Below are 112,538 nucleotides of genomic sequence, written 5' to 3' on the forward strand. Positions count from 1 at the left end.
TTCCGCGTCACCGACGGCCTGCAGAAGGACTTCGGCGAGGACCGTGTCATCGACACCCCGCTCGCCGAGGCCGGCATCGTCGGCACCGCGATCGGCATGGCGCTGCGCGGCTACCGCCCCGTGGTCGAGATCCAGTTCGACGGCTTCATCTACCCGGCGTTCGACCACATCGTCAGCCAGGTCGCCAAGATGCGGGCCCGCTCGCTCGGCAAGATCAAGCTGCCCATGGTCATCCGCATCCCCGTCGGTGGTGGCATCGGCGCGGTCGAGCACCACTCGGAGTCCAACGAGGCCTACTTCGCCCACACCGCGGGGCTGAAGGTCGTCTGCTGCTCCAACGCCGAGGACGCCTACTGGATGATCCAGCAGGCCATCGAGTCCGACGACCCGGTGCTGTTCTACGAGCCCAAGCGCCGCTACTGGGACAAGGGCGAGGTCGACGAGTCGGCCGCGCCTCGCGAGCTGCTGCGGGCCAACGTCCTGCGTGAGGGCACCGACGCGACGCTGGTCGCCTACGGCCCCATGGTCAAGACCTGCATGCAGGCCGCCGAGGCGGCTGCCGCGGAGGGGAAGAACCTCGAGGTCATCGACCTGCGCACCCTCAGCCCGCTCGACCTCGACACGGTCGCCGCGTCCGTGGAGAAGACCGGCCGGACCATCGTCGTCCACGAGGCCTCGACGTTCCTCGGCATGGGCGCCGAGATCGCCGCGGCCCTGCAGCAGCGCTGCTTCTACCACCTCGAGGCCCCGGTGCTGCGGGTCGGCGGCTACAACCTGCCCTACCCGCCCAGCAAGCTCGAGGAGGAGTTCCTCCCCGACCTCGACCGCGTCCTGGACGCAGTCGACCGCTCGCTGGCTTTCTGAGAGGGACGCGAACACCCATGAGCACCAAGGAATTCAAGCTCCCCGACCCGGGCGAGGGCCTGACCGAGGCCGAGATCGTCACCTGGAACGTCAAGGTCGGCGACACGGTCAAGGTCAACGACATCGTCGTCGAGATCGAGACGGCCAAGTCGCTGGTCGAGCTCCCCGTCCCGTTCGCCGGCACCGTCACGGCGCTGCTCGTCTCCGAGGGTGACACGGTCGAGGTCGGCACGCCGATCATCGCCGTCGACACCGCCGGCGGCGCCGGCACCGGGGCACCGACGAGCGTCCAGGACGCCGGCGCGCAGCGCGCCGTCGAGCCCGGTATGGAGGGCAGCCCGGCTCCCAAGATGGAGAAGGCGGCCGCCGAGGAGGAGGCCATCGAGGAGGGCAAGATCGGCGGGACCACGTCCACCGGTCGCACCGCCGTCCTCGTCGGCTACGGCGTCAAGCAGACCGAGGCCGTGCGCCGCCCCCGCAAGGGTGCGCCGTCCGTTGCCTCGGCGGCCGCTCCGGCTCCTGTCGCTCCCGCACCCGTCGCTCCTGCGGTCCAGCAGCCGACGCCTCGCGCCGAGGAGCCGGTCGCGGCTCCCGCGGCCCGCGTCGGTGGCGGTCGGGCGCTGGCGAAGCCTCCGGTCCGCAAGCTGGCCAAGGACCTCGGCATCGACCTCGGCGTGGTGGCCGGGTCCGGCGACGGCGGCATCATCACCCGCGCAGACGTCCAGGCGCACGCCGACGGCACGAGCACGGGCGCGAGCATCGACCAGGGTGCGGCCGCCGTGCAGCCCACCGCGGCGTATCAGGCCCCGGTGTTCACCCGTGGCGAGCGCGAGACGCGCATCCCCATCAAGGGTGTCCGCAAGATGACCGCCCAGGCGATGGTCGGCAGCGCGTTCACGGCGCCGCACGTGACCGAGTGGGTCACCATCGACGCCACCGCCACCATGGAGCTCGTCGAGCGGCTGAAGAAGGACCGCGAGTTCAAGGACGTCAAGGTCACGCCGCTGCTGGTGCTGGCCAAGGCGATGGCGGTCGCGATCCGCCGCCACCCCGAGATCAACGCGACGTGGGACGAGGCCGCGCAGGAGATCGTGGTCAAGCACTACGTCAACCTCGGCATCGCCGCCGCCACGCCCCGGGGCCTCATCGTCCCGAACATCAAGGACGCCGACCAGATGTCGATGCTCCAGCTCGCCGAGGCCATCGGCGCGCTGACCGCCACCGCTCGTGAGGGTCGCACCCAGCCGGCCGACATGTCCGGCGGCACGATCACGATCACCAACGTCGGCGTCTTCGGCGTCGACACCGGCACCCCGATCATCAACCCCGGCGAGTCGGCGATCATGGCGTTCGGCGCCATCCGCCGCCAGCCGTGGGTGGTCACCGCCGCCGACGGCACCGAGACGATCGAGCCCCGCTGGGTCACCCAGCTGGCCCTGTCGTTCGACCACCGGCTCGTCGACGGCGAGCTCGGCAGCAAGTTCATCGCCGATGTGGGCGCCATCCTCGCCGACCCCGCGAGGGGCCTCGTCTGGGGCTGAGCGCAGCACCGTACACACGACGAAGGCCCGCACCGTGACCGGTGCGGGCCTTCGTCGTGCGGCGTTCGTCGTGTGGCGAACGGACCCCGCACGGCGCCTACTCGTCGCCGCGCAGGGTGAATGAGCGCAGCCGGTCGCCCGTGAACCACAGGGCCGCGACGGTCACGACCACCGCGGCGACCACGGCATAGCCCAGTCCCATCGACTGGTCCGGGACGGCGGAGCTGATCGCCGCCGCGACCTCGCGGCCCCACGCGCCGATGGCCACCCACCGGATCCCGTCGAGGACGCTGCCGAGCACGCCCTCCCAGAGGAGGGCGAAGAGCAGCCCGACGACCACGGCGTGCCGGGTGAAGGCCGCCAGCCCGAGGAACAGCGCGGTGTAGGCCGTGCCGGCCACCGCCGCTCCCACTCCCCAGGCGGCCGCGCGGCGTGGGTCGCCCACGTCGAGGACGAGCCCGGCCGCGAACAGGGGGAGGGCCCCGAAGACCATGGTCGCGGCCCAGGCCACGACGAACTTGCTCAGGGCGATGACGTGGCGGCTCACCGGCTTGGCCAGCAGGTACACGATCGACCCGTCGTCCACCTCGGGGCCGAGCACCGCCGTGGCGGCCAGCAGGGTGACCAGCGGGAGCGCGAGGGTGAAGCCGAGGTTGGCGACCGCCTCGTACCCCACGGACGGGTCGCTGGTCAGCGCGCTCACCACCACGGCGAGCACCAGGAGGACGCCAGGGATCAGGACCAGCACGATCCCGCGACGTCGGCCCAGCAGCGCCTGCCTGGAGAGCCGCAGGATGGTGCGGTTCATCGCCCCGCCCCCACGAGGTAGGAGAAGACGCTCTCGAGCGACTCGTCGGTGGGTGTGAGCTCCAGGATGCGTATGCCGCGCTGCTGGGCCACCTGCGGCAGCCGGACCGCGAACGCCCCGAAGTCGGACACCGACACGTCGACACCACCCGCCGGGCGCAGGGAGACGGAGAGCACCGAGGGCTCTGCGATGAGGGCGGCGGCCAGACCTCGGTCGTCGTCCCCGACGACGACGTACTGCACCGGGCGGTCGGTCATCAGCCGCCGGATCTGGCCGAAGTCGCCGGAGGCCGCGTGGCGCCCTGAGACGACGACCTCGATCTGCCGGGCCACCTGCTCGACCTCCTCGAGGATGTGCGAGCTGAACAGGACGGTGCGCCCCTCAGCACCCATCCGGCGCAGCAGGCTCATGAGGTGCAGCCGCTGCCGTGGGTCGACGCCGTTGAACGGCTCGTCGAGCAGGAGCACCGCAGGGTCGTGGACGAGGGCGGACGCCAGCTTGACCCGTTGGCGCATGCCCTTGGAGTAGGTCCCGATCCGGCGGGCGGCGGGCTCGCTCATCTCGACGACGTCGAGTGCTCGCTGGGCGGCGGCGCCGGGGTCCACCAGTCCGTGCAGCTCGGCGTTGGCGAGGACGAGCTCGCGACCGGTGAGGTAGCCGAAGCTGAGCTCGCGCTCGGGCACCAGGCCGATCGAGCGGTAGGCGTCGGTGTGGCGCCAGATCGGGTGTCCGTCCAGGGTGACGGTGCCGGCAGACGGCGCGAGGAACCCCGACATGAGCGCGATCAGGGTCGTCTTGCCCGCGCCGTTGGGCCCGAGCAGACCGGTGACGCCGGGCCGGACGGTCATCGAGATGCCGTTGACCGCGACGACGTTGCCGTACCACCGCGACGCCTTGTCGATGGTGATGACGCTCATGCTGTCGCCACCCTCCGGTAACGCCAGACCAGGGCTGCGACGCACGCCACGGACAGGGCGACCAGGACCACCAGGTAGGCCGCCTGCATCGCGGTCCCTGTCGGGGGCGTCGGCCCGTGGGTGTCGGTCCAGGTGGACATCAGCCCCCGGTAGAGCGAGTACGGCGAGAAGAGTCCCGCGACCTCGCCCGCCCGCGGGTGGCCCTCCTCCTGGGAGATGCCCTGGATCGCGGTGACGATGCCGTTGCCGATGAGCAGGACGGCGATCGTGGCGACGACGGCGAACCCGCGACGGGTCGACCAGGACGCCACCAGTCCGGCGACCCCGGTCAGTGCGAGTGCGAGGAGGAGCGCGAGGCCGACGGCGATCGCGGCGTCCCGGGTCTGGTCGGTGACGTCGAGCTCACCGAGCAGGGCCACGGCATACAGGAGCAGGATCGGGAGGAGCAGGAAGACGAGGGTCGCGCCGAGCAGGGAGCTCCACCGCGCGAGGGCGTAGGTGGAGGAGGGGAGCGGGCGGGCGAGGTAGAGCGAGATGGTGCCGTGCCGCAGGTCGCGCGAGAACAGGACGGGGGCCTGGGACGCGACGAAGATCCCCAGCAGGACCTGCGTCGTGGAGGCGTACTGGGCGTAGCCGATCGGCAGGCGCTTGAGCCCGACGAACACCATCACCCCGCCGATCACCAGGGCCGGCATCAGGTTGATGCCCAGCAGGACGAAGGGCAGCACCTTCGACTTCCCCGAGCGGCCGAGCCCGAAGGCGTTGCGGAAGCCGGTGACGACCAGGGCGCGGGCGATGGCGGCGGGCCCCAGGCGTGGGCCGGTGTAGGGCCGGTAGCCCAGGTCGTGGATGACGCTGCCGCCTTCGGGGGTGGCGGACGTTGGGTCAGTCATGGGACACCTCCGGGCTCGACGCGCCTGCTCCGTCCGTGGCGAAGACGTCCTCGATGTGGCGGTGGTCGACCTGCAGCCGCACCAGTCCGAGCCCGAGGTCGCTGGCGGTGTCGCGGATCAGGTCGTGCACGTCGACCTGGTCCGACGCCCGCGCGGTGGCGTCGACGGTGAGCATCGTGCCGCGGGCGACGGTCGCGACCCCGGACCGGTTCAGGGCCTGCGCCATGCGGGCCTGCGCGTCGTCACCGAGGACCTCCACGAGCAGGACGCCGGTGGCGTCGAGGAACTCGTCGGTGCTCGAGGCCCGCAGGAGCCGGCCGCCGTCGAGGACGACGACGTGGTCGCTCACGCGCTCGAGCTCGCCGAGCAGGTGCGAGGTCACGATGACCGCGATCCCGAAGTCGCGCCCGATCCGTTGGACCAGTCCGAGCATCTCGTCGCGTGCCGCCGGGTCGAGCCCGTTGGTCGGCTCGTCGAGCAGCACGAGCCGCGGGTCGTGGGCGAGGGCCTGCGCCAGCTTGGCCTTCTGCTTCATGCCGGTGGAGTAGCCACCCATCGGGCGGTACCGCTCCTCGGCCAGCCCCACGTGGCGCAGCACCTCGGCGGCGCGCTCCCGGGCGGCGACCCGGGGGAGGCCGGACATCATCGCCATGTGCACGACGAAGTCGCTGGCACTGACGTCCGGAGGCAGGCAGTCGTGCTCGGGCAGGTACCCGACTGCCGCGCGGATCGCTGGTCCCTCGGTGGCGATCTCGTGCCCGAGGACCCGCGCGCCGCCGCGGGTCGCGGGGACGAGGCCGAGCAGGATCTTGAGCAGGGTGGACTTGCCCGCGCCGTTGGCCCCGACGAGACCGGTGGTGCCCGCGCCGATCTCGAGGTCGAGCGCGTCCAGCGCGAGGACGGAGCCGTAGTCCTTGGTCAGGCCCCGGGTCTGCACGACGGCTTCCACGGACGTCACCCTAACCACGAACCCCGGGCGATCCGATGGGCTCGCCCGGGGTTCAGGGGCGGATCAGGGACGACCCTCAGTGCGCGGCGGCGGGCGGTGCTGCCGCAGCGGCCTCCGCGTCGGCCTTGTCGGCAGCGCCGCGCTCGGAGTATGCCGACCCGCCGCGCAGCTCCACGTGCGGCAGGAGCAGCATCACGAGGAAGCCGATGACCATGACCGCCCCGCCGGCGAGGAACACCGTGTCCATCGCCGAGGAGAAGCCCTCGAGGAACGGCTTGGCCAGCCGCGGGTCGAGCTGGTTGAGGAACGAGGAGTCCTTGAGCACGCCACCGGCGGCACCGGTGCCTCCACCCTGCTGGGCGGCCTGCATGCTCTGGGCGAACGCGGCGTTGGCCGGGTCCCTGAGCGCGGCCTGGAACTCGGGCGTGCCCTTCGCGGCCGCCATCGCCGTCGTGATCTTGTCGGGCACCGTCGAGAACAGGATCGACAGGAACACGGCCGTGCCCAGCGTGCCGCCGATCTGGCGGGTGAAGGTGGCCGACGACGTCGCGACGCCGATGAGGCGCGGCGACACGGCGTTCTGCACGGCGAGGGTGAGCGGCTGGAAGTTGAAGCCGAGTCCGAGGCCGAAGAAGACCATGACGATGCCGGTCTGCCACAGCGGGGTGTCCGCCTTGACGTAGTGGAAGACGAACAGAGCCAGGGCCAGCAGGGCCGAGCCGATGATCGGGAAGCGGCGGTAGCGGCCGGTGCGGCTGATGATCTGGCCCGACAGGATCGAGCCGAACATGATGCCGAGCGTCAGGGGCAGCAGCAGCAGGCCGGCCTTGGTCGGCGACGCACCCTTGACGATCTGCAGGTAGAGCGGGAGGCACGCGAGGCCACCGAACATCGCCATGCCGATGAGCACCGAGGCGCCGGAGGCGACGCCGACCGTGCGGTTCTGGAACAGCGTGAGGGGCAGCAGCGCCTCGTCCTTCATCGCGCGCTCCACGAGCAGGAAGGCGATGACGCCGACAACGCCGACGGCGTAGCAGGCGATCGAGCGACCGGAGCCCCAGCCCCAGTCGCGGCCCTGCTCGGCGACGAGCAGCAGCGGGACGAGCCCGAGGGAGAGGGTGACCGCGCCCCACCAGTCGATGCGGTGGTCGAGGCGGGNGAGGAACACCCAGCGCCAGCCGTCGATGCCGAGCAGGGAGGACTGGCCGGCGAAGAAGCCGCCGATGACCGGGCCGAGGACGCTCGAGGTGCCGAACACGGCCAGGAAGTAGCCCTGGTACTTGGCCCGCTCACGCGGCGGCACGATGTCGCCGATGATGGCCAGCGCCAGCGAGAAGAGACCGCCGGCGCCGAGGCCCTGCACGGCGCGGTAGAAGGCCAGCTGCAGCATCGTCTGCGACAGCGTGCACAGGACCGAACCGACGATGAAGATCGTGATCGCCGCGGAGAAGAACTTCTTGCGGCCGTAGATGTCCGAGAGCTTGCCGTAGAGCGGCGTGACGATCGTCGAGGTGATGAGGTACGCCGTCGTGGCCCAGGCCTGCTGGTCCAGGCCCTTGAGGTCGTCGGCGATGGTGCGGATCGCGGTGGCCACGATCGTCTGGTCGAGGGCGGCGAGGAACATGCCCATCATCAGCCCGACGAGGATCGTCACGATCTGTCGGTGCGTCAGGGGGCCGTCCGTCGCTGCGGGTGCAGTGGCTGCCATGTGTCAGTTCTCCGTGGTGCTGGCGCCGGCCGTGGGGACTGCGGCGGCGGTGGGTGGGGTGGGGCGTCGGGCGGCGAAGGACTCGCGGGAGGTCTCCAGCGCCGACGCGAGGCGTTCGAGGTGGGCCGCGAAGTCGATGGCCTCCTCGGCGGTCCAGTCGTCCATGAGCTCGCGGAACCACTCGTTGCGCTGGGCCCGGATGGAGCCCAGCAGGGCGTGCCCCTCGTCGCTGAGGCGCACGACCTGTGCCCGGCCGTCGTCAGGGTCGCTGACCTTGTCGAGCAGGCCGTGGCCCACGAGGGCGCTGACCTGCCGGCTCACGGTCGACACGTCCGAGTGCACGCATTCGGCGAGCGCCGACACCCGCCGCGGCTCTGCGGCGAGGTTGAACAGGACGGGGTACGCCGTGGCGTCGACCGCGGGGTGGATGCGGGGGGCGTGCTGGCGCAGGGACTGCAGGAGCTTGACGAGCCGGACGAGGCCGACGCTGACGCGGTCGGCGGTCTCCCGGTCGAGGTGGTGCTGGTCGTGCTGGTGGGACATGGGTGACCTTGGGATGGAAGTTTGCTTGCGACACACAAGTATCACGCACTATTTGCGCGACGCAACCAGTTTCCGACCGTGGAGGGGGGCGGGACGAGAAGCTGTCCGTTCGGCCGAGGTCAGGGGACGATGACGAGGTGCTCCAGCACCCGTCGCGCGACCGCCTCGTCACCGTGGACGGTGAAGTGGATGTCGTCGATGCCGCCGCGGCCCGCGGCCCGGCGGGTCAGGCAGTCGGTGGACAGCGTGATGGTGGTGAAGACGTCGTGCGGGTCGCCGTCGTGGGCGATGCCGGAGAAGAGCGGGATGCCGCGGGCCTTGCCCTCCTCGCCCGGCTCGACCCAGACGCCGGCGCGTCCCATGACCGGGCCGGTGGAGTCGATGATCACGACGTTGCCGGGCTCGATGCCGGCCTCCTTCGCCACCAGGCGGGGCAGCGCGGCGAAGAGCAGGTCCATGAACACGGCGGCCCCGCCCGAGTCGAGGTTGCCAGGCCGGCCGAGCGCCTGGCGGATGTCCTGCTCGTGCGTCCAGATGTCGAGGATCCGCCTGCGCAGGCTCTCGCCCACCGGGGCCGGCCCCCACGGTCCGCGGACCACGGTCTCGAGGGTGACACCGGGTTCGCTGAGCGCGGCGATCCTGCGGGCGGCCACGGTCTCCAGCTCGTCGACGACCTTCTGGCCCACCATGCGACGGCGCAGCTCGACCGACTTCTCGATGAACCGGCCGGCCTCGCCCCGGATGTGCGCGTAGTCGGGCACCTCCACCTTCGGGACGTCGCCGGTGTGGAGCCAGGACTCCAGCCCCACGACGTGGCTGATCTGGTCCTTCACGGTCCAGCCGGGGCAGGCCGTCGGCAGGTCGAAGTCGGCGTCGGTGCACGACCGCCCGAGGTCGACGACCGCCTGGGTGGTCTGCTGGTAGGCCGACACGAGTCCGGCCAGGTCTTCGGGTGCTGCCGGGTGCAGGGGCATGTGGCCACCATACTTAGGCTGTCTCCATGACCTCACCCGCCGCGGTGTCCGCGAGACGGCAGGCGACGCCCCCGGCGCGGCTTCCGGGCGTGGCCCTGCTCGTGGCCGTGCTCGTGGCGATGCCGCTGGCGGCGGCGGTGGGCCAGGCGGCAGCCCCCGCGGTCGTCTCGGACCCCGGACCGGTCGTCCGCTGGGGAGTCCTCTACGCCCGGGTGGTGCACGACGTCGCCGCCTCGGCCACGATCGGCCTGCTGCTGTTCGCCGCGTTCATCGTCCCCGAGACCACGCGCACCCACCGCAGGGCCACCGCGATCCGCCTGGCAGGGCTCGCCGCCGTCGTCTGGGCCCTCGCCGCAGCGGCCGGTGTGGTGCTCGGCATGGCCGACTTCATCGGCATACCGCTCTCCGACCCGGCCTTCGGGCAGCAGCTCGCGACCTTCGTCTGGAAGTTCGTGGCCTTCCGGGTCCAGGTGATCACCGCTGCCGTGGCCGCGGTCATCGCCGTGGTCACCCTGCTGACCGCTGGTCGCACGGTGACCGCCTGGCTCGCCGTGCTCGGCGTCGCGGGCGTCCTGCCCCTGGCGCTCGCGGGGCACGCCGCCGGGGCCAGCGACCACAGCACCGCCGTCAACGCCCTGGCGGTCCACCTCGTCGCCGTCACGGTCTGGGTGGGTGGCGTCCTCGCCCTGGCTGCGCTGCGCCCCCTGCTCTCCGGGCCGGACCTGTCCGCCACGGCCCACCGCTTCTCCACGCTCGCGGGCTGGTGCTACGCCGCCGTGGCGCTCTCCGGCGTGCAGAGCGCGGTCCTGCGGGTCGGCGACTGGTCCAACCTCGCCACCCGCTACGGCGCGCTCGTCCTCGTCAAGACCGCCGCCCTGGTGCTGCTCGGGGCTGCCGGGTGGTGGCACCGCCGCAGCCTGCTGGCACGCCTGTCGGGCTCCACACCGGGCCTCGCGTTCACCCGCCTCCTCGTCGCCGAGCTGGCCGTCATGGGGGCGGCGGTCGGGACCGCGGTCGCCATGGCGCGCAGCGCCCCGCCGGTCTCGGACGCCCCGCTCCCGGACGCCTCACCCGCCTTCGTGCTCACCGGCTACCCCACGCCACCGCCGCTCACGAGCAGCAGCTGGCTCACGACGTGGACCACCGAGTGGCTGTGGGTCGGGCTCGCCGCGCTCGCTGTGGGGCTCTACGTCGCCGGGGTGGTGCGGCTCCGCCGCCGCGGCGACGCCTGGCCCGTGCACCGCGTGGTCGTGTGGGTGCTCGGCTGGGCCATCTTCGTCTACGCCGTGTGCGGCGCCCCGGGCGTGTACGGCCGCGTGCTGTTCTCCATGCACATGGCCATGCACATGGTGGTCGCGATGCTCGTGCCGCTGCTGCTCGTGCCCGCGGCCCCGGTGCTGCTGGCGCTGCGCACCCTGCCTGCCCGCCCCGACCGCACGTGGGGACCGCGCGAGGTCATCCTGCAGGTCGTGCACTCGCGGGTCTTCCGCGCGTTCGCCAACCCCGTCGTCGCCGCGGCGCTGTTCTTCTTCAGCCTGGCGATCTTCTACTACTCGCCGCTGTTCGAGCTGGCGCTGCGCACCCACACCGGGCACGTGCTGATGCTGCTGCACTTCCTCGGCACCGGCTACCTCTTCGTCTGGGTGCTCATCGGGATCGACCCGGGCCCGCGCAAGTGGCCGCCGCTGATGCTGCTCGTCATCCTCTTCGCGACGATGAGCTTCCACGCCTTCTTCGGGGTGGTCATGACCGGCAGCACCACCGTGCTCGCCCCCGACTTCTTCGAGGTCGTCAAGATCCCGTGGATGACCGACGTCCTCGGCGACCAGCGCAAGGCCGGGGCCATCGCGTGGGGGATCGGCGAGGCGCCCACGGTGCTGCTCACCCTCATGGTCGCCGTCGCCTGGGTGCGCACCGACCGGGCCGAGACGACGCGCAAGGACCGGCAGGCCGACCGTGACGGCGACGCCGAGCTGGCCGCCTACAACGCCCACCTGCAGGAGCTCAGGAGACGCAGCGAGGGAAGGAGCTGAGCGCCGTGCGCGTCGCAGTCATCCAGGTCGCCTACGGCGACGACGAGCCCGTCGAGGCGCGGGTCGAGCGGGTCGCGGACCTCGTCCGGGCCCAGCGGGGCCACGACCTCGTGGTCCTGCCCGAGCTGTGGTCCGCCGGGGGCTTCGCCTACCGCGACTGGGACGCCCGCGCCCAGCCGGTGGACGGCCCGGTGGGGACCGCCATGGCGGAGGCGGCCCGCGATGCAGGCGTGATGCTGCACGCCGGCTCGATCGTCGAGCGACCTGCCGACGGTGAGACCGGGCCCGAGGGCCGTGGCCTCTGGAACACCTCGCTGGTCTACGGCGCCGACGGCAGCCTGGTCGCGACCTACCGCAAGATCCACCGGTTCGGCTTCGGCTCCGGGGAGCCCCGGCTCATGGACGCCGGTGAGGACATCGTGCTCGTCGACCTCCCGGGCGGCGCCGGTCGAGCGGGGCTGTCCACCTGCTACGACCTGCGCTTCCCCGAGCTCTACCGCCGTCAGCTCGACGCCGGTGCCACGGCCTTCATCGTGCCGGCTGCGTGGCCGGCCGCCCGGGTCCGCCACTGGACCCTGCTCGCGCACGCGCGGGCCGTGGAGGACCAGTGCGTCGTCATCGCGTGCAACACCGCCGGCACCCACGCCGGCACCCCGATGGGTGGTCACTCCCAGGTCATCGACGCCAAGGGCGAGGCGCTGGCCATGGCGGGGACTAGTGAGCAGGTGCTCAGTGTTGAGGTCGACATGGAAGCAGTGACCGCCTGGCGCGAGCAGTTCCCCGTCCTGCAGGACCGCCGGCTGTGACCGCCGCGCCGACCTCTGCGCCGACCTCGGCGTCCCCCCGCGCCGCCACCCGTCTGCGCGCGCCCGAGCTCGCCGGGCGCGGCTGGCTCAACACCGGTGGCGCCGACGTGCGCCTGGCCGACCTGCGTGGCCGGATCGTCGTCCTCGACTTCTGGACCTTCTGCTGCGTCAACTGCCTGCACGTCCTCGACGAGCTGCGGCCGCTGGAGGAGGAGTACGCCGACTCGCTCGTGCTCGTCGGCGTGCACTCGCCGAAGTTCGAGCACGAGGCCGACCCGGACGCCCTCGCCGCCGCGGTCGAGCGGTATGCCGTGCACCACCCGGTCCTCGACGACCCCGACCTCGTGACGTGGCAGGCCTACACCGCCCGCGCGTGGCCGACCCTCGTGGTCATCGACCCCGAGGGCTACATCGTCGCCTCCCTGTCGGGCGAGGGCCACGCCCACGGGTTGTCCGTGCTGGTCGAGGAGCTCATCGCCGAGCACAGCGCGAAGGGCACGCTGCGGCAAGGGAATTCGCCCTACTCCCCGCCCGAGCCCGCCGAGACCGCGCTGCGGTTCCCAGGAAAGGTCGCTGCGCTCGCCGACGGGTCGGTGGTCGTGTCCGACACCACGCACCACGAGGTCGTGTGGCTGGAGCCCGACCTGGTGACCGAACGCGGACGCTTCGGTGGCGAGGGGGTGCTGGCCGAGCCGCAAGGTGTGCTGGTGCTCCCCGAGGAGACGGCCCAGCGGGTGGGCTACGACGTCGTCGTCGCCGACTCCGTCAACCACCAGGTCAAGGGGCTGCGGCTCGCCGACGGCTCGTGGACGACCCTGGCGGGCACGGGCCAGCAGCTGCGCGAGCGGTCCGGCAGCGGGCCGGCCCTGCGGCAGGACCTCTCCACGCCCTGGGACCTCGCCTGGTTCATCGACCGGGTCGTCATCGCCATGGCAGGCGTGCACCAGCTCTGGGCGCTTCACCTGGCCACCGACCCGGCCGACAACACGGTCGCCGTGCTCGGCGGCACCTCCGCAGAAGGCATCCGCGACGGCGCGGCCGACGAGGCGTGGTTCGCCCAGCCGTCAGGCCTCGCGGTGTCGGCCGACGGGACGCGGTTGTGGGTGGCCGACTCCGAGACCTCGGCCCTGCGCTCGCTCGACGTCACCGACGACGGGTTCGTCGTGACCACCCACGTCGGCCAGGGACTCTTCGACTTCGGCCACCGCGACGGCGCAGCTGACCAGGCGCTCCTGCAGCACCCGCTCGGCGTGACCGTGCTGCCGGACGGCTCGGTCGCCGTGTCGGACACCTACAACGGTGCGGTGCGACGGTTCGACCCCGTGGCCCGAGAGGTCAGCACCCTGGCCACCGGCCTGCGCGAGCCGTCCGACGCGATGGTCGAGACCGACGCCTCCGGGGCGACGCACCTGCTCGTCGTCGAGTCCGCGGCCCACCAGCTCGTACGGGTCCCGTTGCCTGACAAGGCGACTCGCGTCGACGGCCTCGCCCGCCAGACGCAGCGGCCCCGGACCGCCATCGCGGCGGGCGACGTGCGGCTCGAGGTCACCTTCACCCCGCCGACGGGCCAGAAGCTCGACCACCGCTGGGGCGACCCGACCTGGCTCATGGTCTCCGCGACACCCGAGCACCTGCTGCGGTCCGGCTCCGGCAGCGCCGAGGGGCTCACCCGGGTCCTCGACCTCGACCCCTCGGTCGGCGACGGCGTGCTGCACGTGTCGGTGCGCGCCGCCTCGTGCGACGGCGACCCCGTCACGGGCGAGGTGCCCGAGCACGCCGCCTGCCACCTCTACCAGCAGGACTGGGGGATCCCCGTCGTCCTGACGCAGGGTGCCCCGGCGGAGCTCACGCTCGACCTCCGCGGCGTCTGAGGGGCTGCTCCTGCGGCGCGGCATTCCTGCAGGTCAGGCGTTGCAGCACTACAGTCGTCGCACCGGGTCAACCCGAACCCGCGACAACCAGGAGTGAGCATGTACATCGGAGTCGGCATCTTCCTCATCGTCGTCGGCGCGATCCTGACCTTCGCCCTCAACGCCTCCGTCGACGCGGTCAACCTCGGCATGATCGGGTGGATCTGCATGGCCGCCGGGGTGCTGGCGATCCTGCTCTCGCTCGTCGTGACGAACCGTCGTACCGCTGCCGGTGGCTACTCCGCGCGCCGCGTCAGCCACACCGACCCCGCGACGGGCACCCGCGTGGACGAGGTCGACGTCGACCGCGACGGCCGCGTCTGACCGCACCTCACAGCACACCGCCACGGGGCGGGCCGGGTGAACCGGCCCGCCCCGCAGCATGTCCCGTGAGACGTCTCGTGGCAGGTCCCGTCAGCGGATGGGCCGCACGACGTTGCCCATCAGCCCGGTCTCGCTGAGGCTGATGCTGCGGACCCGGATGTCGGGCCCGTCGACGCGGTCGGCCTCGACGATCTGGTCGTTGCCGATGTAGAGGGCGACGTGGTGGATCGCCGACGGTGACTTGCTCGCGTCGGACCAGAAGACCATGTCGCCGGCCTTGCGGTTGGCGAGCGCGACCTTGTAGCCCTCGGCGTACTGCTGCGAGGAGGTGCTCGAGATCCGCAGGCCCGCACCCTGGTAGAACGCGTACTCCATGAGGCCGGAGCAGTCGAAGCCCACGGTGTTGCGGTCGTCGATCCCGCTGGGGCNCGTCGGGCCGGCGTAGTTGCCGCCGCCCCACGAGTACGGGTACTTGCCGGTCATCGACTCGGCGGCGTTGACCGTGGCCGTGACCCGGGCCGCGACGGTCCCGGTGCCGCTGCAGTCCGGGGCCACCCGGCCGTCGGATCCCGTGTAGATGTAGGCGTCCGAGACGAACCGGCCGGTGCCGATCTTGTCCCAGGTGGTCGTGGTTCCGTAGGTGCCCGTGACGCTGGTGCCGGCCGTCTGGCAGCTGATCGTCACCGCGGCCCCGTCGGCGACGGTGCCCACCGACGTGTACCCGGTGCCCGGACCGGAGCGGACGGTCAGCGCCGTACCCGCCGTGTTGACGGTGCCCGACGCGGCGCTCGCCGCGGTGGCGCCTGCCAGGGCGAGGCCCCCGGCCAGCATCGTCACGGCCGCGACGCGGGCGAACCCGGCCCTGCGTTGAAGTGCTCGCATGCTTCCTCCTTCAGTTCGTGGCCGGATGGCCCATCGCAGGATCGCGCGGGCGGCAGAGGCGCGGACAGCGCCCGGGGTGGCCGGTCGGTGCCATGGCCGCGACGTGACGACGGCAGTGGTGTCGCTGGCCGCGGCGGCCGACCTACGTTCGGCGTCGAGCGGATGCCACCGGCGCCGCCGGCGGTGAACCTCCAACAGCCGCAACGACCCACGAAGGAGCTCGAAGACATGAAGAAGCTGTTTGCCCGCACCGGCCGCCGCGGCGGTCTCGCCGTCGGTGGCGCTGCCGTCGCCATCGTCACCCTCGCCACGGCCGCCCTCGCGGCCGGTGGCACCGTCAACACCGCCGGTGCCCCGCTCACCGTCCGCTCCGGCCCCGGCACCGGCTACACCGCCGTCGGCACCGTCAACGACGGCGCCTCCGTCACCATCAGCTGCCAGACCGCGGGCTCCACCGTGACGGGGACCTACGGCACCTCGAGCCTGTGGGACAAGATCGGCACCGGCCGGTTCGTCGCCGACGCGTACGTCTACACCGGTTCCGACAACGCCGTCGCCCCCGCCTGCTCCACCAGCAACACCGGCATGGTCGACGACTACCCCTACCGCGGCGCCACCTCGGGCATCGACCCGTGGAACTTCTACAAGGGCCAGTGCACGTCGTTCGCGGCCTGGCGCATCGTCGACCGCAAGAACGCCAACTTCTCCAACTCGTTCAAGGGCCAGCACTGGGGCAATGCCAACCACTGGGACGAGGCCGCCCGGGCCGCGGGCATCTCCGTGAACAGCACGCCGACCGTGGGCTCGGTCGCCCAGTCCGACGCGGGCAGCTACGGCCACGTCGCCTGGGTCGCCGCGGTCAACAGCGACGGCACCGTCACGGTGGAGGAGTACAACTACGCCTCCCCCGACCACTACGGCACGCGCCGCGTCTCCAAGGGCAGCTTCGAGTACATCCACATCGGCTGACCCCGACTCCCACCGGGCACCCCTGCGACTGACGGCACTCGTCGTCGACCGCCGCCGGCGGCAGGACCGTGGCCCCGCACCCCTCCCGGGTGCGGGGCCACGGCTCGTCAGCCGACCGGTACGTCCGGGTGGCCGGGGCCGGGCACCCAGCCGCGGTGGGCGGCGAGGACGCCCGCCTGGAACCGGCTCTGGGCGTGGAGTGCATCCACCGCCTCCGACACCAGCCTGCGCACGGTGCGCACGGACACTCCCATGCGGCGCGCGATCGCCTCGTCCTTCTGGCCCTGCGCGAGGAGGGTCACGACCTGGCGGATCCGGGCCTCGCTGAGGTGCGGGTCACCGGGCAGCTCGGTCGGCTCGGCCGGCAGGGGCGTGCTGTCGTGCCAGATCTCGTCGAACAACGCGGCCACCGGGGCGGTCAGCGCCCCGTGCACCACCATCGCCCCGGCGGTGAGGTCGACGCCCTGCGGGATGACGGCCGAGCTGTTGTCGATGACGACGGCGAGCATCGGGGGTGCCGGGTGCGCCCGCACCTGCGCCCCGAGGGCGACGGTGCGTCGCAGGTAGGCGTCCCAGTGCGGCGTGGCCAGCGAGACCTCGGAGACGATGGTGCGCAACGAGATCCCGCGCTCCAGCAGGGACGTGTCGAGGCGCAGCGAGGCCTCGGTGGCCCGCACCGAGAACGCTTCCCCGGGCACCATGCTGGCCGCCTGGCGGGTGGCCGAGGCGGTCAGCTGGTAGAGCCTGGACCGGACCACGCGGAAGCCCTCGAGCTGCTCGACGAGGCCGTCGTCACCCACCGTGCTGCGGCTCGCGACGAACGAGTCGACGAGCTCGCCGATGGAGGTGCGGGTCGCGTCGACCTCCCGCTGCCGGGCGAGCAGCCGCTCCTCCTCGCGGGCGATGAGCACCTCCACGGCCTGGTCCGGAGGCAGCGCGAGGTAGTGGTGCAGCCGGCCGTCGCCCGGCTCGACGAGGGTGAGCCCGGCCAGGTGGTCGAGCTCGGTGCGGATGTCCTGGTCGCCGAGCCCCAGGTACGCGGCCAGCTCCTCGATGCCGGCCCGCGGCAGCTGCAGCATGGCGCGGTACACCTCCTCGGTGCGCTGGTCGACGCCGAAGGACTGCAGCATGGATTCCCCCCTGTGTCCGCCGGCCGTGCAGCCGGTCTGGGCAGATGCCGTCTTTATACCCCTTCGTCCTCGCCGGGGACGGGAGTCTGCACTGTCCTCACCAAGCCCTTGCCGTTCCCTTGCCATCTCCTCGCCTTCCCGACGACGGGGTGTCACCAACTGGTCACGTCCACTCGGTGCCAGCCGTTCGTCTTCCCCTGCTGCGCCAGGCGGTCCACGCTCGTCCCGGGGGGACCGCAGCAGGCGGTTCACGTCAGATGGGGAGACACAGATGAAGCGCAGGTCCCGGATCGTCAGCACCGCCGTCGCCGCGATGGTGCTGGCCGTGCTCGCGGCGCCCGTGGTGGCCTCGGCCGCCGACCACCACGCAGGCCTCTCGTCGCACGCGGCGTCGCCCGCCTCGTCGGGTCACGTCGCGGCCATCGGCTGGCCCGGAGACGACGTCAAGCCCGGTCACGAGCCCGGCTGAGCGACCGTGTACCCCGTCGAGGCGACGATCCGCCTGCGCGCCGAGTCGCGCGCGGGGACCGTCGACGCCTCGACGGCGTCGCTGCTCGGTCTGGCGGGGACGGGTGCGGTCGAGCACGTCTCGGTGCTGGCCACCGACCCGCGGCTGCTGCGGGCGGTCCTGTTCGTGCGGGCCGAGCGCGCGCTCGGTGCCGAGCAGGCGGCCCGGGTCGCGCTGTGGCAGTGGTGCCGCGAGGTCGGGGGCGCCGAGCTGCTCGAGTGCTCGGTCGTGCTGGGTGCGGCGCCACGGACCACCCCCGGCCGGGCCTGAGCGGGGGTGTGGAGAAGGGCTGGCCTCCGGGGGAGGCCAGCCCTTCTCGTGGTGCGGTGCTGAGTGCGAGCGGCGTCAGAACGCGGACTCGGGCACGTCCATCAGCGCGTTGTCGGTCGCCTCGGCGATGGCCCGCTCAGCGGCGATCTTCGGCAGGACGGTGCGGGCGAAGAACGAGGCCGCGGCGATCTTGCCCTGGTAGAAGTCGGTGTCCTTCTGGGTGGTGCCGCCGGCCTCGAGCGCGGCGTGCGCGACCTCGGCCTGGCGCAGCAGGAGCCACCCGATGACGAGGTCACCGGCTGCCAGGAGCAGGCGCGAGGTGTTCTGGCCGACCTTGTAGAGGTTGGTGACGTCGCCGCCGTCCTGACGCGGGTCGGACTTCATGAGCTCGCCGACCATGTAGCCGAGGATGCCCTGGACGTCCTCGAGGCCCTTGCCGAGCAGCTCGCGCTCGGTGGTGAGGAACTGGCCGCCCTCGCCCGCCTTGGCGAACTCCTGGATCTGCAGGGCGAGGTGCGACAGAGCCTGCGCCTTGTCCTTGATGATCTTGCGGAAGAAGAAGTCGAGGCCCTGGATGGCGGTCGTGCCCTCGTAGAGGGTGTCGATCTTGGCGTCGCGGATGTACTGCTCGATCGGGTAGTCCTGCAGGAACCCCGACCCGCCGAGCGTCTGCAGCGACTCGGTGCCGAGCAGGACCCAGGCGCGCTCGGAGCCGACGCCCTTGACGATGGGCAGCAGCAGGTCGTTGACGCGGCTCGCCAGCTGGGCCGGGCTGTCCTCCGCGAGCTGCTCGGTGCCGCTGGCGAGCTGGGCCTGGTCGACGGTGTCCTGCTGGGTGGCGGTGAACATCACCAGTGCACGCAGGCCCTCGGCGTACGCCTTCTGGGTCATGAGCGACCGGCGCACGTCCGGGTGGTGCGTGATGGTCACGCGCGGGGCGGACTTGTCGGCCTGCTGCGTCAGGTCGGCGCCCTGCACGCGCTCCTTGGCGTAGTCGAGGGCGTTGAGGTAGGCCGTCGACAGCGTGGAGATGGCCTTGGTGCCGACCAGCATCCGTGCGTGCTCGATGACGCGGAACATCTGCGCGATGCCGTCGTGGATCCCGCCGGTGAGGGTGCCGACGGCAGGCTCCTTCTCACCGAAGGTCACCTCGCACGTCGTGGAGACCTTGAGGCCCATCTTGTGCTCGAGGTTGGTGACGTAGGCGCCGTTGCGCTCGCCGAGCTCACCCGTCTCGAGGTCGACGTGGAACTTGGGGACGATGAACAGCGACAGGCCCTTGGTGCCGGGACCGGCGCCCTCGGGGCGGGCCAGCACGAAATGGATGACGTTGTCGGTCATGTCGGACTCGGCCGAGGTGATGAAGCGCTTCACGCCGGTGACGTTCCAGGTGCCGTCGGCGTTCTCGGTGGCCTTGGTGCGCCCGGCGCCGACGTCGGAGCCCGCGTCGGGCTCGGTCAGCACCATGGTGCAGTGCCAGCCCTTCTCGACGATCCAGCGCGCGAGCTTCTTCTGCTCGTCGGTGCCGAGGATGTGGAGCAGCTTGGCGAACGAGTAGGAGGCCGCGAACATCGCGATGGCGGGGTTGGCGCCGAGGACCATCTCGTTCATGGCCCACTTCAGCGACGGCGGGGCGACCGTGCCGTCGAGCTCGCCGGGGACGTCGACGGCCCAGAAGCCGGACTCGACGTACGCGGCGTACGACTTCTTGAAGCTCTCGGGCATGGCCACCGAGAAGGTCTTCGGGTCGTAGACCGGCGGGTTGCGGTCGGCGTCGCTGAACGACTCGGCGAGCTCGTGCTCGGAGAGGCGCGCGACCTCCTTGAGCATCTCGCGGGCGGTGTCCTCGTCGACCTCCGCGTAGGGGCCCCGGCCGAGGACGTCCTGGCGGCCGAACACCTCGAAGAGGTTGAACTCCAGGTCTCGCAGGTTGCTCTTGTAGTGGCCCATGGCGGGCACCTCCGCACGTGTCGCACATCGTCGTCGCCGGTCGTACTGGCCGGTAACTTCCATGGTGCTACTGGCGGGTAACGAATGCAAGCCCTCCTGACGTGACATCGGCCGCTCGGACGAGGGCTGCCGCGGCCCCGGTGCGAGGGGACCTCCGGCCGGTGTCGGAGGAGCAGGGCGTCCGTAGCCTCGAGTGGTGACCGAGGAGCTGGCGTACGAGGTCGTGGACCACCTGCCCGACGGGGTGGAGCTGCGCCGGTACCCGGCCCACGGCGTCGCGGAGGTCACCGTCCGCGGCTCGCTGGGCGGGGCAGGGAACATCGCCTTCGCACCCCTGTTCTCGTACATCAGCGGCCGAGACGGCTCCCCAGCCGGCCCACGACCGTGTCAGCCTGCGGACCGTGCCACCGGCCGTGAGCGCAGCCGTCCGCTACTCCGGCCGCTGGAGTGCCTCCGCGTACGAGAGGCACCGGGACCGGCTGCTCGCGGCCGTGGAGGCGGCCGGCCTGCACCCGGTCGGTCAGCCCCGGTGGCTGCGCTTCGACCCGCCGTTCACGCCATGGTTCCTGCGCCACAACGAGGTGGTCGTCGACGTGGCTGAGCCGACGCAGCCGTGAGGCCGCCTGTCTCCACGGGAGGAGCCCACCCGCCATACTTCCGGGGTGGACGACGACACCCGCAGCCAGCCCGCACCCGCAGGCCGTGACGGCGCGACCCCTGGAAGGGGCGCCGGCGCCCCGGGGGCGCAGGACGTGCTGGGATCGGCCCGGGCCGACCTCGAGGCGGGACGGGAGTGGAAGGCGCGCGACCGGCTGACCTCCCACGTCGCAGGCACCTGGGACCCGGAGGCGTTGGGGCTGCTCGGGGAGGTGCACGCCCGGATGCGCGACCTGCCGTCCGCCGGCGCAGCGTGGTTCGGCTCGACCCGCCGTGGGGCCGAGGTCGATGCGGCCGTCGAGGCCTGGCGCGAGCGGCACGCCGACAGCTTCGTGCAGATGTGGCACAGCCTGCCCCGCTCGGTGCGCGAGCACGAGGGCAACGCCCGGGTGGACGCCCTGCGCCGGCGGGTCGAGCGCGACCAGCCGGCACCGGTCGACCACGCCGAGGGCGACGGCAGCGGTGGGGTCGACGCCGCCGTCATCATCGCCATCGCGCTCGGCGTGCTCTTCGTGGTGTGCGCCGTGATCGGGTTCGTCACGCTGCTCGGCTGGCTCGTCCCCTGACCACCTCACCCGCACGGACCGCCCTGCTGGCCCAGGTCGCGGACCTGGTGCCGCCGGCGGTCGGCGACGACTGCACGCGCATCGGGGTCGACGGCGTCGACGGTGCGGGCAAGTCGACGTTCGCCCGGGAGCTGGCCGAGGCGCTGCGGCGCCTGGGCCGTCCTGTGGTCGAGCTGACCGTCGACGACTGGCACCACCCGCGCGAGCGACGGTATGCGCGCGGGCGGCGTTCCCCCGAAGGGTTCTGGCTGGACTCCTTCGACTACGAGCGCCTCGTCACCGAGTGCCTCCGTCCGCTTGGACCGAGCGGTACGCGGCGCTACCGGGCGGCCGGGCACGACCTCGGGACCGACCGGCTCCTGTTCGACGAGCTCGACAGCGCGCCGGCGGGGGCAGCCGTGGTGGTGGACGGGCTGTTCCTGCACCGGGCCGAGCTCGAGGGCGCGTTCGACCTCACCGTGTTCGTCGACGTGCCCTTCGAGGTGTCGGCGGCGCGGATGGCGGTGCGCGACGGCTCGCCACCCGACCCGGCCCACCCCGACCTGCGCCGGTACGTCGAGGCGCAGCGGACCTACTTCGCGGAATGCGCGCCCCGCGACCGCGCCGACCTGGTGGTCGACAACACCGAGCTCGACGCGCCGTACCTCGTGCAGGCACCACTCGACTGACCCTCGACCTCCATCGACCGGCGCTCGGGCGACGTCGGCGTGGGGTCGGCGCGGGGTCGGCGCGGCAGCGAGGGACTGTCGGTGGGTCGTGCCACGCTCGTCGGCATGGACACCACGTCGAACGTGCTCTTGCTGCACGCCGAGCTCGCCCGGTGCGACGTCTGCGCGGCCGAGCAGCTCCTCATGCCGACCGACGACGGAGGGCTCTGCTGCACCGCGTGCGACGCCGCCGTCTTCGTCGTCCCCGGCCCGTGGGGCGAGGTCGCGCCCGGCCTGACCGAGCGCCGTTCCGCCTGAGGCTCCGCCCGGGGGCGTTGCGGCTCAGCGCGCGGCGCGAAGGTCGGGCGCGCCCCAGCGGGCCAGGTGGTGCCACACCTTCTTGAGCCGCTGCGGGTCGTGCGCGCCCGACAGTGCGGCAGCCCCGATGACGGCCGGGTCGAGGACGCCCTCGACCGCGACCTTCTCGGCGAGGGCCACGACCTCCGGTCCCCGGTACCCGGGATGGCGCCGGACCGTGTCGAGGTCCACCACGAAGCCCTCGTGCCACTCCAGGGCGCACGGCAGGTCGCGCGCGGCGCGCTCGACGTCGGACCCGCGGTAGACGGGGTCGAGGACCAGCGCCTCCACGTCGAGGGCGAGGTCGACGACCCCGTGGACGTGCGCCTCGACGTAGCTGTCGAGCTCCTCGACCGTGCCCGCGGCGAGGTCGTCGTCGGCCCGCCGCGTGAGGTCGAGGGCGGTGGCGGTCCCGAGGTGCTCGGGCTCGAAGACGGAGTCGGGGTAGCAGAACGTCGTCCGCTCCAGCGTGTGCGGAGCGAGCCGAAGGTGCGCCGAGCCGAACCGCGGGGCGCCGCCCACGCTGCGCAGCCGATGGTTGAGCGCGCCGTACTTGGGTCGCTGGTCGGCCGGCGCCCGGTCGTAGGCGCCACCGAAGATGCGTTGCTCCCAGCGCCACCGGTCGCCACCCGGGTGCGCGGTGAGGCCACCGTTGCTCGTGCCGGTCTCGAACTGGGAGCGGTAGGCGCCGGCGGTCGCCAGGGCCCGCAGGATCGGGACGCCCTGGTGGAGGCGGTCGGGGTGGAAGTTGAGCGTGACCCGCAGCGACGGGTCCACCGCAGTGCCTCGGGCGGCGCGCTGCACGTGGGTGACCGCGGCCGCGGCCCACGTCGACAGGTCAGTCACGCGGAGAGCCTGCCACGGTCGCCCGTCGGCCCACCTGCCTTTTTCTCGTCCTACCTGCGGACCTGGCTGGCGGGAGGGGCGGCGATCTCGTAGTCGTCCCAGTGCGAGTACCGCACGGTGCGTGAGCGGTCCGACGCCGTGTAGCTCACCGGTCGGCCGTCGAGGTCGAGCTCCCAGGTGCCGGGGATGGCTGTCCTCTTCGAGTCGGAGAACTTGCTGCCCTGGCTCTCGGGGTCCGTCGGGGCGGAGACGGTCCACCCCTTGCGACCGACGGCCTTGACCCTGGCCTTGCCGGCCGCGTCGATCGCGGCGTACCGGTCGATAGCCCGGCAGTCGCCCGACCAGACGTCGTCGACGAGGTTGAGGGCGTCGGCGACGGCTTGGGAGGGCATGTCGGTCGGGTCGCTGCTGAGGTCCACCTCCAGCCAGGACTGCGCCGATCCGGGACGGTCCTGCACGTAGGCCGTGTTCCGGACGACCCGCAGCTCGGCGACGCCCTTCACCGGGTTCGTCACCAGGAAGTCGCTGCCACCCACCTCGGCCACGCACGTCACGGCGCTGTCGGCCGTGGTGGTCTCCAAGCGGACCGTCGCACCCTCGGTCCGCTCGAGCAGCTGTGCGGCGAACTCCGTGCCCGTCAACGTCCCGCCCACGCGGTAGGCGGGTGCCGCGGGAGTCGACGGGGACGGGCTCAGGAGCGACGAGCTCGAGGAGGCCGAGGTCGAGGGTGTGGCGGCGGCCGTGGTGGCAGTGCCGCCGGAGCCGTTGCCGGGGGAGGTGGCTGCGAACCGCGGCAGCTCGTCACCCGAGGCGCACCCCGCCGCGAGCGCGACGACGCAGGCCAGAGCCACCGCGGTGGCAGGTGCCCGTCCCATGGTCCCCCCTGACCGTCGCACCGTGCGACGCGCCGGAGTCTGCCACGATGGACGGCCCGGACGAACAGGACACGGCTGAGCATGATCCTTCCCGAGGTCAGGGACCCGCGGTTCGTGACGATCCGCCGTGGCGGCACCCTCACCGACGCCGACCACCACCTGTTGGCCCTGTGGGCGGCGACCTGCGCGGAGCACGTCCTCGAGCTGTTCGAGTCGGTCCGGCCCCGGGACACGCGACCACGGGAGGCGATCGCGCACGCGCGCCGCTGGGCCGGCGGCGACGTCGGGATGATGGAGGCACGCGCTGCGGGTGGCCACGCGATGGGCGCCGCCCGCGACCTGCGTGGGGCGCCGAGGTTCGCCGCGTACGCCGCCGGCCAGGCGGCCGTTGTCGCGCACGTGGCGGCGCACGAGCTCGGCGCGGCGGCATACGCGATCAAGGCCGTTCGAGCCACGGTCCCCGCCGACGAGTCGGTTGCCGTCGGGCGCCTCGAGTGCCGGTGGCAGCGCGAGCACCTGCCCGACGCGATCCGTGAGCTGGTGCTCGACGACCAGCGGCTGCGCAACGAGATCTGCTGGTCGGTCTTCGAGGTCTGAGCAAGCTCACCCGAACAGCCATACAGCGCCGCAACCTGCGCATTCGTGGCAGGTGGGGCGAATCGTCGTGTTACGTTCCGCTCAGTCGAGTGGTTGCTGCTGCACACGGACCCCCGTGATGTCGTTCACCACGTCTGTTGGGGGTTTCTCGGTATGCGGTGTGTGCGTGGACGCGGTCCTGCTGTGACGGTGGCCGCCCTCCTGGGGCTGTCGGTGGTCGGCGTCGAGGCGGCTACGGCACCCGCAGCCCTCGCCGCCCCGGCGACGCCGACGTACGCGGTCACCGACACCGTGTCGGTCGGCAGCGGCCCGGGCCCCATCGCGGTGAACCCCCGCACCGGCCGCGTCTACGTCGGGAACCAGTCCGACCGGACGGTCACGGTCCTCACGACCCCGGACGACGCCGTGGCGGCCACCGTGCCAGTGGGCGGCACGCCCTTCTCGGTCGCGGCCAACCCCACGACCGGCAAGGCCTACGTCACCACGGGCACCGGTGGGTCGGGTGACCACCCCGGCGATCTCGTCCTCATCGACGCCTCCAACTCGGTCGGCCCCACGCGCTCGCTCCAGCAGGACGGCGACGGCCCGCACTTCGGTGTCGCCGTCAACTCGGTGACCGACGACGTGTACGTCAGCCACTTCTACGGCAACTCGGTCACTGAGTACTCCGGCGCGACGCTCGCCCCGACGTCGCGGACCTTCTGGGCCGGCCCCATCGTGACTGGTGTGTCCGTCGACGAGCAGACCAACCGGCTCTACGTGGCCAACCTCGATGCCCGAACCGTGGCGGTCATCAGCGGCTCGACGCACCAGTGGCTGGCAGCCATCCCGGTCGCTGGACGACCGGCCGGCATCGCGGTGGACCCCTCCAACCACACCGCCTACGTCGCCACCGACGCCGGCACGGTCGCCGTGGTCGACACCGTGACCAACCTCGTCGTGGGCACGGTGCCGGTGGGCCGGGCGCCCAGCGGCGCTGCGGTCGACCCCAGCGCGGGAGTCGTCTACGTGACCAACAGCCAGGACGGCACGGTGTCGGTCATCGACGAGGCGACCAACACGGTGACGGCCACCATCCCAGTCGGGACGAAGCCGGGCGGCGTGGCCGTCGACCCGGGCACCCACACCGCGTACGTCACCAACAACGGCAGCAACACGGTGTCGGTGATCCGGACCGTTGCCTCGGCGCCCTTCGTCACCAACGTGCCGACGGGCGCGGTGGCCGCCGGTGCCTTCACCGCGACCGTGGACACGAACGGCGACGGCACGCGCTCCGTGAGCTCGTCCACGCCCGAGGTGTGCACCACCGACGGCCTGAAGGTGCAGCTGGTCGGCGTGGGCACGTGCACGCTGACCGCCGCCGTGGGCGCGGGCACCGAGTACGGCGCCGCCACCGGTTCGCCGCAGTCGTTCCAGGTCGCGCAGGCCGCGACGACGACCACGCTCACCGCGCCGGGTACCGCGACCGCCGGCGACAAGGTGACGATCACCGCTCACACTGCGCCGACCTCCGAAGGCTCGCTCACCCCCACGGGAACGGTCGACTTCTACCTCAACGGCTCCTCCACAGCGTTCGCCACGGCAACCCTGGCCGCCGACGGCACCGCGAGCACCACCACCCGTGACCTGCCTGTCGGTTCCGACAGCATCGTCGCGGTCTACAACGGCGACGCGAGCTTCACCACGAGCACCTCGAAGGCCGCCACGGTCACGGTGAGCGCGGCCCCGACCCCGGCGCCGACCACCACGACCCGCCCGCCGGCGGCCGCTGTTCCGACCACGTCGCCGACCACCGAGGCGTCGCAGGCGCCGGCCGACGAGCTCGCCCGCACCGGCTCCGATCCCGTCCCGCTCGGGTTCGCCGGCCTCGCGCTCGTCTTTGCAGGTGCAGGTGCCATCGCGCTCAGCCGTCGTCGTCCGCGGGGCCACCACAGCTGAGGCCCACCCCCCAGCGCCAAGGACCCCCGACGATCAGGTCGGGGGTCCTTGGCGTTGGAGCCGGTGACGAGATCCGGCACCCGGGCTCGCTCCGCTCGCGGAGGTGCCTCCCGATTCTCGGCCTGCTGTCGATGCAGACACAGGTGAGGCCCCCAAACGAATAGCGTGTTTGGGGGCCTCACCTGTGTCTGTCTGTCTGAGCCGGTGACGAGAATCGAACTCGCGTGTCCAGCTTGGGAAGCTGGCGCTCTACCATTGAGCTACACCGGCGCACACCGCCTCACCGGCGGTGCGGCAGGAGTCTAACCGACGACCCGCCGCAGACCGGACACCCCTCGACACGGGTTCTACCCTCGGCTCGTGAGCGCCATCAACCTGGTCCCCCTGCTGCGGCCCATGGGGCCTCGCGACCCGCAGGAGGCGCACCGCGTCGCCTCGCCGCTGGAGCTGCTCTTCGACCTCGTCTTCGTCGTCGCCATCGCCAGTGCCGCCGCCGAGCTGCACCACGGGCTCTCGACCGGTCACTACGAGGCGGTGGTCGGGTTCGGCCTCGTCTTCTTCGCCATCTGGTGGGCGTGGATGAACTACGCCTGGTTCGCCTCGGCCTACGACTGCGACGACGTGGTCTACCGCCTGCTCACCTTCGCCATCATGGCCGGCTCGCTGCTGCTCGCCGCGGGGGTGCCCGACCTGTTCGACGACGGCCAGTCCGTCGCCGTCGTCGCGGGGTACGCGCTCATGCGCCTGGCGATGGTCGCGCTGTGGCTCCGTGTCGCACGGGGGGACACCCCACACCGCACCACCGCGATGACGTATGCCGTGGGCATCACCGTCGTGCAGGCGCTCTGGATCGGACGGCTGGCCCTCGACGGCTCGGCGGTGCTCTACGGCTCCTTCGCCGCCCTCGTCCTGGCAGAGATGGCAGTGCCGTGGCTGGCGGAGCAGCGCGGGGGTGCGACGCCGTTCCACCCGCACCACATCGCCGAGCGCTACAGCCTGTTCACGATCATCGTGCTCGGGGAGGTCATCCTGGCCAGCGTCCAGGCGGTGCAGGGCGTCCTCGCCAAGCCCGCTGTGGGTGAAGCCGACGGCAGCGGGGGCAGCAACGCCGGCCACACCGCTACACCGGTCGCCGAGGGAGGGGCGGGGCTGACCCCGGGCCTCGTGCTGCTGGCCCTCGGCGGTCTGCTCATCGTCTTCTCCCTGTGGTGGCTCTACTTCAAGCGCGACCACGTCGACCTCATCGGGCACGGCCGGACGATGACCTGGGTCTTCTCCTACTCCCACGTCCTGGTGTTCGCCGCCGTCGCGGCGGTCGGCGGGGCGCTGGCGGCTGCCGTGGACGTCGTCGAGCACCAGTCGGCGGTGTCGTCACGTTCCGTCGCGTTCGCCCTGGCCGTCCCGGTGGCGGTGTACTCGGTGGTGCTCGGCCTGCTGCACAGGGCGGCCGACCGCAGCGCGCGGACAGCGGTGCCCGCCCTGTCGCTCGCCGCGGTCGTGCTGGCCATCGCCGCCCTGGGGCTCGACATGCCACTGGCTGTCCTGCTCATCGGCCTGGCCATGGCGGGCGGGGTCGCCCAGCACGTCGTCGCCGCCCAGCGCCTCCTCGCCCAGCGCGTCCCCACCGCGGGCTGACGAAGCCCGCTGCCGCGCGCGGTACGGGCGTTAGTCTCTCCCCGTGCTGCTCAGCGACCGTGACATCAAGGCCGAGATCGACGCCGGACGGGTGGTCCTCGACCCGTGGGACCCCGAGATGGTCCAGCCGTCGAGCATCGACGTGCGGCTCGACCGCTACTTCCGGCTGTTCGACAACCACAAGTACCCCTACATCGACCCCGCCGAGGAGCAGCCCGACCTCACCCGGCTCGTCGAGGTCGAGCCCGGCGAACCCTTCGTGCTGCACCCGGGTGAGTTCGTCCTCGGGTCGATCTACGAGACCGTCACGCTGCCCGACGACGTGGCCGCCCGCGTCGAGGGGAAGTCGAGCCTCGGCCGCCTCGGCCTGCTCACCCACGCCACCGCCGGCTTCGTCGACCCCGGGTTCACGGGTCACGTCACGCTCGAGCTGAGCAACGTCGCCACCCTGCCCATCAAGCTCTGGCCGGGTATGAAGATCGGCCAGCTGTGCTTCTTCCGCCTGTCCTCGCCGGTCGAGAACCCCTACGGCAGTGCGAAGTACGGGTCGCACTACCAGGGGCAGCGCGGCCCGACGGCCAGCCGCTCGTTCCAGAGCTTCCGCGCCACCGAGGTCTGAGGTGGCCGCCACGGCATAGTCCGGCGGGTGCCCGCGTTGGACCGCAGGACGTCCTGCACCGGTCAGCCATCCGTCGGGGGAGCGGCGTCGAACACCCGACGTCACCCCTTGCACGAAGGAGACCGCACGCCCATGCCCGCCGCACGCCTGCTCTGGCCCACCGAGGTCGAGGATCCCCGCGCCGTCGTCCTGGTGCTCCACGGCGGCCGGTCACGCGGCCGCGGAGCGGTGCGACCGTGGCAGGGTGCCGTGCTGCGGATGGGGCCGTTCGCCAGTGCCGTCGCCCAGGCCGGGGAGGGCGAGATCGCCGTGGCCGTACTCCGCTACGCCGTGCGCGGCTGGAACGGTGACGAGGCGAGTCCCCTCGCCGACACCCGGCTCGCCCTCGAGCAGATCGCGGCGCGTCACCCCGGTGTGCCGATCGGACTCCTGGGCCACTCCATGGGCGGGCGGGTGGCGCTGCACCTCGCCGACGACCCGCGCATAGAGGCCATCGCCGCGCTCGCGCCCTGGGTCGAGCGGCCCGACCAGCCCCGCTCACACCCCGGCCTGCACCTGCTGGTGATGCACGGCTCGATGGACCGGATGACCTCGGCCAAGGCCTCACGCGCGATGGCCACAGCCATCGAGGGCCTGGGCGCAGACGTCACCTACGAGCGCGTCACCGGCGACAGCCACGCCATGCTGCGCCGCGCCCAGCACTGGCACGAGCAGTCGGCCGGCTACCTCGCCCGCCACCTGCTCGAGAACGCCGCCGGTCAGGACGGCTCCGACGTGCACGGGCGCACGCATCTGCCTCAGGACTCCTCCGTGCACCGTGCCCACTGACCCCCGCACGTGACCCATCGCCCGCTCAGGTGGTGGCGGGTACGGAGCGGGGCCGGGTTCGCCGGCGTTGTCGCCGTTCGGTGAGGGCGGGGTCCTAGGAGCCGGGGTTCAGGTCCCACTCGACCCGGGGCCGGCCGGTCCTGGTGCCACTTCCGTCGCCGTTCTCGCCGTTCTCGCCGTCGTCGCCGTCGTTGTCGTGGGTGATCCGTGCGCTGTAGCGGTGGGTGTGGACGGTGCTGTGGTGGGCGCGGCAGAGCAGGGCGGCGTTGTCGATGCTGGTGGGGCCGCCGTCGGCCCAGTGGACCAGGTGGTGCGCGTCGGTCCAGCCCGCGGGTCTGGTGCAGCCGGGGAACGTGCACCCGCCGCGGTCGCGCAGCCACAGGTGCCGGACCTGGGCCCGGTCGAACAACCGCCGCCCCCTGCCCTGGTCCAGGACCTCCCCGGCGGTGCCGAGCACGACCGGGACGACCTGGGCGTCACACGCGAGGCGGCGCACCGTGCCGGCGGTCAGGACCTCCCCGGTGCGGGTGGTCCCGGCGCCGCGGCACCGACCCTCGAGGACCTGCAACGGGATGGTGACGACCAGGGCGGTCTTCGCCTGCCGCGGCACCCCCTCCGGCGCCCCGACGGCGCGGGTGACCAGGTCGAGCAGGGCGTCCACGCGCCGCGCGGCGGGGGTGCGCGGGTCACGCTCCCCGGTGCCGGTGTCGGCGTCACGCGCGGGTTTGGCCAAGGCGTCGACGGCGGCGTCGACGATGGCGGCGCCCTCGTCGTCCAGGACCGGGGTGTAGCGCCACATCCCGACCGGGCCACGGCCCTTGACCAGCGACCGGTGTGCCCGCCGCACCGCGGCGTCGTGCTCGACCACCCGGTCCGGGCGCAGCAGCTGCCCGGCGTGCCTCACCGCCGCGGCGAGCTGCCGCTCCTCCAGACCAGCCGGGCCGCGCGCGGCGTCGACCAGCGTCGCAGTCACCTCGCCCAGCACACCCGGGTCGGCCAGACCCCGCACGGAGCGGTGGAACCGGCAGACCAGCGCCGCCTTGCCCACCCCACCGCACCCGCCCGGTCCTGCGCGGACGGTGAGGCCGCGTCCACCACCGCGTCCACGAGCTCGTCGAGGCGGTGGTCACCACCATCGACCGAGATCCCGGCTGAGGCCATGGCGGTGGCGACCTCGTGCGCGTCGAGCAGGTCCCGCGTCGACAACGACGGCGCCGCCGCCCGCGCCCAGTCCACCGCACCCCACCCCTGCCCGGCGCCCAGGCTGCGACGCTGCGCCTCGGCCAGCACCACCACCAGCTGCGCCCGCGCCGCCGCCACCACCTCACCCAGCACGCCGATGGCCGCGGCGACCTCGTCGTCCCGCAACGCCCACACCCGCCCCGACCCAGCCCCGGTCAACGCCCCCAACGCCACCGCGGCCCCGCCCAGCACCGGCCGCCCGAAACCCCCGACAGTGCCCTCCACCGCGCCCTCGCCCGCACCCTCGAACACACCGTCAACGGTGAGGGTCGAAGCATCCGGACTGGTCGCCATACCCAGGACACTATCGGCGACCACCGACAACCCCACGCCTTCATCCACAGGGCTGAAACCATTGTGGCAGAAGGGTTTTCGTGAGGAGGTCAGCGCTCTTCGGGGATGCTCACGGCATACCGCTCGACGATGCGCTCGGCCACGACGAGCTCGGGGGAGAGGTCGCGGTCCTCCATCCCGGCCGGCAGCTCGGCGCACCGCGCGAACGCCGCCGCCAGCTCTCCCACCGGCCGCACGCCCCGCATCCGCAGCGCCCTGACGGCACACACGAGCTCGACCGCCAGCAGCCGACGGTAGGCGGTCGTCGCCTCACCGAGCCGAACCGCAGCCATGCCCGCGAAGCTCGCGTCGTCCTCGATGCCCGCCGACACGCCCGCGGTCTGCACGCTCGACGGGGTCGAGGCATGACCGCGGATCGTCGAGAGGGCGGACGCGGCGACGTACTCGGCGATGAGCACGCCCGACGAACCCGGCGTGGCGTCGGAGAGGAACAGCGGGAGGCCGCTCGCCGCGTCGGTCAGCACGTGGCTGACCCGCGACTGCACGGCTTGCGCCGAGCGCGTGAGGGCGAGCAGCGCGGTGTCCACCGCGAGCACGAGGTATGCCGCGTGGAAGCCTCCGTGGTGGGTGACCTGTCCGCCGTCGGGGGTCACGGTGAAGAGGGGGTTCTCGGACGCGGTGTTGGCGGCTGTCTCGACGACGGAGCGCAGGTCGGTGACGGTGTCGATGACCAGACCGTGCACCTGCGGCCAGGTCCGCAGCCCGAAGAAGTCCTGGAGGTGGGCCGGCTCGCCGGGCTGCCCCTCCAGCAGCTCGCGCAGCACGCGGGCCACCGCACGGGCACCGTCGAAGGGGGTGGCGTCGGCGGCAGTGCGGCTCACGGCCTCCGGGTTGCCCCGCAGGGCCAGGAAGCTGAGGGCGCACACCGTGTCGGCGGCGCGGGCGAGGGCGTGGAGCGAGGCGGCGTGCAGACCGGTCTCGGCGATGGCGAACGCGTTCGACGACATGAGGGGCAGCGCGTCGGCTGAGGTGAGCGACAGGTCGCGGCGCTGGTGGCCCCCGGCTCGCGCCCGCTCGCCGATGAGGGCGAGGCCGACCTCCGCGAGCGACGTGAGGTCTCCGGTGCCGAGCGACCCGTAGCGGTGGACGACCGGCAGGTCGGCGGCCTCGGCCCCGACGAGACCGGCCAGCGCCTGCGCCAGCTCCGGCGACGCCCCGGAGCCCCCGGCCAGCAGCTGGTTGGCACGCACCGCCGCGGCCGCGCGAACGACGGGTTCGGGGACGACGGCACCCCAGCCCGCGGCGTGCGAACGCAGCAGCCGCAACCCGTGCTCGACCTCGGAGTCGGTGCTCTCGGCGCGGGCGGCACCGACGCCGGTGGTGCGCCCGTAGACCGGCCGCTCCGCGCTGACCTCGGCCGCGAGCCGGTGCGACGCCGCGGCACGCTCCAGGGCCTGCGGGTCGATCGTGGCCGTGGCGCCGCCCGCCGCCCGCAGCAGTCCGTCGAGGTCGAGGGTGCGCCCGTCGAGGTGCAGCGTGGGTCCTTCGCGGTGCAGGGCTTCGTCCACACGCGCAGTATCGCGCGGGCCCGGCGGCGCGCGGAGCCGGACTCCGAGGTCCGCGGAGCCCGGCTCGCGAGGTCGGCGGAGGTCTCGGGGAGGTCTCGGGGAGGTCTCGGGGGCAGTGTGCTGGTCGGTGGGCTGCATTAGGTTGGCTCGCATGATCGTCTTCGACGGGGTGACCAAGACGTACCCGGACGGCACGGTGGCGGTCGACGACCTGAGCCTCGAGGCCCCCAGCGGCAAGATCACCGTCCTGGTCGGCCCTTCGGGCTGCGGCAAGACGACGTCCCTGCGCATGGTCAACCGGATGATCAAGCCGACGTCCGGCACCATCTCGCTCGACGGCCGCGACACGAGCCGGATGAAGGAGGCCGAGCTGCGTCGCGGCATCGGCTACGTCATCCAGCACGCCGGCCTGTTCCCCCACCGCACGGTCCTCGACAACGTCAGCACCGTCCCGCGGCTGCTCGGGGTCAACCGTCGCGACAGCGAGAAGCGGTCGATGGAGCTGCTCGAACGCGTCGGCCTCGACCCGGCGTTCGCCAAGCGCTACCCGGCCCAGCTGTCCGGCGGCCAGCAGCAGCGCGTCGGCGTCGCCCGAGCCCTCGCCGCCGACCCGCCGGTCATGCTCATGGACGAGCCGTTCAGCGCGGTCGACCCGGTGGTCCGCGAGCAGCTTCAGGACGAGTTCCTGCGCCTGCAGGGCGAGCTCGGCAAGACCATCATCTTCGTCACCCACGACATCGACGAGGCCATCAAGCTGGGGGACCAGGTCGCGGTGCTGCGGGTCGGTGGCAAGCTGGCCCAGGTGGCCGAGCCCGCCTACCTGCTGTCCCACCCGGTCGACGACTTCATCGCCGACTTCGTGGGGCGCGACCGGGGGTATCGCGCGCTGTCCTTCCAGCCCACGCCTCGTCTGCCCCTGGCCCAGGAGCGCACCGTCGCGATGGGCGAGGACGTGGCGCGCCTCGACACCGACTGGGTGCTGGTGGTCGACGAGCGCAACCACCCGCTCGGCTGGGTGGAACCCCGCCGCGTCCACGGCGAGGTGACGAGCGAGGTGCTGCACCGCGGAGGCACGGTGGCGCGGGCGAGCGGCCCACTGCGAGCGGCCCTCGACGCGGCCCTGTCCAGCCCCAGCCGGCGCGGCGTCATCGTCGACGACGCGGGCGCCCTGGTCGGCACGGTCCGTGCCCACGAGGTCCTCACCGCCATCGAGGACACCGACCGCCCGGAGCTCGAGGACCCCGACCACCCCGGCGCCGCCTCGCCGGCCGCGTCCGGCACCAGCGCCCCGACGTCCGCTGCGAGCGCCTCCTCAGCTGCGGGCACGGTTTCCGACGCGAGCGCCTGAGGCCTCGTCATGACCTGGTTCATTGACCACCTCGACGACGTGCAGGCCCGCACCCTGCAGCACGTTTACCTCGCCGGGCTCCCGCTGGTGCTCGGGCTGCTCATCGCCCTGCCGTTGGGCTGGCTCGCCCGGCGCTACAAGCCCCTCTACGCGCCGTTCACCGCCGGGTTCGGGCTCCTCTACACGATTCCCAGCCTGGCCCTGTTCGTCCTGCTGCCGGGGCTGCTCGGCACCAAGATCCTCGACCCGGTCAACGTCGTCGTGGGCATGACCCTCTACACCGTGGCGCTGCTCGTCCGCACTGTCGCCGACGGACTGGGTGCGGTGCCCGAGGACGTCCAGCAGGCGGCGACGGCGATGGGCTACACGAGGGTCAAGCGGTTCTTCGCCATCGAGCTCCCCCTGGCGGTGCCCGTGATCTCGGCCGGCCTGCGTGTGGCGGCGGTGAGCAACGTCAGCATCGTCAGCGTCGCCGCCGTGCTCGGCATCCCCCAGCTCGGCCTCTTCTTCACCGACGGCTTCGCCCGCGCATTCTACGACCCCCTGGTCGTCGGCATCATCGCGTGCGTCGTGCTCGCCCTGTTCTTCGACGCCGTCATCGTCCTCGCCACCCGCGCCCTGACGCCGTGGCTGCGTGCGACGGGAGCCCGCTCGTGATCCCCGGCATCATCGACTGGCTCACCGACCCCGCCAACTGGTCGGGCCCGGACGGCGTGCCCGCCCACCTCTTCGAGCACATCTGGTACTGCGCGCTCGCCCTCCTCGTCGCCGCAGCGGTCGCCATTCCGGTCGGCCTGGCGATCGGGCACACCGGCCGTGGACGCTTCCTGGCGGTCAACCTCGCGGGGGCGGCACGCGCCATACCGTCGCTGGGCCTGCTCTTCGTCCTGGTGCTGTGGCTCTTCCCCAAGCTGACGGGCGACTCCGCCTTCCTCGTGCCGACCCTCATCGTGCTCGTCGTCCTGGCGATCCCGCCGATCATGGCGGGCGCGTACGCAGGGGTGGAGGGGGTCGACCCCGCAGCCCGTGACGCCGCGCTGGGCATGGGCATGACCGGTGGCCAGGTGCTCCGCAAGGTCGAGGTGCCCTGCGCGCTGCCGCTCATCTTCTCCGGGCTGCGCTCCGCGACGCTGCAGGTGGTCGGCACCGCGACGATCGCCGCGGTCGTCGGCACCGGAGGCCTCGGGCGCTTCCTCATCGACGGCCAGAAGGTGCAGGACTTCCCCCAGATGGCGTCCGGTGCGCTGCTCGTGGCCCTGTTGGCCCTGGGGCTGGACCTGCTCCTGGCCCTGGTCCAGCGGGGCGTCGTGTCCCCCGGCCTCACGGGCCGCACCGTCCGCCGTGGGAATACCCCCGTGGACGTGGAGATTGACCCTGCTGGGCGTACCGTCGACGCACCGGCCCGATGACCCACCCGAGTTCCACCCACCCGAGTTGGACCCACTGAGGAGCAGGACCGTGAAGCTGAGCAGAATCACCCTGACCATCGCCACCGCCGCGGCCCTGATGACGACGGCTGCCTGCGGCAACTCCGGCGGTGACCCGCTCTCCACGAAGAGCTCGTCGTCCGGCGGATCCGCCGCGGGTGGTGTCACGGTCGGCTCCGCCGACTTCCCCGAGAGCGCCCTGCTCGCCGAGATCTACGCCGGCGCCCTGGAGGCCAAGGGGGTCAAGGTCACCAAGAAGCTGAACATCGGCGCCCGCGAGGTCTACATCCCCGCCCTCCAGGACGGCTCGATCGACCTCATCCCCGAGTACACCGGCGTGCTGGCCCAGTACTTCGACAAGAACGCCAAGGCCACGGACGCCGACGGCGTCTACACCGAGCTCAAGGCCGCCGTCCCCGCCACCCTGACCGTGCTCGACAAGTCGGCGGCCGAGGACAAGGACGCCCTCGTCATGAAGAAGTCCAAGGCCGACGAGCTGGGCGTGAAGTCCATCGCCGACCTGCAGGGCAAGAGCAAGGACCTCGTCGTCGGTGGCCCGCCGGAGTGGAAGACCCGCCTCACCGGCATCCCCGGCTTCAAGAAGATCTACGGCCTGGAGTTCAAGCAGTTCCGCCCGCTCGACGCCGGCGGCCCGCTGACCCTGCAGGCGCTGAAGTCCGGCCAGATCGACGCGGGCGACCTGTTCACGACCGACCCGAGCATCGCCGCGAACGACCTGGTCGCGCTCGAGGACCCCAAGAACATGTACGCCGCGCAGAACGTCGTCCCGCTGATCACCAAGAGCAAGAGCAACCCCACCATCGAGGGCGCGCTCAACGCGGTCTCCGCCAAGCTCGACACCGCGACGCTGGCGGCCCTGGTCAAGGAGGTCGTCGCGGACAAGAAGGACGCCGACGTCGTGGCCAAGGAGTTCCTCTCCAAGAACAACCTCGGCTGAGGCAGCACACCGGCAACACCAGAGAGCCACCGCGAGACCCACGACAAGGGCCGGGTGAGGGTGCCCCCAGCACCTCACCCGGCCCTTGTCTTTCGGGCCCCGGCCCGTTGGCCCGGTCCCCGCGACGGTGGGACACGCCCCTCCACGTCTCCCACGGCCACGGCGCCGGACCTACCGCGACCAGCGTGGCGGTGCCGTCCCGACGAGGCATCGGTGAAACCACCGATATTGCACGGTGGCCGTCGGTAGCCTGACGTGGTGCTGACTCCCTGCGTGGGGCGCGACGAGGCCCTTGATCGCCTCCGTCTGCTGCTGAGTGGTCACCGGTGGGTGACCCTCACCGGTGCTCCGGGGTGCGGCAAGACGCTGGTGGCCCGTCACGCGGCGGCGGCTGCGACGAGCTCCGCGTGGGTGACCGGCCACGGGCACTCGACGCGCGAGTCGCTCGTCACCGCCTGCCTCGACGCGCTCGGGGCCGACGTCGCGCCGGGCGACTCCCCGGAGGCCGCGTTCAAGCGGGCCCTCGACGGCCGCGACCTCCTGCTCGTCCTGGACGGGGTCGACTCCATCGACGGACTGGGCGAGGTCCTCGACGAGCTCGTCGACGAGGCAGCGACCTTCCGCCTGCTGTGCACCGCGACCACCGTCGCCGGTCGGCCGCACGAGCAGGTCATGCGCCTGCAGCCGCTGCCTCTGCCGACCGCGTCCCAGCCGTTCGAGGGAGCCGCGGTCGAGCTCCTGCTCTCGCGGGTGGCGGCGGCCGGTGGCCACATCCTGGACGTCGTCCAGCACGAGCGCACGCTGCGGCGCCTGCTCCAGGCCAGCGGTGGCCTGCCCTCGCTCATCGAGCAGCTGGGCGTGCAGATCGCGCTGGTCGGGGTGAGCGACGTGTCCCCGGCCGGTTCCATGGACGAGGCCGTCCGCGCGTCGTACGAGCTGCTCGACGAGGACCAGCGGCGATGCTTCCGCCGGCTCGCCGTGATCGGCCTGCCCGTCGGCCTCGACGTCGTCGCCGACGTGTGCGGCGTGTCCCGGGCCCAGGCGGTCCAGCTGGCCTCGGCGCTCTCGCGCAGGAGCCTCGTCGAGGTCCACCCCGACGGACGGTTCGCGATGCTGGTGCCCCTGCGCGAGGTCGGGCGCGCACTGGCCGCCGAGACCGACGACGAGGCCGGGGCGTTCGAGGGGCTGGTCGCCTGGGCCGACCGTGTCCTGCCGCGCGACTTCTTCGCCGGGGCGGCGAACGAGCCGTGGCTCGCCGAGCTCGACCTGTTGGCCATGGCGGTCCGCCACGCCTGCGGCACGGAGGCCACCCGTCCCCAGGGGTACGCGCTGGCCAACCGCGCCTTCTCCACCCTCTACACCGCGATGCGGGTCCGTGAGGCCGTGAACCTGTTGGAGTCGGTGCTCGACAGCGGGGACGGGCCGCCGCTCATCGGCTCCCAGCTCGCCCGCCGCGCCGGCATCTGCGCGTCCGAGGCGCGCGGCACCTACGAGGGACTGCGCCTGCTCGACCGGGCCGAGCAGCACGCGGCCGCACTCGAGCCCGGCAGCCGAGACCTCGAGCTCGCCCGCAACGCCGCCATCAGGGCCGAGATGCACCTGGACGCCGGCAACCTCGCCGAGGCGCGCGCCGACGCCGAGCGGACGCTGCGGCTCGGCCGGCTCGACCCGTACGTCGTGCGCCAGGTGCGCCGCACGCTGATGGACGCGTTCGTCTCGGGTGGCGACCTGGACGAGGCGGAGCGTCTCGGCCCGCTGGTCGTCGACGCGCCCCCGGCGGACGAGATGTGGATCGCCCTGTCCGCGAGGACCCTGCAGGCCGAGATCGCCTGGGAGAGAGGGCAGCTCGTGGAGGCGGAGTCGCTCGCGGAGTTCGCCCGGGCACAGTCCCAGGAGATCCACGAGGACCGGATCGCCCTGCTGGCCGACACCGTGCTGCGCCGGGTCACCGGCCGCCCGGGCCTGCCGGTGGAGCTCGAGACGCTGCCGTGGGCGGTGCGGGTCGTGGTGCAGCTGCAGGACGCCCGCGACCTCCTCGCGAGCGGTGAACCGTCCCGCGCGGCCGGTCGCGCCGCCGACGCCGTCGTGCTGGCCGACAGCAGCCGACTGGGTCGCGACGGCGTCCACGGTCGCCTGCTGGTGGCGGATGTGCTGATGGCCCTGGACGACCCGGCGCAGGCTCGCCCCTCCTACCTCTCCGCCCTGCGGCGCGCCGGCGAGGTGCCGATGCCGTTGCGCGCCGCGGACGCGCTCGACGGGCTGGCCGCGGGCTGCGAACCCGGCTCGGCTGCCTACCGCCAGCTCGCCGGAGCGGCGGCGGCGCTGCGGCTGCCGCGCCGTGCGGTGGCCCACGGTCGTCCGGGTGTGCCCTCCGTCGTGGGCGCGGTCCGGGACTGCCCGCCCGGGTGGGTGGTGGGTGGCCGGCTCACCGCGGTCGGTGTCGCCGGGGCCGCCGGCCTGCTGGCGGCAGCGAGCGAGCCGGAGGCGTCCTCGCCCCTCGCGGTGCTCACCCGCGCCGAGCGTGCGGTGGCCGAGCTGGTGTCGGAGGGCCTGACCAGCCGCCAGATCGCCGAGCAGCTGTTCGTCTCCCCGCGCACCGTCGACGCCCACCTGTCCCACATCTTCCGCAAGCTCGAGATCAGCTCGCGCGCCAAGCTGGCGGCCCTGATGGCCGAGGTCGCCTGAGCCAACCGAACCCGGGCCCGCGCCGAACCACCCCCGTGCCCGACCTCACCTACCGCGTCGTCATCCGCCTGTGCCGAGCCCTGTTCCGGGTGCTGGGGCTGCGGATCGACATCGACGGCGCGCACCACCTCCCACGGACCGGCCCGGTCGTCGTCGCGGCCAACCACAGCAGCTTCATCGACTTCATGGTCGTCGGCCTCGTGGGGACGCGGCGCGGGCGCCTCATCCGGTTCATGGCCAAGCAGGCCGTGTTCGACGCTCCGGTCTCCAGCCAGCTGATGCGCGGCATGGGCCACATCCCGGTCGACCGGGCGCACGGGGAGACGGCGGCGCGGACGGCGTACCGGGCGCTGCAGGCGGGCGAGGTCGTGGGCATCTACCCCGAGGCCACCATCGGGCGCGCCTTCGAGGTCAAGGACCGGGCCGACCTCAGGCGGGGGGCCGCCTACCTCGCGCTGTGCACCGGTGCGTCGGTCGTGCCGGTCGCGCACTGGGGCGTGCACCGGGTCCTCACCGTCGGCGGGCGCGTCAGCCTGCGGCGGGGCACGGCCGTGCGCGTGCTCGTCGGCGAGCCCCTCACGCGCCTGCCGGGTGAGGACGCCGAGGGCCTGACCAACCGGTTGCACGCCGTCCTCGCAGCGATGGTGGAGCAGCTCTTGGACACCTACCCGCAGACGCCGGCCGAGCCGGGTACGGCGTGGTGGTGGCCGGCCTCGCGCGGCGGGGCCGCCCCGGGAACGCAGGAGGCGCGCCTCCTCGACGAGGAAGCGCGCCTCCTGGCGGACGCAGGCCGACGCGGCCGCTGAGGTCAGGCGACGGGAGCGGGCTCCGGCTCGGGATCGGGCGTCGGCTCCGCGGCCGGGGCGTCGGCCGGCTGGCCACCGTCCCCACGCTTCACGGCAGCGAGGAGCATCTGCGCGACGTCGACGACCTCGACCTCCTCGCCCCTCCCCTCGGACTGCGCGGCGGTGAGGCCGTCGGACATCATCACGCGGCAGAACGGGCAGCCGATGGCGATCCGCTCGGCGCCGGTGGCGATGGCCTCCTCGGTACGGTTGGTGTTGATCCGCGTCCCGAGCTTCTCCTCCATCCACATGCGGGCACCACCGGCGCCGCAGCAGAACGACTTCTCCTTGGTGCGCTCCATCTCCTTGAGCTCGACGCCGGGCAGGGCGCCGATCAGCTCGCGCGGCGGGGCGTAGACGCCGTTGTGCCGGCCGAGGTAGCAGGGGTCGTGGTAGGTCACGGTCTCCGCGGTGGAGGCGACGTCCTTGTTCGTCGACTTGGGCGAGGCGCCGGGTGCCCCGGCCGGACGGGCGACGGGGACGAGCTTCTTCTCGCGGACGAGGCGGTTGAGCAGCTGGGTGTGGTGGACGACCTCGTACTTGCCGCCGAGCTGCGGGTACTCGTTCTTGATGGTGTTGAAGCAGTGGGCGCAGGTGACGACGATCTTGGTGGCGCCGACCTCGTTGAGCGTCTCGACGTTCTGCTGGGCCAGCATCTGGAAGAGGAACTCGTTGCCGGCGCGGCGGGCGGAGTCACCGGTGCAGGACTCGCCGTCGCCGAGGATCGCGAACGACACCCCGGCCTGGTCGAGCAGCTCGGCGACCGCACGGGTCGTCTTCTTGGCACGGTCCTCGTAGGCACCGGCGCAGCCCACCCAGAACAGGTAGTCCACGTCGTCGGCGGAGTCGACGTCCTGGCCGAGGATCTTGACCTCGAACGGCAGGTCCTTGGCCCAGTCGAGGCGGGCGCGAGCCGCCATGCCCCACGGGTTGCCCTTGTTCTCGAGGTTCTTGAACAGGCCACCGAGCTCGTTGGGGAACGCCGACTCGATGAGGTTCTGGTAGCGCCGCATGTCGACGATCGCGTCGACGTGCTCGATGTCGACCGGGCACTGCTCGACGCAGGCGCCGCAGGTGGTGCAGGACCACAGCACGTCCTGGTCGATGACCGCGTCGGGGCCGTGCGGGTTGTAGGCGCCGAGCGGGTTGGTGATGTCGTACCCGGTGTCGCCGATGAGGGGGACCTCGGCCAGCGCGGCGGCGGACTCGCCCAGCGCCTCGCGGTCACCCTCGGCTGCGAGCAGCCACGGCGCCTTGGCGTGCGCGTGGTCGCGCAGCGTCATCACGAGCATCTTCGGCGACAGGGGCTTGTCGGTGTTCCACGCCGGGCACTGGGACTGGCAACGGCCGCACTCGGTGCAGGTCGTGAAGTCGAGCAGGCCCTTCCAGGTGAAGTCCTCGACCTTGCCGACCCCGAGCGCCGCGTCCTCGTCGAGCTCCTCGATGTTCTCGAAGTCGACCGGGGCCCCGCCCACCATCAGGGGCTGGAGCTCACCGAGGGAGGTGCGGCCGTCGGCGTGCCGCTTGAGGAAGATGTTGAAGAACGCGAGGAACCGGTGCCAGGCGACGCCCATGGTCGGCTGCAGCGAGATGGTGATCATCCACGCAAAGGAGATGAGGATCTTGATCGCGGCGATGACGACGATGAGGTTCTTCACCGTGTCGGTGGACAGGCCGGTGAAGGCGTTGCCGATCCAGCCGGTGAGCGGGAAGTGCAGCGCGGTGTCCTGGCCGGTGCCGAGCTGCCGGGCCAGGGTCCACTCCAGCGCGCGGAGCAGGCCGATGCAGATCGTGACGCCGAGGATGGTGAGCTCGACGTAGTAGGCCTGCCAGAACGTCGACCCGTAGAAGCGGCTGCGGCGCCCGCCCTCGCCGGCGGCGCTGCGCGGGTGGTTCTTCTGGCGGATCGCCATGAGCAGGACGATGCCGATGAACCCACCGAACGCGAAGACGTCGGTGACCCACTCGTAGAGGAAGAAGTGCCCGATCAGGGGGAGGGCGAACTCCGGGTCGGCCAGCTGGCCGAACGCGTTGACCAGGGTGAAGAACAGGACCCCGAAGCTGATCATCGTGAACCAGTGCGCCACCGCCACGACCGGCAGCCGCGACATCCGCGTGTGCCCGAGGAACTCGCGCAGCAGCGTGACCGTGCGTGCCCCCTTGTCATCGGTGCGCCCGGGTGCGGGCTGGCCGAGTCGGAACACGCTGAGGAAGTGACGGACCACGCGGGCGAACAGGGCGATGGCCACGAGAGTGACCACGCCGCAGACCACGAGCGCGACGACCTGGAGGGCAGACATGGCGGTCATGCTACCCGTGGGTAAGCGTCCGCTTACCTCGATGTGACCCGGCTCAACCGCGTGGCGCGGCTGACGACCTCCCGGCAGCCGCGAGCGGTACGGCGTCGTGCCCCCGGAGCGCCCCCGCGAGGCGCTCGCGGGCCCGCTGGATCCGCTTGCGGGTCGCGGCCGCGCCGGCCCCCACCACCGCAGCCACCTGCTCGCTGGTCAGGCCCTCCCAGTAGGTGAGGAGCAGGACCTCGCGGTCGTCCTCGCCGAGGTCGGCCAGCGCGGACCGGACCTCGTCCACGCGGTCGTCCCCGCCCGCCCCCTCCGAGGGCAGGGACGCCGCGAGCTCGTGGCGCAGCCGGTCCGTGGCTGCGAGCCGCCGCCCGGTCGAGCGCCGGTGGTTGGCCAGGGTGCGCCGCGCGATGGCGAGCATCCACGCCAACGCCTCGCCCTGCACCTCGGGGGCGTGGTGGACCTTGCGCCAGGTCGTGGTGAGGACCTCCTGGTAGACGTCGGCGGCGTCCTCGCGAGGTGTCGTCCGACGGGCGAGGTAGGCGAGGACGCGCGGACCGCAGGTGGTCGCCAGCTCCTCGAACCGCCGCTCGGCCGGCGTCATCGCTCGCACCCCACGAACTTGGGGTCCTTGCTGATGCGCAGGAAACCGTCCGGGTCCCAGGTCCCGACGGTGCCCTCCTGGGGGCTGAGCCGTCGAGCCTCCGAGTCGAGGCCGACCATCGCCGCACGTGCCGTCGACGCCGCCGACCGGTCGTGGTCCTCGCCGGCCCACACCAGCGAGCAGCCCCAGTCGCCGCTGGCCATCGTGAGCAGCTGCGTTCGCAGCATCGTCTCCTGCACCAGGCCCTGGTTGGTGCCGGTGCAGCCGCCCTCCTGGGCGTAGCTGCGGGCGGTGACCTCGGCGTACTCCTGCCACGAGTGCCCGGGTGCCGCCTGGATCGTGGAAGGTGCCAGCGTCGCGACGTAGTCGGCAAAGTCCTTGGCGCAGATGTTGATCCGCTCCGAGCCGTCCTCGAACTCCCCGTTGAGGGCGGGGTTGCCGTAGGTCCCGGTCTGGGCGAGGAAGTGCTGGGCGGCGAAGGCGCCGGTCGGCACGAGGACGATCGCCGCCGCGGTGAACGCCGTGGCGACCTTGTGGCGGCGTCGGAGCCCGCGGACCCGGCCCTGCAGCCCACGGTCGGCGGCCACGACCTCGCGGGCGACCGTCAGGGACAGCGAGGCAGCCGGTGCGTGGTCGGGTGCCGGTGGTGCGCTCGCCGTGAGCAGCGCGCCCAGCTCGTCGTGGTCGTTCATCGGTCCGTCCCCCTCGTCCTCGACACCCCGGTGGTGCCCTCGTGCCTTCACAGGGGGAGATGTCCGCGCACCGCAGGAGTGTGACACCCGGACGCCCGTTGCACCCGACATAACGATCTGTTGGAATATCCATAACGGGTTCTTCGCTGACACGGAGGACTGGCACCACACACTGCCCACGACCGCGCTCGAGGTGAGCCCGCGGCATACCGAAAGTAGAGGCGCATGCCGATCCACGACGACGTGACCCAGCTCATCGGCAACACCCCGCTGGTGCGCATCAACCGCATCATCACCAGCGACGCGACGGTGGCTGCCAAGCTCGAGTTCTACAACCCGGCGTCCTCGGTGAAGGACCGCATCGGCGTCGCCATCGTCGACGCCGCGGAGGCGAGCGGTGAGCTCACGCCCGGCGGCACGATCGTCGAGGCCACCTCGGGCAACACCGGTATCGCGCTCGCGATGGTCGGTGCCGCGCGCGGCTACAAGGTCGTGCTCACCATGCCCGAGACCATGTCGAAGGAGCGCCGCGCGCTGCTGCGCGCCTACGGCGCCGAGCTCGTCCTCACCGAGGGAGCCCTCGGCATGAAGGGCGCGGTCGCGAAGTCCGAGGAGATCGCCGCCGAGCGGGGCGGCATCCTCGCCCGCCAGTTCGCCAACGAGGCCAACCCCGAGATCCACCGCAAGACCACGGCGGAGGAGATCTGGAAGGACACCGACGGCGAGGTCGACATCGTCGTCGCCGGCATCGGCACGGGCGGCACCATCACCGGCGTCGGCCAGGTGCTCAAGTCGCGCAAGCCCGGGGTGAAGATGATCGCCGTCGAGCCCGAGGAGTCCCCGATCCTCAACGGCGGCCAGCCCGGACCCCACAAGATCCAGGGCCTCGGCGCCAACTTCGTGCCCGAGATCCTCGACCGCGACATCTACGACGAGGTCATCGACATCAACGCCGAGACCTCGGTGGAGTGGGCGCGCCGTGCAGCCAAGGAGGAGGGCCTGCTCGTCGGCATCTCCTCCGGCGCAGCGCTTGCCGCCGCAGACCAGGTCGCCCGCCGCCCCGAGAACGCCGGCAAGACGATCGTCGTGATCATCCCGTCGTTCGGTGAGCGCTACCTGTCCACCATCCTGTTCTCCGACCTCCTCGACTGACTGGCGGCGCTGTACCCGTGACCTTGGCCCTGTATGCGCGTCGCGCGCGAAGCCGTGTCGTCGACGACCTCGACGCGGCCATCGCGCGCGACCCCGCGGCTGCCTCGCGCCTCGACCTCGCGCTCAACTCGCCGGGGCTGCACGCCATCTGGGTGTACCGGCTGGCGCACCGCCTCTGGCTGCGCGGTGGCGCGGCGAAGCTGGTGGCGCGGGTGCTGATGACGGCGGCCCGGTCGCTCACGGGCGTGGAGATCCACCCCGGCGCCACCATCGGCCGGCGCTTCTTCATCGACCACGGCATGGGTGTGGTCATCGGCGAGACGGCCGAGGTGGGCGACGACGTGATGCTCTACCACGGGGTCACCCTGGGCGGTCGTTCGCTGGCGAAGGTCAAGCGACACCCCACCCTGGGCAACCGGGTGACCGTCGGAGCCGGGGCCCGCATCCTCGGGGCGGTGCACATCGGCGACGACGTGCAGGTGGGCGCCAACTCGGTGGTCGTCAAGGACGTGCCCGCCGGTGCCGTGGCGACGGGGATCCCCGCGGCGATCCGGTTCCCGGAGGGTCGCGAGGACCCCTACGAGGCGATGTTCAAGGACCCCGCCCTCTGGATCTGAGCCTCACCCACGGCGCGCGCCCGGTCAGCGTGACGCGGCTCCCTGCGGTGCCGAGTGCAGGTCAGGAGGGTGCTGCGGTACGGGGTGCGGCCCAGTCGGCGCCGTAGAGGTTGAAGGCGCGCGCGCCCGGGTGGGCGGCCACCGTCGCAGCCAGGGCCTCGGCCGAGCCGTGGCCGGTCGCGAGCAGCCGGTGGTAGTCGACCATGGCAGCCGCAGCCACTTCGTCGGGCACCGGGGCGACGGCGGCGACCACGCTGCGTACGCCCAGGGCGAGCAGGGCCGACGTGAGCCCCAGCGGCTCGTCGCCCGGCCGCAGGTCTGCCTGGCCGACGTCGCACGCCGACAGCACCACGTGGCTCGACGTGACCGGCCGCGGGAGCTCGTGGGCGAAGAGCGGGCCGTCGGCGAGGAGCAACGAGGAGAAGTAGGGGTTCTGCCGTTCGTGGGTGCCGTGGGCCGCGACGTGCACCACGGTGTCCCGGCGCAGCGCCCGCCGCAGGGCCGGACCGTCGGCGGTGCCCGAGGCGCTCACGGACGCGCCCCACACCGATGCGACGGAGTCCGCCTCCAGGCGGGCTCGCCGCAGGTCGGGGCCGGCGAGGGCCGACACCGACAGTGGCGTGTGGGCCGGCGTCCCGGGCACGGACGTGGGAGCCGCCCAGCGCGTCATCGACGTGGCGACGGTGACCGGGCGCCCGGCCAGGGTGGGCAGGGCAGCCCAGGGCACGCTCGCGAGCGACCGGCTCGGGCACACCACGATGCCCCCCGGCTCGTCGCCGAGTTCGGTGGCGCCTAGGAGCACCCGGTCGAGCTGGGCCAGGGAGCTGTCGACGGCACGGCCCACGGCGCGGGCCATGACCGGGTCGGCCGCGGCGTAGGCCCCGGCCCGGAGGTCGCGCGTGAGGCGCTCGGCCAGCGCCTCGACCTCGGCGAGGCCGTCCAGGCGCTGCACCGTCGTCCCGGACGGACCGGTGTGCAGCAGGTACTGGTCGTGTCCGTGGTCGAAGAGCACCAGGGCCTGCTCCTGCCGGCGCTCGAGCGCTGCCCGGGCCCCGGTCAGCGTGGTCGCGCCGTCCACGCCCGACCCGTCGCCGTGCTCGGCGGTGGACCAGTCCTGCTGGGACACCTGCCACTCCAGGCGGGCCACCCGTGCCTGCAGCCGGTCGAGCTCGCCGGACCTGCCGCCGTCGTGGTCCGTGACGTCGGCGCCACCGCCGCCGCGCTCGGCAGCATCGGCCAGCTGGCGCCTGGCCAGGCGCAGCTCGGCCACCAGCTCGGCGCCGGCCGGGTCGTCGGTGCCGGCCAGCGGTGGCAGCCGGTGCGAGACCGCCCGCCACCGCTCCACGCTGTCGAACACCCGCCTGGCCGAACCGCTGCGCAGGGCGTCGTCGAGGTCCCACTCGGCGAGGCGCCGACCGTGGACAGCCAGCGCCGACCGCACCTCGAGGCTCTGGCTCGGTGCCTGACGCTGCGTGAGCCGCCGCAGGGCCGTGTGCACCTCGCGGCGGGCGCGTCGTGAGTCGCCCTGTGCCGCAGCGACCTTGGCCAGCAGGAGGCGGTCGTGCATGTCACCCGCGAGCCCTTGGCGCGCACGTCCACCGAGGCGTTGTGCAGCCCGGCCCGCAGCCTCGACGTCGCCGGAGAGGAGCAGCGACTCGACGCGCAGCCGCGCAGCCAGCCGCTCGTCCGGGGTCACGGGCGAGGGACCGGTGCCCGACGGCAGGTACGGGGCGAGGACCTCGTCGAGGTCGCGGGGTACGCGCCCCTCGGCGACGTCGACCGAGGCGCGCAGCAGGGCCGTGCTCTGCTGGCGGCCGACGGCCCCCCGCGACCGGAACACCCGGATGGCCGCCCCCAGCTCGCGCCGGGCGCGGGCGGTGTCGCGGTCGAGCACCGCGACAGCGGCGAGGTCGAGCCTGATGTCGGCCTGCTCCAGCCGCAGTCCCTCGGCCCGCGCCCGGCCCAGGGCGTCGACGAGGGTGTCACGGGCCTGGTCGAGGAGGCCTGCCTCCAGCAGCACGGCCGCGAGGTCCTGCTTGGCCCGCGCCCGCGCCACGGGCGCGTCGACCTCGTCGGCGGCGCGCATGAGGGCGATGGCCTGCGGCAGGTGGCCGGCGTAGAACTCCAGGCAGCCCAGGTTGTGCCGTGCCTTGAACTCCTGCTCGGGCAGGTCGTGCTCGAGGCTGAGGGCCAGGGCGCGCTCGAGCTCGGTCCGGGCCGGCCCGAGCTGGAGCAGCGACAGGTGCGAGAGGCCGCCGTTGAGCAGGGCGGCCACCTGCTCGCGCTCGGTGAGCAGGTCGAAGGCGGGTCCGACCCGGTCGAGTGCCGCCACGGCTTCACGCCACTCCGCGCAGTACACGTGGAGCATGGCCTGCTGCACGTGGGTGAGCGCGACGAGCCGCGGCGCGTCGGTCAGGCTGCGGGCCTCGTCGAGCAACGCGAGGGCCCTGCCCCGGTCCCGCAGGGCCAAGGTGGTCCATGCGAGGGTGATGAGCACGCGTGCCCTGGCCACCGACTGCTCCTCGTCCGGGAGCCGGGTACTGCGCCTGAGCGCCTGCCGCAGCGCGCGCTCGGCATCGCGGAACCGCCCGATGGAGTTGAGGTGGCGGGCCCGCGAGAGCAGCTCCCCGACCTGTGGGTCCGCGACCTCGATGGCGTCCCCTAGATCTCGATGGCCGGGGTGATGACCGGGCGGCTGTCCGGCAGGTCGAGCCGGCGCAGCACCAGGTGCACGAGCCCACGTTCGACCGTCGTGAACCTGAACCTGCCGTCGGCGTCGGTCTCGGTGGTCTGCGTGCGGGAGCGCTCGCGCAGCTCCACCGCGGTGGGGCCGTCGGCGCTGACCCACCCGCTGATGCGGGCCCGGCCACCGTCGACCGGCTCGATGGTGATCATCGCGCTGAGGTGGGCGCTGGAGAACGTGATGGTCTGCGCGCGGTCGTAGGTCGTCGTCCGTACCCCGGCCGTCTCGGCGCCGGCCCGGGTGATCTGGGCGACCTCGGCCTCCAGGGCGGCCACCGTCATGGCGAACTTCGAGCGCTCCGCCAGTCCCGACGGCACGGGGTCGCTGGCCGCGACGATCGACCGCAGGGTGGCCAGGGCGCGCGCGTCCTCAGCGTCCAGGGGCTCCTCGGCCAGGCGGTCGAGGTCGAGGTCCTCGTTCACGACGCCACGTCCCATCCGGGATCGGCCTTGAGCGCCACGCGGAGCTTGGCCAGGCACCGGCCACGGGTGGGGCCGATGCTGCCGACCGGCATGCCCAGTGCCTCCGCCACGTGCGCGTAGTCCGGCCGCTCGGCGAGGGCCACGACGCGCAGCAGCTGCTGGCACCGGGTCGACAGCGTGGCGAAGTGCCTCCACAGCACCACCTGCTCCTGGCCCCGGACGAGCACCTGCTCGGGCTCGCCGGCCACGTCCTGCGTGGTGTCGAGGTCCTCGCCGAGCTCCTCGCGGACGTCCTCGCGCCGGGACTTCCTGGCCGTGGCCCACGCCTCGCGCCGGGTGGTGGTGATGAGCCACTTGAGCACGGCCTGGGGGTCGTGGATGGACGGCGCGTGCTGGACCAGCAGCAGCCAGGTCGTCTGGACGACGTCCTCCGCCTGAGCGGGGTCGAGGCCCTGGCTCCGGGCGGTGTGCCAGAGGAGGGTCGTGGTGGTGTCGACCAGGTCCGACATGGCCTGGGCGTCACCCTCGCGGTAGGCGGAGAACGCGCGTGCCGCGCGTTCGGCCAGGCTCCCGGTGGTGCCGTCGGTGTGCATCAGTGGTCCCCCTTCACGGCGGCGGCAACGGCTCGACCTGCGAGCTTCACGCGGGCCGCCGCGTCCGCGTCCGGTGTGGCATGGGTGACGAGCCAGGCCGCGACGTCGCCGGCGAGGGCGGGGGCCGCGAACGACGTGCCGCTCCACTGGCCGAAGCCGCCGGAGTAGTCGTCGAGGTCGATCGAGCCGCGCGTCGGGTTCTTCGAGCCGGGCAGGTTGAGCACGCTGCGGATGCTGCCGTCGAACGTGGTCGGCATGGTGCTGACGACCGCGGTGCCGCAGCGGTAGCCCTTCACCCAGGTGCCGGTGTTGGAGTAGACCGACACGGTCCGGCCGCCCTTGTTGCGGCCCCCGGGGTTGTGCGCGCCGACGCTCACCAGGGGCACGGCGAACCCGCTGCCCACGGCGAACGCCGCCGGGAAGAACTCGACGTCGCTGGCTCCGTTGCCGGCGGCCGCGACCACGGCGACGCCGGTGGAGGCGAGCGCCTTCAGGGCCGTGACGAGGGCGCCCTCGTCGTCGAAGGTGCCGACGGTCTCGTGGTAGTAGCCGAGCGACAGCGACAGCACGTCGACCAGCGGTCCCCAGCGCTCCGGGTCGCGCAGGGCGAGGAGCTGGCGGGCGTAGAGCAGCTGCAGTGCGTCGACGACCACCGCCTCGTCGGCCACCCCGTCGCCGTACATCACGGGCACCGCCATGAGGGTCGCCTCGGGGCAGTGCTGGCGCACGATGCCCGCGATGAAGGTCCCGTGGCCGGCGAGCCGGTCGAGGACGCCGTTGACACGGTCGATGGTGACACCGGTGTTCTCGGGGTCGTCCTCGGCCGTGAAGACGAGGCCGACCGGCTCGCCGCCCACCTCCACGTCACGGATGACCCCGCGCTCGAACCACTCGTGCCTGCCGATCCCGGTGTCCAGCAGGGCGACCACCGGGCCCTTCGGCATCGTCTCCGGGCAGGGGTTCGGTGCGGCCAAGGTGACGGGGGAGCGGCCGGAGGGGCCGCCCCCGGGCAGGCCCGCGAGGCCCACACCCTCTCCGTACCCGACGCCCTCGCCGTAGCCGACGCCTTCCCCGTAACCCACGCCCTCGCCGTACCCGACCCCTTCGCCGTACCCGACGCCCTCGCCGTACCCGGTGCCGACCATGACGTGGCAGAGCTCGACGGAGCGGGCGGCGCCGGGGTCGGCAGCGCGCAGGTCCTGCAGGATCTTCCAGGCGTCCGGGGGCTCGACGGCGACACCGGTGAGCGGGGCGATGACCACGCTCGTGGTGCCCACCCGGTCGAGCTCCTCGGTGAGCTCGAGGCGGGCGAACAGGTCGCCGAGGCCGGTCTCGCGCCGCTCCTCGACGCTGTAGCGGTCCTTCAGCAGCTCGCGCAGGGCGGCGATCGGCCCGCCGGCGCGTCCCTGGACGAGGCCGCGGACCAGCAGGCAGTCACCCACGTATGCCGTGGGGCTGGGTGCCGGCTGGTCGCCGAGCCGCTTGCTCGTGGCGGGGTCGAGGGCGCGTACCCCGAGCCGGCGGACGGCACTGCCCGGCACCCCCACCCGGGGGATGCGTCGACCCGGTCCTCGGCTCGAGGTGGGGGCCGTCGTCTGTGCCATGAGCTCTCCCCTGTGGGCGGAAGCCGACGCGGACGCAACCGGTGCGCCGCTGGTCAGCGTAGTGAGACCACCACGTCGCTGACAGGAGAACCGGAGGTTCCCGCTGATACAAGTCAGACGGACCCGGTTGCGCCTGCTGGACCCTCGGGACGAGAAGTTCGGGCGCCGGTGTATCAGGCGGGGGACGGGCCGCTCCTTCATGGTGTCCGGTTCGGTCAAGGGGAACGGGTCGGACGCCACGAAAGGACCCTCATGTCACCCAGGTCTGGTGAGTGCCGATGGCGGCGGACACGGGTGGCCGAGGTCAGCTGGCCCGGGGGGAGCCAGCGAGTGGTCCGGTCGCGACAGGGGTTTCGCGGTCGGGCAGCCCTGCGGGGCGCGTCGTCGGGAGGCGTCGGTGCGGGGCGGTGCTGGTCGGGGGTCGCCAGCAGCCGTCCGGCCCGGCCTTCCGGGCGACGTCCCTAGGCGGCGTCCTCCGTAGGGGCGTGGCCGCGTACGGGGGTGCGCGCGAAGGAGCCCGCGGTGCTGCACACACATCCGGTGTGCGGCGCCGCGGGCTCCTCGTCGTGCCCGGCCTGGCGAGAACACGGCCAGGGCCGACTCATGCTCGACTCGTGGTCGGTTCAAGGTCGGCTCAGGGGAGCTTGGAGCCCCCGGGACCGAAGCCGGTGGTGTCGGCGTGCAGCTTGCCGTCGCTGCCGCGGTGGATCGTGTCGGGGAGGTCCTCGCCGGTGACGCGGTCCTTGGCGCTCGCTCCAGCGCTCAGCGCGGTGGAACCGGCGCTCTTCGCGACGTCGCCCAGCTTGGCGGCCACGACCGGGGCCTGCTCCTTGACGACGTCCTTGACGGTGTCGACGCGGGACTGGACCGGGTCGCTGGTCCACAGCTGGTTGGCCCGCCCACGGATCTGCTCGTAGCGCTTCTGCCCGGCCTTGGCGCCGAGGACGTAACCGGCGGCGACGCCGGCGATGAAGGTCAACTTGCCCATGGTGAATCCTTTGTTCGGGGTGGCTTCGACCCTAACAAAACCGCTGCTCAGGGGCTTGTCGAGCGGTCGCCGGTGGTGAACCGCCGGCGCAGGGAGAGGGGCAGGACGACCCACGCCCCCAGGAACACGATGACGCCGCAGGCGGCCACGACGGCCCCGAGGAGGTCGCTGAAGACGAGGGCGAACGTGAACGCCATGACGCTGACGACCGCGCCCGCGAGGACGACGAGCCCCGCGATGGCGAGGTGGTGGGCCATCAGGACCAGGGTCTCCTTGCGCCGCTGCCGGAACAGCCACCGGTGCATCGCGACCGGGGTGATGAGGAGGCAGGTGGCCATGATGCTGGCGCTGATGGCGGCCACGTAGGCCGCCCGCTCGAACGTGGTGATCCCGTGGAACGCGGGCTGGATCGGCAGGGTGAGCAGGAAGCCGGTGAGGATCTGGACGCCGGTCTGGGACACCCGGAACTCCTGGAGCAGCTCGTCCCAGTTGCGGTCCAGGCGCTGCGCCTCGGTCTCGCCCTCACGTTGGTAGGCGTCCACGACGTGACGATAGCGTGGCCCCCGGCTGGCCGGCTTCGATGTCGGCGGGTCATGGAGGGCTCGCATAGTGGCCTAGTGCGGCGGTCTTGAAAACCGCTATGGCGGCAACGTCATCGTGGGTTCGAATCCCACGCCCTCCGCGCGAAGGGTTCGTACGGGCCGAGGAACGAGGTCCGGGCGGTTCCTGCGCATCGAGCACGCGGGATTCGGGAGGAGCCGGAGCGCAGCGGAGGCGACGGCTCCCACGCCCTCCGCCGGGGGCTCCGGTGGGCCAGCCAGCGAGACGCCGGGCCCAAACCGGTGCGCTGGCTACGCCCATTGCGGGATCCTCGGTGTCGAACGGTGTGGTTACCCTCGACTGGGGCCACTTGACGTCCGCTCTAGGGCGGCGGGCCGGAGGCCGGGCAACCCTGCAGCCCGGCCTTCGCGCCTGCCCGGACCCGTTCGAGGCTGGCTCTGCGGGAAGGCTGAGCCGGTGGCCTCAGCGGGCGCGACCGCTCCAGCCCGTCGTCTGCGCGGCGTCGGCGAGCGCGTCGACGAGGGGCTCGAGGTCGCCGGTGGCCAGCCCGACGGTGACGCGGACGTGACCACCGTCGGCGGCGGGCGCGCCCAGGCGGAACGGTGCGCCGGGCGCCACGCCGATCCCCTGGCTGGCGAGACGGACCACGGCGGCGGTCTCGTCGTGCACCGGCACCCAGATGTTGATGCCCTCGCTGCCGCCGACCTCGACCCCGCGGGCGCGGAGGCCGCTGACGACGGACGCCCGCCGCGCGGCATACGTGGTGGCGGCCGTGCGCACCTGCGCAGTGGCGGCGTCGTCGGTGAGGAGGGAGAGGAGCACCTGTTGCAAGAGCCTGCTGGACCAGCCCTGCGCGAGCTGGCGCCGGGCGGACACCGCGCCGAGGACCGGGGCCGGCGCGCTCAGGGCGGCCAGCCGCAGGTCTGGGCCGTGCGACTTGGAGAACGACCGGATGTGGACGGTGCGGTCGGGTATCCAGCGTCCGAGGCTCGCGAGCGCCGCCGACGACAGGCCGGCCGCGGAGTCGTCCTCGACGACGAGGGCGTCCGTCCCCGACAGGAGCTCGGCCAGTGCGCGGGCCCGCCGTCGGGTGGTGGTCACGCCGGTGGGGTTCTGCGCCCGTGGCTGGAGGAAGACGGCCGCCACCGGTTCGGCCAGCGCGGCGCGCAGGCCCTCGACCGACAGGCCCTCCTCGTCCACGGCGACCCCCACCAGCTGCGCCCCCATCGACTCGAGCAGGTCGACCAGCGGTGGGAACGCGGGGTCCTCGACCACGACCCGGTCGCCGAACCGCAGCTGGGTGCGCACCACCAGGTCCATCGCGTCCATGGCCCCGTCGACGACCGTGACCTCAGCGACCTCGAACGGCCAGTCGCCTCGCAGCGCCTCTCCCAGCGCGGGCAGGACCGGGTCGTCGAGGTAGCTGCCGGTGCGCGGGGCCGAGGTCAGGCCCGCCAGCGCCGCGCCGAGGTCGGGGAGCAGGGCCGGGTCCGGGACGCCGGTGGACAGGTCGAGCTCGAACGTCGAGGGCCGTTCGAGCGCCTTGCGGTACCGGGTGGTGCCCCCACCGCGGGCGTCGAGGACGGTGGTGCCCCGCCGTCCGTTGGTCGCCACGGTGCCCGACCGCGCGAGCAGCGCCCAGGCCGCGCTCACCGTCGTGGGCGAGAGGGCCAGCTGCGCGGCCACGGTGCGGATCGGGGGGAGCCGGTCGCCGGCGACGAGGTGGCCGTCGCGGATGGCGGCCGAGACGGCATGGGCCAGCCCCTTGGCCGTCGGAGTGTCCAGCCGCTCCTCGAGCGCGGTCAGTGTCGCGCCGTCGGGCCCTGAGGTCATGTTTGCACCATAACAAAAAGTCTATTGTGCCAGCAATGGTTGGGTCGTACTGTGTGGAGCATGACGACGCGCATCTCGCACTGGATCGACGGCAAGGCCGCCCCCGGCACCTCAGGTCGCACGGCGCCGGTCTTCAACCCTGCCACCGGGGCGGTCAGCGGCGAGGTCGACCTCGCCTCGGTCGAGGAGCTCGGCGCCGCCGTCGCCAGCGCCACCGTCGCGGCTCGCGAGTGGCGACGGGCCTCCCTGTCTCGCCGCAGCGCCGTGCTCTTCGCCTTCCGCGAGCTGCTTCACCAGCGCACCCCCGAGCTCGCCGAGATCATCACCGCCGAGCACGGCAAGGTGCTGTCCGACGCCGCGGGTGAGATCGCGCGCGGCCTCGAGAACGTCGAGTTCGCCACCGGTGTCCCCAACCTGCTCAAGGGGGGCTTCAGCGAGCAGGCCGCGACCGGCGTCGACGTCTACAACATCCGCCAGCCGCTCGGTGTCGTGGCCGGTGTCACGCCCTTCAACTTCCCCGCGATGGTGCCGCTGTGGATGTGCGCCAACGCGATCGCCTGTGGCAACGCCTTCATCCTCAAGCCGTCGGAGAAGGACCCGTCCGCGGCGCTCTTCCTGGCCCAGCTGTGGAAGGAGGCCGGCCTGCCCGACGGCGTCTTCACGGTCGTGCACGGTGACAAGGTGGCCGTCGACGCCATCCTCGACCACCCCGGCATCGCCGCGGTGAGCTTCGTCGGCTCCACGCCGATCGCGCGGTACATCTACGAGCGCGGCACGGCCAACGGCAAGCGGGTCCAGGCCCTCGGCGGCGCCAAGAACCACGCCCTCGTACTCCCCGACGCCGACATCGACATGGCCGCGGACGCGGTCGTCTCCGCGGCCTACGGGTCGGCCGGCGAGCGCTGCATGGCCCTGTCGGTCGCGGTCGCCGTCGGGGACGTCGCGCAGCCGCTCGTGGACGCCATCGCCGCCCGCCTGCCCAAGCTCACCGTGGGGCCCGGCACCGACCCCGACACCGACATGGGCCCACTCATCACCGCCGAGCACCGCGACAAGGTGGCCAGCTACATCGGCGCCGGTCAGGAGGCCGGCGCGAGCGTGGTCGTCGACGGCCGTGAGGGCGACCTGCCTCCCGACGGCTTCTTCCTCGGCACCACGCTGCTCGACCACGTCACCCCGGAGATGACCGTCTACACCGACGAGATCTTCGGGCCCGTCCTGTCCGTGGTCCGCGTGGACACCTACGACGAGGGCCTCGAGCTCATCAACTCCAACCCGTATGCCAACGGCACCGCGATCTTCACCCGCGACGGGGGGGCCGCGCGCGAGTTCCAGTTCGACGTCGAGGTCGGCATGGTCGGCATCAACGTCCCGATCCCGGTCCCCGTCGCCTACTACTCCTTCGGCGGCTGGAAGGACTCGCTGTTCGGCGACACGCACATGTACGGGCCCGAGGGCGTCAGCTTCTACACGCGCGGCAAGGTCGTCACGCAGCGCTGGCCCGACCCCGCGACCTCGAGCGTCGACCTCGGCTTCCCGCAGACCCGCTGACGCCACACCGCTGACGACAGACCCGCTGACGACAGACCCGCTGGCACCGCAGAACCGTTGAGAGGCAACGCATGACCGACACCACCGTCCAGCCGGACGTGCTCGACGCCGTCACGGGCGCCACCGAGGAGCAGGTCCGTCGCGACGACCGGGGCCACGTGTTCCACTCGTGGTCGGCGCAGGGGCTGATCGACCCGCTGCCGATCGCCTCGGCGCAGGGGTCGTACTTCACCGACTACGCGGGCAGGCGCTACCTCGACTTCTCCAGCCAGCTGGTCAACGTCAACATCGGCTACCAGCACCCCAGGCTGGTCGCCGCGATCCAGGAGCAGGCTGCTCGCCTCACGACGATCAGCCCGGCCTTCGCCAACGACGCCCGCTCCGAGGCGGCACGCCTCATCGCCGAGCTCGCCCCCGGCGACCTCAACCGGGTGTTCTTCACCAACGGCGGGGCAGAGGCCAACGAGAACGCGCTGCGGATGGCGCGCCTGCACACGGGCCGCCACAAGGTGCTGGCCGCCTACCGCAGCTACCACGGTGCCACCGCGGGTTCCATTGCCCTGACCGGCGACCCGCGCCGGTGGCCCTCCGAGCCGGGTATGCCGGGCGTGGTGCGCTACTGGGGCCCGTACCTGTACCGCTCCGCCTTCCACGCCACCACCGAGGAGGAGGAGTGCGAGCGCGCGCTGCAGCACCTGCGCGACACCCTCATGGTCGAGGGCGCGCACACCGTGGCCGCGATCATCCTCGAGTCGGTCGTCGGCACCAACGGCATCCTCGTGCCCCCGCCCGGCTACCTCGCAGGGGTCCGCCGGATCTGCGACGAGCACGGCATCGCCATGATCGCCGACGAGGTGATGGCCGGGTTCGCGCGCTGCGGTGAGTGGTTCGCCGTCGACCACTGGGGCGTCGCGCCCGACCTCATCACCTTCGCCAAGGGCGTCAACAGCGGCTACGTCCCCCTGGGTGGCGTCATCATCTCCGAGCGCATCGCCCGGTCCTTCGACACCAGGCCCTTCCCGGGCGGCCTCACCTACTCCGGTCACCCGCTCGCCTGCGCCTCCGCCGTCGCCTCCATCAACATCTTCAAGGAGGAGCGCATCGTCGAGCACGCCCGCGACCTGGGGACCGACGTGATCGGCCCCGGACTGCGAGAGCTCGCCGAGCGGCACCCCAGCGTGGGCGAGGTCCGCGGGCTCGGGACGTTCTGGGCCCTGGAGCTGGTCCGTGACCGTGAGACCCGGGAGCCGCTGGTGCCGTTCAACTCCGGTGGCGCCGACGCCAAGCCGATGAACGACTTCGCCGCGGCCTGCAAGGAGCGCGGGCTCTGGCCGTTCACCCACTTCAACCGGACCCACGTCGTGCCGCCGTGCACGACGACGCCCGACGAGGTGCGTGAGGGCCTGGCCATCCTCGACGAGGCGCTCGAGGTGGCCGACCGCCACTGCACCGGCAGCTGACGTCGTGGCCCTTCTGGGCGGACCGGCTGCGGGTGCGCTCGCGGCCGCCGCGCCGTCGGTGTTCTGGCTCGACCGTGCCGACCGCCCTGCGCCCCGCCCCCGCCTGGACGACGGTGGGCAGGACGGGCGGGCCGACGTCACCGCCGACCTGGTCGTGGTCGGCGGCGGCTACACGGGCCTGTGGACCGCACTGCTCGCCAAGGAGGCCGACCCGGCGCGCGACGTCCTGCTCCTCGAGGCCGGACGGATCGGCTGGGCCGCATCCGGGCGCAACGGCGGCTTCTGCTCCGCGAGCCTGACCCACGGCGAGGCCAACGGGCGCGAGCGGTGGCCGGCGGAGTACGAGCAGCTGCACCGCCTCGGGCTCGCGAACCTCGACGCGATCGAGAGCACGGTGCAGCGCCACGGCATCGAGTGCGACTTCCGCCGGACCGGCGAGCTCACGGTCGCCACCGCGCCCCACCAGGTGGAGTGGCTGCGCGAGGAGGCCGGCTCTGGAGGCGCGATCCGGTTCCTCGACCGCGACGCCGTTCGCGCAGAGCTGGACTCGCCCACCTACCTCGCGGGCGTCCACAGCCCTGACGAGACCGCCATGGTCGACCCGGCCCGGCTCGCGTGGGGCCTCGCCGCCGCAGCCGAGTCGCTCGGCGTGCGGATCGTGGAGGGCACCAAGGTGACGGGCCTCCAGCGCGACGGTGCGGGGATGAGGCTGCGTACCGAGCAGGGTCCGGATGTGCGCGCGGCGCGAGTCGCGTTGGGCACCAACGCGTTCCCGTCACTGGTGCGCCGTACGCGCCTGCACACCGTGCCCGTCTACGACTACGTCCTCATGACCGAGCCCCTCTCCGACCAGCAACTGGCGTCGATCGGCTGGCAGAGTCGCGCGGGTGTCGGCGACATGGCCAACCAGTTCCACTACTACAGGCTCACCGACGACAACCGGGTCCTGTGGGGCGGCTACGACGCGATCTACCACCTCGGGCGACGGGTGCGGCCGTCGCGCGACCAGCGGCCGCAGACGTTCGAGCGGCTCGCCGCCCACTTCTTCGAGACCTTCCCCCAGCTCGAGGGGCTGCGGTTCACCCACCGCTGGGGCGGCGCGATCGACACCTGCACCCGGTTCTGCGCCTTCTACGGCTCGGCGTTCGGCGGCCGGGTCGCCTACGCCCTCGGTTACACGGGTCTCGGGGTCGGGGCGTCCCGGTTCGGTGCAGCCGTCACCCTCGACCTGCTCGACGGTGCCGACACCGAGCGGACCCGCCTGCAGATGGTCCGCGAGAAGCCGTTGCCGTTCCCGCCGGAACCGTTGGCCTACGCCGGGATCCAGCTCACCCGGTGGTCACTGGCCCGCGCGGACGAGAACGCCGGACGGCGCAACGCCTGGCTGCGCACCCTTGACCGGCTGGGCCTGGGCTTCGACTCCTAGACGCGCGCGGACCCCACCTACAGGCGCGACAGGGCCCGGTCGACGAGCAACGGCACCGACGTCCCCACCCGGTCGTACCCCTCGCCCATCGACTTCCCGGCGAGGTACCGCGCGTGCACGCCCTCGAGGATCACGGCGAGCCGGAAGTCGGTGAACGCGCGGTAGTAGTCCAGGCCCGACACGTCGCGACCGGTCGCCGCGGCATACCGGTGCGCGAGCTCGTCGGTGGTCGGGAAGCCTTCGTGGGCGGTCAGGCCCGCGGCCACGGGGACGGCGCTGCCGTCCTCGCCGGGGCCGGAGTAGTAGGTGAGCCAGGTGGCCAGGTCGGCCAGCGGGTCGCCGAGGGTGCTCAGCTCCCAGTCGACCACGGCCGCGACGGTGGGCCGTCCGTGCTCCTCGGCGACGAGGGTGTTGTCGAGGCGGTAGTCGCCGTGCACCAGCGTGACCTCGCCACCCATCGGGCGCTGGGCGTCGAGGGCCCGGATGAGGTCGTCCATCGCCGGCAGGTCGCGGGTCCGGCTGGCCTCCCACTGGCCGCTCCACCGGCGGATCTGGCGCGCGAGGTAGCCGTCGGGCCGGCCGAAGTCGCGCAACCCGGTGGCGTCGAGGTCGACGGCGTGGATGGCGGCGAGCACCTCCACGAGGGAGTCGGAGAGCCGGTCTCGGTGTGCCTCAGTGAGCTCCGCCGTCTGCGACGGCTCGCGGTACACGGTGCCCTCGACGAGGGCCATGACGTAGAACGGTGCCCCGACCACGTCGGCATCCGTCGTGGCAGCGAGCACCTGCGGCACCGGCACGGCGGTCTGCCAGAGGGCCGACAGCACCCTCGACTCGCGACCCATGTCGTGGGCGCTCGGCAGGAGCCTGCCCAGCGGTGGCCGCCGGACGATGACCGTCGCGGTGGGGCTGCTCACCCGGTAGGTGATGTTGGACAGCCCTCCCGAGATCACCTCTGCCGTCCAGTCCGGCCCGAGCCCGGGCACGGCGTCGGCAGCCCACCGGGTGAAGGACTCGCGCGGCAGCCCGGGGGCCTCCTCGCGGTCCTGCCCCGGCTCCGGTACCCCGCCGAGCTGGCTCACGCGCGCGCGTCCCGGCTCGCGGCGCGGTCGGCGGCCCTGCGGGCCGCGCGCCGGGCGATCGACATCTTGTGCACCTCGGTGGCGCCGTCGTAGATGCGGAACGACCTGATGTCACGGTAGATCCGGCCGAGCACCAGCTCCTCGGACGTGCCCATGCCACCGGCCAGCTGGACCGAGCGGTCGACCACGCGGCAGGCGGCCTCGCTCGCGAACACCTTGGTGCGCGAGGACTGCTCGCTGCTGCGCTGGCCCTCGGCGATGGCCCACGAGGCGTGCCAGATCATCGACCGGGCTGCGTCGAGGTCGATCTCGTTCTCGGCGATGAGGGCCTGCGCCATACCCAGGTCCGAGAGCGTGCTGCCGAACAGCTCACGCCCGACGGCGCGTTCGACCGCGATGTCGTGGGCGCGGCGTGCCGCGCCGAGCCAGCGCATGCAGTGCGTTAGCCGGGCAGGGGCCAGGCGCACCTGCGCGCTCTGGAACCCCTTGCCCACCTCGCCGAGCACATGGTCGTCGGGCACGAAGCAGTCGCGCAGCGTGACACGGCAGTGGCCGCCGACCCCGGTCGCGTCGATGGTGTCGATGTGGTCGCCGACGACGAAACCCGGGTTGTCGGCGTCGACGAGGAACATGGTCGCGCCCTGCGGGACGTCGTCACCCTCGTTGAGGGCCATCACGATCGAGAACGCAGCGCCGTCGGCCCCGGTGATGAGCCACTTGTCGCCGTTGACGACCCAGCCACCGTCGGTGCGACGGGCGCGCGTCCGCAGGGCGGAGGGGTCCGACCCGGCGCCGGGCGGCGGCTCGGTCATCGAGAAGCAGGACCGCACCTCGCCGGCCACCAGGGGCTCGAGGTACTTCTCCTTCTGCATCGCCGACCCGGTCACGTGCAGCAGGTGGATGTTGCCCTCGTCAGGCGCCGCGCAGTTGAGGGCGAGCGGGCCGAGCAGCGAGTAGCCGGCCTCCTCGAGCAGCACCGCGGACTCGTCGAACCGGAAGCCGCCGCCCCCGAGCTCCTGGGGTGCCTGGGGCGCGAAGACGCCGGCCGCCTTGGCCTTCGCCTGCAGCTCCACCCGCAGGGCGTCGGTCATGCCCTCGGCGAAGACGCGCTGCTCGAGCGGCACGACCTCGGTCGCGACGAACTCCTCGACCCGGCGACGCTGCTGCTCGACGGCTGGGCTCATGCTGAAGTCAAAGGCCACGTCCCGACCCTACCCAGCGCGCCGCGCCATGGCCGGCGACCGGGGCGCAGGTGCCGGTGCGAGGATGGCGCCGTGTCGACCCCGGAGCCGCAGCCCGTGCACCTACCCAGCACGCCGCCGCTGGTCCTGCGCGGTCGAACGTTCGACTCCTCGGCCCCGGCGGTGATGGGCATCATCAACCGCACCCGCGACTCGTTCTTCGCCGGCAACCGGCACGTCGACCTCGACTCCGCGAAGCGCGCCCTCGACGACGCGGTCGCGGCCGGTGCCGACATCGTCGATGTGGGCGGTGTCCGCGCAGGCCAGGAGGGCGAGCACGTCTCTGCGCAGGAGGAGGTCGAACGGGTGGTGCCGTTCCTCGAGCACGCCCGCGCGGCCTACCCCGACCTCGTGCTGAGCCTCGACACCTGGCGCAGTGAGGTCGCCCTCGAGGCCGGCCGGCACGGCCTGGACCTCGTCAACGACACCTGGGCCGGGCATGACCCGGAGCTGGTGCACGTGGCCGCGCGCATCGGCGCGGGGGTGGTCTGCTCACACACCGGCGGGCTCCCCCCGAGGACCGACCCGGTGCACGTCTCCTACGGGCCGGACCCCCTCGACGTCGTCCGCGACGTCCTGCACACGCTCGCCGAGGGCGCCGCCGCAGCCGTCGAGGCCGGGATCCCGGCGCAGCGCGTGCTGGTCGACCCCACGCTCGACTTCGGCAAGACGACCGCACACTCCCTGGTCGTCCTGCGGCACACCGCCGACCTTGCCGAGCTGGGCTTCCCGATCCTGCAGGCGTTGTCCCGCAAGGACTTCGTGGGCGAGTCGCTCGGCGTCGAGGTCGACGACCGGCTCGAGGGGACCCTCGCCGCGACCGCCGTGGCGGCCTGGCTCGGGGCCACGGTCTTCCGCGCCCACGACGTGCGGGCCACGCGCCGCGTCGTCGACATGGTGGCCACGATCCGCGGCGACCGCCCCCCGGTCCGCGCGGTCCGCGGCGTCTGAGCCGCCGCCCTCGGCGCGAGCCGGACGAGCCGCCCGCCCACGCAGTTGCGCGGAACGGGAGGGGTGGGGAGAAGGGGGAAGAAAATGACTCCTGCGGGCCTCCACGATTCGCATCCTGCGTGCTAGCGTCTGTCGCGGTTGCAACAAGCAGTTCCTCGCAGAGGTCGATGAAGTGCCCGCCCTAGCACCACCAGAGCGGGCCTTTCTCATCTGAGGGCGGGCATGTCTCGTCGGTGGGGTTGTGCATGGCAGCCGGGGGCCTCGCAAAGTGCGGGGTTCCAATGGCTACGAAGGAAAGAGTTACCCCATGGCACAGGGAACCGTGAAGTGGTTCAACGCTGAGAAGGGCTTCGGCTTCATCGCCCAGGACGGCGGCGGCCCGGACGTGTTCGTCCACTACTCGGCCATCGAGTCCTCGGGCTACCGCTCGCTGGACGAGGCGCAGCGCGTGGAGTTCGAGGTCACCCAGGGCCCGAAGGGCCCCCAGGCTGACGCCGTTCGCCCGATCTGATCCGAGGACTGCTCAACCACAGTCTTCAACGAGGCCCCCACCGGATCCCGGTGGGGGCCTCGTGCTGTGTTGGCTCTGCTGGGACTACTTCATCGCCAGCGCCGCGAGGAAGTCCTTGACGACCGGCGCCGCGACGGTGCCGCCGCTCTTGCCCTTCTCCACCAGCGCCGCGAAGGCGACGTCGCCCTGGTAGCCGACGAACCACGCGTGCGTCTCAGGCGGGTTGGCGGAGCCGAACTCCGCCGTGCCGGTCTTGCCGCTGACCGGGCCGCCGGGGGCGTCGCGCAGGACGGTGCCGGTGCCGCCGGTCACGACCTGCCGCATGAGCGCCCGCAGCTCCTTCACCGCACCCGCGTCGAGCGGCCTGGGGGTGCGGTCCGCACCGGCCGGCGCCGGCTCGGTCACCAGCGCCGGCGGTATGGCGCTGCCGCGGGCCACCGACGCGGACATGGTCGCCAGCGCGAGCGGGGAGGTGAGGTTGCGCCCCTGGCCGATCATGGCCGAGGCCTTGTCGGTCTTGCCGTTGTTGGTGGGGACGCTCGCCGCGAAGGCGTTGCCGACGCCGACGCCCTTGGCCCAGCCGGTGAGGCCGAGCGCGTCGGCCGCCTTGCTGAGGTCGCTGTCGCCGAGGTCGGTCGAGAGCTTCACGAACGCGGTGTTGCAGGAGTGCGCGAAGTCGGTGGCGAAGTCGGGCTTGCCGAAGGACTCGCCCTCGTAGTTCTTGTAGGAACGGCCGTCGACCACGAACTTCTCGGGGCAGTCCACCGACGTCGTCGGCGTCACCTTGCCACCGGTCAGCAGGGCGTAGGTGCTGACGATCTTGAACGACGATCCCGGGGGGTACTGGCCGGTGAGGGCCCGGTCGAACCCGAGGGCCGGCGAGTTGGCGGAGGCCAGGACGTCGCCCGTCCTCACGTCGACGGCGACCAGGGCCGAGGGCACCGAGCCGGTGCGGGCGACCGCGGACTCCGCCGCCGTCTGCGCGTCGGGGGAGAGGGTCGTCTGCACGTCCTTGCCGTCGACCGCGTCCTTGCTGAACAGGGGGCTGTCGGGCTTGGCGCTCGAGGTCACCTGCACTCCCGGGGTCCCGGCGAGCTCGGCGTCGTAGCGTCCCTGCAGCCCGCTGACGCCGGCGTAGTCGCCCGCGACGTAGCGGCCCTTGCTGGCACTGACCTGCTCCGCGTTGACCGGGCCGTACGACCCGAGGAGGGGCTGGCCGAAGGTCCGGGTGCGAGCCAGTGGCTGTTCGCGCACCGGGTAGATGATGCCCTTGAGCCCGTCGAGTGCGGCCTTGCGCTGCTGGAAGTCGCTCTCGCGGTAGGTGATCACCGCGATGGGCGCCTTGCTGCCGCTCTTGGTGGCGGCCTCGAGCTTGGCGACGAGCGACCCGGCCGGCTCGTCGACGACCTTCTCGAGCTGGCGGACCGTCGCGGCGGTGGCGCGGCTCGGGTCGATCTGCACCGGGTAGACCTTGCCGACCGGCATGAGCGGCTGGCCGTCGCGGTCGAGCAGGTCGCCGCGCTGTCCCCAGGTCCGTGATGCCGAGAGCGTTGCCCCGGAGCCGAGTCCCGGCGCCCAGGCAGTGGCCGACGCCGGCAGGCTGACCGCCCACGCGTCACCCGACCCGGCCGGCTTCGCGGTGAGCGGGACGTCGTAGGACCACGGGACGCCGCCGGGCAGGGTCCACGTCACGGCGACCGTCGAGGTGGCGCGGTCGCCCTTGCGGTTCACGGTGCCGGGTTCGACCTTGACCGGCCCGCTGCCGAGACCCTGGGTGGCCTTCGTGAACGAGTCCTGCACCGCCTGGGCCGTGGTGCCGGCGAACCGGGCGCCGGACTTGGGGAAGGACCGCTGCGCCCAGCCCGCCGCGAAGGCGTCGACCGCGGCTGCTGCCTCCCGGTCCGAGGTCTTCGCAGCCTCCGAATGCTGCCACCACAGGCCCCCTCCGGCCGCCGCCGCCACGACGACGACCGCAGCCACCGACCCCACCAGTGCACGTCTGTCCATGACCCCATCCAACAGCACGCGCTCGGCCGCGCCTGTCCGGTTTGTCCCGGGCAGGCAACCAAACCGGAGGCCCGGACGTCAGGGAAGTGGACGCACACCGGGCGGGACGCTCAGATGGCGCCCGTAGAATCGGCGGGGCGATGCGCCGCCCAGCCACCCCCGGGTGGCGTGATCGATCCAGAGAGGTACACGTGAGCGAGCCCACCCACGGCTCTGCGCAGGGCGACGAGCCCGGCCAGGACGCCAGTGTCGGCCACGACCCCACTGAGGCCTCGGATGCCGCGAAGCCGGTGACCGATGGCCAGCCTCTCGAGGGGCCTGCGACCGAGGACTCCGCCGGTGCCGCCGTCGCCCGCCGCCGCGCCGACCGGCACGCGGGTCGGACGCACCGCCACCCGTGGCTGCGCCGGGTCGCGTTCGGCGTCTCCGCCCTCCTCGTGGTGGTGCTGGTGCTCGGCATCGCGGCGTACATCAAGCTCAACGGCAACATCGACCGGGTCGACATCACCGGGGCCCTGGGCCAGCGTCCGAAACAGGTCGCCACCGCGGACGCCAAGACCAAGCTCAAGGCGATCAACATCATGGTGATCGGCTCCGACAGCCGCGGCAGCGGCAGCAGCATCGTGGGCGCACGCTCGGACACCAACCTCGTGGTGCACCTCTCCGCAGACCGGAAGTCGGCCATCGTCGTCTCGATCCCGCGCGACTCGATGACGATGGCGCCGCGCGACTGCAAGAACCTCGACGACACGGTCCAGAACGGCGTGATCCGCCAGTGGAACGCGAACTTCCAGGACGGCGGCGAGGCCTGCACGATCCGCACGTTCGAGGGCCTCACCGACATCTACATCGACCACTTCGTCATCATCGACTTCCGCGGGTTCCAGCAGATGGTCGACGCCCTGGGCGGGGTGACGGTCTGCACGCCGGTCGCGATCAACGACCGGGACGCGCAGCTGACGCTGCCGGCGGGCAGGACCAAGGTGAACGGCAAGCAGGCGCTCGGCTACGTCCGCGTCCGGCACGGGATCGGCGACGGCTCCGACCTCGGCCGGATCGACCGCCAGCAGGCGTTCCTCTCCTCGGTGATCCAGGAGGCGACGAAGTCCTCGTTGCTGCTGCGTCCCGACAAGCTCTTCCGGTTCCTCGACGCCGCCACCGGGGCGATGACGACCGACAAGGGGCTGGACACCGGCGAGATGAAGGACATCGCGCAGAGCGTGGCGAGGATCGGCACCGACCAGATCCGCTTCGTCAAGCTGCCGACGCGGCCCTACCCGGCCGACACCAACCGGGTGGAGTGGCTGCCTGCTGCCGACACGATCTGGAAGGCGATCCGCGAGGACCAGCCGCTGCCCGGCACCAAGCCGCCGGCCGGCACCCCGAAGCCGACCCCGTCGACCACCAGCGCGGCACCGCTCACCGTCGCCCCCAGCCAGATCTCGGTGCGCGTCACCAACGACTCCGGCGTCGGCGGCCTCGCCAAGCAGGCCGCGACCGAGCTGCAGACCGAGGGCTTCAAGGTCACGACCTACCTCACGGGCACCGGGACCCCCACCGAGGGCGTCGTCGTCCGCTACGGACCCGGGAAGGAGGCCGCGGCGCGCACCGTCGCCGCGGTCTACCCGGGAGCGAAGCTCAAGGCGGACGCCACCCTCGGTTCCACCATCGAGCTCAGCATGGGCCTCAACGCACCGAAGGCTGTCGAGATCCCGAACCGGGAGGGGACGCAGCCGCTGCCCACCCCGTCGGTGACGGCCACGAGCACCCCGAGCACCGCGGCGACGATCGCGGCGCGCACGGCCAACCAGGACATCTGCAGCTGACCGTCGGGGCCCCGGCTCTCCCCTCGGGGGGTCGCTTTGCCCCGGCGAGCGGGCTCCGGATACCCTGTGCGGGCTCGGTCGACTTGTCGTCCGGGTGTGGAGACGTCGCCTAGTCCGGTCTATGGCGCCGCACTGCTAATGCGGTTTGGGTTCATCGCCCATCGAGGGTTCAAATCCCTCCGTCTCCGCCAAAGCAAAGAAGGACCCGACACGCTTTTCGTCGGGTCCTTCTTTGCTTTGATCGAGCCCGCGGGATTTGGGAGGAGCCGGAGCGCAGCGGAGGCGACGGCGTCCCTCCGTCTCCACCCCACGGGAAGGCGAAAGTCGGGAAATGGTGTCGCCAGCACCCACTGAGACCGCCGTTTCCCGACTCTCGACGAGGACCGGCTAGAACGCGGACCCCTTGCGCCAAGCCATCTCCTGCAGCTCGAACGAGTTGCCGTCGGGATCGGCGAAGTCGGCGCCCTTCACGCCCCCGCCGAAGTCGCGGACCTCGCCGACGTCCACGCCGCGGCCGATGAGCTCGGCGCGTGCCGCCTCGATGTCCTCCACCACGAGGTGCAGCCCCCTGGAGCTGCCGGGTTCACCGCCGTAGACGTCGAGGCCGGTGCCGAAACCGATCGAGCACCCGGACCCCGGCGGCGTCAGCTGGACGACCCGGACCCCCTCCGCCGGCTGGACGTCGACGTCCTTGGTGAAGCCGAGACGCTCGGTGTAGAAGGCGATGGCCCGGTCCACGTCCGAGACGGGCAGCGGCACGAGCTCGAGCTTCATCTGCATCGGGGTGGGTCCTCTCGTCCGGTGGTGGTGCGCGCCATCCTCGCAGGCGCCGCGCCACGAGTCGTCCGTTCGGACCGGACGCAGCGGTATGGCGCCTGCCCGGCGCCGAGGTGGGGGATCCTGTCGCGACCGCACCGAGGAGTCCCATGTCGCACCCGTCCAACCCCTACGGCCCGCCGCAGCCCCAGCCCGCGCAGCTGGTGCACCCCGCGCAGGCCGCCCAGCCCCACCCGTACCCTGCGCCCGGCCAGGTGTGGAGCCAGCCCGTCATGCCCCCGTACGGTGCGCCGCCCCGCCAGCGCAACGGGCTCGCCATCGCGGCGATCGCGATCAGCGTCGTGTCCCTGCTGGCCTCGCTGGGCGTCGTGGGGTTCATCGCGGTCAGCTCGGCGGCCGACCCGTCGTGGGTCCTGCAGGGCGAGGTGCGCCCGGCGGGCTCCGCGGTCTCCGCCGCCGACCTCGAGTCGGCGCTCACGAAGCTCGTCGAGGACGACGGCGGCTCGGTCGACGAGATCGTCTGTCCCGGCTCCTCTGCCGTCGGTCAGGGGCTCGTGGCGGTCTGCCACGGTTCCGTCGACGGGTTCGACTGGACGGGCCTCGTGGTGTTCGAGGACGAGTCGGGGACGTTCACCGTCAACCAGCTCTGAGGGCTCGGCCGGAACATCCAGGTCCGCATCGCCACGAAGCGCAGCACCGTCGACAGGGCCGTCGCGAGGGCCACGACGGCGGTCTGCGCCGCGGTCGCCGGAGTCGTGGCGAGCAGGTGCAGCAGCCCGAGTCCGCCGGCGGTCAGGAGCCACGTCACGCCGAAGAGGGCCAGCCCCTGGGCTTGGTGGCGTACGGCGCCGCGCCCCTGGGCCCCGAAGGTCCAGCGGCGGTTGAGGGCCGTGTTCGCGACGGTGGCCACGAGCAGTGCCACCAGGTTCGCCACTTGCGCTCCCGGGCCGCCGCTGCGCAGGGCGGCGAAGAGGCCGAGGTGCACGAGAGTGCTCAGCACGCCGACCACGGCGAACCGCTGCAGCTGCTGCCACGTCCGCGTGCCGGCCGTCCCGCGGCCGAGCCGGCGGGCGATGTCCTCCACCGGAAGCCGTCCCCCGGCCAGGGCGCGGCGCACGCGCCATACCCCGCGCAGGTCGTCCATCGCGGTGCCCACGACGTCGACGCGGGAGTCAGGGTCGTCGAACCAGTCGACCGGCACCTCGTGGATCCGCAGCCCGCTGCGCTCCGCCAGGACGAGCAGCTCGGTGTCGAAGAACCAGGTCGTGTCCTCCACCAGCGGCAGCAGCTCCGCGGCGACGTCGGCGCGGATCGCCTTGAAGCCGCACTGCGCGTCGGTGAACCGTGCCCCGAGCGCTCCGCGCAGCAGCAGGTTGTAGCAGCGCGAGATGACCTCGCGCCTGGCGCCGCGCACCACCCGCGACCCTGGGGCGAGTCGGGAGCCGATGGCGAGATCCGAGTGGCCGGACATCAACGGGGCCACCAGCGGCCACAGTGCGTCGAGGTCGGTCGACAGGTCGACGTCCATGTAGGCGAGGACCGGCGCGTCCGAGGCGAGCCACACCGCCTTGAGCGCCCGACCGCGTCCCTTCTGCTCCAGCCGGGCCAGGGCCACGCCGGGGAGCTCGGCCACCAGGCCCGACGCGACCTCGGCGGTCGCGTCGGTGCTGGCGTTGTCGGCCACCGTGATGCGGAACGGGTACGGGAACGTCTGCACCAGGTGCTCGTGCAGCCGCCGGACGCAGGCCGCCACGGTGTGCTGCTCGTTGTGGACCGGGATGACGACGTCGAGGACGGCCGTCGGGTTCGGGGTGCTCATCACCGTCGTCCTCAGGTGGTCTGGGCGCTGGCCGCCCCGGTCGTGCCCGTGGAGCCGGACAGCGGCTGGGTCAGGTCGTAGAACGTCGAGCCGCCGATCGTGACCGAGGCGAAGTTCGCCGCCACCCAGGTCGAGATCTCGCTGCCCGTGCCGCTGCCGCCCACGCCACCGCCCACGCCACCGCCCATGCCGCCACCCGGGCTGCCACGTCCGCCACTGCTGGCGGCGAAGTAGTGGATGTCACCGTCGGCGACGTACTGCTGGAACTGCGCCAGCGTGGGAGACGGGTCGCTGCCGTTGAACCCACCGATCGCCATGACCGGCAGGCCGGTGCCGAGCTGGAGCCCGGCCGCGTTCTGGGAGCCGATGGCCGCGGCCACCCAGCGGTAGGAGCCGGCGTCGGCGCTGAGGGCCGCCACGACCTCCGTGGAGGGGGTGCTCGCGTCAAGAAGGCCGCCCATGCCACCACCCGTGGTGCCTTGGGGAGCGCCGGTGGTGCCGCCGTTGGCCGCGGCGCCGGTCCCACCCTGGGTCATCCCGGGAGGGGTGCCCCCGCCCCCCGGCCCGCCACCGGGCATGCCGCCCCCGAAGCCTCCCCGCCCCGTGGACGGGCCGGCCGTGACGATGGAGCCGGTGTGGGCGGTGCCCACCGTCTGGAGGCTGTACGCCGCGGGGCCGGCGAGGGCGGCCACGAGGGCTCCGGCGACGACGACGGGGACCCAGCGCCGGTGCAGCTGCGTGACGGCGAGCAGGAGGAACGCGCTCGCCATGCCGACGACCAGGACGGCGATGCGCAACCAGCTCTGCCAGTCGGTGCGTGACAGGAGGATGAACGACCAGGTCGCCGCCGCGGCGGTGGCGCCCGCGAGGGTGATCGAGCCGATCGGGCGGTGCCGGTTCTCCCAGGCCTCGCCGGCTCCCATGCCGACGACGGCGGCGACCGCCGGGGCCAGCGCCACCGTGTAGTACTCGTGGAAGATGCCGGCCATGAACGAGAAGGTCAGGCCCGTGACGAGGAGCCAGCCGCCCCAGACGACGTAGGCAGCGCGACGGCCGTCAGTGCGGGGGGCGCGGCCGCGCAGGACCAGGCCCACGGCGAGCAGGATGAGCGCAGACGGGACGAGCCAGGAGATCTGGCCGCCGATGGTGGTGCCGAACATCCGGCCGATCCCGGTCGCACCCCAGCCGTTGCCGCCACCGACCGAGCCCGTCTCGTTGCCGCTGATGCGACCGAGGCCGTTGTAGCCGAAGGTGACCGACAGGAACGAGTTGTCCTGGCTGCCGCCGATGTAGGGCCGCATGCTCGCCGGGACGAGCTCCACGATCGCGACCCACCAACCGGCCGACACAACCATCGCCGCGGTGCCCATGAGGGCTCCGACGATGCGGCGGCGCAGGGACGTGTCGGCGAAGAGCAGGTAGGCGAGGCCGAATGCCGGGACGACGAGCAGGACCTGCAGGGCCTTGGTGAGGAAGCCGAGGCCGATGAGGACGCCGACGACGGTGAACCACTGGTGCGAGCCCTCGTCGATCGACTTCAGCGTCGCCCAGGCGCCGAGCGCCATCAGCAGGACGAGCAGCGCGTCGGGGTTGTTGAACCGGAACATCAGCACCGCCACCGGTGTCAGGGCCATCACGAGTCCGCCGACCAGGCCTGCGGCAGCGCCGAAGTGGCGACGCACGGTCGCATACACGACGCCCACGGTGGCCACGCCCATGAGCACCTCGGGCAGGAGGATCGCGAACGAGCTGAGGCCGAGGACGCGCACCGACAGCGCCATCACCCAGAGCGAGGCCGGCGGCTTGTCGACGGTGATCGAGCTGCCGGCGTCGGAGGAGCCGTAGAAGAACGCCTTCCAGCTCGTGCTGCCGGCTTGCACGGCGGCGGAGTAGAACGAGTTCGCGTAGCCGCTCGAGGTCAGGTCGTAGAGGTAGAAGAGGGCGGTGGCCAGCAGCAGGCCCAGCAGGGCCGGGCGCGCCCAGGACGGGTCGCCGTCGTGTCCGCGCCACAGGCGCTGGAGACGGCGGGGTGCGGCTGGGTCGGCCTGCCCGGTGGTGGCACGGGGGAGGGCCGGGGTGCCGTCGGCCGCGCTGCGGTGGAGGGTCATGGTGTCCATGGCTCCAACGGTCGAACCGGTCACTGTGGGGTTCCTGTGGCACCCCTGAGGCCCGCTGATGAGCCTCAGGGGCACCGCGCCCTACGCGGCGAGGGGTGGGAAGTGGCTGCTTCCGGTGAGCCGGAAGCAGCCACTCCCCACCTTTCGGTGGCGACGCGGAGCCGGTATGGCGCCCGCGCCCGGTGGGCGCGCGGGCGTCAGTGGGCGGGGAGCAGGACCGTGAAGGTCGTGTCGCCCGGGGTGCTCGCGAGCTCGACGCGGCCGCCGTGTGACTTGGCGACGGCGTCGACGATGCTCAGCCCGAGACCTGTCGAGCCGGCAGCACGGTTGCGTGAGTCGTCGCCACGGGTGAAGCGCGCGAAGACGTTGCGCTGCAGTGGCTTCGGGACTCCTGGTCCGTTGTCGGCGACCGTGAGCCGCACCCACTCGCCGTCGGGCCGCACGGAGGTGACGACCTTGGTGCCGGCAGGGGTGTGCGTGCGTGCGTTGGCGAGCAGGTTGGCCACCACCTGGTGCAGCCGTGCCTGGTCGCCGGCGACCTCGACGGGCTCGTCGGGCAGGTCGAGCTCCCAGCGGTGGTCGGGGGCAGCGGCGTGAGCGTCGCTCACCGCGTCCATCGCCAGCAGCGACAGGTCGACCGGCTCGCGTTCGAGCGGGCGGCCGGCGTCGAGTCGGGCGAGGAGGAGCAGGTCCTCGACGAGGCCCTGCATCCGCAGCGCCTCGGACTCGACGCGTGACAGGGCGTGGCTGACCGAGGCGGGCACGGGCTCGCGCTCGCGACTCGACAGCTCGGCATACCCCCGGATGGAGGCGAGCGGGGTACGCAGCTCGTGCGAGGCGTCGGCGACGAACTGGCGCACGCGCTGCTCGCTCTCGTGCCTCGACTGCAGGGCACCCTCGACGTTGTCGAGCATGTTGTTGAGCGCGAGGCCGACCTGGCCCACCTCGGTGCGGGGGTCGGCGTCGGCGGGTCCCACGCGTTCGGCGAGGGCCACGTCGCCGGAGTCCAGCTTGAGCCGGGACACCTTCGTGGCCGTGTGCGCCACGCGTTGCAGGGGGGCGAGGTTGCGGCGCACGAGCCACAGGCCACCGCTGCCCACGAGGACGAACCCCACGATGGTGCCGCCGACGACGAGGGTGACCATCTTGTTGACGGTCTCGGTGACGCCGGCCAGCGGCAGTCCGGTGATCGTGGTCGCGCCGGTCGGGGAGCGCGTGGAAACCAGGCGGAACTCGCCGAGGCCCTTGATGTCGAGCGAGGTGGGGCTCTGGCCGATGCCGGCGGCGTCGATCTGGCTGATCTGGTCACTCGTCAGCGTGCCGTAGCTGTCGCCACGCACGACCCGGTTGTTGGTGACCGAGCCGCCCGCGAGCGTGAGCGTGAGGAACCGCCCGCCGCCGCCAGGGGGAGCGCCGGGTGGCCGTCCGCGGCCGTCGCCGTCGCCGTCGTCGGGCCCGCCCCCGAGTCGCACCGCGCTCGAGCGCAGGTCCTGGTCGAGCTGCCCCTGCAGGTAGTCGTGCAGCAGAAGCACGGTGAGGGAGGAGGTCGCGAGGGTGACGGCGAGGAACAGCCCGACCACCGTGGCGACGAGCTTGGTGCTCAGCGACCAGGCGGCGGGATGGAGTCGGTGGCGCGCCGCACCGACCGCGGCAGCAGGGCTCATGACGCGGGCTTGAGGACGTACCCGACGCCGCGCATGGTGTGGATCATGGGCTCGCGGCCGGCGTCGATCTTCTTGCGCAGGTAGGAGATGTAGAGCTCGACGACGTTGGCCTGGCCGCCGAAGTCGTAGTTCCAGACGCGGTCGAGGATCTGAGCCTTCGACAGGACGCGCTTGGGGTTGCGCATGAGGTAGCGCAGGAGCTCGAACTCGGTGGCCGTGAGCTGCACCTGCTCACCGCCGCGCGACACCTCGTGGCTGTCCTCGTCCATGGTCAGGTCGCCGACGACCAGCACCGACGACGACTCGTCGGCCACGACGGCGGTACGCCGCATCAGGGCCCGCAGCCGAGCGACGACCTCCTCGAGGCTGAACGGCTTGGTGACGTAGTCGTCGCCGCCCGCGGTCAGCCCGGCCACGCGGTCCTCGACGGCGTCCTTGGCCGTGAGGAACAGGACGGGCACACCGGCGTTGTCGCCCCGCATGCGCCGCAGCACCTCGAGGCCGTCGAAGTCCGGCAGCATCATGTCGAGTGCCACCGCATCCGGCTGGAACTCGCGGGCGGCGCGCACCGCTGCAGCCCCAGTGGCGGCGGTCCGGACCTCCCAGCCCTCGTAGCGCAGGGCCATGCTCAGCAGCTCGGTCAGGTTGCTCTCGTCGTCGACGACGAGGACCCGCACGGGCGACCCGTCGAGGCGCTGCAGGCGGGAGGAAGTGGACGGCTGCGTGTTCATGGTCCTAGGGAACACCGGATTGCTGGGCAAAGGCCACGCACAGGCTGTGCGATTTCTGTGAGACCTCTGTGCGGGCTCCGGTCCGGAGTGGGCCTGCTGCGGCCCGAGCGGGAGGGTGCGCTCCCGCCCGGACGGGAGGCGGCCCGGGTGCGGGGTGGGGATACTCCTCAGGGTGCCCGACGACCGATCTCCGACGCAGGACCTGCGCGCCCACCCCGACCGGTACCGCGTCGGGCGCGGCGAGCAGGGCGTGCTCACGGTGCAGCCCTACAAGGACGAGCTGCTGCCCCTGTGGCGGTTCCGCACCCCCGACGTCGCCCGCGAGAGTGCGGCGGCCCTGCGCGCGGCCTTTGACGACTACCTCGCGTCGGGCGACCTGGTCGGTGCGGACATGGCCCGCAAGTTCCTGCAGATGGGCTTCACCCGAGCGCGCCGCTACGCCAACCACCCCGGCGGTCGCAAGTACGACGGCCCGGTGCCGGCAGACCGCCGAGGGCAGAGCGGCGCGCACGGCCGGGCGGAGCTCCCCCGCGGACCCGAGGACCCGGTGAAGGCCGAGTCGGCGCGGATCTTCAAGCAGGCGTGGGACGAGGTCGAGCAGGTCGCCGAGTACACAGCCTGGCGCGCGGCCCACAAGAAGGAGCACGGCTGACGGGGACACTCAGTCGCCGGACACCACGGCCACAGCCTGCCCACAGCCTGCGCGCCGACCCTCGGTGGGACCAAGCCACCCCATCCCGCCGGAGGCGTCCGATGACCCACCCCACGACCCCCACCGACGCCGTGCGCGACACCGGCGCTGACAGCGCGCCGATCGGCTGGGCCACCACCCGGACCATGCCGTATGCCGCCGCATCGGCGACACCGGCCGCCCCGGCTCCGACCGCACCCGCCGTGGGACCGACCGCACCGGCCACCGCTCCCGCGCCGGACACCGCCCCCGCCCTCAACCCGCCGGTGTGGTCCGGTCGCAAGACGGCCATCGCCGCGGCGCTCGCGATCGGCATCTCGTCCGTGGGAGCCGTCGGAGCAGCTGCCGCTATACCGGTCGGCTCGACCCAGGGTGGCTCCGGCCAGTTCCAGCCGGGAGGGTTGGGCGGTCGCGGACAGGGAGGTTTCGGGCCGGGCGGTGTCGGTCAGCAGGGTCAGCTCGGCCAGCCGGGGCAGCCCGGGGCCGCGCCCTCCGACCCGAACGCGGCGACGAGATGACCGCCCTCCCGCTGCTCCACGTCCCGCGGCGGTCCAGGGCCGTCGCGACCGGGTCGGATCCGCTGCCCCGAAAGGACTTCGGCGCCATTCCGGTCTGCGGCTCCGTACGCCCGCTGGCCTCCCAGCGCGTCGGCGCGACAGGGCGGGACTAGGGGCGGATCTCCCCCGAGCCGCGGACCACGAGCTCGGGGGTGAGCACGACGTGGTGCGGTGCCGAGGTGTCGCCGTCGATGCGGGCGAACAGCCGCTTGGCCACCTCGGCGCCGATGGTCCGGACGTTCTGGCGCACCACGGTCAGCGGCGGGTCGACGATGTCGGCCAGCGGGAAGTCGTCGAACCCGACCAGGGCCACGCGTCCGGCGAGCCCACGCTGGTGCAGGGCGCGGATCGCCCCTACTGCCAACGAGTTCCGCGCCGCGAAGATCGCGGTGGGTGGGTCGTCGAGGTCGAGCAGCCGGTACACGGCGGCGACGGCGTCGTCGGACGAGCGCACCGACATCGCCGCGAGGTCCGGGTCCGGCTCGACCCCCGCGTGACGCAGGGCCGACCGGTAGCCCTCCAGCCGGGCCCGGGCGGTCTGGATCGTGGGCATGTCGCCCACCATCGCGATACGGCGGTGGCCGTGCGCCACGAGGTGGTCGACGGCTAGGCGCGCGCCCAGCCCGTTGTCGACCGTCACCGAGTCGGTGTCGACGCCCTGCGGTCGGCGGTCGACGAACACCACGGGCAGGCCGTTGCGCAGGTCGTCGGCCAGGTAGTCCTGCCGCTCGGTGGCGGGCACGAGGAGCAGGCCGTCGACGCGTCGTCGGACCAGGCTCTCGACGATGCTCCGCTCGCGCTCGGGCTCCTCGTCGAGGCTCGAGGCGACGATGGCGACGTCGCGGTCGCGCGCCTCGTCCTCGAGGCTGCGCAGCAGGCTGGCGGAGAACGAGTTGCTCACGTCCTGCAGGACCGCGCCGACCATGGCGCTGCGGCCGTGGGCACGCCGCAGGTTGCTCGCGGCGAGGTTGTGCCGGTAGCCGAGCTGGGCCACGGCCCGCTCGACGCGGGCGGTGACGTCGGGTGAGACCCCGGCCTCCCGGTTGACCACCCGAGAGACCGTCTTGAGGCTGACGCCGGCCAGGGCGGCGACGTCGCGCATGGTCGCGCGGGGCGGCCGTCCGCTCGCTGACATCGATGTCAAGATCACGCAGGTAGTTGTACAGGGTCCATTGACAACAGCACAACCGGGGACTACACATTCTCTTGACAACGTTGTCACAGCGCGGCGACGCAGCCGCCAGAGAGGGAGCCCTCCATGTCTCGATACACCCCCACCCTGCGCCGGACCGTCGCCGTCGCCACCATCGCCTCCACGGCCTTCGCCCTGACCGCGTGCAACCGGTCCAGCAGCTCCGACTCCTCCAGCAGCGGTGGTGGGGGCGGCGCGAAGACCGTGGGTGTCAGCCTCATCACCAAGGACTCCACGAACCCGTTCTTCGTCGCCATGCAGAAGGGCGCCAAGGCCGACGCCGCGAAGAACAACGTCAAGCTGACGGTGGCCTCGGGCAAGCAGGAGGGCGACGACCAGGGCCAGATCACCGCGATCGAGGACTCCATCGCCCGCGGCGACAAGGGCATCCTGATCACGCCCATGAGCACCGGCGTCAACGCCGCGATCAAGAAGGCCCGCGACGCAGGTCTCTACGTCATCGCCCTCGACACCCCGCCCGACCCGGCCAACACCGTCGACATCACCTTCGCCACCGACAACCGTGCGGCAGGCAAGCTCGACGGGCAGTGGGCGGCCGCCACCATGGACGGCAAGCCGGCCGTGATCGCGCTGCTCGACCTGTTCAACGACAAGATCGTCTCGGTCGACTACAACCGCGACCAGGGCTTCCTCGAGGGCATGGGCATCGACGTGAAGGACCCCAAGAAGAACGGCGACGAGGCCAAGACCGGCAAGTACACCGGCGGCAAGGGCGGCGACTACACGATCGTCTGCAACGAGGCCGGCAACGGCGCCGAGGACGGCGGCCGCACCGCGATGGAGAAGTGCCTCGCGAAGAACCCCGGCATCAACCTCGTCTACACCATCAACGAGCCCACCGCGGTCGGCGCCAACGCAGCGCTCAAGGCGGCCGGGAAGACGGCCCTGATCGTCTCGGTCGACGGCGGCTGCGCCGGTGTGGCCAGCGTCAAGAGCGGCGTCATCGGTGCCACCGCCCAGCAGTACCCGCTGAAGATGGCGACGATGGGCATGGAGGCGATCGCCAAGGTCGCCCGTGGCGGTGAGAAGCCCAAGACGTCCGACGGCCTCGACTTCTTCAACACCGGCGTCGCGCTGGTGACGGACAAGCCGGCGCAGGGTGTCGACAGCATCGACACCACCAAGGGCAGCCAGCTCTGCTGGGGCAACTGACTCCCATGGCAACCACCACGACACCGTCCGCTGCTGCCGCCGAGTTCGCCCGGCGGCAGCAGTCGCCCCTCCAACGAGTGCAGCACCAGCTGCACGGCCGGCCATGGCTGAGCCCGCTGTTCCTGCTCCTCGTGGCCTTCGTGGCGTTCTTCATCGCCACCCCGACGTTCCTCACCGCCAACTCCATGGGCATCCTGCTCCAGCAGACCGCCGTGGTGGCCGCGCTGGCGGTGGGTCAGACGCTGGTCATCCTGACCGCCGGCATCGACCTGTCGGTGGGCGCGATCATGGTCCTGTCGATGATGGTGATGGCCTCCCTCTCCAGGGACGGGGGCATGCCGGGCATCCTCGCCCTGGTGATCGGCGTCGTCCTGGCGACGGCGGCAGGTGCTCTCAACGGCTTCCTGGTGACCCGGATCAACCTGCCACCCTTCATCGTCACCCTCGGCACGCTGAGCATCTTCACCGCCATCGCGCTGCTCTACTCCGGTGGCGAGAGCATCCAGGCCGACCACCTGCCGGGCCTGCTCAACTTCCTCGGTGACGGCTTCAAGATCTTCGGCATCAGCCTGACCTGGGGCATCGTCGCGGTGATCCTCATCTACATCGCCGTGGGCTTCGCCCTGGCCCAGACGGCCTGGGGGCGCTACGTGTACGCCGTGGGCGACGACCCCGAGTCGGCGCGCCTCTCGGGCGTGGCCAGCAAGCGGGTCCTGCTGACCGTCTACACGCTCGCGGGTCTCATCTACGGTCTCGCGGCGTGGGTCCTCATCGGCCGTGCCGGTGCGGCGACGCCCAACGCCGTCCCGGACGCCAACCTCCAGAGCATCACCGCGGTCGTCATCGGCGGCACCAGCCTCTTCGGCGGTCGCGGCCGGCTCATCGGCACCGCCATCGGTGCCCTCATCGTGCAGACCCTGCAGTTCGGGCTCTCCCAGATGGGCGTCGACCAGCAGTGGCGCGTCCTCGCGACCGGCATCCTCGTCATCGTGGCCGTCGCGGTCGACCAGTGGATCAGGAAGGTCAAGGCATGAGTGCACCCACGATGGAGGTCGCCCACGGCGGCGTCCCTGCGGACAAGCAGCACATCTACAGCCAGGAGCCGGTGCTCTCGGCCCGCAAGCTCGTCATCACCTTCGGCCGCGTCATCGGACTCGACGGGGTCGACCTCGACCTCTACCCCGGCGAGGTGCTCGCCGTCATCGGTGACAACGGCGCGGGCAAGTCGACGCTCATCAAGTGCCTGACCGGCGCCTACACGCCTGACTCCGGCGAGATCACCCTCAGCGGCGAGCGCGTGCACTTCGCCCGGCCGCAGGACGCGCGGGCAGCCGGCATCGAGACCGTCTACCAGCAGCTGGCCGTCATCCCGGCGCTCGACATCGCGAGCAACCTCTACCTCGCCCGCGAGGAGCGCCGCAAGGGCATCCTCGGGTCGGTCTTCCGCATGCTCGACAAGAAGGGCATGGAGAAGCGGGCCGGGCAGTCGGTCCAGGACCTCGGCATCCAGACCATCCAGAACATGGGGCAGGCCGTGGAGACCCTCTCCGGCGGTCAGCGACAGGCCGTCGCGGTGGCCCGCGCCGCGGCGTTCGGCAGCAAGGTGGTCATCCTCGACGAGCCGACCGCCGCCCTCGGTGTGAAGGAGTCGGGCATGGTGCTCGACATGATCAAGCAGCTGCGTGACCGCGGCCTGTCGGTCATCCTTATCAGCCACAACATGCCGCAGGTGTGGGAGGTGGCCGACCGCATCCACATCCAGCGGCTCGGCGGCCGGGCGGGGGTCATCACCCCGCAGTCGCACGACATGGGTGAGGGCGTCGCGATCATGACGGGAGCCAAGCGCCTGGACGGCCCGTCGTGAGCACGGTCGTCGTCGGCTACATCCCGAGCCCGGAGGGGGTGGCTGCCTTCGTGCGGGCCAAGGACGAGGCGGTGCTGCGCGGGGCGCGGCTCGTGGTCGTCAACACCGGCCAGAACGGTGACTTCGCCTCGAAGTCCTTCGCCACGGCGCAGGACGTCGACGCGATCGCCAGCGAGCTCTCCGAGACGGGCCTGGACTACGACGTCGTCCAGCCGACGGCCGGGCTCCCGGCCGCCGAGGAGATCCTGCACATCGCCCAGCAGGAGGATGCCGAGCTCATCGTCATCGGCCTGCGCCACCGCTCCCCGGTGGGCAAGCTGTTGCTCGGCAGCACCTCGCAGCAGGTCCTGCTCGACGCCTCGTGCGCCGTGCTGGCCGTCAAGGCGCCCAGGGCGTCCTAGCGCTCGGGACCCGGCACGGGTACGCCGCGTGGTCAGGTGACCACCCGGCGTACCCGTGCGTGGGCTCGGTCCCGGGACCGCCGGGCGCCCGGCGGAGGGGCGGCCAGTCAGGTGCGCGCGGACCCGAGCCCGAGCACGACCGCCAGGCCCAGGGCGCTGCGCGGGTCGTACGCGGTGCGCCACAGGCCGCCGTGGACCGCGCCGTGCGCCTCGTCCTCCCAGGGTGCGAGGCTGCTGCGGGCCGGGTCCGTGGCACCGGCCGTGCGCAGGTCGTGGACGAGCAGGGCGGCCATGAGGGTGTTGCTCGTCGCGGGCTCGAAGACCTCGATGCCGAAGCGGTGGGCGCCGGCGTAGGCGGAGGCCAGGGCCCGGTTCTTGACGACCGACCGGGTCCGAGTGGGAGGAGCCACGTTGAGGGAGGTCGTGACCCCGTCGCGCCGGGCGACGGTGGCGCGCCACCGCTGGAGGCGCTTGGCGAGGGCGTAGTTGGGGCCCTGCTGCGGGACGAGGCTGTCGTTGAGCCCGGGGTCGGAGCCCGGCGCGTAGTTGCGCTGGAGCAGGCGTCCACCGCTGACCGTCCGCAGCGCCGGTCGTGCTAGGCGCATCACCGCGGACGGGGCCCGGTAGGCACGGGTCGAGAACTCGACCGCCTCAGCAGGCACGGCGAAGACGTCGGTCGGGGTGGCGAGGAAGGCGAGCGCCACGTCGTCGCGGCGCCTCAGGAGCTCGACGCTCAGTGCGTCGACGGCGGTGGCCACGCGCACGTTCGTGGCGCCGTCCGCATACACGTAGTTGCCCATGACGAGGGGCCCGCCGAGGGAGGACAGCCAGTCCGCGAGCCGGGGCAGGTCGTGGACCAGGTCACCGCCGGCGTGGGCCGCCAGGTCGGACGCCGACCAGGTGGAACCGGAGACGGGCAGGTGCAGCGTGCCCGCGGAGCCGGCGGCGATGTCGAGCACCCGGCGCCAGAGGTCGGGGCGGGGCAGGTCGACCCCGACCACCTCCCCACCCCACGACAGCACCGCGCGCAGCGGGCCCATCTCGGCACCGGCGCCGAGGACGACGAGCTTCTGGTCGCGCAGGTCCAGCCAGTCGGGGTGGGCCATCACCTCGCGCACGGCCTCGGCCGCCGAGGGCTCCATGCTCCCGGCGGCCAGCCAGCGGTCGAGCTGGCGGTGCAGCGCGTCACCGGCGAGGCGCTGGCCGTGCAGCGGGATGCTGAGCTCGACGGTCCGTTCCCCGGTGCCCCGGACCGTGGCGCTCTCCAGCGCGGTGCCGTCTTCGTCCGTGCTCGCGGCGAACACCTCGCCGAGCGGGACCTCTCCCGCCGGCGTGACCGAGCGCATCCGGGAATGCAGCGAGTCCAGCCCCGCCCTGGCGATGTCCACGGCCGCCTCGCCCTCCCTGAGCAGTCCGGCCTCGACGAGCCTCCGGAAGTGGTCGAGGTAGCCCTGCCGCCAGCTCGTCTCGCGCTCGGCGGCCCGCGCGCCGACGGGGTCCACCCCGCGCAGGGCGTCGGCCACCACGGCCCGTCCCAGCGCGGAGGTGCTGCGCCGGCCGTCGACCTCGGGGAAGACCACTCCGCTGTGAGCCATGCGGCGAGTATGCCGTGTGGCGTGGTGCGGGGTGGCAGGCACATCGGTGTCCGGTTGTGGACGTGAAACGTCCACAACGCTGGATACGGTGCCCGCATGGACACCACCTCGAGACCATGGGAACCGCCCTTCGCGGGCACCGAGGAGCAGGCAGTGCTGGGGGCGCTGGACCGGCTGCGGGCGACGTTCCGCTGGAAGGCCGACGGCCTCGACGCGCAGGGGCTGCGCACGACGGTCGGGGCGTCGAGCCTGACCCTCGCCGGGCTGCTGAAGCACCTGGCCGTCTGCGAGGACCACAAGTTCGCCGTCAAGCTGGCCGGTGCGCCGATGGACCCCGTGTGGGACGACAACGGCTGGGACGAGGACGTCGACTGGGAGCTGACCTCGGCCGTCGACGACCCTCCGGAGAAGCTCTACGACCTCTATGACCAGGCCGTGGCCCGGGCCCGCGCCCGGGTCGACGCCGCCCTCGCCGACGGCGGCCTCGCCGGGCCGGTCGTCGAGACCGGCCCCCACGGACGGCCCGCCAACCTGCGGCGGCTCGTGCTGGACATGGTCGAGGAGTACGGCCGGCACACCGGTCACGCCGACCTGTTGCGGGAGGCCGTCGACGGTCGCGTCGGCGAGGACCCGCCGGACGGCTGGCAGCCGGTCTCCGGTGACGGGTGGCGGTGGCCGCAGCGGTGAGCGGTTACGACGACAGCAGGCGCGGCGAGGTGTTCCGGCGGCTCGACCTGTCCGACGCCGTCTTCGACGACACCTACCTCACCGGTGCGCGGTTCAGGAACGTCGACCTGCGGCAGGCCGTGATCAGGGGGTCGCTACTCCTCGACGTGGAGATCAGCGGCGAGGTCGAGCGCCTCACCGTCAACGGGGTCGACGTGACGGGCTTCGTCGAGGCCGAGCTCGACCGGCGCGACCCCGACCGGACGCGGATGCACCCCACCGACCCGGCCGGCTTCCGCGAGGCCTGGGACGTGCTCGAGCGGCGGTGGTCCGAGACCGTCGACCGCGCACGGCGGCTCGAGTCCCGCGACCCTGCCCTCCTGCACGAGCGGGTCGACGGTGAGTGGTCCTTCGTCGAGACGTTGCGCCACCTCGTCTTCGCCACCGACGCGTGGATCCGCAGGGCGCTGCTCGGCGACCCGGCGCCGTGGAGCCCGCTCGACCTGCCCCACGACGACATGGCCGACATCCCGTCGGTGCCCCGCGACCACGACGTGCGACCATCCCTCGACGAGGTGCTCGAGCTGCGGCGTGACCGGATGGCCACGGTGCGCGAGGTCGTCGACGGCCTCACCGACGAGCGCCTCGCCGGCACGACGACCCCGGTCACCCAGCCCGGCTACCCCGAGTCCGAGTCCTTCCCGGTATCGCGCGTGGTCGGCTGCATCGTCAACGAGGAGTGGCACCACCACGCCTACGCCACCCGTGACCTGGCCGTCCTCGAGTCCCGGCTCGTCACCGACCCGCAGCCCTGTCAGTGACGGAGGGCGCTGGGGGTGGCGTGGTCGTCACCCCAGCCCCCTCGCGGCCGGGACGGCTACCTCGCCGCGGTTCCTCGCTCGTCGAGCCCTGCTACGAACGCCAGCTCGTCCCACCCGATGAACAGCAGGCTCAGCAGGAGGCCGGAGCCTGCCGCAAGGGCGGCCCCCCCGGCCGAGGCGGGGAGTGAGCCGCTGGTGACTGACGCACCCGCGACGGCGACCACGACGAGGAGCAGGTTGCGCACCACGTGCCGCCCGCCGAGCCGGCCGCCCCGACCGCCGAAGCACCGGCACGACACGGGCACGTCCTGGCGCAGCGACCGGGCGATCCCGGTCACGAAGACCAGCAGGATCCCGGCGGCCACGAGGTAGCCGACGAGTGCCCAGCGGGTGAGCAGGAGCACCACCACGAGAACCTCCCCGGCGACCACGGCGGGCGCCGACCGAGCCGCTCCGAGCGGGCGCAGGGACTCGGCGAAGTCGCGGAAGGACGAGACGCTGCGCAGCTTGCTGAAGGCGGCCACGGCGAAGACCGCGACCAGGATGCTGCGGAGGGTGAGGTCGACGTCCACGTCAGGCCCCCTGGAGAAGTCGGCGCCCCACGACACCGACCACGGCGTCCGCGGCGATGAAGCCCAGCTGGCGGGAGTCGAGGCTGTGCGTGTTGTCGCCCAGGACCACCAGGTGGCCCTGCGGCACCGCGGAGCAGCCGACGGTGGGCCGGACGGTTTCGGGCGTTCGAGGCCGGAGTCATGGCGCAGCGGCTCGGCTGGCTGGACTGACCGCTCCGTAGACGCGTTTGGGGGCAGTGCGGTGACGTATTCGTCACTGCACTGCCCCCAAACGCGGAGTCAGCCGGTAGCCAGCGGGGTCAGTCGTCCATCCCGAGGCGCGCCTTGAGGCCGTCGAGCTCGACCTGCAGCTGCGTCGGCAGGGTCTCGCCGAACTTGGCGAACCACTCCTCGATCTGCGGGATCTCGGCCTTCCACTCCTCGGCGTCGACGGCCAGCGCCTGCTCGAGGGCGGCGTCGCTCATGTCGAGTCCGTCGGTGTCGAGCGACTCAGGGGTCGGCACGTGGCCGATCGGGGTCTCGACCGCGGCGGCCTTGCCCTCGATGCGCTCGATGGCCCACTTCAGGACGCGGCTGTTCTCGCCGAACCCGGGCCACAGGAAGCCGCCCTCGTCGTCACGGCGGAACCAGTTGACGTAGAAGATCTTCGGCAGCTTGGTGGCGTCGGCGTCCTTGCCCACGTTGATCCAGTGCTGGAAGTAGTCGCCCGCGTTGTAGCCGATGAACGGCAGCATCGCCATGGGGTCGCGGCGGACGACGCCGACGGCACCGGTGGCAGCGGCGGTCGTCTCCGAGGAGAGCGTCGCGCCCATGAACGTGCCGTGCATCCAGTCGCGGGCCTCGGTGACCAGCGGGACGGTCGTCTTGCGGCGGCCACCGAAGAAGATCGCCGAGATCGGCACACCCTTGGGGTCGTAGTACTCCTTGGCCAGGATGTCGCACTGCTCGATCGGGGTGCAGTAGCGGCTGTTGGCGTGGCTCGACAGCTCGTCGGAGTCGGGCGTCCAGTTCTCGCCCTTCCAGCTGGTGGCGTGGGCCGGGGTGTTCTCCAGGCCCTCCCACCAGATGTCGCCGTCGTCGGTCAGTGCGACGTTCGTGAAGACCGAGTTGCCCTTGTTGATGGTCTTCATGGCGTTGGGGTTGGTGTGCTCGTTGGTGCCGGGGGCGACGCCGAAGAACCCGAACTCGGGGTTCACGGCATACAGCCGGCCGTCCTCACCGAAGCGCATCCAGGCGATGTCGTCGCCGAGGGTCTCGACCTTCCAGCCCGGGATGGTCGGGGCGAGCATGGCCAGGTTGGTCTTGCCGCAGGCGGAAGGGAACGCGGCGGCGATGTAGTAGACCTGCTGCTCGGGGGAGATGAGCTTGAGGATCAGCATGTGCTCGGCCAGCCAGCCCTCGTCGCGCGCCATGACCGAGGCGATGCGCAGGGAGTAGCACTTCTTGCCCAGGAGGGCGTTGCCGCCGTAGCCGGAGCCGAAGCTCCAGATCATGCGCTCCTCGGGGAACTGCACGATGTACTTCTCCGGGTTGCACGGCCACTTCACGTCCTGCTGGCCGGGCTCGAGCGGTGCACCGACCGAGTGCAGGGCCGGGACGTAGTTGGCCTTCTCGCCGAGCTCCTCGATGCGGCGCAGCACGTTGACGCCGGTGCGGGACATGACGCGCATCGAGACGACGACGTACTCGGAGTCGGTGATCTCCACGCCGAACATCGGGTTCTCGGCGTTGAGGTGGCCCATGACGAACGGGATGACGTACATCGTGCGGCCCTTCATGCAGCCGGCGTAGAGCCCGCGCATGAGGTCCTTCATCTCGTTCGGGTCCATCCAGTTGTTCGTCGGCCCGCAGTCCTTCTCGTCCACGGAGCAGATGAAGGTGCGGTCCTCGACGCGGGCGACGTCGGTGGGGTCCGAGGCGGCGTAGAAGCTGTTGGGCTTCTTCGAGTCGTCGAGGCGCACGAAGGTGCCGGCCTCGACGAGCTTGTCGGTCAGGCGGGTCCACTCGGCGTCGGAGCCCGTCACCCACTCGACGTGGTCGGGGGTGGTCAGCGCGGCCACCTCGTCGACCCACGCCTGGAGAGCGGCGTGCGTCGTGCCTCCTGCGCGCTGGTCGGTGGTGTGTGTCGCCTCGGTCGTCATGCTGATCGGCCGTCCCTTTCGCCCGGGTCCGTGGCCCCGGAACCGGTGAGGTCTATGCGTCCACGCCGCTGTGGATGCCGATGTGGAGTCCACATCGTGAACGCTGCTGGTCTGGCCAAGGTAGACCCGCCGTCGAGGTGGCCGGTACCACCGACGGCGGAGATCGCTCGTGAAAATCCTCACAACCCAGGAGTAGCCCTGACCTGCATGTTTGGTTCTTGCAAGCGCTGCAAGAACTCTCCGCCACGCCGCTCATTTCTTGCCCCCCGGGGCACCAGGCGGTCCTCGCCGGGGGGCCGCCTGGAGTGTCGAGCGGGGCCGATTTCGTGGGCGAGGGGGTGAGCCGGTAGTCTTTCCCGTCGTTGCTCCGGGCGATCCCCGGGGCAGCATTGGCGCCCGTAGCTCAACGGATAGAGCATCTGACTACGGATCAGAAGGTTAGGGGTTCGAATCCCTTCGGGCGCACTCTGTGTTGAGACAGAACGACGACACCCCGGTCCCTCGGACCGGGGTGTCGTCGCATCTGGGTCCGGGTCGGTCGTGCCCGAGCCACGGCTCAGTGAGCGCCAAGTGTCGTCATGGCGCCCCCGTACCGACACTTCGCGCTCACCGAGCGGGGTGAGGGCTCAGCGCGACGCGTGGGCCAGGTGGGCCCGCAGGGCGACGTAGACCTTGCGGACGCCGATGGCCTGTTGCAGGTCGTCCTCGATCCGGGTGAAGAACTCGCGCCGGTAGGTGTCGTCGATGACGGCCTGCACCGTGAAGTAGAGCCCGGCGAACCCCGACAGGAACAGCGCCACCGAGAACAGCTCGTCGCTGATGAGGTGGAAGGGCCCGGTGAAGTGCGGGGGCGAGCCGACCCAGGTCTCGATCACGCTGGGACGGATGGCGATCGAGCCGAACACGACGAAGAACCCGAACACGATGAGCACCAGCGACAGCATCTGGACCGCCTGGGCGACGAAGAGCATGAGCATGAGGTTTCGTCGCTGCAACGGTGGCAGCCGGATGCCCGCGACCTCCGAGGCGAGGTGCGGCTCGGCGAGGATCTCGCGCGCCGCGGACGCCACCGGGGTGCCCTGGCAGGTCGCGGCCAGGCGCTCGCCCTCCACCTCGACGCCGACCCGGGCGATCTCGCTGGCGAAGGACGGGGCGAGGAACGCGACCGCCATCAGCGCGAAGATCCCGACGCTGGCCCACAGCAGGGGGCGGGGGAGGGCCGCGCAGACCTGCCACACCTCGGTGTTGATGAACAGGAACGTGATGAACAGCAGGAGGAACGGCAGTGCGCGCGTCGCGAGCGGGCCCAGCAGGGAGCGGTTCTCCCACGCGTGACCCAGGGCCCAGCGGCTGATCAGCGCGACCCGGAAGACCCGCACCGCGCGGGCCACGGCCCCCACGAGCAGCACCGCGACCGCGAGGCCCACGACCTCGGCGGCGGTCCAGTGCAGCGCGACCCCCACCAGCACCGCGACGGCGGCCGGTACGGCGAGCAGGCCGGCCCACAGCCCGACCACGCGGGGAGCGAGCGCGCGCTGGATGGCCTCGTGGCCGGACTCGACGAAGTAGGGCAGGCCGTTGTCGTCGAACCAGCGCTCGCACTTGGCGACGTCGTTGGTGGTGAGCACGGGCTCAGCCTCTCAGGTGGGCATCCGCCGCCTGGGGCAGGCGCGCGAGCCCCTCACGAGACGCAGAACTCGTTGCCCTCGGGGTCGCGCATCGTGACCGCGAAGTAGTCCGCGCCCTCCGGTGCGTTGACCCAGGCAACGGTGGCGCCGAGGCGCGCCAGCCGCTGCGCCTCGGCCTCGACCGCCGCGCGGCGCTCCGCGTACGGCATCTGCTCACGCCCGGGTGTCCGGCGCAGGTCGAGGTGCAGCCGGTTCTTGCCGGCCTTCCCCTCGGGCACCTGCTGGAACCAGATCCGCGGGAGCATCCCGTCCGGGTCGACGACCGCGCCGCTCCCGTCCTCGGCGCCCTCGAGGTCCTCGTCGGGGATCCCGGCCGCGCGCCAGTACTCGAGCCAGCTCGCCCAACCGGGCGGGGCGGGCTCGGGGACGTACCCCAACGCCGCACACCAGAACTCGACCATCCGCTCGGTATCGGCGCAGTCGACCGTCAGCTGCCAGCTCGTCGCCATACCTGCGAGTGTGTCAGCGCCGGCCGACGGGGGGAACAGGTCGGCCGAGCAGGGGGAGCGCCACGCACCGGCCCAGCCGGGCGAGGCCCGACGCCAACGTCAGGACCCGGCTGCCTCGCTGAACCGCCGGCCCCACCGGCCCAGCAGCTCGACCACCTCGGCCGGCGCCTCCTCGACGGTGAACGGCGCCTCGAGGACTCCCAGCCCGAAGGCCGCCCACCGGGCCTGGCGCCCGTCCATCTCCACCCGGCAGGTGTGCCGGTCCACCGGGGTCACCGTCGCCCACCGGGCGATCTGCTGCTCGACCTGCTCTGCCGGGGCCTGGACCAGGGCGCGCACGGCGTGGCCGATCTCGTTGCGGGACAGGCCCTTGCGCACGTACGCCGCGGCGTCGCCACCGGGTACCTCGCGCGGACGGAAGCGCGCGCGGGTCCCGGACGGCTCGCTGAGGCGGTCGAGCCGGAACGAGCGCCAGTCCTGCCGGTCGAGGTCGTAGGCGAGCAGGTACCAGCGCCGCCCGACGGTGACCAGGCGGTGCGGCTCGACGTGACGTCGCACCTGCTCGCCGGCACCGGCACCGCCCCGCGCCCGGTAGGTGAAGCGGGCCCGCTCCGCGTCGCGGATGGCCTGCGCCATGGTCGCCAGGACGTCGGCGTGGACCGTCGGGGCCTGGGCGAAGGGCGAGTCGTCGGTGACGGCGCGGAGCGCCTCGGCGCGGCGGCGCAGCCTGGGCGGCAGCACCTGGACGACCTTCGACAGGGCGCTGACCGAGGCCTCTGCGAGGGGGCCCGCCGTGAGCTGGGCCGCACCGTTGAGGGCCACGACCATGGCGATGGCCTCGTCCTCCTCGACCGTGAGCGGCGGCATGGTCGCCCCTGCACCGAGCTGGTAGCCGCCCTCGATCCCGCGGACCGAGTCGACGGGGTAGCCGAGGTCCCGGAGCCGTTCGACGTCGCGTCGCAGGGTGCGCTCGGACACCTCGAGCCGTCCCGCGAGCTCCGGCCCGGCCCAGAAGCGGTGCGTCTGGAGCAGCGAGAGCAGTCGCAGTGTGCGGGAGCTGGTGTTGGCCATGGCTCAAGGATGCCTCGGATAGCGGTCAGGAAGTGGCCGGAAGTCTCCCTAGCGTGGGAGGTGACCCAAGACCGGAGTCCACGTGAGGAGAACGACATGACCACGACGCTCGAGGCGCCCCGCGAGGGCGGGTCCACGGCGCACCCACCCGTCCGGGAGGGCGAGGGCGCCGTCGCCCGCAGCGCCCTGCCCGTCGGCCGGGCACGCACCATCGCCCTGCTCAGCCTGTTCCTGGCCTCGACGATGGAGCTGCTCGACACGACCATCGTCAATGTCGCGCTACCCACCATCGAGTCGGGGCTGCAGGCCAGCGCCGCCCAGCTCCAGTGGATGGTCGCGGCCTACCCCCTGGCCTTCGCCGTCGGCCTCATCACAGGCTCGCGCCTCGGCGACCTGTGGGGCCGCAAGCGCGTCTTCCTCGGGGGACTCGTGGGCTTCACGCTCATGTCGGCGGCGTGCGGGTTCTCGCCGAACGCCGAGGCGCTGGTCGGGTTCCGCGCGCTCCAGGGCCTGGCTGCGGCGGCGATGATCCCGCAGGTGCTCTCGAGCCTGCAGGTGATGTACGCGCCGCACGAGCGGGCCAAGGCCATGGGCCTGTTCACGGGCCTCGCCGGCCTGTCGGCGGTCCTCGGGCCGGTCCTCGGCGCCCTCCTCACCGAGGCCGACCTCGGTGGCCTCGGGTGGCGGTCGATCTTCCTCGTCAACGTCCCCTTTGGGGCCCTCGCCATTGCCGCGGCGCTCCGATGGGTGCCGGAGTCCGTGGCCACGCAACGCCCGCGGATCGACGCGCGTGGTGTCACGGTGCTCGCCGTGGGCCTGCTCGCCGTGCTCTACCCGCTCACGATGGGGCGCGAGCTCGGGTGGCCGGCCTGGGTGTATGCGGCGATGGCTGCTGGTGCCGTGGTGCTCGGCCTCTTCGCGCGCTCGCAGGTCCGCGCCGAGAGTGGCGGACGTGAGCCGCTGGTCGCGCTCAGCCTCTACCGCGGCCGGGGCTTCGGCGCCGGGTCGGCGATGAACTCGCTGCTGTTCGTGGCCATGAGCTCCTACTACCTGTGCCAGACCATCTACTTGCAGGCCGGTCTGGGCTGGTCGGTGCTGAAGGCCGGGCTGGCCGGTGTGCCGTTCGCGCTCACGACGACGGTCTTCGCGGGAGTCGGGGTCGCGGTGCTCGCGCCGCGGATCGGCCGCCGGGTGCTGCAGATCGGTGCGCTGACGTGGGCCGCCGGGGCGGTGCTGCTGGCCGTGGCCGTTCACGGCGCCGACGCCTCGACCTCGGTGTGGTCGTTCCTGCCCGGGTTCGTCGTGGCGGGTGCGGGTTTCGGGCTGATGGTCTCGCCGATCGGTGTCTTCACCCTCGCCGACGTGCCGGTCGACAAGGCCGGGTCCGCGTCAGGGCTGTTCAGCACGACGGGCCAGCTCTCGGGAGCGGTCGGGGTGGCCGTGGTCGGCTCGCTCTTCTTCTCGGTGGTCGACACCCACGGGTCGCCGGTCCCTGTGGAGATGTTCCGTCCCGCGATGGAGGTCGCGCTCGCCGTCCTGGTCGGCCTCATGCTCGTGGCAGCGGTCGTCGCCCGGCAGCTGCCGGCGGTGGCGAGCCAGCCTGCGGAGCACTGAGCCGAACCGCTCGGCACCGCGCCTCGCACCCAGGTGCGCCGGCGCGGTGCCGAGCGGCGGACCGTGCCGCGCGGCGTACGCGGTCGCCGACGGTCTGGCCGGCCGGCTGCAGCCGGGCAGCGGTCAGGCGAGCAGGGACGCCGTGGACCAGCCGAGCCAGACGGCGGGGAGGCCGACCCCGAGCGAGAGCGCCAGGGTCGCGGCGAACGGCTTCCACTCGTGCCGCTCGAGGAAGACCCAGAGCTCGAAGGCGAGCGTCGAGAACGTCGTCAGCGCGCCGCAGAAGCCGATCCCGACGAGCGGCATGACCCAGGAGGAGGCGTCGGGGAGGCCGGCCACCACCCCGAGGAGGAACGAACCGACGATGTTGACGATGAGGGTGCCCAGGGTGGTGCCGGCGCGGCTGTGCCTGCGCGCCCACCGGTCGACGAGGAAGCGCAGCGGCGCGCCGGCGGCGGCACCCAGGGCGACGAGCAGCGCGGAGGTCACCGTCACGGGCGCGGTCCGAACGCGCGCTCGCCGAGCGTGACCCCGACCCCGACGGCGACCAGGCCCAGGGCGAACGACGCCACGACGTACGACGCAGCGAGCAGGCCGTGGCCCTCGGTGACCATGGTGCGGGCGTCCAGGGTGAACGACGAGAAGGTCGTCCAGCCACCGAGCACCCCGACCCCGAGGAACGGGCGCAACAGGGGGTGGGGCCGGTCCATGGACAGCACCCACACCACCAGCACGCCCATGGCCAGCGAGCCGGTCACGTTGACCAGCAGGGTCGACCACGCGAACGCCCCCGCGGCGTGGGGCAGGGCCAGGCCCACGGCGTACCGGCCCAGCGAGCCGAGCATGCCGCCGCCGGACAGGGCGACGAGCAGCCCGACACGACTTCGGGGTGCGCGGCTTCGTGGGCGCGGGGTCATCAGGCGCGCTTGGTCTCCAGGAAGTCCCCGATCCGGCCGATCGCCTCGGTGAGCACCTCGACGTCGGGCAGCGTGACGAGCCGGAAGTGGTCGGGCTCGAACCAGTTGAACCCCGTGCCGTGGGTGACGAGGATCTTCTTCTCCCGCAACAGGTCGATGACGAACGCCTGGTCGTCCTCGATGGGGTAGACCTCGGGGTCGAGGCGCGGGAAGCAGTAGAGGGCGCCGTGCGGCTCGACGCAGGAGACGCCGGGGATCTCGTTGAGCAGCCTCCACGCGGTCTTGCTCTGCTCGTAGAACCGGCCGCCGGGGTGGATGTACTCCTCGATCGACTGGTAGCCGCCGAGGGCCGTCTGGATCGCGTGCTGCCCGGGGACGTTGGCGCACATGCGCATGTTGGCGAGCAGCGTCAGCCCCTCGAGGAAGTCGCCCGCCATCGACTTCGGCCCCGACACCATCACCCAGCCGGCGCGGTAGCCGCACACGCGGTAGGCCTTGGACAGTCCGCTGAACGTCAGGCAGAGCACGTCGTCGCCGGCATACGTCGCGGTGTGGTGGTGCACCGGCTGGTACTGGTCGTCGGCGAAGAGGATCTTCTCGTAGATCTCGTCGGACATCAGGACGAGGTCGTGGCGGCGGGCGATGTCGACCAGCCCCTTGACGACGTCCTCGCTGTAGACGGCGCCGGTCGGGTTGTTGGGGTTGATGACGACCAGGGCGTGGGTGTTGGGCGTGATCTTCGACTCGATGTCCTCGAGGTCGGGGTTCCAGCCGTTCGACTCGTCGCAGCGGTAGTGGACCGGGGTGCCGCCGGCGAGTGTGACCGCGCCCGTCCAGAGCGGGTAGTCGGGCGCCGGCACGAGGATCTCGTTGCCCTCGTCGACGAACGCGGTGAGCACCATCGAGATCAGCTCGGAGACGCCGTTGCCGATGAAGACGTCGTCGACGTGCGTGTCGGTCAGCCCACGCGACTGGTAGTAGTGCGCGACCGCCGTGCGGGCCGAGTAGATGCCGCGGGAGTCGCTGTAGCCCTGGGCGTTGGGCAGGTGGTGGACCATGTCCTGCAGCACGGCCTGCGGGGCCTCGAAGCCGAACGGTGCCGGGTTGCCGATGTTGAGCTTGAGGATCTTGTGCCCCTCGGCCTCGAGGCGCTGGGCCTCGACGAGGATCGGCCCGCGAACGTCGTAGCGGACCTGGTGGAGCTTGCGGGACTGGGTGATGCGGCGCACGCCTGCAGTGTGTCAAACCACGGTCGGAGGTGCTCCGCCCGCCACTCCGCGAACACCGAGCACCTCGACCGTCGTCACGACCGAGGTGACACCCGGCGTCCGCGGGGTCGAGGAGAAACCGAACCTCGCCGGCGGGTCGACCGCCGCCAGCGCGCCGAGGTCGGCTCCGCGCCACCTGCCGGTCAGGGAGGTGACCCGGTGCAGGTCGTGGGCGGCGTACCACTCCCGCCGCCCCGACCGGGCCTGGCCGCGCGTGCGCACGCCCCGGAGGGTGAGGCGGGCGACCGGGTCGGCGAGCGTCGCGAACGCCGTGCTGTCGGCGACGCGACCGGGTACTGCGCGCAGCAGCGTCCCGAGCGGTGCCCGGCCGCCGACGGTGAGGCGCACGGCCAGGTCACCGGCGCGGACGTCCCACCGGGAGCCCTCCGGGGTGCCCGCCCGCCCGAGCGTGGCCGCGGCGCTGACCGGGCACACGACCACCTCGTCGAAGACGTAGGTGTCGGCGACGAACTCGGCCACCTGCGGCGTCGGGGCCAGCAGCACACGGTGTCCGTCGGCCTGCTCCAGCATGACGTCGGCGAAGGTGCCGAAGGGGGAGGCGGTCCACCGCCCCACCACGACCCGCGCGCCGCTGGTGCTGCCGACCCCGGCGATCTGGCCGTGAAACCTCTGGCGTCCCTGCACCGCCTCACCTTGTCACGGCCGGTGTGACCGCGCCGCTCCCGGCCGGGGCGACTGCGCCGGAGCGGCAGCGCAGCCGCCGCCGGCGCCCCTACGCTTGGCCCCATGCCGCCCACGACGCCCCTCGGCGAGCTCGAGGTCGAGCTCACCAGGCTGCTGCGCCGGGCGCGCAGCTCCCAGCAGCGCACCGCGACCGAGGTGCACCCCGACCTCGACCCTTCCGGGTATGCCGTGCTCGTCACCGTGCGTGACCTCGGCGACGCGGGCGGAGGCGCCCGAGGCGGCGACATCTCAGAGGTGCTCGGCCTGCACAAGTCGACGATGAGCCGCAACCTCTCCGTGCTCGAGGAGCTCGGCCTCATCGAGCGCGTCCCCGACCCGGCCGACGCCCGGGCCCGCCAGGTGCGGCTCACGGCGTCGGGCTCGGAGGCGCTCGAGCGGTCGTTCCAGGGCCGCCGCGAACGGCTGCGCGCACAGCTGACGACGTGGGACGGCGACGACATCGCCGAGCTGGCCCGCCTGCTTCGCCAGCTCAACGACACCGCTCTCTAGCGCCGGCCTGGTCCCGCCCCGCCTGGCCCTGCCCTGCCCGCGACAAGTTGCATAGGACAACCAACTACGCTTATGGTTGTGTTCTGCAACCAAAGGAGTAGCCGTGGTCACCAGCTTCGCGACCAGGCCCGCCGCCGGCACCGACCGTCCTGACGGGCCCCTCGAGGTCATCGCCGCCCTCACCAGCCTCATCCGCGCCAGCAGGGCCGTCGCCCGTCAGCGGCACGACCAGCTCGGCGCGTCCGGCACCCCCGTCGCCGTCCTCAAGGCACTGTCCCGGGCCACTGACGGTCACGACCGCCCCGGCGACCTCGCCGTGGCTGCAGGGGTCGCCCCCTCGGTCGTGAGCCGCGTGCTCCCGCGCCTGGAGGAGGACGGCCTCGTGACCCGCGAGCGCGACGAGCACGACGCCCGCTCCTGCCACATCATCCTCACCGACGCCGGCCGCGAGCAGCTCGCCGCGATCCAGCGCGAGTACGCGGAGATCCTCCGAGCAGCCCTCGATGGCGTGCCGGACGAGGAGATCGCCCGGATGCCCTCCACCCTCGCCCAGCTCGAGCAGGCGCTGTTCCGAGCGGCCGAGCTGGGGGCCCCTCGCCACAGCGGGCTCGCCCCCAGCCTGCGCCCCGGGCACCCCGCCGCTGCCCGGGCTGTCGACCAGACCACTCCCACCACCCAGCCCGCCACCGAAAGCCAGTGATGTCGTCCACCACCGCCCCCGCGCTCCCCAGCCAGCCGCCCGCGCCGGCCGCGCGCCCCGCCGTCGACGAGATGAGCCACAAGCAGATCCTCGAGGCCATGACCGGGCTGCTCGCAGGCCTGTTCACCGCCCTCATCAGCAGCACCATCGTCTCGACCGCGCTGCCGACGATCATCGGCGACCTGCACGGCACCCAGCGCCAGTACACGTGGGTCATCACGGCGTCGCTGCTGGCCACCACCGTCAGCACGCCGATCTGGGGCAAGCTGTCCGACCTGTTCAGCAAGAAGCTGCTCGTCCAGCTCTCCCTGGCCGTCTTCGTCCTCGGCTCGATCGCCGCGGGCCAGTCCCACAGCGTCGGTTTCCTCATCGGCTGCCGCGTCGTCCAGGGCCTCGGCATGGGCGGCCTCACGGCCCTGACCCAGTCGATCATGGGCGCGATGATCGCCCCGCGTGAGCGCGGTCGCTACTCCGGCTACATGGGCGCCGTCATGGCCGTGTCCACCGTGAGCGGCCCCCTCCTCGGCGGGTTCATCGTGGACAGTGGGCTCGGCTGGCGCTGGACGTTCTACGTCTGCGTGCCGCTCGCGATCATCGCCATGTTCATCCTCCAGGCGACCCTGCACATCACCACCGAGAAGCGCATGCCGAAGATCGACTACCTCGGCGCCGTCCTCATCGCGATCACGTCCTCGCTGCCCCTGCTGTGGGTCACCTTCGCGGGCAACGACTTCCCGTGGTGGTCCACGCAGACCGCGCTCTACCTCGGCGGCACCCTTCTCGGCCTCGCGCTGACCATCGTCGTGGAGCTCCGGGCAGCCGAGCCGATCATCCCGATCCGCCTGCTGCGCAACCTCACCACCGGCCTGGTCATCATCGCCAGCGTCGCCGTCGGGGTCGCGATGTTCGGTGGCACCACCTTCCTCACCCAGTACTTCCAGATCTCCCGCGGCTACAGCCCGACCCACGCGGGGCTGCTCACCATCCCGCTGATGGGTGCGCTGCTCGTGTCCTCGACGCTCGGTGGTCGCTTCGTCAGCAACACCGGCAAGTGGAAGGGCATCATCGTCATCGGTGGCGTGTTCCTCACCGCCGGTCTCGTCTGGCTCGGCCGGCTCGACCACCTCACCCCGCTGTGGCAGATCGGCACCGCCATGGCCCTCATGGGCCTCGGCATGGGCGCGATGATGCAGAACCTCGTGCTCGCCGTGCAGAACTCGGTCGACGTCCGTGACATCGGCGCCGCATCGGCGAGCATCGCGTTCTTCCGCACCCTCGGTGGCGCGATGGGTGTGTCCGTCCTTGGTGCGGTCCTCGCCAACGGCGTCCGCGACCACATCGTCGAGGGGCTGAAGGCCCTCGGGCCCAAGGCCGCAGCGGCTGCCCAGTCGGGCGGCGGCACCGGGACCCTGGACGTCAAGGACATGCCCGCACCCATCCGGGAGATCGTCCGCGCCGCCTACGGTGACTCCACCGGCCACATCTTCCTGATCGCCGCGGCGTTCGGCGTGGTGGCCCTGCTCGCCGTGCTGTTCGTCAAGGAGACCGAGCTGCGCACCACGGTGTCGATGGCGGACGAGGCTGCCACCGCCGCCGCGACCGGCACAGGTGCCCCCGCCATCGCGGAGGCCGTGCAGGCCGTTCCCGAGGAGACCGCGGGGGAGGCCATGGCGGGGACGGACGTCGAGGCCGCGCCGGGCACCGCCCCGGAGCCGGCCGGCGTGGGAAATGCAGCCGGGCACGGTACGTCGGCCCACCGGTCCGAGGCGCGCGCCTCCCGCGCGCTCGCCCAGGAGTCGCCGTCGGAGTCCTACGAGCTCAAGGCGCTGGCGGCGCTCGACGTGCTGACGTCGGCGCAGGACGAGGTGCGCTCGCGGGTCCGGTCCGGTGACGACGCCATCGTGGCGGCACGCGACCTGCTCCAGGGCCTCGGGCGCGACGTCGACGCGGCCCTCGGCCACTTCCACACCGGGCTCGCGGCCATCATCGAGGAGCTGGAGCACCCCTCCGAGGGGCGGCACTCCCAGCACCGAGCGGCTGACGCGCTGCACGACCTGGAGTTCACGCTCCTGCGCAGCACGCAGGCGACAGCCGACCAGGTCGTGGCTGCCGCGCACGCCGAGGCGGAGGCGATCATCGCCCGCGCCCGGCTCGAGGCCGAGCGGACCAGCGAGCTGGCCCAGCGCAGCCACCAGCAGTAACGGGAAGGCGGCCCCGGGCTCGGTACCGGCGCCGCCCACCTCAGTGAGCGCGAAGTGCGGGAATCCCCCGCGGGTTCCCGCACTTCGCGCTCACTCAGCGGTGGGGTTGGGTGCGCGGGCCGGTATGGCGCCGTGCCGAGCCCCGTCCCGAAGCGCCCGCCCCTGCCCCGGCCGCGGGGTGACGAGGCCCACGCCGTCGCCGCGTTCCGTGGCTACTGCACGGTAACTAGGCTCGGGCCCCATGACGACGTCGCTGCGCGGAACCACGATCATCATGTCCGGCGGCAGCCGGGGCATCGGCCTCGCGATCGCCACGCGCGCGGCCCGGGACGGCGCCAACATCGCCATCGTCGCCAAGACCGACCAGCCCGACCCCCGTCTCGCCGGCACCATCCACACCGCTGCGAAGGCCGTCGAGGACGCCGGCGGCCACGCCCTGCCGATCGTCGGCGACATCCGTGACGACGAGACCATCGCCTCGGCGGTGGAGCAGGCGGTGGCGCAGTTCGGCGGGATCGACGTGGTCGTCAACAACGCCAGCGTCCTCAACCTCAGCCCGTCGGTCGACCTCGACCCCAAGCGCTACGACCTCATGCAGGACGTCAACGTGCGCGGGACGTTCATGCTGACGCGGGCCGCGATCCCGCACCTGCTGGCGTCGCCGGACCCGAAGGTGCTGACGCTGAGCCCGCCGATCAACCTCGACCCGCGCTGGCTCGCCGGGCACCCCGCCTACACGATGGCGAAGTACGGGATGACGTTGGCAGCACTCGGGTTCGCACACGAGCTGGGCAGCAAGGGCGTCTCCTCGACCTGCCTGTGGCCGGCGACCCTGGTGGCCACCGACGCGATCGGCAACCTGCCGGGAGGCGACCAGATGGTCAAGGTGTCGCGCCGTCCGGAGATCGTCGCCGACGCGGCGTACGAGGTCCTGACCACCCCCGGTGGGGCGCTCAACGGCCAGACCGTCATCGACGAGGACCTGCTGCGCTCGCGCGGGGTCGAGGACTTCGCGCCGTACTCGATGACCGGCCGTGACGAGGGCCTGGCACCCGACCTGTTCCTCGGCTGAGGCGTTCGCTCAGAGCTCGGCGAGCCGGCCGGCGTCGAGGTGCCATCGGCGGGTGGCTCGCACGTCGGCCAGCATGCGCCGGTCGTGGGTCACCAGCAGCACGGTGCCGCCGAAGGAGTCCAGCGCCTGCTCGAGCTGCTCGATGGCCGGCAGGTCGAGGTGGTTGGTCGGTTCGTCGAGCACCAGGAGGTTGACCTCGCGGGCCTGCAGCAGTGCCAGCGCCGCGCGGGTGCGTTCGCCGGGAGACAGCGACGCCGCCGGGCGGTGGACGTGCTCGCTGCCGAGGCCGAACTTCGCCAGGAGGGTTCGCACCTCGGCGTCAGGCCACTCGGGCAGGGCCTCGCCGAACGCGCGGGCGAGCGGTTGCGGGCCGAGGAACAGCCCGCGGGCCTGGTCGACCTCACCCAGGCGCACCGACGACCCGAGCCCTGCGCTGCCCTCGTCGACCGGGATCGTGCCGAGGAGCGCCCCGAGCAGCGTCGTCTTGCCCGACCCGTTGGCACCGGTGATGACGACGCGGTCGGCCCAGTCGACCTGGGCGTCGACCGGCCCGAGGGTGAACTCGCCGCGGCGCACGACGGCCCCTGACGCCGAGGCCACCACCGAACCGGAACGCGGGGCGGCGGCGATCGTCATCCGCAGCTCCCACTCCTTGCGGGGCTCCTCGACGACTTCGAGGCGCTCGATCATCCGCTCGGTCTGGCGCGCCTTGGCGGCCTGCTTCTCCGAGGAGTCCACCTTGAACGCGGTGACGAACTTGTCGTTGTCGGACTTCTTGCGCCGGGCGTTCTTCACGCCGACGGTGGCCCAGTCACGCTGCATACGGGCCCGCTGTTCCAGGCCGCTGCGGGTGTCGGCGTACTCCTCGTAGGCCTCGCGCGCGTGCCGCCGGGCGACGGCCCGCTCCGCGAGGTAGCTGTCGTAACCGCCCTCGTAGACGGAGACCTGCTGCTGGGCCAGGTCGAGCTCGACGACCCGGGTCACGGTGCGCGCCAGGAACTCGCGGTCGTGGCTGATGATGACGGCCGGGCTGCGCAGACCGCTGACGAACTGCTCCAGCCGCTCGAGGCCGTCGAGGTCGAGGTCGTTGGTGGGCTCGTCCAGGAGCAGCACGTCGTAGCGCGACAGCAGCAGCGCGGCGAGGCCGGCTCGGGCCGCCTGTCCACCGGACAACGCGGTCATGGGGGTGTCGAGGTCGACACCGAGTCCCAGTGAGGCCGCGGTCGCGGCGCTGCGCTCCTCGAGGTCCGCCCCACCGAGCGCCAGCCACGTCTCGAGCGCCACGGAGTACCGGTCGTCGGCGCCCGGCGCTGTGTCCGAGAGAGCCTCCGCCGCCGCGTTCATCGTCGCCTCTGCCGCGGTCACCCCGGTGCGACGGGCGATGTACGCCGCGATGCTCTCGCCGGCGCGCCGCTCCGGCTCCTGTGGCAGGTGGCCGACGGTGGCCGTGGCGGGCGCGAGGGTCACCGCACCGGCCTCGGGCTCGAGCTCGCCGGCGAGCAGCCGCAGCAGGGTGGACTTGCCGGCACCGTTCGCGCCGACGAGCCCGACGACGTCGCCCGGGGCGACGATGAGGTCGAGGTCGGCGAAGAGGGCGCGGGCGCCGTGGCCGGCGGCGAGGCCGGAGGCCTTGAGGGTGGTGCTCATGTCGGGTCCGACGGTACCGAACCGACCTTCGGGCACGGGGTTGTGGGTTGGCCTCCTGCGCGGTGGGATGGCAACCATGACGACGCTGTCGCACACCGTGGGCGAGACCGAGCCGGCCCTGTTGGAGCAGACCATCCCCGACAACCTCGACGCGACCGTCGCGCGGTTCGGGGAGCGGGAGGCCCTCGTCGACGTCGCGCAGGGCATCCGGTGGACGTATGCCGAGTTCGGCGCCGAGGTGGACCGGCTCGCCAGGGCGCTGCTCGCCGCCGGGGTGGCCAAGGGCGACCGCGTCGGCATCTGGGCCCCCAACTGCGCGCAGTGGACCGTCGTGCAGTACGCCACCGCGAAGATCGGCGCGATCCTGGTCAACATCAACCCGAGCTACCGCACCCACGAGCTCGAGTTCGTCCTGGGCCAGGCCGGGATCTCCCACCTCTTCCTCGCCGAGTCGTTCAAGTCCAGCGACTACGTCGCGATGTTCGACGAGGTGCGCGACCGCTGCCCGGCTGTCGTCGGCGCCCACGTCCTGGGCCGGGCGAGCTGGGAGGCGCTCCTCGCCCGGGCCGACGAGGTGACGGACGAGCAGGTGGCGCAGGTGCAGGCGTCGCTCGACCCCAACGACCCGATCAACATCCAGTACACGTCGGGCACGACCGGATTCCCGAAGGGAGCCACCCTCAGCCACCGCAACATCCTCAACAACGGCTACTTCGTCGGCGAGCTGTGCCGCTACACGGAGGCCGACCGCATCTGCATCCCCGTGCCCTTCTATCACTGCTTCGGGATGGTCATGGGCAACCTCGCAGCCACGACCCACGGCGCCGCCATGGTCATCCCCGCACCCGGGTTCGACCCCGCCGCGACGCTGAAGGCGACGGCCGACGAGCGGTGCACCTCCCTGTACGGCGTGCCCACCATGTTCATCGCGGAGTGGTCGCTGCCCGACTTCGCGTCATACGACCTGTCCTCGGTGCGCACCGGGATCATGGCCGGATCCCCGTGTCCCGCGACGATGATGACCAAGCTCATCGAGGCGGGGATCACCGAGATGACGATCGCGTACGGGATGACCGAGACCTCGCCGGTCTCGACGCAGAACCGCACCGACGACACCTTCGAGCAGAAGGTCGGCACCGTCGGCCGGGTCGGGCCGCACCTGGAGATCAAGGTCGTCGACCCGGTCACCGGCGAGACGCTGCCGCGGGGCGAGGCGGGGGAGTTCTGCACCAAGGGCTACTCGGTGATGCTCGGCTACTGGGAGCAGCAGGACAAGACCGACGAGGTGCTGGTCGACGGGTGGATGCACACCGGCGACATCGCCGTCATGGACGAGTCCGGCTACGTGCAGATCACCGGACGCATCAAGGACATGGTCATCCGCGGTGGCGAGAACATCTACCCGCGTGAGATCGAGGAGTTCCTCTACACCCACCCCGACATACTCGACGCCCAGGTCATCGGTGTGCCCGACGAGCGGTACGGCGAGGAGCTGTGCGCGTGGATCCGGATGCGCGAGGGCGCTCAGCCGCTCGACGCCGAGGCGGTGCGCGCCTTCGCGAGCGGCAAGCTCGCGCACTACAAGATCCCGCGCTACGTCACGGTCGTCGAGGAGTTCCCGATGACCGTGACGGGCAAGGTGCGCAAGGTCGAGATGCGTGAGAAGTCAGTGGCCGACCTCGGCCTCGGCCGCTGAGGTCCCCCGGGCCGGGTGACTCGGCCACCAGAACCGGTCGCCGAGCAGGCTGACGACCGCGGGCACGAGCACCGAGCGCACCAGGAGGGTGTCGAGCAGGACGCCGAACCCGACGATCACGCCGATCTGCGCCAGCTGCACCAGGGGCAGCACGCCGAGCACCGCGAACACCGCCGCCAGCAGGATGCCGGCGCTGGTGATGACGCCACCTGTGACGGCCAGCGCCATGACGATCGACTCGCGGGCGTGCGAGCCACCGGCCGCCTCCTCCCGGGCCCGGGTCGTGAGGAAGATGTTGTAGTCGACGCCCAGCGCCACGAGGAACAGGAACGCCAGAAGCGGGGTGCTGACGGCCAGCGGGGGGTAGTCGAGCAGGTGCTGGAAAGCGAACCAGCTCGCGCCCATGCTCGCGACGTAGGTGGCGACCACCGTGGCCACCAGGACCAGGGCGGCCACCACGGAGCGCAGCAGGAGCAGCAGGACCAGCACGACGATCCCGAGGATCAGGGGGAACAGCAGCCACCGGTCGCCGTCGGCCGTGGTCCTGGCATCGAGGGCCTCGGCGTCGGCGCCGCCCACGAGGGCGCCGGCACCGGGTACGGCGTGCACCGAGGTGCGCAGGGCGCGCACCTGGTCGAACGCCCTGGTCGTCCCCGGGGAGGCGTCGAGGACGGCGCTCAGCTCGACCAGCCGGTCGTCGCCACCGGACCGGCGGACGTCCTGCACGCCGGGCACCTGCTTTGCCGCCGTGGTGACGGCCTGCGCAGCCGACGCCTTGGCGATGATCGTGGTGGGCTCGCTCGTCCCGGCGGGGAAGGCCGCGGCCAGCTGCTCCTGGCCGACGACGGCCTCGGGCTTCTCGAGGAACTGCTCGTTGGGCGACTGGCCGACGGACAGGCTCAGCCCGCCGAGGGCGAGGGTGACCAGCACCGCGACGGCGGCGAGGCCGACGACCACGGGACGCCCGGTCACGGCGTCACCGAGCCGGCGCCACACGCCGGCGTGGCTGGGGTCGAGGGTGCCCACGCGGGGTACGAACGGCCAGAACAGGCGGCGGCCGAAGAGCACCATCGCGGCAGGCAGGACGAGCAACGCGTAGAGGAGCGCGACGGCGATGCCCATGGCACCTGCGTAGCCCAGGGACTGGGCGAAGGGGTCGTCGGCGAGGCCGAGGCTGAGCAGGGCGAGGATCACCGTGCCGCCGCTGGCGAGGATCGCCGGCGCGGCGGAGCCCAGGGCGGCGCGCATGGCCTCGTGGCGGTCCTCGGTGCGGCGCAGCTCCTCGCGGTAGCGGGCGATGAGGAGCAGGGCGTAGTTGGTGCCGGCCCCGAATACGAGCACCGAGGTGATGCCGGTGACGGCGCCGTCGGCGCGGACCTCGCTGATGCGGGACAGCACGGTCAGGGCCTTGCTCGCGACCTGGTCGCCGGTGCCGACGACCGACAGGGGCACGAGCCAGAGCCAGGGGCTGCGGTAGGTGACCAGGAGCAGGAGCGCGACCACGCCGGCGGTCGCGCCGAGCAGGCGGATGTCGGCGCCGTCGAAGACCGCGCCGATGTCGGCTCCGAACGCGGGTCCGCCGGTGACGGTCGCGGTCAGTCCCTGGGGCAGGCCCTTTCGGACCACCGCACGCAGGGCCGCGACGGCGTCGGAGTTGGCGCCGTCCGGCAGGTCGGCCTTGAGCGGCACGATGACGAGTGCGGTGCCCTTGTCCTCCGACAGCTGGGGCGGGATGGCCCCGGCGGGAGCACCGCTGCCCGACGCGCCACCGGGCGCGGCGCCACCGCTCGACGCGCCGCTGCCCGACGCGCCACCGGGCGCGGCGCCACCTGCCGCGGCGGCGGTGGGTGCCCACTGCTTCACGGCCGCCACCGCCCGGTCGCGCGATGCCTCGACGGCCTTGACGTCGACCTCGCCCGAAGCGGCCTTGTAGACGACGATCGCCGGGGTGACGCCGCTGGAGGGGAGTTTCTCGCGCAGTGCGGTGACCTGGGCCGCCTCGGCGCTGTCGGGGAGCGAGGCCGCGGTCGTGGAGACGGCCTTGGGCTCACCGGCGAACGCGAACGCCGCCGCGGAGACGAGGACGGCGATCACGACGACCAGCCACTTCACTCGAGGTCCCACCAGCTTTCCGAGGACGCGTCCCGCCCCCGAGAACCCATGTCCGCCAGCCACGTCAGCTCCTTCGTCATTCCCAGCACTTCTACTGAGAAATAGTTCTATCATGGAAACAGTAGCGTGCGGCACAATGTGCCGCGAGCCGAGGACCGTGCACCGCGCCGATCCCGAGAGAGGAGGACCGATGCCAGAGCCCGTCACTCCGGGCCCGTCCTCCTCGCGGCTCGGCCGGCCGGGGCAGCCGCTGCACGGCTCGCGACCCGCGGGCCCGGCGCTGGCCCTGGAGATCATCGACGCCCTGCGCGCGTTCGCCACCGAGATGGACCGCTACATCGACACCCGCGGTGGGGCCGTGGGTCTGCACCGCACCGACCTCAACGCCCTGGCCCACGTGCTCGAGGCCCGCCGCTCCGGTGGGGAGCTGTCGCCCGGCGAGCTCGCCCACCGCCTCTCGCTCAGCCCGCCGGCCACGTCGGCCCTGCTGCGCAGGCTCGAGTCGGTGGGGCACGTGCGGCGCACCCACAGCGAGGTCGACCGGCGCCGGGTGGCCGTCGAGATGACCGACGAGGCGATGGAAGTCGCCGGCGGGATCTTCGGGCCGATCGGCGCCACGATGCGCGAGACCATCGCGTCGTACTCCGAATCGGAGCGCGAGACGGTCCTGCGTTTCCTCACCGATGCTGTGGGGGCTGTCGAGCGAGCCACCCACGCCGAGGACAGGGCCGAGGGGCCGCCGGGAATGCCTTGACGTGTCCCGTCGTTCAGTCGATAGTTGAATATTGAACGACAAGGAGAGTCGAGATGCCTGCTGTCACCGTCGCCGACCTGACCGTGCTCCCGCGCGTGCCCGCGCCGGCGCCCACGGCCGTCCAGCGCCCGGTCCGCGCACTGTCCAGCGCCCCGGGTGGCCTCGAGGGTGAGGGGTTCCCGGTGAAGCGCGCCTTCGCCGGCGTCGACCTCAAGGACCTCGACCCGTTCATCCACATGGACGAGATGGGGGCAGTCGAGTACGCCCCGGGCGAGCCCAAGGGCACCCCGTGGCACCCGCACCGCGGCTTCGAGACGGTGACCTACATCATCGACGGGATCTTCGACCACCAGGACTCCTTCGGTGGTGGCGGCACGATCACCAACGGCGACACCCAGTGGATGACGGCCGGGTCGGGCATCCTGCACATCGAGGCCCCGCCGGAGCAGCTCGTCGTCAGCGGCGGCCTCTTCCACGGCTTCCAGCTGTGGGTCAACCTGCCCCGCGTCGACAAGCTCAAGGCACCGGCCTACCAGGACCTGCGCTCCTCCGAGGTCGGCCTGCTCACCTCGGCCGACGGCGGCACGCTGCTGCGCGTCATCGCCGGTGAGGTCGGAGGCGTCACCGGTCCCGGGTCCACCCACACGCCCATGGCCATGGTGCACGCCACGGTGGCACCGGGCGGCGAGGTCGTCCTGCCCTGGCGCAAGGACTTCAACGCCCTCGTCTACGTCATGAGCGGCGACGGTTTCGTCGGTCCCGACCAGACGCCCATCGGCACGGGCCAGCTCGCGGTGATGGGCAGGGGCGACGCGCTGCGGGTGTCGTCGGCCCGCACCCAGCAGGAGCGGTATGCCGCCGGGCTCGACCTGCTCGTCCTCGGTGGCCTCCCGATCCGTGAGCCCGTGGCGTGGGCCGGGCCGTTCGTCATGAACAACCGCGCCGAGCTCGTGCAGGCGTTCGAGGACTACCAGGCCGGCCGGCTCGGCCAGCCCGTCCCGCACGGCGACGTGGGCGGCACCGCCTGACCCGTCGCCGGGTCGTCGGCCTCGCGCCCGTCCAGTCCGCGTCCTTCCACCCCGCGCCCGTCGTCCACCCCGTGGACGGCGGGCGCGACTGTGCTCACAGCTTGCCCCCACGGCACGGGCTTTCCCCTTAGGTTGCTGTCCACGCGAGCCCAACGACGGGAGCAGCAGTGCTGATCGGTGTGCCAGCAGAGTCCAAGCCGGGCGAGACCCGGGTCGCCGCCACGCCCAGGACGGTGGGCCAGCTCGTGGCGCTCGGCTACGACGTCGCCGTGGAGCGCGCGGCAGGGGCGCACGCGTCCTTCACCGACGACGCGTATGCCGCCGCCGACGCCCGCGTCGTCGAGCGCGACGAGGCGTGGGCCGCCGACCTGGTGATCAAGGTCAACGCCCCCACCGACGCCGAGATCGGCCTCCTGCGCCCCGGCAGCCTGCTCGCCTGCCTCATCGCCCCCGCCCTCGACCCGGCCCTGGTCGAGCGGCTGACCCGGGCTGGGGTGACCGCCCTGGCGATGGACGCCGTACCCCGCATCTCCCGGGCCCAGTCGCTCGACGTGCTCTCGTCCATGGCCAACATCGGCGGCTACCGAGCCGTCATCGAGGCCGCCCACGAGTTCGGCAGCCTCTTCACGGGCCAGGTCACGGCCGCCGGCAAGGTCCCGCCCGCCAAGGTCCTCGTCGTGGGGGCCGGAGTCGCCGGGCTCGCAGCGGTCGGCACGGCCAACAGCCTCGGCGCGATCGTGCGGGCCTTCGACGCCCGCTCCGAGGTCGGCGAGCAGGTCGAGTCGATGGGCGCGCAGTTCCTGCGCATCGACGTCGCCGACGAGGGCCCGTCCGCGACCGGCTACGCCAAGGAGATGGGTGAGGACTTCAACGCCAAGGCAGCCGCGCTCTACGCCGAGCAGGCCAAGGACGTCGACATCGTCATCACCACAGCCCTCATCCCCGGTCGGCCGGCGCCGCGGCTGCTGACCGAGGAGATGGTCGCCTCGATGAAGCCGGGGTCGGTGGTCGTCGACATGGCCGCAGCCAGCGGGGGCAACGTGGCCGGCTCGGTCCCCGACGAGCTGGTCACCACCGCCAACGGCGTCAAGATCATCGGCTACACCGACCTGCCCGGGCGGCTGCCGACCCAGGCGAGCCAGCTCTTCGGCACCAACCTGGTCAACCTCCTCAAGCTGCTCACCCCCGGCAGGGACGGCCGCGTGGTGCTCGACCTCGACGACGTCGTCCAGCGCGGGATGACGGTGTGTCGCGACGGGGAGACCCTGTGGCCCCCGCCCCCCGTGCAGGTGAGCGCGGCGCCCGCGGCGACCCCTGCTGCCGCACCCCCTGAGCCCGCGGCCCCGAAACCGCCCCCGGACCCCCGGCGCAGGTACGTCGGGATGGCCCTGGCCGCCGTCCTGTTCGGGCTCGTGGCGGTGAACTCGCCCTCGGTGTTCCTCGGCCACTTCACGGTCTTCGCGCTCGCGGTCATCGTCGGGTTCTACGTCATCTCCAACGTGGCCCACGCGCTGCACACGCCGCTCATGGCCGAGACCAACGCCATCAGCGGCATCATCCTCGTCGGCGCGATCCTCCAGGTCGGCAGCAACAGCCTGCTCGTGGCGGTCATCGCCTTCATCGGCATCGTCATCGCCAGCATCAACATCTTCGGTGGCTTCGCCGTGACCGGTCGCATGCTCCAGATGTTCCGGAAGGACTGACCCGACGTGACGCGCAACCTCGTCCAGGCGGCATACATCGTCTCGGCCGTCCTCTTCGTCCTCTCCCTCGCCGGGCTCTCGAGGCACGAGAAGGCCAAGGAGGGCAACGCCTTCGGCGTGACCGGCATGGTCATCGCCCTCGCGGCGACCATCTGGCTCGCGGCGTCGCAGTCCGCCAACGCCCTGCTCACCCTGCTGTTCGTCGTCGTGGCCATGGCTGTCGGTGGCTCGATCGGGCTCTGGCGGGCGCGGGTCGTCGAGATGACGCAGATGCCCGAGCTCGTGGCGATGCTGCACTCGTTCGTCGGCCTGGCCGCGGTGCTCGTCGGGTTCAACTCCTACCTCGAGGGTGGTGACGCCGGCACGGGCGTCACGATCCACCTCGTGGAGGTGTTCCTCGGGGTGTTCATCGGCGCGGTGACCTTCACCGGCTCGATCGTCGCGTTCCTCAAGCTGGGCGCTCGCATCCGGTCCTCGCCCCTGATGCTGCCCGCCCGGCACTGGCTCAACCTCGCCGCCCTCGTCGTGTCGGCAGGGCTCCTGGCCTGGTTCGTGGCCTCGCACTCGGTCGTCCCGCTGCTGCTCATGACGGTCGTCGCCCTGGCGTTCGGGTGGCACCTCGTCGCCTCGATCGGCGGCGGCGACATGCCGGTCGTCGTCTCGATGCTCAACAGCTACTCGGGCTGGGCGGCGGCCGCGGCCGGCTTCATGCTCGGCAACGACCTGCTCATCGTCACCGGCGCCCTCGTCGGCTCCTCGGGTGCGATCCTCAGCTACATCATGTGCAAGGCGATGAACCGGTCGTTCGTCTCCGTCATCGCCGGCGGGTTCGGGCAGGAGGTGTCGCTCGGGGAGGACAAGGACTACGGCGAGCACCGCGAGACCAACGCCGCCGACGTCGCCGAGCTGCTGCGGGACGCCTCCTCCGTCGTGATCACCCCCGGCTACGGGATGGCGGTCGCCCAGGCGCAGTACCCGGTCGCGGAGCTCACCTCGCAGCTGCGCAAGAAGGGCGTGGACGTGAGGTTCGGGATCCACCCGGTCGCCGGACGCCTGCCCGGGCACATGAACGTGCTGCTCGCCGAGGCCAAGGTCCCCTACGACATCGTCCTCGAGATGGACGAGATCAACGGCGACCTGCCGGGCACCGACGTGGTGCTGGTCATCGGCGCCAACGACACCGTGAACCCGTCCGCCGCCGAGGACCCCGGCAGCCCCATCGCCGGGATGCCGGTGCTCGAGGTGTGGAAGGCGCGCAACGTCGTGGTCTTCAAGAGGTCCATGGCCACCGGGTATGCGGGCGTGCAGAACCCGTTGTTCTTCAAGGAGAACAGCCAGATGCTCTTCGGCGACGCCAAGGAGCGGGTCGAGGACATCATCAAGGCCCTGTGACCATCGAGGGTTCGCTCTCGCACTGGCACCACACGCCGAAGGCCCGTCCTCGAGATCGAGGACGGGCCCTCAGCGTCGGGGAGGGAGCTCAGCCGCTCGTGACGCTGGACTCCTTCTCCTCCCTGGCGCGCACCGCCAGGCGGCTGTTGCGGATGCCGTAGGTGAAGTAGAGCAGGAACCCGATGACCATCCAGACGAGGAACCGCAGCCACGTCTCGACCGACAGGTTGACCATCAGGTAGACGCTGATCAGGGCCGCGACGACGGGCAGCACCGGCGAGAACGGCACGGTGAACGACCGCTTGAGGTCGGGACGGCGGCTGCGCAGGACCGGGACCGCCAGCGAGACGAGCGCGAACGCCGACAGCGTCCCGATGTTGACCATCTCCTCGAGCTTGCCGATCGGCGTGAGGCTGGCGATGAGGGCGACGGCGGTGCCGATGATGAGGGTCAGGCGCACCGGGGTGCCGGTCCGGGGGTTGGTGCGGCCCAGGGCCGGGGGCAGCAGCCGGTCACGCGACATGGCGAAGGTGACGCGGGTGGCACCGATGATCAGCGTCATCACGACCGTCATCAGGCCTGCGACGGCTCCGGCGGCGATCAGGGTGGCGAAGCCCGGTTTCCCGACCGACTCGAACGCACTGGCCAGGGCCGCCTTCGGGTCGATCTTGTCGTACTTGACCATGCCGGTGATGACGAGCGTGGTGGCGACGTAGAGGACCGTGCAGATCACGAGTGAGGCGATGATGCCGATGGGCAGGTCGCGCTGCGGGTTCTTGGCCTCCTCGGCCGTGGTGGCCACGACGTCGAACCCGATGTAGGCGAAGAAGACGATCGAGGCACCGGAGACGATGCCGAGGATCCCGTACGTCGTGGGCGTCAGCCCGAAGAGCACCTGGATGAGAGGGGCGGCCAGGCCCTCGCTCGCCTTGCCGGCCGTGGCCGGCGGGATGAACGGGGTGTAGTTGGACGTCTTGACGTAGGACAGCCCGGCCACGATGACGAACAGGACGATGAAGAGCTTGACCCCGACCAGCACGAGGTTGACCCGCAGCGACTCCTTGATGCCGATGGCGATGAGTGCGGTGAGGGCCGCGACGAGCACGAACGCCGGCAGGTCGAAGTGCGACCCCGGGGCCACCGAGGCCGGCACGGTGATGCCGATCTTCTCGAGGAACAGCGTCGCGTACTGCGACCAGCCCTGGGCGACGACGCTCGCGCCGAGCATGAGCTCGAGGAGGAGGTCCCAGCCGATGATCCACGCGACGAGCTCACCGAGCGAGGCGTAGGAGAACGTGTAGGCGGACCCCGAGACCGGGACCGTCGAGGCGAACTCGGCGTAGCACAGGGCGGCGAGCCCGCAGCAGATCGCCGCGAGGACGAACGACAGGGCGATGGACGGCCCGGCGTAGTCGGCCGCGGCACGACCCGTGAGCGTGAAGATGCCGGCGCCGATGATGACGCCGATGCCGAAGACCGTGAGGTCGAGGGCGGTCAGCTTCTTCTTGAGCTGGAACTCCGGGTCGTCGGTCTCCTTGATCGACTGCTCGATCGACTTGGTCCTCATCACGGACATGCTGGGCGCCCTTCCGGCCGGCACTTCGCGGCCGCCTGGGGCGGCCCGGACGACAGACCACGGTAGCGGTGCTCGCGTGGCGGCGCCCTCCCGAGCGACGGGGGTGTCCAGTCCTGCGGGCGCTCAGTCCTCGTGGTGGCCCTGCCGGCCGTCGTCGCCGTGGTCGTGGCGGTCCCGCGGCCGCTCACGCGGCGGGTACATCGGGATGGGGCCGGTGTCGGCGCTGCGGTCGCGGGCCTGCAGGTCCGGGCTGCGGTAGAGCGAGCGACGCCGGGTCTCGGTGGGGTGCGTCTCGGTGTGGTGCGGCTCGTCCCACCCGGCATACGGGTCGGGCACCGTGGTCGCGGGGGCGGCGAGGTGCTCCCACGCCCGGTCGACGGCGTCGGTGTCGTGGTGGGCCACGCCGAAGATCTCCGCGCAGATGGCCCGGTAGTGGTGGTCGGGCTCGGGCACCCAGTTGACCTCGCGGAGCGCCTGGTCCTGGCCCGCCGACTCCATGACGAAGCGGCCGTAGCCGAGCAGGCGCCCGGGCACCGAGCGCTCGTAGGACATGTCGGTCACCTTGGTCAGCGGCATCATCGAGACCTTGCGGGTGATGAAGCCGTAGAACAGCAGCAGCCGCTTGTCGGTGGCGACGAACCAGTCGTGGCGCCACTCGGCCACGAGGTAGAGCGCCCGCAGGACCAGGGCGAAGAACAGCCACCACACGACGGTGGACAGCAGGTGCAGCGAGCGCGGCACGCTGCCGTCGACCCAGAGGGCGACGGCGAACCCGGCCACCGCGCTCGCGACCGGCTCGGCCACCTTGCCCCAGTGCTGGTGCACGGCCGTGACCAGCCGTTCACCGTCGAGCAGGTAGCGGTCGAGCTCGGCGTGGCGGCGCTCGCCGGGGCCCATCTCGGCCTACCGGCCGAGCAGGGCGTCGAAGAAGCTGCCGATGTTGCGCACGCCGTCGGCGAGGATCGAGCCCGACGTCTTGACGATCTGGGCGGCCTGGTCGGGGGAGGTGAAGATCGCGTAGGCGGCGAACGCGACGAGGAGCCACAGCAGGATCTTCTTCACGCGGTTCATCGTCGTCTCCTTGGTCTGGCGGCCGGTTGGGGGCGTGGGGGCACACCGGACGGGCACACCTCGACGTCCATCGTGGCGGATCCGGCCGGGTCGCCGGGACAGGCGCGCCGCGCCGGGTGCGTCAGACCACGCCGGGCGCGCCGGGCAGGGCGCGTCAGACCACGCCGTAGAGGCGGTCACCGGCGTCACCGAGACCGGGCACGATGTAGCCCTTCTCGTTGAGGCGCTCGTCCATCGCGCCGGTCACGATCTGGATCGGGATGTCGAGGTCGGCGAGCGCCTCCTCGACGTGCTTGACGCCCTCGGGGGCGGCGAGCAGCGTCACAGCCGTGATGTCGTCGGCGCCGCGGTCCGCGAGGTAGCGGATGGCGTCGGCGAGGGTGCCGCCGGTCGCCAGCATCGGGTCGACGACGTAGCACTGGCGTCCCTTGAGGTCGTCGGGCAGCCGGTTGGCGTAGGTGATGGCCTCGAGCGTCTCCTCGTTGCGCTGCATACCGAGGAAGCCCACCTCGGCGCTCGGCAGGAGGCGGACCATGCCCTCGAGCATGCCCAGGCCGGCGCGCAGGATCGGCACGATGAGCGGCTTGGGGTTGGACAGCTTGATGCCCGTGGTCGGGGCGACCGGCGTCTCGATGTCGAAGGGCTCGACGCGCACGTCGCGGGTGGCCTCGTAGGCGAGCAGCGTCACCAGCTCCTCGGTCAGCCGCCGGAACGTGGGGCTGTCCGTGCGCTTGTCGCGCAGGTAGGTCAGCTTGTGCGTGATGAGCGGGTGGTCGGCAACGTGGACGCGCATAGGCGAAACTTAGCGCGTGACCTCCAGCAGCGGACCAGCCGCCGACGAGCGGTACGCCGCGTGGATGGGGCGGGCGCTCGAGCTCGCCGCGGAGGCGGGTGAGGAGGGCGACGTTCCCGTGGGCGCGGTCGTCGTCACCGCGGCGGGGGAGGTCGTCGGCGAGGGCCGCAACCTCCGTGAGGTCGAGGGCGACCCCACGGCGCACGCCGAGGTCGTGGCCCTGCGCGAGGCCGCGCGGCGTACCGGGTCGTGGCGCCTGGAGGGCTGCACCCTCGTCGTGACCCTCGAGCCGTGCCCCATGTGCGCCGGGGCGCTGATGCTCTCCCGGGTGGCCACGCTGGTGCTCGGCGCCTGGGACCCCAAGCTCGGCGCGACGGGTTCGGTGTGGGACATCGTGCGCGACCGCCGGGCCACGCACCGGATCGAGGTGGTCTCGGGGGTGCGCGAGTCAGAGTGCTCTCAGGTGCTGCTGGCATTCTTCGAGCGACGCAGGACGCCACGAGGGCCACGAGAGCTGGGAGCAGCACGATGAGCGGGGTGGTGAACAGCCTGGTCAACACGGTGCTCAGCGCCCCGCCGTGGCTGGTCTACCTCATCGTCGCGCTGGTCGTGTTCGCCGAGGACGCGCTGTTCGTCGGGTTCGTGCTGCCCGGCGAGACCCTGGCCATCATCGGCGGCGTCACCGCGAGCCTCGGGCACACGTCGCTGTGGTGGGTGCTCGTCGTGGTCATCCTCGCTGCGGTCATCGGCGACTCCGTCGGCTACGAGATCGGCCGGCTGTTCGGCCCCAAGGTGATGGGCCACAAGATCTTCGACCGCCGGCGCAAGCGGCTGGAGTCGGCGCAGGAGTTCCTGCGCCGCCGCGGCGGGTCGGCGGTCTTCCTCGGCCGCTGGACCGCCTTCTTCCGCGCCGTCATGCCGGCCCTCGCCGGGCTGAGCGGCATGCGCTACCGCGTGTTCCTGCCGTGGAACGCCCTCGGGGGTATTGCGTGGGGCGGCGCCGCCGTGACGGCCGGCTACCTCGCGGGCGAGTCCTACCACCGCGTCGAGAAGTGGCTCGGCACGGGAGCGGCCGTCGTCGTGGGCCTCATCGTGCTCGTCGCCATCGCCGTCTGGGCCATCCGCCGGCACCGCTCCGAGGCCGCCTGACGCCGCTCGGTCCCGCTGACCAGCCGGGCCCGCCAGGCGGCCCGGTCGGCCGGGCTGATCGTTCACGCGCCGGCCACCTCGGCGAGGAGCTGGAGTTCACCCGGCTGGGCGAGAACTCTCCTGTCCCCTCTGACAGGAGCCTTCATGCCTTCCACTGCTCGACGCAGCGTCCTCGGCGCCGCCTGCCTGACCCTGCTGACCGCCGCCCTGGCGGGTGCGGCACCCGCCCTGGCCGCCGACGCGCCGGGGCAGGCCAAGCCCGGGCACGAGACCTTTGCCGTCATCGGTGACGTGCCGTACGGCGCCGACCAGGTCGCGAAGTTCCCCGGCTGGGTCGACCAGATCAACGCCGACGCCCAGGTCGGCCTCGTCTTCCACGTGGGCGACATCAAGAACGGCTCGACGCGCTGCGACGACGCGTACTACCGGATGGTCCGCGCCCAGTTCGACCGGTTCACCGACCCGCTCGTCTACACGCCCGGCGACAACGAGTGGACCGACTGCCACCGCGCCAACAACGGGGCCTACGACCCGCTCGAGCGGCTCGCCTTCGACCGCTCGGTGTTCTTCGACCGGCCCGGGACCACGCT

General features: G+C 72.2%; 103 protein-coding genes, 4 tRNA genes and 4 pseudogenes (2 of these 111 running past the window's edge). 57 read left to right on the plus strand and 54 right to left on the minus strand.

Features of this window, described 5'->3' with window-relative positions; translation table 11 throughout:
* A protein-coding gene (locus ASG70_RS05905; protein ID WP_200949207.1) for an alpha-ketoacid dehydrogenase subunit beta crosses the window boundary here: on the plus strand, nt 1-864 show its 3' portion. Its footprint begins 111 nt before the window's first position; only the last 864 of its 975 coding nucleotides appear in the window; the start codon falls outside the window, past its left edge; the stop codon is at nt 862-864.
* Between the two features lie 17 nt (nt 865-881).
* On the plus strand, nt 882-2,405 hold the full coding sequence (locus ASG70_RS05910; RefSeq protein WP_056882919.1) for a dihydrolipoamide acetyltransferase family protein: 1,524 nt from the start codon (nt 882-884) through the stop codon (nt 2,403-2,405).
* Between the two features lie 97 nt (nt 2,406-2,502).
* On the opposite strand, the gene ASG70_RS05915 is transcribed toward ASG70_RS05910, so the two are convergent.
* The 8 genes and pseudogenes from ASG70_RS05915 to ASG70_RS05945 form a co-directional block, all read right to left on the minus strand.
* The gene (locus ASG70_RS05915) at nt 2,503-3,213 is read right to left on the minus strand and encodes an ABC transporter permease subunit (protein ID WP_056882920.1); all 711 of its coding nucleotides are present in this window, start codon (nt 3,211-3,213) and stop codon (nt 2,503-2,505) included.
* Complete coding sequence (locus ASG70_RS05920) at nt 3,210-4,130, minus strand: ABC transporter ATP-binding protein (RefSeq protein ID WP_056882921.1); 921 nt, start codon at nt 4,128-4,130, stop codon at nt 3,210-3,212. The genes ASG70_RS05915 and ASG70_RS05920 overlap by 4 nt, the downstream gene beginning before the upstream one ends.
* Entirely contained in the window at nt 4,127-5,023 is an 897-nt protein-coding gene (locus ASG70_RS05925) for a hypothetical protein (RefSeq protein ID WP_056882922.1), read from the minus strand. The genes ASG70_RS05920 and ASG70_RS05925 overlap by 4 nt, the downstream gene beginning before the upstream one ends.
* Entirely contained in the window at nt 5,016-5,972 is a 957-nt protein-coding gene (locus tag ASG70_RS05930; RefSeq protein WP_235531371.1) for an ABC transporter ATP-binding protein, read from the minus strand. The genes ASG70_RS05925 and ASG70_RS05930 overlap by 8 nt, the downstream gene beginning before the upstream one ends.
* 76 nt (nt 5,973-6,048) lie before the next feature.
* Nucleotides 6,049-7,130, minus strand: a 1,082-nt coding sequence (locus tag ASG70_RS05935; RefSeq protein ID WP_235531372.1) for an MFS transporter, incomplete at its 5' end; no start/stop codon positions are given.
* A gap of 1 nt (nt 7,131) precedes the next feature.
* Nucleotides 7,132-7,680, minus strand: a pseudogene (locus tag ASG70_RS19870) (MFS transporter); the annotation flags it as partial.
* A 3-nt stretch (nt 7,681-7,683) separates the two neighbouring features.
* On the minus strand, nt 7,684-8,223 hold the full coding sequence (locus tag ASG70_RS05940; protein WP_056882925.1) for a MarR family winged helix-turn-helix transcriptional regulator: 540 nt from the start codon (nt 8,221-8,223) through the stop codon (nt 7,684-7,686).
* 119 nt (nt 8,224-8,342) lie between these two features.
* A complete protein-coding gene (locus tag ASG70_RS05945) occupies nt 8,343-9,197 on the minus strand; it encodes a maleylpyruvate isomerase family mycothiol-dependent enzyme (protein ID WP_056882926.1) in 855 nt (284 codons plus the stop codon).
* Nucleotides 9,198-9,223: 26 nt separating this feature from the next.
* Here ASG70_RS05945 and ASG70_RS05950 point away from each other — a divergent pair, with 26 nt between their 5' ends.
* The 4 genes from ASG70_RS05950 (at nt 9,224) to ASG70_RS05965 (ending at nt 14,270) form a co-directional block, all read left to right on the plus strand.
* On the plus strand, nt 9,224-11,230 hold the full coding sequence (locus ASG70_RS05950) for a bifunctional copper resistance protein CopD/cytochrome c oxidase assembly protein (RefSeq protein WP_056882927.1): 2,007 nt from the start codon (nt 9,224-9,226) through the stop codon (nt 11,228-11,230).
* Between the two features lie 5 nt (nt 11,231-11,235).
* The gene (locus tag ASG70_RS05955) at nt 11,236-12,036 is read left to right on the plus strand and encodes a carbon-nitrogen family hydrolase (protein WP_056882928.1); all 801 of its coding nucleotides are present in this window, start codon (nt 11,236-11,238) and stop codon (nt 12,034-12,036) included.
* On the plus strand, nt 12,033-13,907 hold the full coding sequence (locus ASG70_RS05960; RefSeq protein ID WP_056882929.1) for an NHL domain-containing thioredoxin family protein: 1,875 nt from the start codon (nt 12,033-12,035) through the stop codon (nt 13,905-13,907). The genes ASG70_RS05955 and ASG70_RS05960 overlap by 4 nt, the downstream gene beginning before the upstream one ends.
* Before the next feature lie 99 nt (nt 13,908-14,006).
* Nucleotides 14,007-14,270, plus strand: coding sequence for a DUF6458 family protein (locus ASG70_RS05965; RefSeq protein WP_056882930.1), 264 nt, complete (start codon nt 14,007-14,009; stop codon nt 14,268-14,270).
* A gap of 90 nt (nt 14,271-14,360) precedes the next feature.
* Here the strand turns inward: ASG70_RS05965 and ASG70_RS20315 are convergent.
* Nucleotides 14,361-14,698 (minus strand): C40 family peptidase (locus ASG70_RS20315; protein WP_369818875.1); only part of this gene is annotated, 338 nt, incomplete at its 5' end.
* A gap of 1 nt (nt 14,699) precedes the next feature.
* Nucleotides 14,700-15,152: pseudogene (locus tag ASG70_RS20320) on the minus strand (hypothetical protein); the annotation flags it as partial.
* A 228-nt stretch (nt 15,153-15,380) separates the two neighbouring features.
* Between ASG70_RS20320 and ASG70_RS19610 the strand changes: the two are divergent.
* Entirely contained in the window at nt 15,381-16,121 is a 741-nt protein-coding gene (locus ASG70_RS19610) for a CHAP domain-containing protein (protein ID WP_056882932.1), read from the plus strand.
* Nucleotides 16,122-16,228: 107 nt separating this feature from the next.
* On the opposite strand, the gene ASG70_RS19875 is transcribed toward ASG70_RS19610, so the two are convergent.
* Complete coding sequence (locus ASG70_RS19875) at nt 16,229-17,251, minus strand: helix-turn-helix domain-containing protein (protein WP_056882933.1); 1,023 nt, start codon at nt 17,249-17,251, stop codon at nt 16,229-16,231.
* A 271-nt stretch (nt 17,252-17,522) separates the two neighbouring features.
* Here ASG70_RS19875 and ASG70_RS05985 point away from each other — a divergent pair, with 271 nt between their 5' ends.
* Both ASG70_RS05985 and ASG70_RS05990 read left to right on the plus strand, forming a co-directional pair.
* Nucleotides 17,523-17,720: a hypothetical protein gene (locus tag ASG70_RS05985; protein WP_056882934.1), complete on the plus strand. Its 198-nt coding sequence runs from the start codon at nt 17,523-17,525 to the stop codon at nt 17,718-17,720.
* 6 nt (nt 17,721-17,726) lie between these two features.
* The gene (locus tag ASG70_RS05990) at nt 17,727-18,029 is read left to right on the plus strand and encodes a hypothetical protein (RefSeq protein WP_056882935.1); all 303 of its coding nucleotides are present in this window, start codon (nt 17,727-17,729) and stop codon (nt 18,027-18,029) included.
* 75 nt (nt 18,030-18,104) lie between these two features.
* Here the strand turns inward: ASG70_RS05990 and ASG70_RS05995 are convergent, their stop codons facing one another.
* Entirely contained in the window at nt 18,105-19,979 is a 1,875-nt protein-coding gene (locus ASG70_RS05995; protein ID WP_056882936.1) for an acyl-CoA dehydrogenase, read from the minus strand.
* Between the two features lie 244 nt (nt 19,980-20,223).
* On the opposite strand from ASG70_RS05995, the pseudogene ASG70_RS18785 reads away from it, so the two are divergent.
* The 4 genes and pseudogenes from ASG70_RS18785 (at nt 20,224) to ASG70_RS06010 (ending at nt 22,167) form a co-directional block, all read left to right on the plus strand.
* Nucleotides 20,224-20,596 (plus strand): annotated as a pseudogene (locus tag ASG70_RS18785) (heme-binding protein).
* A gap of 45 nt (nt 20,597-20,641) precedes the next feature.
* Nucleotides 20,642-21,202 carry a DUF6584 family protein gene (locus tag ASG70_RS19210; protein ID WP_156399845.1) on the plus strand — a complete coding sequence of 187 codons (561 nt, stop codon included), beginning with the start codon at nt 20,642-20,644 and terminating at the stop codon, nt 21,200-21,202.
* Entirely contained in the window at nt 21,154-21,870 is a 717-nt protein-coding gene (locus ASG70_RS06005; RefSeq protein WP_235531373.1) for a uridine kinase, read from the plus strand. The genes ASG70_RS19210 and ASG70_RS06005 overlap by 49 nt, the downstream gene beginning before the upstream one ends.
* A gap of 105 nt (nt 21,871-21,975) precedes the next feature.
* The gene (locus tag ASG70_RS06010) at nt 21,976-22,167 is read left to right on the plus strand and encodes a hypothetical protein (RefSeq protein WP_156399846.1); all 192 of its coding nucleotides are present in this window, start codon (nt 21,976-21,978) and stop codon (nt 22,165-22,167) included.
* Nucleotides 22,168-22,191: 24 nt separating this feature from the next.
* Here ASG70_RS06010 and ASG70_RS06015 read toward each other — a convergent pair whose 3' ends face one another.
* Both ASG70_RS06015 and ASG70_RS06020 read right to left on the minus strand, forming a co-directional pair.
* Nucleotides 22,192-23,052: a DUF3626 domain-containing protein gene (locus tag ASG70_RS06015; protein WP_156399847.1), complete on the minus strand. Its 861-nt coding sequence runs from the start codon at nt 23,050-23,052 to the stop codon at nt 22,192-22,194.
* A gap of 50 nt (nt 23,053-23,102) precedes the next feature.
* Entirely contained in the window at nt 23,103-23,927 is an 825-nt protein-coding gene (locus tag ASG70_RS06020) for a hypothetical protein (RefSeq protein WP_056882939.1), read from the minus strand.
* 81 nt (nt 23,928-24,008) lie between these two features.
* Between ASG70_RS06020 and ASG70_RS06025 the strand changes: the two genes are divergently transcribed.
* Together ASG70_RS06025 and ASG70_RS06030 are read left to right on the plus strand one after the other, a co-directional pair.
* Nucleotides 24,009-24,524 carry a putative immunity protein gene (locus tag ASG70_RS06025; RefSeq protein ID WP_056882940.1) on the plus strand — a complete coding sequence of 172 codons (516 nt, stop codon included), beginning with the start codon at nt 24,009-24,011 and terminating at the stop codon, nt 24,522-24,524.
* A 189-nt stretch (nt 24,525-24,713) separates the two neighbouring features.
* Entirely contained in the window at nt 24,714-26,462 is a 1,749-nt protein-coding gene (locus ASG70_RS06030) for an Ig-like domain repeat protein (RefSeq protein ID WP_162253890.1), read from the plus strand.
* Between the two features lie 199 nt (nt 26,463-26,661).
* Here the strand turns inward: ASG70_RS06030 and ASG70_RS06035 are convergent.
* A tRNA-Gly gene (locus ASG70_RS06035) sits at nt 26,662-26,732 on the minus strand.
* Between the two features lie 90 nt (nt 26,733-26,822).
* Here ASG70_RS06035 and ASG70_RS06040 point away from each other — a divergent pair.
* The 3 genes from ASG70_RS06040 (at nt 26,823) to ASG70_RS06050 (ending at nt 29,544) form a co-directional block, all read left to right on the plus strand.
* A complete protein-coding gene (locus ASG70_RS06040; RefSeq protein ID WP_056882942.1) occupies nt 26,823-28,097 on the plus strand; it encodes a low temperature requirement protein A in 1,275 nt (424 codons plus the stop codon).
* A gap of 43 nt (nt 28,098-28,140) precedes the next feature.
* The gene (dcd, locus tag ASG70_RS06045; protein ID WP_056882943.1) at nt 28,141-28,716 is read left to right on the plus strand and encodes a dCTP deaminase; all 576 of its coding nucleotides are present in this window, start codon (nt 28,141-28,143) and stop codon (nt 28,714-28,716) included.
* A gap of 132 nt (nt 28,717-28,848) precedes the next feature.
* Entirely contained in the window at nt 28,849-29,544 is a 696-nt protein-coding gene (locus tag ASG70_RS06050) for an alpha/beta hydrolase (protein WP_056882944.1), read from the plus strand.
* 94 nt (nt 29,545-29,638) lie between these two features.
* On the opposite strand, the gene ASG70_RS06055 is transcribed toward ASG70_RS06050, so the two are convergent.
* The 3 genes from ASG70_RS06055 to ASG70_RS06065 all read right to left on the minus strand — a co-directional run bounded on the left by ASG70_RS06055 (nt 29,639) and on the right by ASG70_RS06065 (nt 32,648).
* Nucleotides 29,639-30,517: an HNH endonuclease signature motif containing protein gene (locus tag ASG70_RS06055; RefSeq protein WP_235531374.1), complete on the minus strand. Its 879-nt coding sequence runs from the start codon at nt 30,515-30,517 to the stop codon at nt 29,639-29,641.
* A complete protein-coding gene (locus ASG70_RS06060; RefSeq protein ID WP_156399848.1) occupies nt 30,514-31,080 on the minus strand; it encodes a hypothetical protein in 567 nt (188 codons plus the stop codon). Before ASG70_RS06060 ends, ASG70_RS06055 begins: the two co-directional genes overlap by 4 nt.
* Nucleotides 31,081-31,169: 89 nt before the next feature.
* Nucleotides 31,170-32,648 carry an aromatic amino acid ammonia-lyase gene (locus ASG70_RS06065; protein ID WP_056882947.1) on the minus strand — a complete coding sequence of 493 codons (1,479 nt, stop codon included), beginning with the start codon at nt 32,646-32,648 and terminating at the stop codon, nt 31,170-31,172.
* A 151-nt stretch (nt 32,649-32,799) separates the two neighbouring features.
* Here ASG70_RS06065 and ASG70_RS06070 point away from each other — a divergent pair, with 151 nt between their 5' ends.
* From ASG70_RS06070 to ASG70_RS06095, 6 genes are all read left to right on the plus strand, one after another.
* Nucleotides 32,800-33,996, plus strand: coding sequence for an ABC transporter ATP-binding protein (locus ASG70_RS06070; protein ID WP_082590180.1), 1,197 nt, complete (start codon nt 32,800-32,802; stop codon nt 33,994-33,996).
* 9 nt (nt 33,997-34,005) lie between these two features.
* Nucleotides 34,006-34,653: an ABC transporter permease gene (locus tag ASG70_RS06075; RefSeq protein ID WP_056882948.1), complete on the plus strand. Its 648-nt coding sequence runs from the start codon at nt 34,006-34,008 to the stop codon at nt 34,651-34,653.
* Nucleotides 34,650-35,405, plus strand: coding sequence for an ABC transporter permease (locus ASG70_RS06080; RefSeq protein ID WP_082590182.1), 756 nt, complete (start codon nt 34,650-34,652; stop codon nt 35,403-35,405). The genes ASG70_RS06075 and ASG70_RS06080 overlap by 4 nt, the downstream gene beginning before the upstream one ends.
* A 49-nt stretch (nt 35,406-35,454) precedes the next feature.
* Nucleotides 35,455-36,381: an ABC transporter substrate-binding protein gene (locus ASG70_RS06085; RefSeq protein WP_369818876.1), complete on the plus strand. Its 927-nt coding sequence runs from the start codon at nt 35,455-35,457 to the stop codon at nt 36,379-36,381.
* Between the two features lie 258 nt (nt 36,382-36,639).
* On the plus strand, nt 36,640-39,066 hold the full coding sequence (locus tag ASG70_RS06090) for a LuxR family transcriptional regulator (RefSeq protein ID WP_156399850.1): 2,427 nt from the start codon (nt 36,640-36,642) through the stop codon (nt 39,064-39,066).
* A 35-nt stretch (nt 39,067-39,101) separates the two neighbouring features.
* Entirely contained in the window at nt 39,102-39,872 is a 771-nt protein-coding gene (locus tag ASG70_RS06095) for a 1-acyl-sn-glycerol-3-phosphate acyltransferase (protein WP_056882950.1), read from the plus strand.
* A 2-nt stretch (nt 39,873-39,874) separates the two neighbouring features.
* Here ASG70_RS06095 and ASG70_RS06100 read toward each other — a convergent pair whose 3' ends face one another.
* Genes ASG70_RS06100 through ASG70_RS19490 form a run of 3 tightly spaced genes read right to left on the minus strand, consistent with a single transcriptional unit; the run spans nt 39,875 to nt 43,507 of the window.
* Entirely contained in the window at nt 39,875-42,211 is a 2,337-nt protein-coding gene (locus tag ASG70_RS06100; protein ID WP_056883243.1) for a (Fe-S)-binding protein, read from the minus strand.
* Between the two features lie 52 nt (nt 42,212-42,263).
* Complete coding sequence (locus tag ASG70_RS19485) at nt 42,264-42,815, minus strand: RNA polymerase sigma factor (RefSeq protein ID WP_056882951.1); 552 nt, start codon at nt 42,813-42,815, stop codon at nt 42,264-42,266.
* On the minus strand, nt 42,812-43,507 hold the full coding sequence (locus ASG70_RS19490) for a hypothetical protein (RefSeq protein ID WP_056882952.1): 696 nt from the start codon (nt 43,505-43,507) through the stop codon (nt 42,812-42,814). The genes ASG70_RS19485 and ASG70_RS19490 overlap by 4 nt, the downstream gene beginning before the upstream one ends.
* 225 nt (nt 43,508-43,732) lie before the next feature.
* Here ASG70_RS19490 and cysK point away from each other — a divergent pair, with 225 nt between their 5' ends.
* Both cysK and cysE read left to right on the plus strand, forming a co-directional pair.
* Nucleotides 43,733-44,659: a cysteine synthase A gene (gene cysK, locus ASG70_RS06115; protein ID WP_056882953.1), complete on the plus strand. Its 927-nt coding sequence runs from the start codon at nt 43,733-43,735 to the stop codon at nt 44,657-44,659.
* Between the two features lie 17 nt (nt 44,660-44,676).
* Complete coding sequence (gene cysE, locus ASG70_RS06120) at nt 44,677-45,276, plus strand: serine O-acetyltransferase (protein ID WP_056882954.1); 600 nt, start codon at nt 44,677-44,679, stop codon at nt 45,274-45,276.
* 61 nt (nt 45,277-45,337) lie between these two features.
* On the opposite strand, the gene ASG70_RS06125 is transcribed toward cysE, so the two are convergent.
* The 6 genes from ASG70_RS06125 to ASG70_RS06150 form a co-directional block, all read right to left on the minus strand.
* Nucleotides 45,338-47,788, minus strand: a complete 2,451-nt coding sequence (locus tag ASG70_RS06125) for a CHAT domain-containing protein (RefSeq protein ID WP_056882955.1) — start codon at nt 47,786-47,788, stop codon at nt 45,338-45,340.
* 149 nt (nt 47,789-47,937) lie between these two features.
* Nucleotides 47,938-48,441, minus strand: a complete 504-nt coding sequence (locus ASG70_RS06130) for a hypothetical protein (RefSeq protein WP_056882956.1) — start codon at nt 48,439-48,441, stop codon at nt 47,938-47,940.
* The gene (locus ASG70_RS06135) at nt 48,438-49,034 is read right to left on the minus strand and encodes an RNA polymerase sigma factor (RefSeq protein ID WP_056882957.1); all 597 of its coding nucleotides are present in this window, start codon (nt 49,032-49,034) and stop codon (nt 48,438-48,440) included. Before ASG70_RS06135 ends, ASG70_RS06130 begins: the two co-directional genes overlap by 4 nt.
* On the minus strand, nt 49,034-50,638 hold the full coding sequence (locus tag ASG70_RS06140) for a S8/S53 family peptidase (protein ID WP_156399852.1): 1,605 nt from the start codon (nt 50,636-50,638) through the stop codon (nt 49,034-49,036). The genes ASG70_RS06135 and ASG70_RS06140 overlap by 1 nt, the downstream gene beginning before the upstream one ends.
* A 634-nt stretch (nt 50,639-51,272) precedes the next feature.
* Complete coding sequence (locus tag ASG70_RS06145; RefSeq protein WP_056882959.1) at nt 51,273-51,626, minus strand: hypothetical protein; 354 nt, start codon at nt 51,624-51,626, stop codon at nt 51,273-51,275.
* A 47-nt stretch (nt 51,627-51,673) separates the two neighbouring features.
* Nucleotides 51,674-52,168, minus strand: a complete 495-nt coding sequence (locus tag ASG70_RS06150) for a DUF6328 family protein (protein WP_056882960.1) — start codon at nt 52,166-52,168, stop codon at nt 51,674-51,676.
* 53 nt (nt 52,169-52,221) lie between these two features.
* On the opposite strand from ASG70_RS06150, the gene ASG70_RS06155 reads away from it, so the two are divergent.
* Nucleotides 52,222-52,308: transfer RNA gene (locus tag ASG70_RS06155), tRNA-Ser, on the plus strand.
* Nucleotides 52,309-52,649: 341 nt separating this feature from the next.
* Here the strand turns inward: ASG70_RS06155 and ASG70_RS06160 are convergent.
* Nucleotides 52,650-54,020: a PLP-dependent aminotransferase family protein gene (locus ASG70_RS06160; protein ID WP_056882961.1), complete on the minus strand. Its 1,371-nt coding sequence runs from the start codon at nt 54,018-54,020 to the stop codon at nt 52,650-52,652.
* A gap of 60 nt (nt 54,021-54,080) precedes the next feature.
* Between ASG70_RS06160 and ASG70_RS06165 the strand changes: the two genes are divergently transcribed.
* From ASG70_RS06165 to ASG70_RS06175, 3 genes are all read left to right on the plus strand, one after another.
* Nucleotides 54,081-55,571, plus strand: coding sequence for a CoA-acylating methylmalonate-semialdehyde dehydrogenase (locus ASG70_RS06165; RefSeq protein ID WP_056882962.1), 1,491 nt, complete (start codon nt 54,081-54,083; stop codon nt 55,569-55,571).
* A gap of 71 nt (nt 55,572-55,642) precedes the next feature.
* A complete protein-coding gene (locus ASG70_RS06170; RefSeq protein ID WP_056882963.1) occupies nt 55,643-57,031 on the plus strand; it encodes an aspartate aminotransferase family protein in 1,389 nt (462 codons plus the stop codon).
* A gap of 4 nt (nt 57,032-57,035) precedes the next feature.
* Nucleotides 57,036-58,457 carry an FAD-binding oxidoreductase gene (locus tag ASG70_RS06175; RefSeq protein WP_200949209.1) on the plus strand — a complete coding sequence of 474 codons (1,422 nt, stop codon included), beginning with the start codon at nt 57,036-57,038 and terminating at the stop codon, nt 58,455-58,457.
* A 17-nt stretch (nt 58,458-58,474) separates the two neighbouring features.
* Here the strand turns inward: ASG70_RS06175 and ASG70_RS06180 are convergent, their stop codons facing one another.
* Together ASG70_RS06180 and ASG70_RS06185 are read right to left on the minus strand one after the other, a co-directional pair.
* Nucleotides 58,475-59,536, minus strand: a complete 1,062-nt coding sequence (locus tag ASG70_RS06180) for a phosphotransferase family protein (protein WP_082590185.1) — start codon at nt 59,534-59,536, stop codon at nt 58,475-58,477.
* A complete protein-coding gene (locus ASG70_RS06185; RefSeq protein WP_082590187.1) occupies nt 59,533-60,738 on the minus strand; it encodes an acyl-CoA dehydrogenase family protein in 1,206 nt (401 codons plus the stop codon). The genes ASG70_RS06180 and ASG70_RS06185 overlap by 4 nt, the downstream gene beginning before the upstream one ends.
* Before the next feature lie 72 nt (nt 60,739-60,810).
* On the opposite strand from ASG70_RS06185, the gene folP reads away from it, so the two are divergent.
* Nucleotides 60,811-61,728, plus strand: coding sequence for a dihydropteroate synthase (folP, locus tag ASG70_RS06190; protein ID WP_056882964.1), 918 nt, complete (start codon nt 60,811-60,813; stop codon nt 61,726-61,728).
* Between the two features lie 307 nt (nt 61,729-62,035).
* Entirely contained in the window at nt 62,036-62,239 is a 204-nt protein-coding gene (locus ASG70_RS06195) for a cold-shock protein (protein ID WP_056882965.1), read from the plus strand.
* An 84-nt stretch (nt 62,240-62,323) separates the two neighbouring features.
* On the opposite strand, the gene ASG70_RS06200 is transcribed toward ASG70_RS06195, so the two are convergent.
* Nucleotides 62,324-64,246, minus strand: a complete 1,923-nt coding sequence (locus ASG70_RS06200) for a penicillin-binding transpeptidase domain-containing protein (protein WP_156399853.1) — start codon at nt 64,244-64,246, stop codon at nt 62,324-62,326.
* Between the two features lie 191 nt (nt 64,247-64,437).
* Between ASG70_RS06200 and ASG70_RS06205 the strand changes: the two genes are divergently transcribed.
* The gene (locus ASG70_RS06205) at nt 64,438-66,072 is read left to right on the plus strand and encodes an LCP family protein (RefSeq protein ID WP_235531375.1); all 1,635 of its coding nucleotides are present in this window, start codon (nt 64,438-64,440) and stop codon (nt 66,070-66,072) included.
* Between the two features lie 98 nt (nt 66,073-66,170).
* Nucleotides 66,171-66,263: transfer RNA gene (locus tag ASG70_RS06210), tRNA-Ser, on the plus strand.
* Nucleotides 66,264-66,459: 196 nt separating this feature from the next.
* Here ASG70_RS06210 and ASG70_RS06215 read toward each other — a convergent pair.
* Nucleotides 66,460-66,852 (minus strand): VOC family protein, encoded by a 393-nt coding sequence (locus ASG70_RS06215; RefSeq protein ID WP_056882967.1) that lies wholly within the window; start codon nt 66,850-66,852, stop codon nt 66,460-66,462.
* A 146-nt stretch (nt 66,853-66,998) separates the two neighbouring features.
* Between ASG70_RS06215 and ASG70_RS06220 the strand changes: the two genes are divergently transcribed.
* Nucleotides 66,999-67,499, plus strand: coding sequence for a hypothetical protein (locus ASG70_RS06220; protein WP_056882968.1), 501 nt, complete (start codon nt 66,999-67,001; stop codon nt 67,497-67,499).
* Here ASG70_RS06220 and ASG70_RS06225 read toward each other — a convergent pair.
* From ASG70_RS06225 to ASG70_RS06240, 4 genes are all read right to left on the minus strand, one after another.
* Complete coding sequence (locus tag ASG70_RS06225) at nt 67,394-68,668, minus strand: bifunctional glycosyltransferase family 2/GtrA family protein (RefSeq protein ID WP_082590191.1); 1,275 nt, start codon at nt 68,666-68,668, stop codon at nt 67,394-67,396. The two genes, ASG70_RS06220 and ASG70_RS06225, sit on opposite strands and share 106 nt — an antisense overlap.
* A gap of 11 nt (nt 68,669-68,679) precedes the next feature.
* Nucleotides 68,680-70,785 carry a glycosyltransferase family 39 protein gene (locus ASG70_RS06230; protein ID WP_056882969.1) on the minus strand — a complete coding sequence of 702 codons (2,106 nt, stop codon included), beginning with the start codon at nt 70,783-70,785 and terminating at the stop codon, nt 68,680-68,682.
* Nucleotides 70,786-70,982: 197 nt separating this feature from the next.
* Nucleotides 70,983-72,449, minus strand: a complete 1,467-nt coding sequence (locus ASG70_RS06235; protein WP_056882970.1) for a HAMP domain-containing sensor histidine kinase — start codon at nt 72,447-72,449, stop codon at nt 70,983-70,985.
* The gene (locus tag ASG70_RS06240) at nt 72,446-73,180 is read right to left on the minus strand and encodes a response regulator transcription factor (protein WP_056882971.1); all 735 of its coding nucleotides are present in this window, start codon (nt 73,178-73,180) and stop codon (nt 72,446-72,448) included. The genes ASG70_RS06235 and ASG70_RS06240 overlap by 4 nt, the downstream gene beginning before the upstream one ends.
* Before the next feature lie 172 nt (nt 73,181-73,352).
* Here ASG70_RS06240 and ASG70_RS06245 point away from each other — a divergent pair, with 172 nt between their 5' ends.
* Together ASG70_RS06245 and ASG70_RS06250 are read left to right on the plus strand one after the other, a co-directional pair.
* A complete protein-coding gene (locus ASG70_RS06245) occupies nt 73,353-73,832 on the plus strand; it encodes a DUF4385 domain-containing protein (RefSeq protein ID WP_056882972.1) in 480 nt (159 codons plus the stop codon).
* 101 nt (nt 73,833-73,933) lie between these two features.
* Nucleotides 73,934-74,389 carry a hypothetical protein gene (locus ASG70_RS06250; protein WP_056882973.1) on the plus strand — a complete coding sequence of 152 codons (456 nt, stop codon included), beginning with the start codon at nt 73,934-73,936 and terminating at the stop codon, nt 74,387-74,389.
* A 148-nt stretch (nt 74,390-74,537) separates the two neighbouring features.
* On the opposite strand, the gene ASG70_RS06255 is transcribed toward ASG70_RS06250, so the two are convergent.
* The gene (locus tag ASG70_RS06255) at nt 74,538-75,563 is read right to left on the minus strand and encodes a LacI family DNA-binding transcriptional regulator (RefSeq protein ID WP_056882974.1); all 1,026 of its coding nucleotides are present in this window, start codon (nt 75,561-75,563) and stop codon (nt 74,538-74,540) included.
* A 123-nt stretch (nt 75,564-75,686) separates the two neighbouring features.
* On the opposite strand from ASG70_RS06255, the gene ASG70_RS06260 reads away from it, so the two are divergent.
* Genes ASG70_RS06260 through ASG70_RS06275 form a run of 4 tightly spaced genes read left to right on the plus strand, consistent with a single transcriptional unit; the run spans nt 75,687 to nt 79,058 of the window.
* Nucleotides 75,687-76,793 carry a substrate-binding domain-containing protein gene (locus tag ASG70_RS06260; RefSeq protein WP_056882975.1) on the plus strand — a complete coding sequence of 369 codons (1,107 nt, stop codon included), beginning with the start codon at nt 75,687-75,689 and terminating at the stop codon, nt 76,791-76,793.
* A gap of 5 nt (nt 76,794-76,798) precedes the next feature.
* Complete coding sequence (locus ASG70_RS06265) at nt 76,799-77,827, plus strand: ABC transporter permease (RefSeq protein ID WP_056882976.1); 1,029 nt, start codon at nt 76,799-76,801, stop codon at nt 77,825-77,827.
* 11 nt (nt 77,828-77,838) lie between these two features.
* Nucleotides 77,839-78,657, plus strand: a complete 819-nt coding sequence (locus tag ASG70_RS06270) for an ATP-binding cassette domain-containing protein (protein ID WP_156399883.1) — start codon at nt 77,839-77,841, stop codon at nt 78,655-78,657.
* Entirely contained in the window at nt 78,654-79,058 is a 405-nt protein-coding gene (locus ASG70_RS06275) for a universal stress protein (RefSeq protein WP_056882978.1), read from the plus strand. Before ASG70_RS06270 ends, ASG70_RS06275 begins: the two co-directional genes overlap by 4 nt.
* Before the next feature lie 107 nt (nt 79,059-79,165).
* Here the strand turns inward: ASG70_RS06275 and ASG70_RS06280 are convergent, their stop codons facing one another.
* Nucleotides 79,166-80,653 carry a hypothetical protein gene (locus tag ASG70_RS06280; protein WP_056882979.1) on the minus strand — a complete coding sequence of 496 codons (1,488 nt, stop codon included), beginning with the start codon at nt 80,651-80,653 and terminating at the stop codon, nt 79,166-79,168.
* A 96-nt stretch (nt 80,654-80,749) separates the two neighbouring features.
* Here ASG70_RS06280 and ASG70_RS06285 point away from each other — a divergent pair, with 96 nt between their 5' ends.
* Both ASG70_RS06285 and ASG70_RS06290 read left to right on the plus strand, forming a co-directional pair.
* Entirely contained in the window at nt 80,750-81,340 is a 591-nt protein-coding gene (locus ASG70_RS06285; RefSeq protein WP_056882980.1) for a DUF664 domain-containing protein, read from the plus strand.
* Nucleotides 81,337-82,140, plus strand: a complete 804-nt coding sequence (locus ASG70_RS06290; protein ID WP_082590301.1) for a DinB family protein — start codon at nt 81,337-81,339, stop codon at nt 82,138-82,140. Before ASG70_RS06285 ends, ASG70_RS06290 begins: the two co-directional genes overlap by 4 nt.
* Nucleotides 82,141-82,196: 56 nt before the next feature.
* Here ASG70_RS06290 and ASG70_RS06295 read toward each other — a convergent pair whose 3' ends face one another.
* From ASG70_RS06295 to ASG70_RS06300, 3 genes and pseudogenes are all read right to left on the minus strand, one after another.
* Complete coding sequence (locus ASG70_RS06295; protein ID WP_056882981.1) at nt 82,197-82,712, minus strand: MauE/DoxX family redox-associated membrane protein; 516 nt, start codon at nt 82,710-82,712, stop codon at nt 82,197-82,199.
* A 1-nt stretch (nt 82,713) separates the two neighbouring features.
* Nucleotides 82,714-82,860: pseudogene (locus tag ASG70_RS18795) on the minus strand (S26 family signal peptidase); the annotation flags it as partial.
* Nucleotides 82,861-83,011: 151 nt separating this feature from the next.
* Nucleotides 83,012-84,853, minus strand: coding sequence for a phosphoenolpyruvate carboxykinase (GTP) (locus ASG70_RS06300; protein ID WP_056882982.1), 1,842 nt, complete (start codon nt 84,851-84,853; stop codon nt 83,012-83,014).
* Between the two features lie 392 nt (nt 84,854-85,245).
* Here ASG70_RS06300 and ASG70_RS06305 point away from each other — a divergent pair.
* Nucleotides 85,246-85,318, plus strand: a tRNA-Arg gene (locus ASG70_RS06305).
* 161 nt (nt 85,319-85,479) lie between these two features.
* Here the strand turns inward: ASG70_RS06305 and ASG70_RS06310 are convergent.
* The 3 genes from ASG70_RS06310 to ASG70_RS06320 all read right to left on the minus strand — a co-directional run bounded on the left by ASG70_RS06310 (nt 85,480) and on the right by ASG70_RS06320 (nt 88,061).
* Nucleotides 85,480-86,481: a hypothetical protein gene (locus tag ASG70_RS06310; RefSeq protein WP_056882983.1), complete on the minus strand. Its 1,002-nt coding sequence runs from the start codon at nt 86,479-86,481 to the stop codon at nt 85,480-85,482.
* A gap of 53 nt (nt 86,482-86,534) precedes the next feature.
* Nucleotides 86,535-86,990 (minus strand): VOC family protein, encoded by a 456-nt coding sequence (locus ASG70_RS06315; protein ID WP_056882984.1) that lies wholly within the window; start codon nt 86,988-86,990, stop codon nt 86,535-86,537.
* Between the two features lie 99 nt (nt 86,991-87,089).
* Nucleotides 87,090-88,061 carry a YafY family protein gene (locus ASG70_RS06320; RefSeq protein WP_056882985.1) on the minus strand — a complete coding sequence of 324 codons (972 nt, stop codon included), beginning with the start codon at nt 88,059-88,061 and terminating at the stop codon, nt 87,090-87,092.
* Nucleotides 88,062-88,157: 96 nt separating this feature from the next.
* Here ASG70_RS06320 and ASG70_RS06325 point away from each other — a divergent pair, with 96 nt between their 5' ends.
* Entirely contained in the window at nt 88,158-89,675 is a 1,518-nt protein-coding gene (locus tag ASG70_RS06325) for an MFS transporter (protein ID WP_082590198.1), read from the plus strand.
* Nucleotides 89,676-89,798: 123 nt separating this feature from the next.
* On the opposite strand, the gene ASG70_RS06330 is transcribed toward ASG70_RS06325, so the two are convergent.
* The 4 genes from ASG70_RS06330 to ASG70_RS06345 are packed head-to-tail and all read right to left on the minus strand — an operon-like array spanning nt 89,799 to nt 92,505.
* Complete coding sequence (locus tag ASG70_RS06330; RefSeq protein WP_200949210.1) at nt 89,799-90,170, minus strand: CrcB family protein; 372 nt, start codon at nt 90,168-90,170, stop codon at nt 89,799-89,801.
* Entirely contained in the window at nt 90,167-90,592 is a 426-nt protein-coding gene (locus ASG70_RS06335) for a CrcB family protein (RefSeq protein WP_056882986.1), read from the minus strand. The genes ASG70_RS06330 and ASG70_RS06335 overlap by 4 nt, the downstream gene beginning before the upstream one ends.
* Complete coding sequence (locus ASG70_RS06340; protein ID WP_056882987.1) at nt 90,592-91,821, minus strand: pyridoxal phosphate-dependent aminotransferase; 1,230 nt, start codon at nt 91,819-91,821, stop codon at nt 90,592-90,594. The genes ASG70_RS06335 and ASG70_RS06340 overlap by 1 nt, the downstream gene beginning before the upstream one ends.
* 12 nt (nt 91,822-91,833) lie before the next feature.
* Nucleotides 91,834-92,505 (minus strand): hypothetical protein, encoded by a 672-nt coding sequence (locus ASG70_RS06345; protein WP_056882988.1) that lies wholly within the window; start codon nt 92,503-92,505, stop codon nt 91,834-91,836.
* A gap of 102 nt (nt 92,506-92,607) precedes the next feature.
* Between ASG70_RS06345 and ASG70_RS06350 the strand changes: the two genes are divergently transcribed.
* From ASG70_RS06350 to ASG70_RS06365, 4 genes are all read left to right on the plus strand, one after another.
* Nucleotides 92,608-93,054, plus strand: coding sequence for a MarR family winged helix-turn-helix transcriptional regulator (locus tag ASG70_RS06350; RefSeq protein ID WP_056882989.1), 447 nt, complete (start codon nt 92,608-92,610; stop codon nt 93,052-93,054).
* Nucleotides 93,055-93,157: 103 nt separating this feature from the next.
* On the plus strand, nt 93,158-93,754 hold the full coding sequence (locus tag ASG70_RS06355; RefSeq protein ID WP_056882990.1) for a MarR family winged helix-turn-helix transcriptional regulator: 597 nt from the start codon (nt 93,158-93,160) through the stop codon (nt 93,752-93,754).
* Nucleotides 93,754-95,955, plus strand: coding sequence for an MDR family MFS transporter (locus ASG70_RS06360; RefSeq protein ID WP_200949211.1), 2,202 nt, complete (start codon nt 93,754-93,756; stop codon nt 95,953-95,955). The genes ASG70_RS06355 and ASG70_RS06360 overlap by 1 nt, the downstream gene beginning before the upstream one ends.
* A gap of 241 nt (nt 95,956-96,196) precedes the next feature.
* Nucleotides 96,197-97,027, plus strand: a complete 831-nt coding sequence (locus tag ASG70_RS06365) for an NAD(P)-dependent oxidoreductase (RefSeq protein WP_056882991.1) — start codon at nt 96,197-96,199, stop codon at nt 97,025-97,027.
* A 9-nt stretch (nt 97,028-97,036) separates the two neighbouring features.
* Here the strand turns inward: ASG70_RS06365 and ASG70_RS06370 are convergent, their stop codons facing one another.
* Entirely contained in the window at nt 97,037-98,674 is a 1,638-nt protein-coding gene (locus ASG70_RS06370) for an ABC-F family ATP-binding cassette domain-containing protein (RefSeq protein ID WP_056883251.1), read from the minus strand.
* Nucleotides 98,675-98,741: 67 nt separating this feature from the next.
* Between ASG70_RS06370 and ASG70_RS06375 the strand changes: the two genes are divergently transcribed.
* Entirely contained in the window at nt 98,742-100,370 is a 1,629-nt protein-coding gene (locus ASG70_RS06375) for an AMP-binding protein (RefSeq protein WP_056882992.1), read from the plus strand.
* On the opposite strand, the gene ASG70_RS06380 is transcribed toward ASG70_RS06375, so the two are convergent.
* The gene (locus tag ASG70_RS06380; protein ID WP_162253892.1) at nt 100,341-102,545 is read right to left on the minus strand and encodes an MMPL family transporter; all 2,205 of its coding nucleotides are present in this window, start codon (nt 102,543-102,545) and stop codon (nt 100,341-100,343) included. The genes ASG70_RS06375 and ASG70_RS06380 overlap by 30 nt on opposite strands.
* Before the next feature lie 127 nt (nt 102,546-102,672).
* On the opposite strand from ASG70_RS06380, the gene ASG70_RS06385 reads away from it, so the two are divergent.
* The 4 genes from ASG70_RS06385 to pntB all read left to right on the plus strand — a co-directional run bounded on the left by ASG70_RS06385 (nt 102,673) and on the right by pntB (nt 107,359).
* On the plus strand, nt 102,673-103,236 hold the full coding sequence (locus ASG70_RS06385) for a MarR family winged helix-turn-helix transcriptional regulator (protein ID WP_056882994.1): 564 nt from the start codon (nt 102,673-102,675) through the stop codon (nt 103,234-103,236).
* A 53-nt stretch (nt 103,237-103,289) separates the two neighbouring features.
* Nucleotides 103,290-104,264: a pirin family protein gene (locus ASG70_RS06390; RefSeq protein ID WP_056882995.1), complete on the plus strand. Its 975-nt coding sequence runs from the start codon at nt 103,290-103,292 to the stop codon at nt 104,262-104,264.
* Between the two features lie 167 nt (nt 104,265-104,431).
* Nucleotides 104,432-105,967 carry a Re/Si-specific NAD(P)(+) transhydrogenase subunit alpha gene (locus tag ASG70_RS06395; protein ID WP_056882996.1) on the plus strand — a complete coding sequence of 512 codons (1,536 nt, stop codon included), beginning with the start codon at nt 104,432-104,434 and terminating at the stop codon, nt 105,965-105,967.
* Between the two features lie 6 nt (nt 105,968-105,973).
* Nucleotides 105,974-107,359: a Re/Si-specific NAD(P)(+) transhydrogenase subunit beta gene (gene pntB / locus ASG70_RS06400; protein WP_056882997.1), complete on the plus strand. Its 1,386-nt coding sequence runs from the start codon at nt 105,974-105,976 to the stop codon at nt 107,357-107,359.
* Between the two features lie 88 nt (nt 107,360-107,447).
* Here the strand turns inward: pntB and ASG70_RS06405 are convergent, their stop codons facing one another.
* From ASG70_RS06405 to upp, 4 genes are all read right to left on the minus strand, one after another.
* Nucleotides 107,448-108,935: an amino acid permease gene (locus tag ASG70_RS06405; RefSeq protein WP_056882998.1), complete on the minus strand. Its 1,488-nt coding sequence runs from the start codon at nt 108,933-108,935 to the stop codon at nt 107,448-107,450.
* A 123-nt stretch (nt 108,936-109,058) separates the two neighbouring features.
* Nucleotides 109,059-109,832: a PH domain-containing protein gene (locus tag ASG70_RS06410; protein WP_056882999.1), complete on the minus strand. Its 774-nt coding sequence runs from the start codon at nt 109,830-109,832 to the stop codon at nt 109,059-109,061.
* Between the two features lie 6 nt (nt 109,833-109,838).
* A complete protein-coding gene (locus ASG70_RS19620; RefSeq protein WP_200949212.1) occupies nt 109,839-110,006 on the minus strand; it encodes a hypothetical protein in 168 nt (55 codons plus the stop codon).
* 154 nt (nt 110,007-110,160) lie between these two features.
* Nucleotides 110,161-110,799, minus strand: coding sequence for a uracil phosphoribosyltransferase (gene upp, locus ASG70_RS06415; protein WP_056883000.1), 639 nt, complete (start codon nt 110,797-110,799; stop codon nt 110,161-110,163).
* A gap of 64 nt (nt 110,800-110,863) precedes the next feature.
* On the opposite strand from upp, the gene tadA reads away from it, so the two are divergent.
* The 3 genes from tadA to ASG70_RS06430 all read left to right on the plus strand — a co-directional run.
* Complete coding sequence (tadA, locus tag ASG70_RS06420; RefSeq protein ID WP_056883252.1) at nt 110,864-111,331, plus strand: tRNA adenosine(34) deaminase TadA; 468 nt, start codon at nt 110,864-110,866, stop codon at nt 111,329-111,331.
* Nucleotides 111,328-111,948, plus strand: a complete 621-nt coding sequence (locus tag ASG70_RS06425) for a DedA family protein (protein ID WP_200949213.1) — start codon at nt 111,328-111,330, stop codon at nt 111,946-111,948. Before tadA ends, ASG70_RS06425 begins: the two co-directional genes overlap by 4 nt.
* 144 nt (nt 111,949-112,092) lie before the next feature.
* Nucleotides 112,093-112,538, plus strand: the 5' end (the start) of a protein-coding gene (locus ASG70_RS06430) for a metallophosphoesterase (protein ID WP_056883001.1). 592 nt of this gene lie beyond the right edge of the window; the window shows 446 of its 1,038 coding nt (coding positions 1-446); the start codon lies at nt 112,093-112,095; its stop codon lies off the right edge, out of view.

Origin of the sequence: Phycicoccus sp. Soil748 (assembly GCF_001428025.1) — a bacterium.
In the GTDB taxonomy this organism is placed as follows: domain Bacteria; phylum Actinomycetota; class Actinomycetes; order Actinomycetales; family Dermatophilaceae; genus Pedococcus.

Excerpts from the sequence above, each read along its gene's own strand:
- ASG70_RS06370 (WP_056883251.1), bottom strand. The coding sequence starts at position 98,674 with ATGAGCACCACCCTCAAGGCCTCCGGCCTCGCCGCCGGCCACGGCGCC.
- ASG70_RS06145 (WP_056882959.1), bottom strand. The coding sequence starts at position 51,626 with ATGGGCAAGTTGACCTTCATCGCCGGCGTCGCCGCCGGTTACGTCCTC.
- ASG70_RS06240 (WP_056882971.1), bottom strand. The coding sequence starts at position 73,180 with ATGAACACGCAGCCGTCCACTTCCTCCCGCCTGCAGCGCCTCGACGGG.
- ASG70_RS06235 (WP_056882970.1), bottom strand. The coding sequence starts at position 72,449 with ATGAGCCCTGCTGCCGCGGTCGGTGCGGCGCGCCACCGACTCCATCCC.
- ASG70_RS05950 (WP_056882927.1), top strand. The coding sequence starts at position 9,224 with ATGACCTCACCCGCCGCGGTGTCCGCGAGACGGCAGGCGACGCCCCCG.
- ASG70_RS05945 (WP_056882926.1), bottom strand. The coding sequence starts at position 9,197 with ATGCCCCTGCACCCGGCAGCACCCGAAGACCTGGCCGGACTCGTGTCG.
- ASG70_RS05925 (WP_056882922.1), bottom strand. The coding sequence starts at position 5,023 with ATGACTGACCCAACGTCCGCCACCCCCGAAGGCGGCAGCGTCATCCAC.
- ASG70_RS05915 (WP_056882920.1), bottom strand. The coding sequence starts at position 3,213 with ATGAACCGCACCATCCTGCGGCTCTCCAGGCAGGCGCTGCTGGGCCGA.
- tadA (WP_056883252.1), top strand. The coding sequence starts at position 110,864 with ATGGGGCGGGCGCTCGAGCTCGCCGCGGAGGCGGGTGAGGAGGGCGAC.
- ASG70_RS19620 (WP_200949212.1), bottom strand. The coding sequence starts at position 110,006 with ATGAACCGCGTGAAGAAGATCCTGCTGTGGCTCCTCGTCGCGTTCGCC.
- ASG70_RS06320 (WP_056882985.1), bottom strand. The coding sequence starts at position 88,061 with ATGGCCAACACCAGCTCCCGCACACTGCGACTGCTCTCGCTGCTCCAG.
- ASG70_RS06325 (WP_082590198.1), top strand. The coding sequence starts at position 88,158 with ATGACCACGACGCTCGAGGCGCCCCGCGAGGGCGGGTCCACGGCGCAC.
- ASG70_RS06285 (WP_056882980.1), top strand. The coding sequence starts at position 80,750 with ATGGACACCACCTCGAGACCATGGGAACCGCCCTTCGCGGGCACCGAG.
- ASG70_RS06060 (WP_156399848.1), bottom strand. The coding sequence starts at position 31,080 with ATGGCGACCAGTCCGGATGCTTCGACCCTCACCGTTGACGGTGTGTTC.
- ASG70_RS06335 (WP_056882986.1), bottom strand. The coding sequence starts at position 90,592 with ATGACCCCGCGCCCACGAAGCCGCGCACCCCGAAGTCGTGTCGGGCTG.
- ASG70_RS06280 (WP_056882979.1), bottom strand. The coding sequence starts at position 80,653 with ATGGCTCACAGCGGAGTGGTCTTCCCCGAGGTCGACGGCCGGCGCAGC.
- ASG70_RS06385 (WP_056882994.1), top strand. The coding sequence starts at position 102,673 with ATGCCAGAGCCCGTCACTCCGGGCCCGTCCTCCTCGCGGCTCGGCCGG.
- ASG70_RS05920 (WP_056882921.1), bottom strand. The coding sequence starts at position 4,130 with ATGAGCGTCATCACCATCGACAAGGCGTCGCGGTGGTACGGCAACGTC.
- ASG70_RS06225 (WP_082590191.1), bottom strand. The coding sequence starts at position 68,668 with ATGAGCACCCCGAACCCGACGGCCGTCCTCGACGTCGTCATCCCGGTC.
- ASG70_RS05965 (WP_056882930.1), top strand. The coding sequence starts at position 14,007 with ATGTACATCGGAGTCGGCATCTTCCTCATCGTCGTCGGCGCGATCCTG.
- ASG70_RS06070 (WP_082590180.1), top strand. The coding sequence starts at position 32,800 with ATGATCGTCTTCGACGGGGTGACCAAGACGTACCCGGACGGCACGGTG.
- ASG70_RS06100 (WP_056883243.1), bottom strand. The coding sequence starts at position 42,211 with ATGTCTGCCCTCCAGGTCGTCGCGCTCGTGGTCTGCGGCGTGGTCACT.
- ASG70_RS06360 (WP_200949211.1), top strand. The coding sequence starts at position 93,754 with ATGTCGTCCACCACCGCCCCCGCGCTCCCCAGCCAGCCGCCCGCGCCG.
- ASG70_RS19490 (WP_056882952.1), bottom strand. The coding sequence starts at position 43,507 with ATGAACGACCACGACGAGCTGGGCGCGCTGCTCACGGCGAGCGCACCA.
- ASG70_RS06260 (WP_056882975.1), top strand. The coding sequence starts at position 75,687 with ATGTCTCGATACACCCCCACCCTGCGCCGGACCGTCGCCGTCGCCACC.
- ASG70_RS06315 (WP_056882984.1), bottom strand. The coding sequence starts at position 86,990 with ATGGCGACGAGCTGGCAGCTGACGGTCGACTGCGCCGATACCGAGCGG.
- ASG70_RS06050 (WP_056882944.1), top strand. The coding sequence starts at position 28,849 with ATGCCCGCCGCACGCCTGCTCTGGCCCACCGAGGTCGAGGATCCCCGC.
- ASG70_RS06410 (WP_056882999.1), bottom strand. The coding sequence starts at position 109,832 with ATGGGCCCCGGCGAGCGCCGCCACGCCGAGCTCGACCGCTACCTGCTC.
- ASG70_RS06215 (WP_056882967.1), bottom strand. The coding sequence starts at position 66,852 with ATGCAGATGAAGCTCGAGCTCGTGCCGCTGCCCGTCTCGGACGTGGAC.
- ASG70_RS06075 (WP_056882948.1), top strand. The coding sequence starts at position 34,006 with ATGACCTGGTTCATTGACCACCTCGACGACGTGCAGGCCCGCACCCTG.
- ASG70_RS06365 (WP_056882991.1), top strand. The coding sequence starts at position 96,197 with ATGACGACGTCGCTGCGCGGAACCACGATCATCATGTCCGGCGGCAGC.
- ASG70_RS06020 (WP_056882939.1), bottom strand. The coding sequence starts at position 23,927 with ATGGGACGGGCACCTGCCACCGCGGTGGCTCTGGCCTGCGTCGTCGCG.
- ASG70_RS19610 (WP_056882932.1), top strand. The coding sequence starts at position 15,381 with ATGAAGAAGCTGTTTGCCCGCACCGGCCGCCGCGGCGGTCTCGCCGTC.
- ASG70_RS06010 (WP_156399846.1), top strand. The coding sequence starts at position 21,976 with ATGGACACCACGTCGAACGTGCTCTTGCTGCACGCCGAGCTCGCCCGG.
- ASG70_RS06265 (WP_056882976.1), top strand. The coding sequence starts at position 76,799 with ATGGCAACCACCACGACACCGTCCGCTGCTGCCGCCGAGTTCGCCCGG.
- ASG70_RS05910 (WP_056882919.1), top strand. The coding sequence starts at position 882 with ATGAGCACCAAGGAATTCAAGCTCCCCGACCCGGGCGAGGGCCTGACC.
- ASG70_RS06425 (WP_200949213.1), top strand. The coding sequence starts at position 111,328 with ATGAGCGGGGTGGTGAACAGCCTGGTCAACACGGTGCTCAGCGCCCCG.
- ASG70_RS06140 (WP_156399852.1), bottom strand. The coding sequence starts at position 50,638 with ATGGCACAGACGACGGCCCCCACCTCGAGCCGAGGACCGGGTCGACGC.
- ASG70_RS05985 (WP_056882934.1), top strand. The coding sequence starts at position 17,523 with ATGAAGCGCAGGTCCCGGATCGTCAGCACCGCCGTCGCCGCGATGGTG.
- ASG70_RS05995 (WP_056882936.1), bottom strand. The coding sequence starts at position 19,979 with ATGGGCCACTACAAGAGCAACCTGCGAGACCTGGAGTTCAACCTCTTC.
- ASG70_RS06200 (WP_156399853.1), bottom strand. The coding sequence starts at position 64,246 with ATGGACAGACGTGCACTGGTGGGGTCGGTGGCTGCGGTCGTCGTCGTG.
- ASG70_RS19875 (WP_056882933.1), bottom strand. The coding sequence starts at position 17,251 with ATGCTGCAGTCCTTCGGCGTCGACCAGCGCACCGAGGAGGTGTACCGC.
- ASG70_RS06160 (WP_056882961.1), bottom strand. The coding sequence starts at position 54,020 with ATGACCTCAGGGCCCGACGGCGCGACACTGACCGCGCTCGAGGAGCGG.
- ASG70_RS06270 (WP_156399883.1), top strand. The coding sequence starts at position 77,839 with ATGGAGGTCGCCCACGGCGGCGTCCCTGCGGACAAGCAGCACATCTAC.
- ASG70_RS06390 (WP_056882995.1), top strand. The coding sequence starts at position 103,290 with ATGCCTGCTGTCACCGTCGCCGACCTGACCGTGCTCCCGCGCGTGCCC.
- ASG70_RS06195 (WP_056882965.1), top strand. The coding sequence starts at position 62,036 with ATGGCACAGGGAACCGTGAAGTGGTTCAACGCTGAGAAGGGCTTCGGC.
- ASG70_RS06220 (WP_056882968.1), top strand. The coding sequence starts at position 66,999 with ATGTCGCACCCGTCCAACCCCTACGGCCCGCCGCAGCCCCAGCCCGCG.
- cysK (WP_056882953.1), top strand. The coding sequence starts at position 43,733 with ATGCCGATCCACGACGACGTGACCCAGCTCATCGGCAACACCCCGCTG.
- upp (WP_056883000.1), bottom strand. The coding sequence starts at position 110,799 with ATGCGCGTCCACGTTGCCGACCACCCGCTCATCACGCACAAGCTGACC.
- ASG70_RS06165 (WP_056882962.1), top strand. The coding sequence starts at position 54,081 with ATGACGACGCGCATCTCGCACTGGATCGACGGCAAGGCCGCCCCCGGC.
- ASG70_RS06025 (WP_056882940.1), top strand. The coding sequence starts at position 24,009 with ATGATCCTTCCCGAGGTCAGGGACCCGCGGTTCGTGACGATCCGCCGT.
- ASG70_RS06405 (WP_056882998.1), bottom strand. The coding sequence starts at position 108,935 with ATGTCCGTGATGAGGACCAAGTCGATCGAGCAGTCGATCAAGGAGACC.
- ASG70_RS19485 (WP_056882951.1), bottom strand. The coding sequence starts at position 42,815 with ATGACGCCGGCCGAGCGGCGGTTCGAGGAGCTGGCGACCACCTGCGGT.
- ASG70_RS06350 (WP_056882989.1), top strand. The coding sequence starts at position 92,608 with ATGCCGCCCACGACGCCCCTCGGCGAGCTCGAGGTCGAGCTCACCAGG.
- ASG70_RS06170 (WP_056882963.1), top strand. The coding sequence starts at position 55,643 with ATGACCGACACCACCGTCCAGCCGGACGTGCTCGACGCCGTCACGGGC.
- ASG70_RS06230 (WP_056882969.1), bottom strand. The coding sequence starts at position 70,785 with ATGGACACCATGACCCTCCACCGCAGCGCGGCCGACGGCACCCCGGCC.
- ASG70_RS06255 (WP_056882974.1), bottom strand. The coding sequence starts at position 75,563 with ATGTCAGCGAGCGGACGGCCGCCCCGCGCGACCATGCGCGACGTCGCC.
- ASG70_RS06250 (WP_056882973.1), top strand. The coding sequence starts at position 73,934 with ATGACCCACCCCACGACCCCCACCGACGCCGTGCGCGACACCGGCGCT.
- ASG70_RS05940 (WP_056882925.1), bottom strand. The coding sequence starts at position 8,223 with ATGTCCCACCAGCACGACCAGCACCACCTCGACCGGGAGACCGCCGAC.
- ASG70_RS06300 (WP_056882982.1), bottom strand. The coding sequence starts at position 84,853 with ATGACGACCGAGGCGACACACACCACCGACCAGCGCGCAGGAGGCACG.
- ASG70_RS06135 (WP_056882957.1), bottom strand. The coding sequence starts at position 49,034 with ATGCACACCGACGGCACCACCGGGAGCCTGGCCGAACGCGCGGCACGC.
- ASG70_RS06375 (WP_056882992.1), top strand. The coding sequence starts at position 98,742 with ATGGCAACCATGACGACGCTGTCGCACACCGTGGGCGAGACCGAGCCG.